General features: G+C 56.5%; 91 protein-coding genes (1 of these 91 running past the window's edge). 32 read left to right on the top strand and 59 right to left on the bottom strand.

Going from position 1 to position 115343, the window contains the following annotated elements:
* The 4 genes from pip to ACKC9G_RS15430 all read left to right on the top strand — a co-directional run.
* Positions 1–439: the 3' end of a prolyl aminopeptidase gene (gene pip / locus ACKC9G_RS15445; protein ID WP_411406983.1), read on the top strand. 524 nt of this gene lie to the left of the window's left edge; only the last 439 of its 963 coding nucleotides appear in the window; the start codon falls outside the window, past its left edge; it ends in the stop codon at positions 437–439.
* Positions 439–828: a VOC family protein gene (locus ACKC9G_RS15440; protein ID WP_411406981.1), complete on the top strand. Its 390-nt coding sequence runs from the start codon at positions 439–441 to the stop codon at positions 826–828. The genes pip and ACKC9G_RS15440 overlap by 1 nt, the downstream gene beginning before the upstream one ends.
* A gap of 78 nt (positions 829–906) precedes the next feature.
* Positions 907–1329 carry a hypothetical protein gene (locus tag ACKC9G_RS15435; RefSeq protein ID WP_411406979.1) on the top strand — a complete coding sequence of 141 codons (423 nt, stop codon included), beginning with the start codon at positions 907–909 and terminating at the stop codon, positions 1327–1329.
* A complete protein-coding gene (locus ACKC9G_RS15430; protein ID WP_411406977.1) occupies positions 1326–1733 on the top strand; it encodes a GFA family protein in 408 nt (135 codons plus the stop codon). The genes ACKC9G_RS15435 and ACKC9G_RS15430 overlap by 4 nt, the downstream gene beginning before the upstream one ends.
* A gap of 33 nt (positions 1734–1766) precedes the next feature.
* On the opposite strand, the gene ACKC9G_RS15425 is transcribed toward ACKC9G_RS15430, so the two are convergent.
* A complete protein-coding gene (locus tag ACKC9G_RS15425) occupies positions 1767–2090 on the bottom strand; it encodes an AzlD domain-containing protein (protein ID WP_411406975.1) in 324 nt (107 codons plus the stop codon).
* On the bottom strand, positions 2087–2830 hold the full coding sequence (locus ACKC9G_RS15420) for an AzlC family ABC transporter permease (RefSeq protein ID WP_411406973.1): 744 nt from the start codon (positions 2828–2830) through the stop codon (positions 2087–2089). The genes ACKC9G_RS15425 and ACKC9G_RS15420 overlap by 4 nt, the downstream gene beginning before the upstream one ends.
* A gap of 269 nt (positions 2831–3099) precedes the next feature.
* Between ACKC9G_RS15420 and ACKC9G_RS15415 the strand changes: the two genes are divergently transcribed.
* Positions 3100–3639 (top strand): DUF2058 domain-containing protein, encoded by a 540-nt coding sequence (locus ACKC9G_RS15415; RefSeq protein ID WP_411406971.1) that lies wholly within the window; start codon positions 3100–3102, stop codon positions 3637–3639.
* Positions 3640–3713: 74 nt separating this feature from the next.
* Here ACKC9G_RS15415 and ACKC9G_RS15410 read toward each other — a convergent pair whose 3' ends face one another.
* From ACKC9G_RS15410 to glnK (ACKC9G_RS15385), 6 genes are all read right to left on the bottom strand, one after another.
* Positions 3714–4439, bottom strand: a complete 726-nt coding sequence (locus tag ACKC9G_RS15410) for an amino acid ABC transporter ATP-binding protein (protein WP_411407133.1) — start codon at positions 4437–4439, stop codon at positions 3714–3716.
* Positions 4440–4487: 48 nt separating this feature from the next.
* Positions 4488–5435, bottom strand: coding sequence for an amino acid ABC transporter permease (locus ACKC9G_RS15405; protein ID WP_411406969.1), 948 nt, complete (start codon positions 5433–5435; stop codon positions 4488–4490).
* A gap of 71 nt (positions 5436–5506) precedes the next feature.
* Complete coding sequence (locus ACKC9G_RS15400) at positions 5507–6304, bottom strand: transporter substrate-binding domain-containing protein (protein ID WP_411406967.1); 798 nt, start codon at positions 6302–6304, stop codon at positions 5507–5509.
* A gap of 342 nt (positions 6305–6646) precedes the next feature.
* A complete protein-coding gene (gene glnK, locus ACKC9G_RS15395; protein WP_411406965.1) occupies positions 6647–6985 on the bottom strand; it encodes a P-II family nitrogen regulator in 339 nt (112 codons plus the stop codon).
* A 175-nt stretch (positions 6986–7160) separates the two neighbouring features.
* The gene (locus ACKC9G_RS15390) at positions 7161–8432 is read right to left on the bottom strand and encodes an ammonium transporter (protein ID WP_411406963.1); all 1272 of its coding nucleotides are present in this window, start codon (positions 8430–8432) and stop codon (positions 7161–7163) included.
* Positions 8433–8478: 46 nt separating this feature from the next.
* Positions 8479–8817 carry a P-II family nitrogen regulator gene (gene glnK / locus ACKC9G_RS15385; protein ID WP_411406961.1) on the bottom strand — a complete coding sequence of 113 codons (339 nt, stop codon included), beginning with the start codon at positions 8815–8817 and terminating at the stop codon, positions 8479–8481.
* A 408-nt stretch (positions 8818–9225) separates the two neighbouring features.
* On the opposite strand from glnK (ACKC9G_RS15385), the gene ACKC9G_RS15380 reads away from it, so the two are divergent.
* Positions 9226–9513: an accessory factor UbiK family protein gene (locus tag ACKC9G_RS15380; protein WP_411406959.1), complete on the top strand. Its 288-nt coding sequence runs from the start codon at positions 9226–9228 to the stop codon at positions 9511–9513.
* A gap of 69 nt (positions 9514–9582) precedes the next feature.
* Positions 9583–11088 carry a YifB family Mg chelatase-like AAA ATPase gene (locus tag ACKC9G_RS15375; protein ID WP_411406957.1) on the top strand — a complete coding sequence of 502 codons (1506 nt, stop codon included), beginning with the start codon at positions 9583–9585 and terminating at the stop codon, positions 11086–11088.
* Between the two features lie 7 nt (positions 11089–11095).
* Here ACKC9G_RS15375 and ACKC9G_RS15370 read toward each other — a convergent pair whose 3' ends face one another.
* A complete protein-coding gene (locus ACKC9G_RS15370; RefSeq protein WP_411407131.1) occupies positions 11096–11623 on the bottom strand; it encodes an HPP family protein in 528 nt (175 codons plus the stop codon).
* Positions 11624–11748: 125 nt separating this feature from the next.
* Here ACKC9G_RS15370 and ACKC9G_RS15365 point away from each other — a divergent pair, with 125 nt between their 5' ends.
* Positions 11749–12303 (top strand): TetR/AcrR family transcriptional regulator, encoded by a 555-nt coding sequence (locus ACKC9G_RS15365; protein WP_411406955.1) that lies wholly within the window; start codon positions 11749–11751, stop codon positions 12301–12303.
* A 22-nt stretch (positions 12304–12325) separates the two neighbouring features.
* On the opposite strand, the gene ACKC9G_RS15360 is transcribed toward ACKC9G_RS15365, so the two are convergent.
* Positions 12326–12787, bottom strand: coding sequence for a methylglyoxal synthase (locus ACKC9G_RS15360; RefSeq protein WP_411406953.1), 462 nt, complete (start codon positions 12785–12787; stop codon positions 12326–12328).
* Between the two features lie 24 nt (positions 12788–12811).
* Positions 12812–14584, bottom strand: a complete 1773-nt coding sequence (locus tag ACKC9G_RS15355) for an EAL domain-containing protein (RefSeq protein ID WP_411406951.1) — start codon at positions 14582–14584, stop codon at positions 12812–12814.
* Positions 14585–14821: 237 nt separating this feature from the next.
* Here ACKC9G_RS15355 and rep point away from each other — a divergent pair, with 237 nt between their 5' ends.
* Complete coding sequence (gene rep, locus ACKC9G_RS15350; protein WP_411406949.1) at positions 14822–16837, top strand: DNA helicase Rep; 2016 nt, start codon at positions 14822–14824, stop codon at positions 16835–16837.
* Positions 16838–16937: 100 nt separating this feature from the next.
* Here rep and ACKC9G_RS15345 read toward each other — a convergent pair whose 3' ends face one another.
* The 6 genes from ACKC9G_RS15345 to argB all read right to left on the bottom strand — a co-directional run bounded on the left by ACKC9G_RS15345 (position 16938) and on the right by argB (position 21565).
* Positions 16938–17492 (bottom strand): FlgO family outer membrane protein, encoded by a 555-nt coding sequence (locus ACKC9G_RS15345; protein ID WP_411406947.1) that lies wholly within the window; start codon positions 17490–17492, stop codon positions 16938–16940.
* Positions 17489–18181, bottom strand: coding sequence for a hypothetical protein (locus ACKC9G_RS15340; protein WP_411406945.1), 693 nt, complete (start codon positions 18179–18181; stop codon positions 17489–17491). Before ACKC9G_RS15340 ends, ACKC9G_RS15345 begins: the two co-directional genes overlap by 4 nt.
* A gap of 139 nt (positions 18182–18320) precedes the next feature.
* Positions 18321–18974 (bottom strand): transglutaminase-like cysteine peptidase, encoded by a 654-nt coding sequence (locus tag ACKC9G_RS15335; RefSeq protein WP_411406943.1) that lies wholly within the window; start codon positions 18972–18974, stop codon positions 18321–18323.
* Between the two features lie 177 nt (positions 18975–19151).
* Positions 19152–19925: an imidazole glycerol phosphate synthase subunit HisF gene (gene hisF / locus ACKC9G_RS15330; protein ID WP_411406941.1), complete on the bottom strand. Its 774-nt coding sequence runs from the start codon at positions 19923–19925 to the stop codon at positions 19152–19154.
* An 18-nt stretch (positions 19926–19943) separates the two neighbouring features.
* A complete protein-coding gene (gene slmA, locus ACKC9G_RS15325) occupies positions 19944–20642 on the bottom strand; it encodes a nucleoid occlusion factor SlmA (RefSeq protein ID WP_411406939.1) in 699 nt (232 codons plus the stop codon).
* Between the two features lie 14 nt (positions 20643–20656).
* Positions 20657–21565 carry an acetylglutamate kinase gene (gene argB, locus ACKC9G_RS15320; protein WP_411406937.1) on the bottom strand — a complete coding sequence of 303 codons (909 nt, stop codon included), beginning with the start codon at positions 21563–21565 and terminating at the stop codon, positions 20657–20659.
* A 274-nt stretch (positions 21566–21839) separates the two neighbouring features.
* On the opposite strand from argB, the gene phoB reads away from it, so the two are divergent.
* Both phoB and phoR read left to right on the top strand, forming a co-directional pair.
* Complete coding sequence (gene phoB / locus ACKC9G_RS15315; protein WP_411406935.1) at positions 21840–22532, top strand: phosphate regulon transcriptional regulator PhoB; 693 nt, start codon at positions 21840–21842, stop codon at positions 22530–22532.
* Position 22533: 1 nt separating this feature from the next.
* On the top strand, positions 22534–23853 hold the full coding sequence (gene phoR, locus ACKC9G_RS15310; RefSeq protein WP_411406933.1) for a phosphate regulon sensor histidine kinase PhoR: 1320 nt from the start codon (positions 22534–22536) through the stop codon (positions 23851–23853).
* Here the strand turns inward: phoR and ACKC9G_RS15305 are convergent.
* Genes ACKC9G_RS15305 through ACKC9G_RS15295 form a run of 3 tightly spaced genes read right to left on the bottom strand, consistent with a single transcriptional unit; the run spans position 23828 to position 27374 of the window.
* The gene (locus ACKC9G_RS15305) at positions 23828–24334 is read right to left on the bottom strand and encodes a DUF501 domain-containing protein (protein ID WP_411406931.1); all 507 of its coding nucleotides are present in this window, start codon (positions 24332–24334) and stop codon (positions 23828–23830) included. The genes phoR and ACKC9G_RS15305 overlap by 26 nt on opposite strands.
* 41 nt (positions 24335–24375) lie before the next feature.
* The gene (gene recG / locus ACKC9G_RS15300; RefSeq protein ID WP_411407129.1) at positions 24376–26466 is read right to left on the bottom strand and encodes an ATP-dependent DNA helicase RecG; all 2091 of its coding nucleotides are present in this window, start codon (positions 26464–26466) and stop codon (positions 24376–24378) included.
* Entirely contained in the window at positions 26466–27374 is a 909-nt protein-coding gene (locus ACKC9G_RS15295; RefSeq protein ID WP_411406929.1) for a hydrogen peroxide-inducible genes activator, read from the bottom strand. Before ACKC9G_RS15295 ends, recG begins: the two co-directional genes overlap by 1 nt.
* Positions 27375–27566: 192 nt before the next feature.
* On the opposite strand from ACKC9G_RS15295, the gene ACKC9G_RS15290 reads away from it, so the two are divergent.
* Positions 27567–28430: an SDR family oxidoreductase gene (locus ACKC9G_RS15290; RefSeq protein WP_411406927.1), complete on the top strand. Its 864-nt coding sequence runs from the start codon at positions 27567–27569 to the stop codon at positions 28428–28430.
* A gap of 316 nt (positions 28431–28746) precedes the next feature.
* Here the strand turns inward: ACKC9G_RS15290 and ACKC9G_RS15285 are convergent, their stop codons facing one another.
* The 3 genes from ACKC9G_RS15285 to gmk form a co-directional block, all read right to left on the bottom strand.
* Positions 28747–30876, bottom strand: a complete 2130-nt coding sequence (locus ACKC9G_RS15285) for a RelA/SpoT family protein (protein WP_411406925.1) — start codon at positions 30874–30876, stop codon at positions 28747–28749.
* 14 nt (positions 30877–30890) lie between these two features.
* On the bottom strand, positions 30891–31106 hold the full coding sequence (gene rpoZ, locus ACKC9G_RS15280) for a DNA-directed RNA polymerase subunit omega (RefSeq protein WP_411406923.1): 216 nt from the start codon (positions 31104–31106) through the stop codon (positions 30891–30893).
* 146 nt (positions 31107–31252) lie between these two features.
* Positions 31253–31873, bottom strand: a complete 621-nt coding sequence (gene gmk, locus ACKC9G_RS15275; RefSeq protein ID WP_411406921.1) for a guanylate kinase — start codon at positions 31871–31873, stop codon at positions 31253–31255.
* Between the two features lie 261 nt (positions 31874–32134).
* Between gmk and ACKC9G_RS15270 the strand changes: the two genes are divergently transcribed.
* The 4 genes from ACKC9G_RS15270 (at position 32135) to ACKC9G_RS15255 (ending at position 36804) form a co-directional block, all read left to right on the top strand.
* Positions 32135–33067 carry a LysR substrate-binding domain-containing protein gene (locus tag ACKC9G_RS15270; RefSeq protein WP_411406919.1) on the top strand — a complete coding sequence of 311 codons (933 nt, stop codon included), beginning with the start codon at positions 32135–32137 and terminating at the stop codon, positions 33065–33067.
* Positions 33068–33167: 100 nt separating this feature from the next.
* Positions 33168–34115: an acetamidase/formamidase family protein gene (locus ACKC9G_RS15265; protein ID WP_411406917.1), complete on the top strand. Its 948-nt coding sequence runs from the start codon at positions 33168–33170 to the stop codon at positions 34113–34115.
* A 220-nt stretch (positions 34116–34335) separates the two neighbouring features.
* Entirely contained in the window at positions 34336–35982 is a 1647-nt protein-coding gene (locus tag ACKC9G_RS15260) for a diguanylate cyclase domain-containing protein (RefSeq protein ID WP_411406915.1), read from the top strand.
* A gap of 204 nt (positions 35983–36186) precedes the next feature.
* Positions 36187–36804: a hypothetical protein gene (locus ACKC9G_RS15255; RefSeq protein WP_411406913.1), complete on the top strand. Its 618-nt coding sequence runs from the start codon at positions 36187–36189 to the stop codon at positions 36802–36804.
* Between the two features lie 121 nt (positions 36805–36925).
* Here ACKC9G_RS15255 and ACKC9G_RS15250 read toward each other — a convergent pair whose 3' ends face one another.
* Genes ACKC9G_RS15250 through ACKC9G_RS15240 form a run of 3 tightly spaced genes read right to left on the bottom strand, consistent with a single transcriptional unit; the run spans position 36926 to position 38246 of the window.
* Positions 36926–37396, bottom strand: coding sequence for a methylated-DNA--[protein]-cysteine S-methyltransferase (locus tag ACKC9G_RS15250; RefSeq protein ID WP_411406911.1), 471 nt, complete (start codon positions 37394–37396; stop codon positions 36926–36928).
* Positions 37397–37437: 41 nt separating this feature from the next.
* Entirely contained in the window at positions 37438–37920 is a 483-nt protein-coding gene (locus ACKC9G_RS15245; RefSeq protein WP_411406909.1) for a hypothetical protein, read from the bottom strand.
* Positions 37917–38246: a DUF805 domain-containing protein gene (locus tag ACKC9G_RS15240; protein WP_411406907.1), complete on the bottom strand. Its 330-nt coding sequence runs from the start codon at positions 38244–38246 to the stop codon at positions 37917–37919. The genes ACKC9G_RS15245 and ACKC9G_RS15240 overlap by 4 nt, the downstream gene beginning before the upstream one ends.
* A 172-nt stretch (positions 38247–38418) precedes the next feature.
* Here ACKC9G_RS15240 and ACKC9G_RS15235 point away from each other — a divergent pair, with 172 nt between their 5' ends.
* The gene (locus ACKC9G_RS15235; RefSeq protein WP_411406905.1) at positions 38419–39465 is read left to right on the top strand and encodes a helix-turn-helix domain-containing protein; all 1047 of its coding nucleotides are present in this window, start codon (positions 38419–38421) and stop codon (positions 39463–39465) included.
* Between the two features lie 37 nt (positions 39466–39502).
* Here the strand turns inward: ACKC9G_RS15235 and ACKC9G_RS15230 are convergent, their stop codons facing one another.
* Entirely contained in the window at positions 39503–40366 is an 864-nt protein-coding gene (locus ACKC9G_RS15230; RefSeq protein WP_411406903.1) for a YicC/YloC family endoribonuclease, read from the bottom strand.
* A 115-nt stretch (positions 40367–40481) separates the two neighbouring features.
* On the opposite strand from ACKC9G_RS15230, the gene rph reads away from it, so the two are divergent.
* Complete coding sequence (rph, locus tag ACKC9G_RS15225) at positions 40482–41252, top strand: ribonuclease PH (protein WP_411406901.1); 771 nt, start codon at positions 40482–40484, stop codon at positions 41250–41252.
* A gap of 101 nt (positions 41253–41353) precedes the next feature.
* Here rph and ACKC9G_RS15220 read toward each other — a convergent pair whose 3' ends face one another.
* The 11 genes from ACKC9G_RS15220 to ACKC9G_RS15170 form a co-directional block, all read right to left on the bottom strand.
* Positions 41354–41893, bottom strand: a complete 540-nt coding sequence (locus tag ACKC9G_RS15220; protein ID WP_411406899.1) for a GspH/FimT family pseudopilin — start codon at positions 41891–41893, stop codon at positions 41354–41356.
* 5 nt (positions 41894–41898) lie between these two features.
* A complete protein-coding gene (locus tag ACKC9G_RS15215) occupies positions 41899–42336 on the bottom strand; it encodes a type IV pilin protein (protein WP_411406897.1) in 438 nt (145 codons plus the stop codon).
* Positions 42337–42339: 3 nt separating this feature from the next.
* A complete protein-coding gene (locus ACKC9G_RS15210) occupies positions 42340–46629 on the bottom strand; it encodes a pilus assembly protein (RefSeq protein WP_411406895.1) in 4290 nt (1429 codons plus the stop codon).
* 352 nt (positions 46630–46981) lie between these two features.
* On the bottom strand, positions 46982–51286 hold the full coding sequence (locus ACKC9G_RS15205) for a pilus assembly protein (RefSeq protein ID WP_411406893.1): 4305 nt from the start codon (positions 51284–51286) through the stop codon (positions 46982–46984).
* Between the two features lie 4 nt (positions 51287–51290).
* Positions 51291–51827 (bottom strand): PilX N-terminal domain-containing pilus assembly protein, encoded by a 537-nt coding sequence (locus ACKC9G_RS15200; protein WP_411406891.1) that lies wholly within the window; start codon positions 51825–51827, stop codon positions 51291–51293.
* Complete coding sequence (locus tag ACKC9G_RS15195; RefSeq protein WP_411406889.1) at positions 51827–52672, bottom strand: PilW family protein; 846 nt, start codon at positions 52670–52672, stop codon at positions 51827–51829. Before ACKC9G_RS15195 ends, ACKC9G_RS15200 begins: the two co-directional genes overlap by 1 nt.
* Complete coding sequence (locus ACKC9G_RS15190; RefSeq protein WP_411406887.1) at positions 52669–53130, bottom strand: hypothetical protein; 462 nt, start codon at positions 53128–53130, stop codon at positions 52669–52671. Before ACKC9G_RS15190 ends, ACKC9G_RS15195 begins: the two co-directional genes overlap by 4 nt.
* Positions 53131–53344: 214 nt before the next feature.
* Positions 53345–57754, bottom strand: coding sequence for a pilus assembly protein (locus ACKC9G_RS15185; RefSeq protein ID WP_411406886.1), 4410 nt, complete (start codon positions 57752–57754; stop codon positions 53345–53347).
* Between the two features lie 323 nt (positions 57755–58077).
* Positions 58078–62397, bottom strand: coding sequence for a pilus assembly protein (locus tag ACKC9G_RS15180; protein ID WP_411406884.1), 4320 nt, complete (start codon positions 62395–62397; stop codon positions 58078–58080).
* A gap of 182 nt (positions 62398–62579) precedes the next feature.
* Complete coding sequence (locus ACKC9G_RS15175) at positions 62580–63932, bottom strand: sigma-54-dependent transcriptional regulator (RefSeq protein ID WP_411406882.1); 1353 nt, start codon at positions 63930–63932, stop codon at positions 62580–62582.
* On the bottom strand, positions 63929–65857 hold the full coding sequence (locus ACKC9G_RS15170) for an ATP-binding protein (protein WP_411406880.1): 1929 nt from the start codon (positions 65855–65857) through the stop codon (positions 63929–63931). The genes ACKC9G_RS15175 and ACKC9G_RS15170 overlap by 4 nt, the downstream gene beginning before the upstream one ends.
* A gap of 428 nt (positions 65858–66285) precedes the next feature.
* Here ACKC9G_RS15170 and ACKC9G_RS15165 point away from each other — a divergent pair, with 428 nt between their 5' ends.
* Together ACKC9G_RS15165 and cydB are read left to right on the top strand one after the other, a co-directional pair.
* Entirely contained in the window at positions 66286–67731 is a 1446-nt protein-coding gene (locus tag ACKC9G_RS15165; RefSeq protein WP_411406878.1) for a cytochrome ubiquinol oxidase subunit I, read from the top strand.
* 1 nt (position 67732) lies between these two features.
* Positions 67733–68728 carry a cytochrome d ubiquinol oxidase subunit II gene (gene cydB / locus ACKC9G_RS15160; protein ID WP_411406876.1) on the top strand — a complete coding sequence of 332 codons (996 nt, stop codon included), beginning with the start codon at positions 67733–67735 and terminating at the stop codon, positions 68726–68728.
* Positions 68729–68935: 207 nt separating this feature from the next.
* On the opposite strand, the gene ACKC9G_RS15155 is transcribed toward cydB, so the two are convergent.
* From ACKC9G_RS15155 to ACKC9G_RS15125, 7 genes are all read right to left on the bottom strand, one after another.
* Positions 68936–72460 (bottom strand): hypothetical protein, encoded by a 3525-nt coding sequence (locus ACKC9G_RS15155; protein WP_411406874.1) that lies wholly within the window; start codon positions 72458–72460, stop codon positions 68936–68938.
* A complete protein-coding gene (locus tag ACKC9G_RS15150; RefSeq protein WP_411406872.1) occupies positions 72457–74589 on the bottom strand; it encodes a hypothetical protein in 2133 nt (710 codons plus the stop codon). The genes ACKC9G_RS15155 and ACKC9G_RS15150 overlap by 4 nt, the downstream gene beginning before the upstream one ends.
* Positions 74590–74731: 142 nt before the next feature.
* Positions 74732–76972: a hypothetical protein gene (locus ACKC9G_RS15145; RefSeq protein WP_411406870.1), complete on the bottom strand. Its 2241-nt coding sequence runs from the start codon at positions 76970–76972 to the stop codon at positions 74732–74734.
* A gap of 295 nt (positions 76973–77267) precedes the next feature.
* Positions 77268–79430, bottom strand: a complete 2163-nt coding sequence (locus ACKC9G_RS15140) for a hypothetical protein (RefSeq protein WP_411406868.1) — start codon at positions 79428–79430, stop codon at positions 77268–77270.
* Positions 79431–79473: 43 nt separating this feature from the next.
* Positions 79474–81714: a hypothetical protein gene (locus ACKC9G_RS15135; RefSeq protein ID WP_411406866.1), complete on the bottom strand. Its 2241-nt coding sequence runs from the start codon at positions 81712–81714 to the stop codon at positions 79474–79476.
* A 188-nt stretch (positions 81715–81902) separates the two neighbouring features.
* Positions 81903–84059 (bottom strand): hypothetical protein, encoded by a 2157-nt coding sequence (locus ACKC9G_RS15130; RefSeq protein WP_411406864.1) that lies wholly within the window; start codon positions 84057–84059, stop codon positions 81903–81905.
* A gap of 288 nt (positions 84060–84347) precedes the next feature.
* Positions 84348–84830, bottom strand: coding sequence for a MarR family winged helix-turn-helix transcriptional regulator (locus ACKC9G_RS15125; RefSeq protein WP_411406862.1), 483 nt, complete (start codon positions 84828–84830; stop codon positions 84348–84350).
* A 446-nt stretch (positions 84831–85276) separates the two neighbouring features.
* Between ACKC9G_RS15125 and ACKC9G_RS15120 the strand changes: the two genes are divergently transcribed.
* From ACKC9G_RS15120 to ACKC9G_RS15110, 3 genes are all read left to right on the top strand, one after another.
* The gene (locus tag ACKC9G_RS15120; protein ID WP_411406860.1) at positions 85277–86326 is read left to right on the top strand and encodes an ABC transporter substrate-binding protein; all 1050 of its coding nucleotides are present in this window, start codon (positions 85277–85279) and stop codon (positions 86324–86326) included.
* A gap of 69 nt (positions 86327–86395) precedes the next feature.
* Complete coding sequence (locus ACKC9G_RS15115) at positions 86396–87247, top strand: ABC transporter permease (protein WP_411406858.1); 852 nt, start codon at positions 86396–86398, stop codon at positions 87245–87247.
* Positions 87248–87409: 162 nt separating this feature from the next.
* On the top strand, positions 87410–88651 hold the full coding sequence (locus ACKC9G_RS15110; protein ID WP_411406856.1) for a quaternary amine ABC transporter ATP-binding protein: 1242 nt from the start codon (positions 87410–87412) through the stop codon (positions 88649–88651).
* A gap of 73 nt (positions 88652–88724) precedes the next feature.
* On the opposite strand, the gene ACKC9G_RS15105 is transcribed toward ACKC9G_RS15110, so the two are convergent.
* Together ACKC9G_RS15105 and ACKC9G_RS15100 are read right to left on the bottom strand one after the other, a co-directional pair.
* Entirely contained in the window at positions 88725–89345 is a 621-nt protein-coding gene (locus ACKC9G_RS15105; RefSeq protein ID WP_411406854.1) for a LysE family transporter, read from the bottom strand.
* 170 nt (positions 89346–89515) lie between these two features.
* Positions 89516–90340 carry an AraC family ligand binding domain-containing protein gene (locus ACKC9G_RS15100; protein WP_411406852.1) on the bottom strand — a complete coding sequence of 275 codons (825 nt, stop codon included), beginning with the start codon at positions 90338–90340 and terminating at the stop codon, positions 89516–89518.
* A gap of 323 nt (positions 90341–90663) precedes the next feature.
* Between ACKC9G_RS15100 and ACKC9G_RS15095 the strand changes: the two genes are divergently transcribed.
* Together ACKC9G_RS15095 and murI are read left to right on the top strand one after the other, a co-directional pair.
* Complete coding sequence (locus ACKC9G_RS15095; protein WP_411406850.1) at positions 90664–93192, top strand: EAL domain-containing protein; 2529 nt, start codon at positions 90664–90666, stop codon at positions 93190–93192.
* A gap of 84 nt (positions 93193–93276) precedes the next feature.
* Complete coding sequence (murI, locus tag ACKC9G_RS15090; RefSeq protein ID WP_411406848.1) at positions 93277–94092, top strand: glutamate racemase; 816 nt, start codon at positions 93277–93279, stop codon at positions 94090–94092.
* A 31-nt stretch (positions 94093–94123) separates the two neighbouring features.
* On the opposite strand, the gene phoU is transcribed toward murI, so the two are convergent.
* The 5 genes from phoU to ACKC9G_RS15065 all read right to left on the bottom strand — a co-directional run bounded on the left by phoU (position 94124) and on the right by ACKC9G_RS15065 (position 100189).
* Positions 94124–94954 carry a phosphate signaling complex protein PhoU gene (phoU, locus tag ACKC9G_RS15085; protein ID WP_411406846.1) on the bottom strand — a complete coding sequence of 277 codons (831 nt, stop codon included), beginning with the start codon at positions 94952–94954 and terminating at the stop codon, positions 94124–94126.
* Positions 94947–95753 (bottom strand): phosphate ABC transporter ATP-binding protein PstB, encoded by an 807-nt coding sequence (gene pstB, locus ACKC9G_RS15080; protein WP_411407127.1) that lies wholly within the window; start codon positions 95751–95753, stop codon positions 94947–94949. Before pstB ends, phoU begins: the two co-directional genes overlap by 8 nt.
* Positions 95754–95778: 25 nt before the next feature.
* Entirely contained in the window at positions 95779–97485 is a 1707-nt protein-coding gene (gene pstA, locus ACKC9G_RS15075; RefSeq protein ID WP_411406844.1) for a phosphate ABC transporter permease PstA, read from the bottom strand.
* On the bottom strand, positions 97472–99022 hold the full coding sequence (locus ACKC9G_RS15070) for an ABC transporter permease subunit (RefSeq protein ID WP_411406842.1): 1551 nt from the start codon (positions 99020–99022) through the stop codon (positions 97472–97474). Before ACKC9G_RS15070 ends, pstA begins: the two co-directional genes overlap by 14 nt.
* Positions 99023–99157: 135 nt before the next feature.
* Positions 99158–100189: a PstS family phosphate ABC transporter substrate-binding protein gene (locus tag ACKC9G_RS15065; protein ID WP_411406840.1), complete on the bottom strand. Its 1032-nt coding sequence runs from the start codon at positions 100187–100189 to the stop codon at positions 99158–99160.
* A 228-nt stretch (positions 100190–100417) separates the two neighbouring features.
* Between ACKC9G_RS15065 and ACKC9G_RS15060 the strand changes: the two genes are divergently transcribed.
* From ACKC9G_RS15060 to ACKC9G_RS15050, 3 genes are all read left to right on the top strand, one after another.
* The gene (locus ACKC9G_RS15060; protein WP_411406838.1) at positions 100418–100858 is read left to right on the top strand and encodes an acyl-CoA thioesterase; all 441 of its coding nucleotides are present in this window, start codon (positions 100418–100420) and stop codon (positions 100856–100858) included.
* 68 nt (positions 100859–100926) lie between these two features.
* Positions 100927–102165, top strand: a complete 1239-nt coding sequence (locus tag ACKC9G_RS15055; RefSeq protein ID WP_411406836.1) for a diguanylate cyclase domain-containing protein — start codon at positions 100927–100929, stop codon at positions 102163–102165.
* Positions 102162–102836 carry an ATP-binding protein gene (locus ACKC9G_RS15050; protein WP_411406834.1) on the top strand — a complete coding sequence of 225 codons (675 nt, stop codon included), beginning with the start codon at positions 102162–102164 and terminating at the stop codon, positions 102834–102836. Before ACKC9G_RS15055 ends, ACKC9G_RS15050 begins: the two co-directional genes overlap by 4 nt.
* A gap of 119 nt (positions 102837–102955) precedes the next feature.
* On the opposite strand, the gene ACKC9G_RS15045 is transcribed toward ACKC9G_RS15050, so the two are convergent.
* Positions 102956–103621 carry a fumarylacetoacetate hydrolase family protein gene (locus ACKC9G_RS15045; RefSeq protein ID WP_411406832.1) on the bottom strand — a complete coding sequence of 222 codons (666 nt, stop codon included), beginning with the start codon at positions 103619–103621 and terminating at the stop codon, positions 102956–102958.
* A gap of 342 nt (positions 103622–103963) precedes the next feature.
* On the opposite strand from ACKC9G_RS15045, the gene serA reads away from it, so the two are divergent.
* Positions 103964–105196, top strand: a complete 1233-nt coding sequence (gene serA / locus ACKC9G_RS15040) for a phosphoglycerate dehydrogenase (RefSeq protein ID WP_411406830.1) — start codon at positions 103964–103966, stop codon at positions 105194–105196.
* A gap of 160 nt (positions 105197–105356) precedes the next feature.
* Here the strand turns inward: serA and ACKC9G_RS15035 are convergent, their stop codons facing one another.
* Together ACKC9G_RS15035 and ACKC9G_RS15030 are read right to left on the bottom strand one after the other, a co-directional pair.
* Positions 105357–106577, bottom strand: coding sequence for a TCR/Tet family MFS transporter (locus tag ACKC9G_RS15035; protein ID WP_411406828.1), 1221 nt, complete (start codon positions 106575–106577; stop codon positions 105357–105359).
* Positions 106574–107326, bottom strand: a complete 753-nt coding sequence (locus ACKC9G_RS15030; RefSeq protein ID WP_411406826.1) for an SDR family NAD(P)-dependent oxidoreductase — start codon at positions 107324–107326, stop codon at positions 106574–106576. The genes ACKC9G_RS15035 and ACKC9G_RS15030 overlap by 4 nt, the downstream gene beginning before the upstream one ends.
* An 11-nt stretch (positions 107327–107337) precedes the next feature.
* On the opposite strand from ACKC9G_RS15030, the gene ACKC9G_RS15025 reads away from it, so the two are divergent.
* Positions 107338–107787, top strand: a complete 450-nt coding sequence (locus tag ACKC9G_RS15025) for a hypothetical protein (protein ID WP_411406824.1) — start codon at positions 107338–107340, stop codon at positions 107785–107787.
* A gap of 12 nt (positions 107788–107799) precedes the next feature.
* Here ACKC9G_RS15025 and ACKC9G_RS15020 read toward each other — a convergent pair whose 3' ends face one another.
* Positions 107800–108390 carry a sugar O-acetyltransferase gene (locus tag ACKC9G_RS15020; protein WP_411406822.1) on the bottom strand — a complete coding sequence of 197 codons (591 nt, stop codon included), beginning with the start codon at positions 108388–108390 and terminating at the stop codon, positions 107800–107802.
* Between the two features lie 29 nt (positions 108391–108419).
* Positions 108420–109445: a DUF5924 family protein gene (locus ACKC9G_RS15015; RefSeq protein ID WP_411406820.1), complete on the bottom strand. Its 1026-nt coding sequence runs from the start codon at positions 109443–109445 to the stop codon at positions 108420–108422.
* A gap of 689 nt (positions 109446–110134) precedes the next feature.
* Here ACKC9G_RS15015 and cfa point away from each other — a divergent pair.
* Positions 110135–111355, top strand: coding sequence for a cyclopropane fatty acyl phospholipid synthase (gene cfa / locus ACKC9G_RS15010; protein ID WP_411406818.1), 1221 nt, complete (start codon positions 110135–110137; stop codon positions 111353–111355).
* A gap of 253 nt (positions 111356–111608) precedes the next feature.
* Here cfa and ACKC9G_RS15005 read toward each other — a convergent pair whose 3' ends face one another.
* Together ACKC9G_RS15005 and corA are read right to left on the bottom strand one after the other, a co-directional pair.
* Positions 111609–112100 carry a hypothetical protein gene (locus ACKC9G_RS15005; RefSeq protein WP_411406816.1) on the bottom strand — a complete coding sequence of 164 codons (492 nt, stop codon included), beginning with the start codon at positions 112098–112100 and terminating at the stop codon, positions 111609–111611.
* Positions 112101–112235: 135 nt separating this feature from the next.
* Positions 112236–113183 (bottom strand): magnesium/cobalt transporter CorA, encoded by a 948-nt coding sequence (gene corA, locus ACKC9G_RS15000; protein ID WP_411406814.1) that lies wholly within the window; start codon positions 113181–113183, stop codon positions 112236–112238.
* Between the two features lie 435 nt (positions 113184–113618).
* Between corA and ACKC9G_RS14995 the strand changes: the two genes are divergently transcribed.
* Complete coding sequence (locus ACKC9G_RS14995; RefSeq protein ID WP_411406812.1) at positions 113619–115217, top strand: diguanylate cyclase; 1599 nt, start codon at positions 113619–113621, stop codon at positions 115215–115217.
* The last annotated feature ends 126 nt before the right edge of the window (positions 115218–115343 follow it).

Here is a 115343-nt window from a genome sequence, read left to right as displayed (position 1 = left end):
CGACGATCTGCTGCACGCCTATCACCGTCGTCTGACGGGTGAGGATGCTCAGGTTCGGCAGGTGGCTGCCAAAGCCTGGGCAACCTGGGAAGGCAGTACCATTCGTCTGCTGCCCGATCACAGCACCGCGGCGCATTTCTCGGAAGACCACTTCGCTCTGGCCTTTGCCCGCATTGAAAACCACTACTTCGTGCATGAAGGCTTCATGGAAGAAGGCCAGCTGATTCGCGATGCCGGCAAACTTCGCGGTATTCCCGGCACCATCATTCAGGGCCGCTATGATGTCTGCACGCCGGTTCAGACGGCATGGGATCTTCATCGCGCCTGGCCAGAAGCCGACTTCCAGATTATCGATGATGCCGGACATGCCTATAACGAACCCGGGATTCTTGATGCGCTGATTCGTGCGACCGATCACTATGCGGGATTGGCGGACTGATGCTGCAACTGGCAGGAATCCACCATGTGGCGCTGATCTGCAGTGACTATCAGCGCTCCAAGGCCTTTTATACCGGGATTCTCGGCTTTGAGGTGATCGCCGAGGTGTTCCGCGAGGAGCGTAATTCCTGGAAGCTGGATCTGGCCCTGAATGGACAGTATCTGCTGGAACTCTTTACCTTTCCGGGAGCACCGCACCGCCCTTCCTGGCCGGAAGCCCAGGGGCTGCGTCATCTGGCCTTTGCAGTGGAGGACATCGAGGCCGCCGCTCAGGCACTGGCCACGGCGGGCATCGAAGCCGAGCCTGTCCGCATTGACCCTCACACGGGAAAACGCTTTTTATTCTTTAGTGATCCGGATAATCTGCCGCTGGAACTTTACCAGCGCTAACACCGCCGCTGATCAGCCGGTCAGCTCGCGCACCCGATTACTCAGCCGACGGTTATGGTTACCGTCGTGGAGCTTTACATGAGCAGCTATCACCTGCGTCTGTTGTTCGGTACCGCCGAGGGACGCCTGGAAGACGAATACATTTTACCGGCCACGCTTGAGCATCTTGAGACGCTGGATAAGACCGCCGAATCCCTTGGGCTGGTGCCACTGTCGGCCTTTACCGATGAAACCGATCTGGTCTGGGAGCTGGAAGAGGCCGAATACGCAGAGCCTGGCGAGACGTGGGATAACGACTCCGCCCAGTGGTTTTATCCCAAGGAAGCGTTGTTGACGCTGGCGGCACTGATTGCACAGCCGCAAAAGCTCGAGGAGCTGGACGAGGCTCTGAATGCCGAACTTCAGTACATGCAGCAGCGCTTGCTGGAAATGAATCTGGAAGAAACCGTTTTTCATCTGATGGTCGAAGAAGATCAGGATGATGACGAGGACAGCCATTGAGCACGGCGCTGAAAGGCGGTTGCCTGTGCGGCGCCATTCGCTATCAGCTGGATACTGCGCCGCACTCTGCAGGTTATTGCCACTGCCGCATGTGTCAGCGCGCCAGTGGCGCTCCGCTGGTTGCCTGGATGACGATAGCCAATAACCAGTTTCGCTACACCAAAGGTGAGCCTGGGGTCTATCACTCATCCAGCCGCAGTCAGCGTGAGTTTTGCCCCTATTGCGGCACCCAGCTGGTGTTTCGTACTGACGGGGCCGAGCGGGTTGATGTGACCTTAAGCAGTCTCGATAACAGCGATAAGGTGAAGCCCGCCTATCATATCTGGCATGACAGCAAACCCCAGTGGCTACACCTCGGTGATTTGCTGCCCCGCTATGACAATGACGGCCCGGATGATCTCTGAGCCGTCAGTAGTCTTTAACATCCCCGGCAAGGCTTACAACAGTGCACGAAACGCGACGTAAGCCAGCATGCCCACAATCACCACCACCAGCAGGTTCACCCGACGCCAGGCCAGCAGCCCCGCCACGACGCCAGCCCAGAGCATGGGATTGGCCGGATGGGTGTTGATGCTGTGCTGCTGTATCAGACAGGTTTGCACCACGATAGCGGTCAGGACGGCAATCGGCACATAGGCCAGCGCTCGTTGTAGCAGTGGCGGCAGCTGGAAGCGATCCGCCAGTAGCATCGGCAGATAACGGGGCAAGAAGGTCAGCAGGCTCAGGGTAATCAGCAATCCGAATAGCGTTAGTGAACTCATGAGGACACCTCCGCTTCCACTTCAGGTTTCTGGCAATATTCCATCCCCAGTCCCACCGCTACCGCCACCAGCGTGGTCACCAGTAAGCCTGTGTTATTCGGCCAGTTGAAGGTCAGCAAAATCATCACACCCGCTGTCAGCGCACAACAGACATGGCTTGGACGCTTCAAGGACGGCACCACCATTCCCACAAAGGCCACCACCATGGCAACTTCCAGCCCCCAATGGGTCAGATCCGGCATGTCCTGACTCAGGCGTGCTCCCAGTAGCGAACAAAGATTCCACGAGCCGTACATGAACCCGCCGGAGGCAAGCCAGTACCAGAGCAGACCCGGGTCGAGCCGGTAGCGGCCAAGACGGGTACTCACCGTGGCAAAGGTTTCATCCGTCAGCCAGAACCCCAGGAGAATCCGCCAGCGTTGAGGAAAGCGCGCGGCTTGCGGCATCAGGCTCACGGCGTACAACAGATGTCGCAGGTTCAGGACGAAAATGGTGATGGCAATCACCGAGGGCGGCGTATTCACCGCCAGCAGACCAATGGTGACAAACTGGGCAGCACCGGCAAACACACAGAGCGACATCATCATAATGGCCCAGAATGGCAGGCCCTGTGACTGGGCCAGCGCGCCATACAAAATACCGAAAGGTACCGCTGCCAGCACCAGAGGCAGGGTATCAATCACGCCGGCACGGACATAAGGCAGGCGCCCGCTGGCCGTGGCCTGATTCTGCTCAGACATCATTATTCGCCTATTTATTGACTCGCCGATTTATTGAATTGTGACGCTCCACAGGACCCGTCCTGACAGAGGCGAGGGCGCAAGTATAGCTCTGCGCTTTTATAGACGCCTTGGACAATCCTGCGCCCGAAAGAGTTTATTGCCGGTCAGCCCATGAGCCGAGACTGGCGAGGAGGAGGAAAGTTCAGTAGAGTGCCGCCATAGTCAGCGTACCGGAGAAGCGCCGGTATCTTTCGCCAACGGCCCGGGAAGTGACAGGAGGAACGCCGATGGCATCCTTGAAAGACCAACTACTCAAATCCGGCCTTGCCTCCAAACAGCAGGCCCAGAAGGCAGCGACTGAAAAGCGCAAAGCCTCCAAACAAAGCAAGCAGGTTTCCAAGCAGGAGCAGGTCAAGGCCCAGCTTGAAGCTGAACAGCAGCGCGAACAGGAGCGCCAGGCCAAGCTTGAGCGTGACCGCCAGCTGAATCAGGATAATCAGGCCGACAAGGCTCACCGTGCGCTGATGGCCGAAGTGCGTCAGCTGGCGGAAGTACACGGTGTGAAGCCTCCGGCAGATGCTGAGACGCCCTATCAGTTCGTGCACGGCACCAAGATCAAGAAAATCTATGTGCTGCCCAAACAGTATGAACAGCTCGCCCGTGAACAACTGGTGATCTGCGACGGCCCCGAAGGCTATGTACTGGTGCCTGCCAAAGAAGCTGAGCGTATTGAGGCCCGCGCACCGGACAAAATCCTGCGTCCTCATAAAGCGGCAGCGACCGAGGAAGAAGATTACCCGGCCATTCCGGACGATCTGATGTGGTAAGTACGCAGTGTTAACAACAAAAACGCCCGCAAATGCGGGCGTTTTTTATGCAGCGGATGGCTCAGCGATCGCGCTTAAAGGACCTGTGACAGGAACTTCTGCAGACGCGGATGGGTAGGATTACCAAAGAAATTCTCTGGGGTATCTTCCACCAGCAACTCACCGTCTTCCATGAACAGCACACGGTCAGCCACTTCACGGGCAAAGCCCATTTCGTGGGTTACCACGACCATGGTCATCCCTTCTTTGGCCAGGCTCTTCATGACGTCCAGAACCTCACCGACCATTTCAGGGTCCAGGGCAGAGGTTGGCTCATCAAACAGCATGATTTTAGGTTTCATGCACAGAGCACGGGCAATGGCGACACGCTGCTGCTGACCACCAGAAAGCTGGCTGGGGTAGTTGTTCATACGCTCGCTCAGGCCGACTTTCTTCATCAGCGCCTTGGCGTGCTCAGTCACTTCCGCCTTGGGGCGTTTGGAGACCTTGAGCGGAGCCATCATCACGTTCTCCAATGCACTTTTGTGCGGGAACAGGTTGAAGCTCTGGAACACCATACCTACGTGTTCACGCAGTTTGTTGATGTTGGTGCCTCTGGCATACATGTCGATGTTATCGATCACGATGGTACCGCTGGAGATGGTTTCCAGCTGGTTCAGGGTACGCAGGAAAGTCGACTTACCGGAACCGGAAGGTCCGATCACAACCACAACTTCACCGCGCTTGATGTTGGTGCCTACCTTCTTGAGCGCGTGACAGCCGTTGGAATAGATCTTGTCGATATCCTTGGCAACAATGATGTTGTCGGCGTTATCTACTTGCATTTTTCTCTTCTCCTAAGCCGATCATCAATCGCTGGCAGACAGGCGTTTTTCCAGACGCTGGATCGCCCATGACAGGATACCGGTCATCACCAGATACAGCAGTGCAACGGTAAACCAGACTTCAAAGGGAGCGAAGGTGGCAGATACCACTTCACGGCCCGCTTTGGTCAGATCCGTGATTGAGATGACGGAGACCAGTGAGGAGTCTTTGATCAGGTTGATGAACTGACCCGCCATCGGTGGCAGGGTACGCTTGAATGCCTGAGGCAGGATAACGTTGGTCATCGCCTGCACATAGGTCATACCCAGTGAGCGTGCGGCTTCCATCTGGCCAGGCGGGATGGACTGAATACCGGAACGAACGATTTCAGCGATGTAAGCTGCGGTGAAGACTGCCAGCGCTGCAACACCCGCTGTAAATCGGTCGAGGGAAAGTACCGTACCGATAAAGAAGTAGAAGATAAAAATCTGCACCAGCAGCGGCGTACCACGAATAATCTCGATATAAGTGATACAGAGCTGACGTATGGCCAGATTGCGGGAAATACGACCCAGGCCGATAAAGAGACCCAGAATTACCGCGAAGACCAGCGACACGACGGAGATTTCCAGCGTGGTGATCATACCTTCAGTGATAGGCCCGATCCGCCAGTCTTTGCGTGTCGCGACCACATCACCTTCGAACAGCAGATCGCCGTTATCGACGCTCAGCTCATTAAATTTCTTGATAACTACAGAGTCGGCCCCGGAGTCAGGGACCAGAGTCAGGGTCTTTCCGTCAGCACTGACTTCCGCCGTGCCGTCAAAAGGCGCTCTGATCGACTGTGGCTCAGTATTGATCAGGTAAGGGGTTACTCGCGACCAGCGCCACGTATATTCAATATGTTTGCTGGACATATAGACCACGGTGCAAAACGCAACGATGATCGCGATATAGACGCCTTGCCACAGCAATCGGTTTTCAGATCGCATTGGTTACTCCACAAATGCAAACACCGGCTTGCTAGCAAACCGGTGTATAAAAGAACAGGTGATACGAAATCTTACTGAACGGAGCTCAGCCATTCATCGGTTTCAAACCACTTGTGGTAAAGGCGGTCGTAGGTGCCATCACCCTTAGCCTGACGCAGGAAGTTGTCCAGGAAGTTCAGGAAATCAGGGTCATTCTTACGCAGTGCCCAACCCAGGGGCTCGTAAGTGAATGGGGTTCCCAGGTGAACAACCTTGTCTTTGTTCTGCGAGGAGTAGATAGCGTTGAATGGCAGGTCATAGACGAATGCGTCTGCCTTGCCGTTAGCCACTTCCAGAGCACCATCCGCTTCGGTGTCGAACAGACGGATGTTGGCTTTACCAAGGTATTTTTTGGTCGCTGCATCACCGGTAGTACCCAGTTTGGTCACTACGGTGTACTTAGGATCGTTCAGGTCCTTGTAGGATTTGATCGTGCCTTTCAGGGAAGGTTTGATCAGGATGGACTGACCTACGATGATGTAGGGATCAGCAAAGTTAACTTTCAGGTTACGAGCTGCAGTGATGGTCATGCCGCCCATGATGATGTCACACTTGTCAGTCAGCAGAGCAGGGATGATACCGTCCCATGCAGTGTTAACAGGAGTGAACTTGACGCCCATTTCTTTGGCCATCAGTTTACCCATGTCGATGTCAAAACCGACGAAGTCACCTTTCTTGTTCTTCATTTCGAAAGGCATGTAGCCAGCTTCGAAACAAACACGCAGTTCACCTGCAGAAACTACTTTATCGACAGTGCTCTCGGCCATCGCGGCTTGAGTAGCGGACGCCAGTCCAACGGCAAGTCCAAGGGACATCAGAAGTTTTTTCATTGTAAACCTCAGGTTTGACAAGTGTATCAGCGTCCGGTTGCTAGTGCTGGTTGTGCGCGTCACCAGCCGAACACCTCGATTTATTAATCGCATTAATTAAAGCAAATTACGGGCCAGCTTTTTTCGTCCAATAAATGGGCAAAAAAAAGCCAGTGCAAGCCCCAAAAAGGGCTTTACCAAGAAAATCTTTTCTTGCGGTAACCGATTTGTTCAGAATTGCGACCTGTGCTTCGGCAACAGATGTTACCAATGGAAGCAGCCCGGCGAAATGCTTATGCCTGATATCTGGGTATAAACAACAATGCCCCACAAGGGGGCATTGGAGTGCTCATTTAATGAGCCTTACAGCGCATCGTTTCCGGTTTCACCGGTACGAATACGAATGACCTGCTCCACCGGGGAGATAAAGATTTTGCCATCACCAATCTTACCGGTATGCGCTGCTTTGGAAATCGCTTCAATCGCGCCTTCAACCACACCGTCTTCCACTGCCACTTCCACTTTGACCTTGGGCAGAAAATCCACCACGTATTCGGCGCCGCGATACAGCTCCGTGTGACCTTTCTGACGACCGAAACCTTTTACTTCGGTGACGGTAATTCCCTGGATGCCAATATCTGACAAGGCTTCACGGACATCATCGAGCTTGAATGGCTTGATTACGGCAGTCACGAGTTTCATGACAGGTCTCCCTTTTTTGAAGGCATGTTTTGTTTTATTGGGCGCTAGTATATACCCCATTGTTTTCGACAGACCATCCCATCCGTCTGTGAAGCTTCCGTGAAGGTTCAGGCATAAAAAAACGGCTTCCGAGGAAGCCGTTTTTCGTGTCAGGCAAGTTCAGTGCATCACTGACTTACTTGGAAGTTTTGAACTCTGGGTAAGCTTCCATACCACATTCGTGGATATCGACGCCTTCGTACTCTTCTTCCTCGGTAACACGGATACCCATGACCGCTTTCAGAATAGCCCAGACAATCAGACTGGTGATGAAGACCCAGGCGAAGATGGAAACCGCACCCAGCAGCTGAGCACCGATGGTGGCATCAGGGTTGGTCAGAGGTACTGCCAACAGACCCCACAGACCACACACACCGTGAACAGAGATAGCACCGACAGGATCATCAATCTTCAGTTTGTCGAGGAAGACAATGGAGAAGACCACGATCACACCACCCACAGCACCGATCAGAGTCGCTGCCAGAGCAGAAGGCGCCAGAGGCTCTGCAGTAATGGCAACCAGACCAGCCAGCGCACCGTTCAGAGCCATGGTCAGGTCAGCTTTCTTGAACCACAGGCGGGCAAGAATCAGCGCACCGATCACACCACCGGCCGCAGCGGCGTTAGTGTTAACAAACACAGAGGCAACAGAGTTTGCTTCGCCAACGTCAGAGACTTTCAGCTCGGAGCCACCGTTGAAGCCGAACCAGCCCAGCCACAGGATCAGTGTGCCCAGAGTTGCCAAAGGCAGGTTGGAACCAGGAATTGCATTCACCTGACCGTTGGAACCGTATTTGCCTTTACGAGCGCCCAGCAGCAGAACACCGGCCAGTGCTGCAGAAGCACCTGCCATGTGAACAACGCCAGAGCCTGCAAAATCCTGGAAGCCTGCTTCGTTCAGGAAGCCACCGCCCCATTTCCAGTAACCTTCAACGGGATAGATGAAGCCGGTCATGACGACAGCAAATGCCAGGAAAGCCCATAGCTTCATACGCTCGGCAACGGCACCGGAAACGATAGACATCGCGGTTGCAACGAACACAACCTGGAAGAAGAAGTCAGACTGCAAAGAGTAATAAGGGGCATCATCGCCACCGGCCATGACTTCAGCCGCAGTGTGATCCGCACCGATCAGGCCACCAAAGCTTGGCATCCAGCCGCCAGACTCGCTGGAATACATGATGTAGTAGCCACACAGCAAGTACATGGTACAGGCAATGGCGTACAGAACGACGTTTTTGGTCAGGATTTCAGTGGTGTTCTTGGCACGGACCAGACCGGCCTCCAGCATGGCAAAGCCTGCTGCCATCCACATTACCAGCGCACCACATACCAGGAAGTAAAAGGTGTCCAGTGCATACTTCAGCTGGGCGAGATCCCCCGCCGTTGTTTTTAAGAGTTCTTCCACAGGATGATCCTCCTCAGGCAACCATCAGACAGTGAATTCAATGAAATCAGAGCGCTTCTTCACCGGTTTCGCCGGTGCGAATACGGATGACCTGTTCCAGTTCGGAAACAAAGATCTTGCCGTCACCAATCTTGCCGGTGTGAGCTGCCTTGGTGACAACGTCGATGACCTGATCCACAAGCGTGTCGGCCACGGCCACTTCAATTTTGACTTTGGGCAGGAAGTCCACGACGTACTCAGCACCGCGATACAACTCGGTATGGCCTTTCTGACGTCCAAAACCTTTGACTTCTGTCACCGTGATACCCTGGACTCCGATATCGGAGAGAGCTTCCCTTACGTCGTCCAGCTTGAATGGCTTGATCACCGCCGTAACTAGTTTCATAGATGTTCCCTCGTTAAATTCGTGCACCAATGGCGCAGGCTGTAGCCTTGGCTTCTTGACTAAGCAGACCTTGTGCCAGTTTTGTTAATTCAAATAAATTCAGTTAGTTACACCGCAAAAGCGTAAAAATGGCGTGAATATTCAAGTCTTTGCATAGTTTTCACCGAAATGCGCACCAAGAATGCACAAGACTGATGCTTACCCCTGCCCAAAAACGCACCAAAACGGACTCACTGGTTCATTTTCAGGTCGGCTGACCTGTGGCGGCGCACAACCAGCTCTGTTGCCGCTCAGACTGAAACACCTGACTGGCGGAATACGCCACAAAGAGCGATTACGCCTTGGCTTCAAATCCCGTGGACGATAGAGGTATAGTGTCAGCCACGCTTAACGACAGGACATGTCCCCATGATCAACGCCAAACTTTTTGAAAACCTGCAGCAGCAGATCAGCCAGGGCCTTTCCAACCTGCCTCTGCCTCACGAAGAAATTCAGAAGATTGTGCGTCAGGCGCTGCAGAGCACCTTCGCCAAGCTTGATCTGGTCACTCGTGAAGAATTCGATATTCAGGTAGAAGTACTGCAGCGCACCCGTGCACGTCTGGAAGCCCTGGAAGTTCGTCTGAATGCCCTTGAGCAGGGCGAAAGCGCGGATAGCGAGTCGGCTTCCGTGAAGGTTAATCCCGAGGCTGAGTAACCGCGCCGAAGATCTCTGACTGCACCAGGAAGGTGCAGTCGTTATTTTTATCGATGACAAGGATTCGTCATGTCGATTGCCACCGTACATTGCCGGGCGTTGCTCGGTGTTGAAGCGCCTGCTGTCAGTGTCGAAGTGCATATTGCTCCCGGCCTGCCCTCCCTGACGATTGTCGGACTCCCCGAAGCTGCCGTTCGCGAAAGCAAAGAACGCGTACGAAGTGCTATCCAGACCAGCCAGCTGGAATTTCCCCTGGGCCGCATTACCATCAACCTTGCTCCGGCAGATCTCCCCAAAAGCGGGGGACGCTATGACCTGGCAATTGCGCTGGGCATCCTCGCCGCTTCAGGACAATTGCCTGTCGAGTCTCTTCACCCGGTGGAATGTATTGGTGAGCTGGCGCTCAATGGTGCCATTCGCCCTGTTCCCGGTGCCCTGATTGCGGCACGCGCCAGTCGGGATGATGGCCGGGCCCTGATTCTGCCGGTGGATAATGCGCCCCGCGCCTCGCTGGTTCAGCATGCAAGGCTGTTCCCTGCCCCGGATCTTCTCAGTGTCTGCGCCCATCTTCAGGGAATGAGCTTGCTGGAGAGTTTCAGCAGCCGACCGGCGGATGTTGAACTGCCGCAGTATCCCGATTTACTCGATGTGAAAGGTCAGCCCCAGGCCAAACGCGCCTTACAGGTTATGGCAAGCGGCGGCCACAACGCTCTGCTGTTTGGCCCACCCGGAACAGGAAAAACGCTGCTGGCCAGTCGTGTTCCCGGCTTGCTGCCGCCTTTGGCCGAGAAGGAAGCACTGGAAGTCGCGGCAGTGGAGTCTTTGCAAAGCAGCTTTCTGGAAGAGAACGGCTGGCCCGCGCGCCCTTTTCGTTCCCCCCATCACAGTGCTTCTGCCGCCGCGTTAGTCGGAGGAGGCAGCGACCCTAAACCCGGGGATATTTCCCTCGCGCATCAGGGCGTGCTGTTTCTTGATGAACTACCGGAATTTGACCGAAAAGTGCTGGAAGTGATGCGAGAACCACTGGAAAGTGGCCATATCACCCTGTCGCGGGCGCGGGCTAAGGTCACCTTTCCGGCCCGTTTTCAGCTGATCGCGGCGATGAACCCCTGCCCCTGCGGTTATCAGGGCGACAAAAGCGGGCGTTGTCAGTGTACGCCGGATCAGGTGCGACGCTACCGTCACAAACTCTCCGGGCCACTGCTCGATCGTATTGATTTGCATATTCAGGTTCACACACCCGACTGGGAGGCCCTGCGCAACAGCCAGCGAGAAGGCCCAAGCTCTGCGGAGGTACAGGCGGCGGTATCACAATGTCGTCGTCGCCAGCTCGAACGTCAGGGCTGTCTGAATGCTCACTTGAGCGGTGAAGCGCTGGACCGCTTCTGTGATGTCGATGAGAAAACCTCATCGACCTTGCGTCAGGCAGTCGAAAAGCTGGGGCTGTCAGCCCGCGCCTATCACCGGATTTTACGAGTAAGCCGTACACTGGCCGACATGCAGGAGCAGGAAAGCATTCAGCTGCCTCATGTACTGGAGGCATTGTCCTATCGCCAGCTGGACCGGCCTGTCTGACCTGACCTCAATCCGCTCTCTTACCCAACCAATACATCGGCCAGCGGCTCTGCTGGCCGATGTTGTTCACGATGGCCGCAATCAGAATCAGTCCAACACTTCCTGTCAGGACCGGCGTCAGCAGGAAACTGGCATCGATATGCGCTGTTCCCAGCAAAATGACCACAAGAGGGTTGGCCCCTGCAGGCGGATGCACGACGTGCAATAGCTGCATCAGTGCAATACCGGCACCGACCCCCACAGCCAGTACCCAGGGCGCCTGACCAAAGCTGTACAAGAGCACGAGCCCCACGACACAGGTCAGCAGATGCCCGCCAATAACATTACGTGGCTGCGCCAATGGCGAGCCCGGCACCGCGAACAACAAAACGCAGGTCGCACCAAAAGGTGCCATCAGCCAAGGTAAACCGGACCACTGACCAAGATAGGCCAACAGCACAATCCCCGCCGTACCACCCACAAAACCCCGCAACACCTGCACTCTGTTGGCCCGCGGCGGCAGCGCGCCGCCACCTTTTAACTTTTCCAGTCTCATCACCGTTTTACTCAACGTTATAGGTTCTCATGCGAGCGTACAGATCTGTACACTTCCAATTACGGTACAGATCTGTACACTTCCTGGCAAGTAATCCTGATGAACCGGAAACGCGGTAACTGCTCATGAATGCCCGAGAGTTAATCCTTCGCCATGCCGAAGAGCTGTTTAATCTGCATGGCTACAACGCCGTCGGTGTGGACTGGATTCGTGACAGCGCCGGTGTCTCGAAAACCTCGATGTACCGGCACTTTGGCTCCAAGGCCAAACTGATTGAATCGGTACTGACGGTGCGCCATGCGCGTATGGCAGAGAGTATCGAACAGCGGGTGGCGCAGGCTTCGACCAGCAGGGAAAAGCTTGTCGCGTTGCTTGATTGGCACTTTGACTGGTTCCGGCAAGCGCACTTTCAGGGCTGCATGTTCATGCATGCACAGGCTGAATTTAAGGAAGCCGGCCAGGAAATTGCCGACCAGGCACGACATCACAAACGCTGGCTGAAAGCCTGTATTGGCCAGATTATGGAGAACGATGAGCTACGTACTGAGGCCGTAATGACCTTCGTTGAAGGGATGATCGTGCGTGCCGAGTTTCGGGAAATTCAGGGGCAGGAAATGCGTATCAAAGCGCTGGCATTAGCCCTGGCCGGATTCGAGAGTGAAGTTACGGGAAGCCGGTGAACACTTCCCGTCTGCGGATGGATCAAACGCCGCGCGCGGCCAGATAAGCCTCGTAATCCGGCACGCGGTATTCGTACGATTCACGCATGAAAGGCGAAGTAATGAGGAAGTCCGCACTGGCACGACTACAGGCCACCGGAATATTCCAGACCGCCGCGACGCGCAGCAACGCTTTCACATCCGGGTCGTGAGGCATCGGCTCAAACGGGTCCCAAAAGAAGATCATCACATCGATGAGGCCTTCAGTAATGCGCGCTCCAATCTGCTGATCACCACCCAGCGGGCCGCTAATCAGCTTGTTCACTTCGACATTGAGCGCTTTTTCCAGCACTTTGCCGGTAGTACCCGTCGCATACAGTTGATGGCCTTGCAGGTGCTGCAGGTGCGTCTGACACCAGTTCAGCAACTCTTCCTTGCGATTGTCGTGGGCAATCAGTGCAATCCGCTTATGCAGCGGCATCTGCTTGGTTTTTTGCTGAATCATGCGCAGGTTCCTCCCTTTTGGGGCCTAAGAATTACTGCTTTGCCGCGGGTTGGCAAGTTCCTGGCTTGTGGACTGGCGTTGATACTGCTGGCCTTCCAGCAAATCACAAAGAACAGAGAAGGGCTGCGGGCGGCCAAACAGAAATCCCTGCGCCTGATTACAGCGATACTGGCGCAGGAATAACAACTGCTCCGGTGTCTCGACCCCTTCGGCCACCACCTGCATCCGCAGGTTATGGGCCAGACTGATCATGGCCCGCACAATCACTTCGTTATCCGGACAGTCCGCCGCTTCCTGCACAAAGGATTTGTCGATTTTCAGACGCGAGAGGGGCAAGCGCTGCAGATGGGCAAAGGAGGAATAGCCGGTTCCGAAATCATCCAGTGCAAAGCAGGCACCAAGCTCCGTGAGTTCACGAATGCACTGGGTGGTTTGCTGCTCGCTTTTCATCATCGCGGATTCCGTCAGCTCAAATTCGATACTGGCGGGGTCGGCGCGTGTCGTTTCAAAAATACGGGTAATGGTGCGGGTCAGCATCGGGTCGCTGAACTGGCGGAACGAGAGGTTGATGGACAGCTGAATCGCCGGAAGGCCCTGACTACGAAGGAAATTGGCATCCTGACAGGCCTGATGAATCACCCAGTAGCCCATAGGGACGATCAGGCCGGTACGCTCGGCCATCGGAATGAATTCTGCCGGGTTCAGTAGCCCTCGGGTCGGGTGCTGCCAGCGAATCAGGCCTTCTGCAGCAAGAATATCCTCACTGCGAACATCGACACGCGGCTGATAGAAAAGCCGTAACTCATTACGCCGCAGCGCCCGTCGGAAGTCTGCCTCAAGGCTGAAAGCCGCCGAGGTTTTCGAGTCCATACCGGGTTCAAATAAATGATGGCTGACACCAGCATGGCGCTTGGCTTCGTGCATCGCGATGCCCGCCTGCCGCACCAACTCATCCAGCGTGACGGCTGTATCCGGATAAAAACTCGCGCCGATACTGCAGCCCAGATTGATCTGTCCGGTGTCCAGCGTGTAGGGCTGGCTGAAGAGTTGCTGCAGCTGGAAAACCGTGGTCATCACCTGCTCACGGTGCTCCATGCCTTTGACCAGAATTCCGAACTGGTTATCGCTGATCCGTGCCAGATGCTCAATGGAAGGTAGGGTCAATAACAGACGCTGGACGGTCTCACGCAGAATATCATCGCCCAGGTCATTGCCCAGAGAGTCATTAATTTTCTGGAAACCATCCAGATTGAGCTGCAGCATGGCCAGTGACTTCTGGGTGGCAGAGGCTTCCGTCATCGCCAGTTGCAGACGCTGAAAAAACAGCTGGCGGTTCGCCGTGCCGGTCACAATATCCTGATGGCTGATACGGTGCAGAATGCCGCGCTGCTCATGACGCTCCAGCGCGTGATGCATCGCCTTTTCAAAACTGTCGAGTGAAAGCTGAAGTACCGAGAGGTAGTCTGCGGCGCCCTGATCATGGATCAGTCGCTGCCCCTGGCTCAGACTCAGTGAGCGGGCAAGCACCACTACGGGAATCGAGCTGGTGTCAGCGTTATTCAGACCGAGCTGATCGATAGGCCTGTCAGCACGCTGGGTATTGTTCAGCAGGATAAGATCAATCCAGTGCAGGGATAGCCATTCCTGAGCTGAGGCCACGTCCGGACACCAATCCAGCTGATAGCGACCCTCAGCACGACCCACCAGCAGCTTGAACAAGCTCAGTGCCTGCGGGCTGGGATGAACCAGCAGCAGCTTAAGTGGCCGCTCGGCAGCCTGTGGGTTGTCCTTGTTCATGCCATTCAACTCCAGAGCCTGAAACTGCATCCGCTGAAGCAAAAAAGGGAGGAAAAGTCGTATGTGTTTTCACGAAGGCACTGATTCCAGAGTGTTTTCAAACCAACTGTCGTAATTCGTGAAGTAAAATCCACTTTAGCGCTTTATATCAATTTATTACAACGTCCGTTGTGCAACGTTTTGTGAAGCGATCTGCTAAAATGGCCGCCGCTTTGTGAACTTTTACAGGTGTCTGTCGTGAGCCAGTTAAACCCCCGCCAACAGGAAGCCGTCCGCTACATTTCAGGCCCCTTACTGGTCCTAGCTGGCGCCGGCAGTGGCAAAACCTCGGTGATCACCCGCAAGATCGCCTATCTGGTCGAACAGTGCGGCTACAAGGCCCAGAACATCTTCGCTGTGACCTTTACCAATAAGGCCGCACGGGAAATGAAAGAGCGTGTCAGCAAGCTCATCAAGGGCAATGCTGCCCGCGGTCTGACCGTCTCCACCTTCCACAATCTGGGTCTCAACATTATTCGCCGCGAGCATAAAATCCTCGGTTTCAAACCCGGTTTTTCGATCTTTGACCAGCAGGATGCGCTGGCACTGATCAAGGACATTCTGACCCAGTTTCAGCAGCAGGAAGGCGATGTCGCCGAGTTCGTCCAGCACCAGATCTCCAACTGGAAGAATGACCTGGCCGCACCGGCCCATGTCATCAGCCATGCCGAGGATAATGATCAGCTGCTGGCAGGTCAGGTCTATCAGGAATACAACCGCCTGTTACTAGCCTACAACGCTGTCGATTTTGACGATCTGATTCGTATACCCGCCGAGCTTTTCCGTGATCATCCCGATGTGCTTGAGCGCTGGCAGAACCGCGTCCATTACATGCTGGTGGATGAGTATCAGGACACCAACCTGAGCCAGTACCTGCTCGTGAAACTGCTGGTCGGCAAACGCGCCCAGTTCACGGTGGTAGGGGATGATGACCAGTCCATCTACGCCTGGCGTGGCGCGCGTCCGGAAAATATCGGCCAGCTGGCGCGAGACTTTCCCAGCCTCAAAGTGGTGAAGCTTGAGCAGAACTACCGCTCCACCAGCCGTATCCTAAAGGCAGCCAACGTTCTCATCGCCAACAACCCTCACGAGTTCACCAAGGAGCTCTGGAGTGACAAAGGCATGGGCGATCCGCTACGCATTGTGCTGTGTCGCCATGAGGATCACGAAGCCGAGCGCGTGGCGACGGAAATCCTTGAACACAAGATGCGCAAGCGCACCGAGTTTCGCGACTACGCCATTCTGTATCGCGGCAATCATCAGGCGCGCCTGATCGAAACCAAGCTGCAGGCCTTTCAGATTCCCTACAAGCTAAGTGGTGGACAGTCCTTCTTTGCCCGCGCAGAGATCAAGGATGTGATGGCCTATCTTAAGGTGATGATCAACCCGGATGACGACAACGCCTTCCTGCGTATCGTCAACGTACCGCGCCGTGAGATTGGCCCTGCCACGCTGGAGAAGCTGTCAGCCTACGCCACCGAGCGCGGCACCTCGATGCTGGCCGCTTGCTCCGAGATGGGACTGGCTCAGCATCTGCCTGAGAAAGCGCTGGATAAATTGCGCCGTTTTGGCCACTGGGTTGAGCAAACCCAGCAGCGTTGCTATCAGGAAGACCCGGTCGCCGTTGTCCGGCAGATGGTGCTGGATATCGACTTTCCCGGCTGGCTGCAACAGCACTCGCCAACGCCTAATGCTGCAGAAAGGCGCATGGAGAACGTCTGGTTCCTGATTGACTCCCTGCGCTCGACCCATGAGCGCTTACTGGAAGATGACCCTGAAGCAGATATCAAGGATGTCATTAACCGTCTGATTTTGATGGATATTCTGGAGCGTCAGGAAGAAGAGGATGAATCCGACCGGGTGCAGCTGATGACCCTGCATGCGGCCAAGGGTCTGGAGTTTCCCCATGTGTTTCTGATTGGCATGGAAGAAGAGCTGCTGCCACACCGTAACTCCATAGAGATGGATACCATCGAAGAGGAGCGGCGACTGGCGTATGTCGGCATCACCCGTGCCCGCGAAACTCTGACCATGACACTGGCCAGGCAACGTAAACAGTTTGGTGAGAAGCTCGATTGTGTGCCCAGCCGCTTTCTGGATGAGCTGCCACAGGAAGATGTGGAGTGGGAAGGACGCGAAGGCGTCAGTCAGGAAGTAAAGCAGGCCAAGGCACGCGAGACCCTGGCCTCCTTACGCAATCTGCTGCTGGACTGAACTCGCCCATCAACACTGCCGCTGTCTTTTGTCAGAAGCAGCGGCCCATCCCACTGCTCCCAACGATGTTGGCACGTCTCAGCGACGTCGCCGCGACAGATCAGTAGTAACGCTTTACGCCAGCCATGGAACGGACATCACCATCCATGGGCAGACGATAATCGTCAGACGCCATGATGCGATTATCCGCCACACGCACCAGACGGGTGGACACGTAAACGTTCTGGCGTGCTACCGCGTAGGTACCAACCACCACCATTTGCGCCTGATGCGAGCGGCTGATGTCTTTCAGCTCACGCGACAGCAGAAACTCGCCATTGCCTTCCTGAATGAACAGGGCATTACGCAGCTTCAGCTCAACCACAGGGATACCCTGCTGGGTAAGGCTGCTCGCCATCTGCTCGGCCAGAGTACGGCCCAGCGTGGAAGACTCGCTAAGCTCATCAATGTTGACGTAACTCGCCACCATCACCGGCTGAGTCGGACGATCCGCAGGTGCCAGTTGGGACAGCAGCTTAGTGGCTGCATCCTGACTGGTGGTCACCAGATTGGCTGATTCAGGTGCGGCGGGCTTCACCGAGTCTGTTTCGCAACCTGCGAGGGTCAGGGTGGCAGCCAGACTCAGCAGGCCTGCCCAGGTACGCATTGCTTTCATTCACCCACCACTTGCATCGTTTTGGCTGGCATGGCGTTTGGCACGCTGGTGTAGTGGCCTGCGCCTTCCTTGTTGATGTAATAGAGGTCAGATTCTGACATCAGCAGCGTGCTGCCATACACCATCTGGGTGGTAATCAGCACTTCTGCTCCTTCGATGGAGGTAGTACGGCCGGTCAGGTAATCCGCGCCGAGGCCCAGTAGTGGCAGGGCCAGATAGGAACCTTCCCAGCTGTGCTTGACGGCGTTACGCATAACGGCCAGACCTGTTCCCAGCACGGTGTAAGTCCCCGGAACCGCCTTGGCACCGTCGATACCCTGATGCTGCAGCAACTGCGCACTATACTTGACATGAGCAGCGCCACCGACCGGATCAACAGCCACAATCACCTGATGCTTCATCAGCTGGCTCTGCAGCATCTGATGAAACGCCTTGGCAAAATCGGTTTGCTCAGCTGGCTCATCTACGTAAACCGTCATGTTGCGGTCAGGCAGAGACATGGCGATCTGATTGGCCATATCCGATGCCAGTACGTCCCAATGATGGGCAGTTTGCATCTTCTGCTGTGTGGTATAGGGGTAGGTCTCCGCCTGAGGAACAGGAGACTTCAGGTTTTGTTCATTCCACTGCTGACAACCGCCCAGAGCGAATGCCAGAAGAGATAGGGGGGCAAGCCAAACTCGCGTCATATGGCCATCCTTACTTGTTGCCAGTGATGGGCAGAAAGGTTACAGACTGATTCCGAAGCATAAAGCAAAAGGCCCTCACTGTGCAGTCCCTGCTCAGGGGAAATACCACGCAGCGCGCCAATGTCTGGCGTTATGTGGACTAAAGCAGCCCTTCGTTCCTCATTCGGGCCAGAAGGCCACGCCAGGGGCCGATACGATCAGCGCTGTTTCCCACCTTCTGACCTGCCGGGGATTTGTTAATCCACAAGCCTGAGCCGTTGAAACTGTACACAGGCACAAGGTCAGTGCGGCGATTGGCAGGCTCAATGGTTTTCTTGATGTTATCCAGCACCATTGGCATCGCGCCGGGGCTGGCGTAATACAGCAATACCATGTGCGCCTGATTATAAGTCAGGGATTTAACGTACATGATGCGCAGCTTATCCTCAGCCACCCCAAGCTCCAGCAGGGTGAAATACTTGCCGATGGAGAAGTCTTCACAGTCGCCGGCATTACGCTCCAGCATCTCCAGTGGAGTTGCCCAGTAGTCAGTTTTACCCCAGACGGTCGTATCTTCCAGCCACTGTACGTTATTGAAGAAGTCATTCACCACGCGAAGCCGCGTGGTTTCAGCGGTTTGCTTGAGAGTGGAGTCCGCCATCAGATCGCGCCAGGCCTCGACTCGCTTGCGTGCCGGCATGCCGTAGGCCTGCTGCACCTTACTCAGCGTTGTCTCGCTGATGCCCGTATAGGCAGCCATCAGCCAGCCGCCGGGCAGCAAGATGAGTAGTAGCAGGAAACAGCGGATGAGCATGCGTTCAGCCCCTCTCGATGAACGAGTTGCAGGGGTGATAACTCACCCGCGCAATTCTAGTCTGGTGAGAATTCGCTGAGGGCGCAAGCTTGTGCGCAGGAAATGCACAGTCGGAGGGGTAAAACGTCGCGGTGCTGAGACTCAGGTACAGCACCGCGACGCCAGAAAGCATCGTGATTAACGACGCATCTCGATGCCATGCTCGGCCATATAGGCCTTGGCTTCGGGGATAGAGTATTCATTGAAGTGGAAGATTGACGCCGCCAGCACCGCATCAGCTTTGCCTTTGGTGACACCCTCCACCAGATGATCCAGATTACCGACACCGCCTGAGGCAATCACCGGCACCGCCACGGCTTCACTGACCGCGCGGGTCACGCCGAGGTCAAAACCATTTTTAGTACCATCGGCATCCATGCTGGTCAGCAGAATTTCACCGGCGCCGAGAGCCACCAGCTTTTTCGCCCATTCGACCACTTCCAGACCGGTGGCGCGACGACCGCCGTGGGTAAACACCTCCCAACGGTCAGGTTCCCCTTCTGCGCTAACCTTCTTGGAATCAATGGCCACCACGATGCACTGAGCCCCAAAACGCTCGGAAGCCTCACGCACAAAGTCCGGATTGGTGACCGCAGCGGTATTGATCGAGACCTTGTCAGCACCGGCATTCAGCATCTTGCGGATGTCTTCACAGGTACGAATGCCACCCCCTACCGTCAGCGGAATAAATACCTGTCCGGCGATGGCTTCCACCACATGCACCATGGTGTCGCGGTCTTCGTGACTGGCGGTGATATCCAGAAAGGTAATCTCATCCGCACCCTGTTCGTTGTAGCGCTTGGCGACCTCGACAGGATCTCCGGCGTCACGAATGTCGAGAAATTTTACGCCTTTCACGACACGTCCGTTGTCCACATCCAGGCAGGGAATGATGCGTTTAGCCAGGGCCATTTGATACTCCAGATAAGGTTACGGGGCTGGATGCCCGTTGGACTCTGCGTCCGGTTCAAGCGGGTGTTCGACCAGTTCAGGACTGGTCACAGCGTCGGCAGCACTGGGCACCGGACGTAAAAGCGGAGCTTTGAGCAGCACCCATTGTTCAGGCCAGTGTTCCGTGGGCGAGCGGCTAAAGGCACTGCGAACAAACTGGCGCAGGCGTCCTTCCACCACCGCCATCAGCAGATTGGCACAGACAGTCGGAGACTTGAGGGTTCGCATCTGCTCACGCAATTCAGCTTCACGCAGAATCTGGCGAAGCTGGGTTTCGATGCGGTCATAGACCTGACGAATGCGCTGATGCAGGCGCTCGTCTTCCCCCGCCAGCACTTCGCCAGCCAGCAAGACTGCAAGCCCGGGATTCTTTTCAGCAAAGGCCAGAATCAGGGTCAGTATCTGCTGACAACGGCTGGAAGCCGAGAGTTCGCGGTCGAGAATGATACCAATTCGGCTGAACAGGCTTTCCTCGACAAAGTCGATCAGCCCTTCAAACATCCGCGTCTTGCTGGGGAAATGACGATACAACGCGGCCTCGGTAACACCGACTTCCTGAGCCAGCGCCGCCGTGGTGATCCGGCCGCCCGGCGCGTGCTCAAGCATGCGCGCCAGGGCTTCCAGAATACGCTGCTTAGCCTGCCCTTTACGGGGCCGCGACGCAGTAGTCTCAGTCATGCAGCGGTTCTACCTTAATCCTGCAGTTTTTCTTTGGTGATCAGAGTGCCGACGCCTTCATTGGTAAAGAGCTCCAGCATAGTGGCGTGAGCCACACGACCATCAATGATATGCGCACGCTTCACGCCATTACGGACTGCTTCCAGTGCGCAGTCGATTTTCGGCAACATACCGCCGGTGATGGTGCCATCGGCAATCAGCGCATCGACATCCGCCAGCGTCAGACCCGTCAGGACTTTGCCCTGCTTATCCAGCAGACCAGCGATGTTGGTCAGGAGCAGCAACTTTTCAGCATCCAGCGCTTCGGCGACTTTCCCGGCCACCAGATCCGCATTAATGTTGTAAGACTGGCCTTCGGAATCCACACCGATGGGCGCGATAACCGGAATGATGTCGCTCTCGACCAGCAGATCCAGCAGTTTGCGGTCAATACGCTCAACACTGCCAACGTGGCCGATATCAATAATTTCTGGTGCGGACATTTCAGGCGTCTTATGGGTCACGGTCATTTTCTTGGCCATGATCAGACGCGCATCCTTACCGGTCACACCGATGGCGCGACCACCGTTGTTGTTAATCAGGTTAACGATATCTTTATTGACCTGACCACCCAGCACCATTTCCACCACATCCATAGTGGCGCTGTCGGTCACACGCATACCGTTAACGAAGTGGGATTCGATTTTCAGTTTGTCCAGCAGATCACCAATCTGCGGACCGCCACCGTGCACGACCACCGGGTTGATACCCACCAGCTTCAGCATGACGATGTCGCGGGCAAAGGCGTTTTTCAGCTCTTCATCAACCATCGCATTGCCGCCGTATTTCACTACGATGGTCTTGCCGACGTAGTTCTGAATATAGGGCATCGCTTCACTGAGGACTTTGGCAACGTTCAGCGCGGCATCACGGGACAATGGCATAGTGACAAATCCTTACTTTAAAAATGAACACCGCCGTCAGCAGGAAGGCTGCCACGGTGTGTGGGCATTAGTTTACTGGAAGGCCGAACAACCTTACCACTTAGCTTAGGTTTTTTTAGTGCCGCAGGGCCAGGGAACCAAGTAAAAGCCCTGACAACAGTGAGAAGCGGCATCCATCAAGTTGCAGCAGACGCGATCACTGTCATAATTCTGCAATAGACTCCCGATGTAATACGCCGGTCACATGAACGCAACAGATGATGGGTACAGGCTCATGGCGGATAAAAAAGTCCTGATCGTAGACGATGAAGCTCCAATCCGGGAAATGATCGCCGTCGCACTGGAAATGGCGGGTTATGAGTGCCTCGAGGCGGAAAACGCCACGCGTGCTCACTCGCTGATTGTCGATGATCAGCCCGACCTGATGCTGCTCGACTGGATGCTGCCCGGCACCAGTGGCATTGAGCTGTGCCGCCGCCTGAAACGTGATCCCATGACGGCAGAAATACCGATCATCATGCTCACCGCGAAAGGTGATGAAGATAATAAAATTCAGGGTCTGGAAGCTGGCGCGGATGACTACATCACCAAGCCTTTCTCGCCCCGCGAACTGGTTGCCCGCCTGAAAGCCGTACTCCGACGCACCACTCCACAGGGCGTGGAAGATGCGGTGGAAGTGGATGGCCTGATGCTGGACCCGGTCTCTCACCGAGTCACCTCCAATGGCAAGCCGCTGGAGATGGGCCCGACCGAATACCGCCTGCTGCATTTCTTTATGACCCACCCTGAGCGCGCCTACTCCCGCGGGCAACTGCTGGATCAGGTCTGGGGCGGCAACGTTTATGTCGAAGAGCGCACTGTGGATGTCCATATCCGCCGTCTGCGCAAAGCCCTTGGCAACCTGCACGAACATCTGATTCAGACCGTTCGCGGCACCGGCTACCGCTTCTCCAACAAGGTGCACTGACGTGCGCCACTTCGTTGGGCGTCAATGTCTGATTATCGCCGCCTGCGCCTTGCTGGGCTTGTTCAGCGGGCACTGGCTGGTCGGTCTCACCATCGGCCTTGGCGTCATGCTTTGCTGGCAACTCTGGCACATGCACAAGCTGGTTCGCTGGCTCGCCCGCAACAACGTTGAATATGATGATGTCCCGGAAGGCAAAGGCCTGTGGGGCGACGTCTTTGATGAACTCTATCGCCTGAACCGCCGCAGTCATGATGAGCAACAGCGCTTGCGCGCCATCATCGCCCGTATTCAGGACTCCACCGCTGCCCTGCGTGATGGCGTTATTCTGCTCGATGAAGACGGTACGCTGGAATGGTGGAACCAGGCGGCAAGCCGTCTGCTGGGCCTGCGTTATCCACAAGATCGCGGCCAGCCCATTACTCACCTCATACGCCGCCCTGACTTCGTCCGTTACTTTGAGCAGTGCCGCTATCAGGATCCGCTGGAAATTCCGGCGCCCGCGAATGTTCGTCAGTTTCTTCAGATCAGCATCACCCTGTTCGGCAAAGGCGACCGCCTGATGCTGGTACAGGATGTCACACGCCTGCATAACCTGGAGATCATGCGTCAGGACTTTGTCGCCAATGCCTCCCATGAGCTGCGCACGCCGTTAACGGTTATCAGTGGCTATCTGGAAACACTGGGCGATCATCTTGATCAGCTGCCACGTCCGTGGGTACGTCCTATTCAGCAGATGGCTCGTCAGGCCAAACGTATGGAAAACCTGATTGTTGACCTCCTGACGCTGTCGCGCCTGGAGACTTCGCAGGTGGAATACCCTCATGAGCCGGTAAATGTCAGCGCTCTGCTGCGCCAGATCGTCAATGATGCCGAGTCATTAAGTGTCGACAAGGGCCAGACGGTGACGCTCGATATTCGCTCGCCCTTGCAGCTGCATGGCCGTGAGCAGGAACTGCACAGTGCCTTTTCCAATCTTGTGATGAACGCCGTTAAGTACACTCCCGATGAAGGCCGGATTCAGGTGCGTTGGTATCAGGACGGCGATGGCGCCTGCTTTGAAGTCGAGGATGATGGGGTGGGTATTGAGGCCGATCACATTCCGCGCCTGACCGAACGGTTCTACCGCGCAGACCCCAGCCGCTCATTGGAAAGCGGTGGTACGGGTTTGGGGCTGGCCATCGTCAAGCATGTGCTGCTACGCCATGAAAGCAGCCTGCACATTGAAAGTGAGCCGGGACAAGGCAGTATTTTCCGCGCCCGTTTCCCGGCCAATATGCTGGTTGAGATACCCGCTCTCAGAGACGAATCGACAGCTGACTGAGGTTAAACTCCTGCTCCAGCCGTTGCCCGATCACATTGTAACCGCAGAGGTGATGGGCATAGTGCATGTGCAGGCAACGCACCCGCGTCCAGTCTGAAATACCGCCAACGCCTAAACGATTCAGGTAGTCCAGCTTATCCTGCGCAATCAGGGCGTCACGATCTTCGTCGCGCATTGCTGCAGTGCGCTGGTTCACGTAATCCTGATGACTGTCGTGCAGTGCCTGACGAAGATCAGCGTCCTCGGCAATTTCCGCTTCCAATCGTTTGATATAGCCTTGGGTTTCGATGACCGATATCGCTTTATAAAGATCCTTACTGGACAGCCAGTACAACGTGGGGAAAGGCCGCCCCTCCACCACGGTACGCATGCGCACCACCAGCGGAATACCCTCGTCAGTGCTGACAGCAATGGCTTCCATGCCGCGGGGTTCGCGATCCAGCTGCTGGCGCAGCCAATCCAGTTGGGTTTCAGTAATCATATTCTGTGACGACCTGCCTTCAATTCGTTAACACCGGCGTTCTAGGCCTGAGAGTAATGATCTGCTTGCCCAAGCCAGCGGTATATCAGTGGTTCAGCGATCTCCGGGGCTTTGCGCATCACCCAGTCACCCGCCTCATGGACGGCATCCAGCCAGTGATCATCCACTTCCAGATTGGCGATACGAAACTGCACCAGACCCGTTTGCCGCGTTCCCAGCACTTCGCCCGGCCCGCGCAGTTCCAGATCTTTCTCGGCAATCACAAAGCCATCCGTGCTGTCACGCATGACCGCCAGGCGGGACTTGCCCTGCTGTGAAAGCGGCGCATGGTACATCAGCACACAGTGACTCTCCACTGAACCACGCCCGACACGACCGCGCAGCTGATGCAACTGTGCCAGACCCAGACGCTCCGGGTTCTCGATAATCATTACCGAGGCATTGGGCACATCGACACCCACCTCAATCACCGTGGTGGCCACCAACAAGTCCAACTCGGCTGCTTTGAACGCCGCCATAACTGCGGCTTTCTCCGTCGCCTTCATGCGCCCATGAACCAGACCTACACGCAGCTCTGGCAACAGCTCTCGCAACTGATCCGTGGTAGCCTCTGCCGCCTGACACTCCAGCACTTCGGATTCTTCAATCAGGGTACAGACCCAATAGGCCTGCCGACCCTCAAGACAGGCGCTTCGCACACGCTCCACCACCTGATCACGGCGCGAGTCCGCTATCACCACCGTATTGACGGGTGTTCGCCCCGGCGGCAGCTCATCAATGATGGACACATCCAGATCGGCGTAAGCCACCATCGCCAGCGTTCGTGGAATCGGCGTTGCCGTCATGATCAGCTGGTGCGGCGCTTTACCATGGCTGACCCCTTTCTCGCGCAGGGAAAGGCGTTGATGCACTCCAAAGCGATGCTGCTCATCAATAATAGCCAGACCCAGTCTGGCGAAAGCCACATCGTCCTGAAAGAGAGCATGAGTGCCAACCACCACATGCGCCTCACCACTGGCTATTTCAGCCATCGCCTGTGCACGGGCCTTGCCTTTAAGTTTGCCCACCAGCCATGACACCTTGAGGCCCAACGGCTCAAGCCAGCGGGTAAAGTTTGCATAGTGTTGTTCAGCGAGAATCTCGGTTGGCGCCATGATGGCGGCCTGATAACCGCATTCGACCGCCTGCAATGCGGCCATGGCGGCCACCACGGTTTTACCTGAGCCGACATCCCCCTGAACCAGTCGCAGCATCGGCGCAGGATCGCTCAGGTCTTTGCCAATCTCTTCACTGACGCGCTGCTGGGCACCGGTCATAGCGAAAGGTAACTGCTGGAGAAACGCCTGCCGTAACTGGCCATTACCCTGCAACTGCGGCGCATCGATGATACGCGCCTGTTGACGCAGCTTGATCAGGCTCAGGTGGTGGGCGAGTAGCTCCTCAAATACCAACCGCTGCCGATGAGGCTCTGTCGCGCTGAGCAAGTGCTCCTGAGAAATGCCCGTCGGCGGGCGATGCAGATAGGCCAGTGCATCTTCGAGAGAACACAGCTGATACTGGGAAAGTAAACCGGCAGGCAGCCAGTCCTTAAGGGCATTCTCACGTCGCCCCAGCATGCTGAGAGCCTGATCGCTTAACTGGCGCAATCGGGCCTGTGTCAGCCCTTCAGTGGCGGGATAAATCGGCGTGAGCGCCTGAGTCAGGTCAGCGGGCGGTGCATCGGGCGGTAACACCTTATATTCCGGATGCACCATTTCCAGCCCATTCGGACCTACCCGCACTTCACCAAAGGCACGCAGGCTGTCGCCGGCACGAAGCGCCACTCGCTGGGCCTGACTGAAATGAAAGAAGCGCAGGGTCAGACTGCCCGTCCCGTCCTGCACCCGACAGAGCAGGCTACGGCGCTTGCCCTTGACGATGTCTGCGGCACGAATCACCGCCTCAACCATGACTTCATCACCGGGGCGCAACTCACCCAGCGATTTAATGCGGGTTCGGTCCTGATAACGCAGGGGTAAATGGAAGAGCAGATCCTGCACCGAGTTGAGGCCAATCTTGGCACACTTCTCCTGAACCGCAGGCCCAGCCCCTTTCAGCTTGTCGATACTGATCTGATCAAGGCTGGCTGGCATCATGCCGGAAGTGCCTGCACGTTACATTGCTTCACGGCATCCCGCAGGATATCAATGGCCTTGGGACGCGGAAAACTGGCGCGCCAGGCAAGAGCCACGGTACGCATCGGCTGCGGAGAGGCGAACTCACGGGTACAGAGCATCCCCGGCGCATACAATCCTTCACCAGCGGCAGACAGCGGCAGAATAGTGATACCAAAACCAGAAGCCACCATATGCCGCAAAGTCTCAAGCGAGCTGCCTTCGGTGATGGTGTGCTGGGTTTCCGAGTCCTTGAGGCTGGGGCAGGCCTGCAACACCTGATCACGGAAACAGTGCCCTTCACCCAACAGTAGCATGTCACTGCAGCTAAGATCGGCTGCGTCCATCGCATCCTTTTTTGCCAACGGGTGATTACTGGGCAGCATCAGAACGAAAGGCTCGTCATACAGCGGCAGCGTTAATACATCGGGCTCATTAAAAGGCAGCGCCACGATAATGGCATCCAGTTCGCCATTACGGAGTTTACGCCGCAGTACCGAGGTGTAGTTTTCCTCGATATAGAGCGGCATGTCGGGTGCTTTCTGGCGGATTTGCGGAATAAGATGCGGGAACAGATACGGCCCAATGGTGTAAATCGCTCCCAGGCGCAACGGCGCACGCAGTTGATCCTTACCGGCCGTCGCCATCTCGCGGATACGTTCACTTTCCTCGAGAACCCGCTGGGCCTGCTGCACAATGCCTTCACCCAACGAAGTGGTACGGACCGCATTCTTGGTCCTCTCGAACAGCGCAACACCCAGCTCTTCTTCCAGCTTCTTTACCGCCACACTTAGTGTCGGCTGACTGACAAAGCAGCGCTCGGCAGCGCGACCAAAATGTTGTTCCTGAGCCAGGGTGACGATGTACTTCAGTTCGGTCAGGGTCATCGAAGGGTCCTGTTAGGGGTTCTCATTACTGACGTTCAGGCAGGACGATTACACGCTATCCGCGTGCTGCGTCCTCATCCGGTTCGCTCGGGCTGCCACTCAGGTAACCCTCTGCTCCGGCGAAAGCCTTGTTGAATCACCAAGCGAAGTGCCATTATAGCCGATACACAATAACTGTGGATATATCCAGTCATGTCAGCCTCCGTACTTCTTGCCGGCCTGGGGAAACTGGGTCAGGCGCTCGCCGGTCAGCTCAGCCAGAAGGGCTATCAGGTTCACGGTCTTTGCCGAAGCCCGAAAAACCTTCCCGGGGTTACCCTGCACTATACCGACCTCACCGACCCTCAGGTGCCGATCACACTGTCCAAGGTCGACTATGTATTTATTCTGCTGGCTCCCGGCAGCCGCGAGGAAGCTCATTATCGGGCGACCTATGTTGATGGCTCACGACGCCTGATCAACGCCTTACCTCAGGTACCCAAACATCTGTTCTTTATTTCTTCGACCAGTGTTTATGGCCAGCAGAATCATGAGTGGATTGATGAAACCAGTGAAACTCAGCCTGCAAGCTTCAGTGGCCGCATTCTACTGGAAGCCGAAGCGCTCATTCACAGCCAGCCTTACCCCACCACCTGCCTGCGCCTGAGCGGTATTTACGGTGAAGGCCGTAACCACCTGCTGAACCAGGTACGCGAAGGCAAGATTCCCGCCAGAGAGCATGTGCATTACAGCAATCGTATTCATCAGGAGGATGCGATCGGCGCCATGCAGCACTTGCTGACACTCGCCATACAAGGCCAGCCCCTTGAGTCCTGCTATCTTGTGACCGATAACGAACCGGCAACGCTGCATGAGGTGTGTCAGTGGATGGCGGAGCAGTTAGGGGTGGAAACCGTGGAGGAAGGCCAACCCCGTCGCCGTGGCGGAAGTAAGCGCTGCTGTAACAAAAGGTTAACCGATACGGGCTATTGTCTGCGTTACCCCGATTTTCGTAAGGGATATACAGGTCTGACAGCTAATAACCTGGAACAAAAAGCTTCGCAGAATTACAAATAGTAAAATTCAGAAAAATTCCTATATGCTTTTTTCTGCGAACTGTCAGAATGGGCGTCACAAGGATGAAGGCGGGATGCCACGGGTTAAGGACTTGACCCAAAGGACGTTAGGGATAGCCAGGATAGTAGGCCAGGAGGCCCGTAGGGATACACGATCACGGAAGAGCATGGATGGATTGAGGAATGACAAGGACCGTCTTTTCCTCACCTGCTCAGTTTTACAGGGACAATGTGAAGTACTTTTGAAGACCTTATTTAAGGTCTTTTTTGTTTTCTGGCCTGACAATAACACTCAGGCCTGCCATCCTCGAGCGAATTTAGCCCTTGATAGAAATCATCGGCAGTACGCGCGAAATTCGCTGCACAAACTTAAGATGACGCAGGCGACGAATCACTCGCGCCAAATGCACACGGCTCTTCACTTTGAGCTGCATATCTATCTGACTGACCGAACCTTCCTGCTCATCCATCGAAACCCCGGTCACAACCGCTGCACCTCTGCTCGCTGCAGAGGCCATATCAGGCAACAGGTCACGACTCGACAGCGCCTGAATCGAAAGCCGTACGGTAAACTCGCGGTCAATTTTGTCATCCCAGGTGAGAGTCAGGCATTTATCAGCATGCTGACGCCACTCGGTGGTATTCCTGCACTGCGCATGATGAACCATCAGACTGCCGCTGGCGAAGTGACCCAGAATCGGGTCGCCCGGCAAGGGATAACAGCAGCGGGCAAACTTCACCAGCATACCTTCCGCACCATTGATGACCAGCGCTTGCGGCGCGCTTAAAGACGCCAGCGAGGCATCATCATGAGCCCGCGGTTGCAGACGATGAGCCACGACCTGAGGCGTCCGTTTACCCAGGCCGACCTCTTCCATAACATCATCAAGCTCAGCCAGCCCGGTTTCTTCCAGCAGTTCACGCAAGGCGGTTTCGCTCAAATGCTCCAGACTGTAGCCATAACTTGCGGCGGCCTGCGAGAACAAACGACGACCCAGCGCAATGGAGTCACTGCGCTCCATATTTTTCAGGAAGTGGCGAATACTGCTGCGCGCCTTGCCGGTCACCACAAAGTTAAGCCAGGCGGAATTCGGATGAGAGCCGTCTTTGGTAATGATTTCGACGGTCTGACCACTCTGAATCGGGCTGCTCAACGGTGCTAACTGACCGTCGACATAGCAGCCGACGCAGCTGTTACCAATCTGGGTATGCACGGCATAGGCAAAGTCGACGGCCGTCGCACCGCGTGGCATTTCCAGAATCTGCCCTTTCGGCGTGAAGATATAGACTTCATCGGGGAACAGGTCTTCCTTCACATGCTCGATAAACTCCAACGAGTTACCGGCACGACGCTGCATCTCCACCAGGCCCGCCACCCACTGCTCGGCACGATGCTGGGAGCCGCGGATCCGGTCACTACTCTTTGAGGCTGCCCACTGGCTGGCAATGCCTTGCGTTGCCACCATATCCATTTCTTCAGTGCGAATCAGTACTTCCAGCTGATAGCCGCGACCGGTGAAAAGATTGGTGTGAAGGGACTGATAGCCGTTAGCTTTGGAAATAGCGATGTAATCAGAGAAGGTACCGGGGACGGGCTTAAAGAGGTTATGCAGCATACCAAGAATGCGATAACAGCTGTCTACAGTGTCGGTAATGATGGACACCACCTGCGTCGACATGATGGTCGAGAGGCGCTGACGCTCACGCATCTTGTTGTAGATGCTGTTGAGGTGTCGCTTGCGCCAGGTAATCTGATGACGAACATCCATCGCACTCAGGCGCTCATCGACCAGACTCAAATGCTGCTCGACTTCCTCACGACGGCTTTCGCGAAAACGCTCAACGGCGGCTGCCAGACGGCGCGCGCGCATTGGGTAATAAGCGGCGAATGCCAGATCTTCCAGCTCGGTACGTATCTGATGCATCCCTAAGCGACCGGCAATAGGCGCATAGATGTCCAGGGTTTCACGGGCAATACGTCGCTGGGAAGGTGCAGACATGGCACCGATGGTGCGCATGTTATGAAGACGGTCAGACAGTTTGACGAGAATGACGCGAATATCCGCTGCCATCGCCAACACCATCTTCTGGAAATTCTCGGCCTGCGCTTCGGCCTTGGAGGCAAACTCCATCTTGTTGAGTTTGCTTACGCCATCCACCAGTTCGGAAACCGTTTCACCGAATTGGCTTCTGAGGGCGTTCTTGGGAATGCCTGTGTCTTCGATGACATCATGCAGCATCGCTGCCATCAGGCTTTGGGCGTCCATCCCCATGTTGGCCAGAATACCTGCCACAGCAAGGGGATGGATGATGTAGGGTTCACCCGATTTACGCGATTGACCATCGTGGGCCTGCTCAGCGTAGTAGTAGGCTCGCTTTACCTGATTAACTTCGTCAGGCGTCAGGTGCTCACTGAGACGCTCTGCCAGCGTAAGGATGGTCCCCACCGCGTTACCTCTGGTTAAAACTCTTCTTCATCTGCCTCCAGGGTAGAAGGGGTCACCGCACCAATTGCCACTTCACGCAGGGCAACAACGGTGGGTTTATCATTTTCCCAGGCTACCTTGGGCTCTTTACCGCCGGTGGCGATCTGGCGAGCGCGCTTGGACGCTACCATAACCAGTTCAAAGCGGTTTTCTACGTTGTCCAGACAATCTTCGACAGTCACACGTGCCATAGTCTTCTGTCTACCCTTCCGATAAATATCAAGAGAATCAAGAGGAAAGCGAGGTTTCCCGCTGGCAGCTGACACAAAAAACCGTCAACTGCACAAAATTTGATCAGTCATTGCCCTTAGGCAAGAGGCGCAAGTCTACGTCAGCGTTAAATCTCTGACAAGAGCGCCGCCAGTGTGGCTGCCTGATTTTGCTGCTGGCGAGCCAGCTGGCAACGACCGGCCTTGAAAATAGCCGCCAGCTCTTCCACCGCCGTCTCAAAATCATCGTTAAAGATGAGATAGTCATATTCCGGGTAGTGAGACATTTCACTGACGGCTTTCGCCATGCGACCAGCAATGATCTCGTCAGAATCCTGTCCTCGGCTATTGAGTCGCTGTAACAGGGCTTCGCGTTCCGGCGGGAGGATAAAAATTCCTACCGACTCAGGAATCATGCGGCGTACCTGCTGGGCACCCTGCCAGTCGATCTCAAGAATGACATCCTTACCCTGAGCCAGTACCTGTTCAGCAGCAGCCTGAGTCGTCCCGTAGAAGTTACCGAACACTTCGGCGTGCTCAATAAACGCACCTTCGCCCAGCAGAGTGTGAAACTGCTCCTTGCTGACAAAGTGATAGTGCACTCCCTGATCTTCACCGGGGCGCTGGGCACGAGTGGTATGGGAGACGGAAACGCCAACCTCGGGATCTCGCGCGAGCAACGCTTTCACCAGGCTGGTTTTGCCTGCACCTGAGGGTGCCGAGACAATGTAAAGTTGACCCTTGGACATAGTAAGAGGTAATTCCTGCCGGTCCTGACTGCCTTGAGATCATGGCAAGTGCACAGACACTGCCTACCAGAGGCGGCAATCATAGCATGGCCCGACCGCGCCCTCACCCCTGAGATAAGCCGACGAGCGGTGACAATAGCGCCAAACTTTTCTGTAAAGGCGACCTGAGACGCTCGGTTGCACATAGCACCCTTGCATAGTCCTGGATAACTGATCACCATTTCTTATTCCGTTGTCGACGCGTTTCCAAGGGTACTTGTCATGATCCAGTTTCGTCAGGTGGAAGCCTTCCGCTGTTTGATGGTCACCGGCACCACCGTGGGTGCTGCACGACAGATGAACATCACCCAGCCTGCCATCAGCCGCCTGATTTCTGATCTGGAAGCGGATCTTGGCATTCGTCTCTTTACCCGCACCAAGGGCCGCCTTGAACCCACCAATGCAGGCATCCGTTTTTATAAGGCAGTGGAAGAGAACTTTCTGGGTCTGGAACGTTTACGTCAGGTCGCCAACAACATCCGCAATGATGCACCCGAGCACATCAATGTCGCCTGCTCGCCGGTACTGTCGACGTCACTCCTGCCGCAAGTGCTGAAAGAGTTTGTGAGTGATGACCCCAAAGTCACCATTCATGTGACCAGCTGCAATACCTCTGAAATTCTGCTGAAGCTGCAGGACATGAAAGTCGATATGGCCCTGTGCCCGGCATTTCCTGAAATTGCCGGTATTGAGCAAACCCATTTGATGGATCTGGGTATGCTTTGCGCGATGCCGCCCGGCCACCGTCTTGCAGAAAAAGCGCTGATCTATCCGGATGATCTGGAAGGGGAAACCCTGATTGGCTGGCTGCCCATCGGCCCGCGTGCCTATGACATGGAGCAAGCCACCATCGATAAGGCGCAGATCAAGACCCGCTATTCCATCAAGACCCATTCCTCTCACACCCGCTACGCCATGGTCGCCCACGGCTTGGGAATTTCCGTCGTTGAGCCCTTTGCCGCACGGATCTGGCAACCGAATCAGGTGGTGGTGCGTCCTTTTGTCTCCGAAATACGCTACCGCTATGTGCTGGCCTATCCAACCTCCGCCAAGCGCTCCGAGCTGGTCGCAGACTTTCAGGCCGCAACCCTGCGTGCCATCCGCGCTTATGACTTCAATGTCGAAGGTTATGAAAACTGGCGCTGCCTGACCTGAGCCTTGCTTTCACCGCCCCCAGCCCTACAAGGCCTTAAGCACGAGACAGCCTATTCTCTGGCACTGTCTCGCCAAGGACCGCTGACCAGCAGGAGGGCTTATGTGCAATTCACCCCTTACCATCCCCACCATTCACGACCGCCACTGTCATTTTGGCTGGGATAACCGGATCACGCCGGTGCATCGCGCCCATTCGGGTCAACAGCTCCTGCTCCAGTGCCGGGATGCCGCCAATGGCTACTTTACGGCCGAGTCGACCGCCCACGATGTACTTCACCTCCCGGCAGAGACCGCCAACCCGGTGACAGGCCCGATCTGGATTGAAGATGCCTCACCGGGCGATATTCTGGCGATTCATCTGGAGGAGTTTCACCCAAGCGGCTTTGGCTGGTCGGCCAATATTCCTGGGTTTGGTTTGCTCAGTGAGGACTTTGCCGAACCGGCGCTACAGCTCTGGCACTATGATTCCTCCCTGAATCCGGTTGCCATGGGCGATTGGGCACGAGTCCCTCTTAAGCCCTTTGCAGGAACACTGGGTGTCGCGCCCGCTGCCCCCGGCAAGCACAGTATTATTCCACCACGCCACGTGGGCGGTAATCTGGATATTCGCGACCTCGGCGCCGGAACGACGCTGTATCTGCCGGTGGAGGTGGAAGGCGCACTGTTTTCCATCGGCGATACCCATGCGGCACAGGGCGATGGCGAAATCTGCGGCACCGCCATCGAGAGCGCAATGGATGTCGTGCTGACACTGGAGCTGATCAAGCAGACGCCTCTGCGCACACCGCGCTTCTCCACCTCTGGCCCGGTGACCCGGCATCTGGATGTTCAGGGTTATGAAGCGTTCACCGGTATTGAAAATAACCTGATGACGGCCTGCCAGAGCGCAGTGCGCCATTGCATCGACTGGCTCTGCCAAACCCAGCACATGCCTGCCGAGACGGCTTACATGCTCTGCTCCGTCTGTGGGGACTTACGTATCAGTGAAGTGGTGGATGCACCTAACTGGGTGGTGTCGTTCTATTTTCCCAAAGTGGTCTTAAGCTAACCGCTCCACTACGTGCAGATTGCGGAGAATGACACGCTGAAGGCGCGCAAGGCTTCCCAGCACTTATTGCTTTGCGTTATACCTAGGGTTCATCACAGTGTCGTGTTGCCGGACCGCTTGAAGCGGACAGCACTTCAGACATAGCAGCCCCTTCAGGACGAACAAGGAAGTCGCCACTCGTGATCATCCTTTTGGCCATTGATCTGAACAGGTGTGTTCAATGACCCCGGTAGCGCGAGCGCCTGCCAAGAACCGCCGCTTCACCCTCACCACCCTGCTCGGTGGCGGCTTGCTGGTCATTATGCTGCTGTTTATCACCGTTACCGGCATCACCTTCTCACGGCTGATCGACGTTCAGCAGATTCTCAACAGCATCACTCATTCTTCCATTCCGACAGTCATTAAGTCCGCGCGGATATTCAGTCTGGTCAATGAACTGACGTACCTCACCGAAAGCCTGACCCACGCCAGTAGCCAGTCCCAGCGACATAATGCTCACTCGGCCATCACCGACAAGATTGCCGAGATCCGTCAGTTCAACCAGCGCCATGGTATTGGCGAGGAACTTAATCAGCAGCTGCAAATCATTGAAGATGAACAGAGCAATCTGAATGGTCTGACTGAGCAACGCCTTGAGCAACGCCACAGTCTGCTGCAACAGGAAAACCTGTTGGTAGAGCTTTTCCAGCAGGTTCAGGAGTATCAACTGACATTAGCGCACAGCGAGGCACAGCAAACGGCCATTAATCAGTGGTTTATGTTTTTTGCCCGCCTGGCAAGCCTGTCGACTCAGGTGACTGAGCTACGCTCGACCGATGCCCAACTCAGTTTACGTCAGCAGATACGGGAAAGCCTGATCGCCCTTCGCTTACAGCAACAGCAGCTAACAGCGCAGCAGCACGTCCAACTGATGCCCTATCTGCAGCGGCTGGAAACCTTGCTGGTGGACGATGAAGGCCTGCTGTCACTGTCGATGAACCAAAGCCGATTGCAGACGCGCACCACCTCCAAAGGCAATTTCGTCCGCACTCTGGTGATGGATTATGCGACCCAGACGGAATACCAGACCTACGCCTTCAGTCAGGACATTCTCAAACAAAGCCAGAAAAGCGCTGAAAGTGTGGGTGTGCAGATTCGCCTGGTGGGCATCATATCCATCGCGATTCTGCTGCTGGTGCTCGGCATTACCTACCTGATCCAGCGGCGCATTGTTCGTCGCCTGAAGCGTTTGAACCTGCTGGTCACCGAAGAAGCCACCAGCATGCGCGGTTATGATGATCTGAACGGCAAGGATGAAATCGCCGAAATCGCCCATTCTCTCACCAGCTATGCGAGCACGGTGGTGCGCCAACGTGAAGCGCTGGAGCGTCAGTCGCTAACGGACAGTTTGACCGGCATTCCCAATCGACGTGCCTTTGACCAGCGCCTGAAACGTATGCTGCGGGAGTCACGGGAACGCGAGGAATTTTTCCAGTTGCTGATGATCGATATCGATTTTTTCAAAGCCTACAACGACACCTATGGCCATTTGGCCGGGGATGCGGCCTTACAGCAGGTAGCGCGTTGTCTGGAAAAGCATCTTCAGGTCAACGGTGCACTGGTCGCCCGTTACGGCGGGGAAGAGTTTGCCTGCCTGCTGCCTAACTGCCCTCGTTCAGTGGCTGAACAACAGGTAATAGCCCTGCTTGATGCCGTGCGTAAACTCGATATTCCCCACGAGAGCAGCAAGAGTGCTCACTGCATCACCCTGAGCCTAGGTATTGGCACCTGGAACCCTACCGCCGCGGTGGACGATGACACTCTGCTGCGTCAAGCCGATGAAGCGCTGTATGTCGCCAAGCGTGAAGGCCGAAACCAATATCGTTAGAGGCAGCCCTGATCGCCTTCTCCAGCGAACCCGCATTTACACTTTATTTACAGTAGTTTTACTTCCCCCTTACTTAAGCGGAAATTCCCTGCCGTACACTTGATGGATGCGCAGCAAACGGCGGGTACCGTCAACGTCTCGGTCTTGATTCCTGGCTATCACGTGCGGCGCTCCGATTATTCATAACTCAGGGGAGTAACAAGGATGAGTATTTCAGGCGTCTCCAGTTCCTCATATAGCTACGGCATTTCAAGCAGCTATTCGACTCAGCAAAGCGGCGGCTTCGAAGATAAGCTCAGCGCGCTGACCGATGCTATCGACTCCGGCGATCTGGATGCTATCCAGAGTGCTTACGACGACCTGCAGTCGAATCAGCAAAACGGATCTGCCAACGGTGATGACCCGATTGGCACCTTACTCACTCAGGTTGAGGCAGGTTTGGCCAGTGGCGATATCAGCGCCCTGCAGAGCGCCTCTGAAGACTTTGCCAGCGCCTCCCCGCAAGGCGGTGGCAGCATGCCACCACCGCCACCCTCCAATGGGGGTTCAATGATGGATTCAGAGTCCAGCGACAGTCTGACCAGTCTGTTGGATGCACTGGACTCCGGAGACACCGATACCGCCCAAACCTCCTTTGATAGCTTACTGGCAGCACTGAGTGCCAATGACAGCAGCGATGATGATGAAGAAAATCCGCTGAAAGAAGCCCTGAGCAAAGTCGGTGATGCACTCACTGCGGGTGATACCGCAGCTGCCCAACTGGCCTTGCAAAGCGCGATGCAGGGAATGCCGACAGGCAGCATGCTGCAAGCCTCCGCCTGAGGTGCTGGCCTTCGGAAAATAACGTAGCGGGGGCCTTCTCTGTCTCCGCTACGCGAAATGCGCACACCTCGTGCAATGACCCATTTACCTCAGAGCAAAAGCCTAAGCCTAATCGCGAGCCTCAGAACAGCCTGCCCTGAGGTTGCTCAAGCGCGAGCAACTGCTGTTTGAGTGGCAAGCCACTACCAAAACCTATCAGCTGGCCATTCTGACCAATGACCCGATGGCAGGGCACGATAATCAGCAACGGGTTTTTGTTATTGGCCATGCCCACCGCACGCGATGCACCTGGCTTCCCCAGCGCTTGGGCAATGTCGCCATAGCTACAGGTATGACCGTAGGGAATCTGCCGGAGCGCCTCCCAGACACGTAACTGGAAGGCCGTCCCTGTCATCGCCAGCGGCACCCGAAAGTACTGCAATGTGCCCGCAAAGTACGCGAAAAGCTCTTCTTCAGCCTGATCCAGCACCCTATGGCTTCCCTGCGTTGCGGATAAAACAGGCGCATCCTGGCAGGTTCCAACAAAAGTGACGCGCGTCAGACCGGACTCATTGGCCTCAAGCCTTAACAGCCCAACGCGTGTAGTTATCACCCTCGCCTGCTCCGGTGTTTCCATTTCATCATCCCAGTGTTTTAAAGACAGACAGGCGTTCGGTTATCCCCCCTCAGCCAGGAGATCCATCGACGCCGTGAGTTGAGAACAAAGCCCTCATCAGGAGCGATGCCCTGCAGAATCAGGCCGTCCACGTTATCGCCCCCCTGCGCTCGGGAGAAGTGCCAGTCATCGCTTTTTATACGCTCACCGGCAAGCAACGCCTGACTTAACTGCGCGCTAAGCACCAGAATCTGAAGCCCCGGCACAGTGCTGACACCCACATCCGCATCTGCGATACGGCCCACCGCCACCGGCACATTCAAGGTGCATTGTCTGTTATCCGGGCCCCTGTACTGGTAGCTCGCCTCTCCAACGCGACCTTTCAGCCACAGCATCTGGCCCTGGGTCATGCTGTCAATCGACAAAATACCGAGCGCACCGGCAGGCAAGTTCGTTGCTGACCAGCCGGGTACAGGCAGGTTGAAAAAAGAAAGGAGCATAAAGATCAGGCAGGCTTTCATGCGAACACCCCCTGTTTATTCGCTTCATCGGTAGAAAGCGTCAGCAAGTAGATAAGGATGAGCGGCCCGATAGCCGGTATCAGAAAGACCAGACTCCAATAGCCTGACTTCCCCGCATCGTGCAGGCGCCGGAATATGGCCGACAGCATGGGAATAAAACTGGCCAGACTATAGAGCGGATCAAACCAGGTACTCCAGGCGATATCCGCCGTAATCGTGCCCAGTGTGATCAGTACATGAACCAGCATGTAGTACCAGAACGCTTTACGGGACAAGCGCCCGTCAAAGTCCAGGCCTCGCTGCCAGGAAAGAAGGTAATAACGCATAAGTGCCAGCCTCGCTGAGATGTGTTCAGCGATACTTTGCGCATCAACGCCATCGTCAGCGCCCTTAAACCGGTTTTAGGTCGCCTCAAAATGGGTATTAGTCTATTTTTTCGTTTCTCTGAGCTCAGAGCTCGCACTTTCAGGCGACCTCTTTCAACCGACAGGAGCACCCATGCTGGCGATTCCCGTGCCTTTTGTTGTTTCACTGCTGCTGGGCTTACTGGCCATCACGCTGTATGCCCGTCTGCAACAACAAGCCACCGGGGCCAGTCTCTTTTTAGGACTTTGCGCAGTAACAACGGCAGTCGTTGGCCTGCGATGGACGCTGGAACTTAAACTGTTCAGCCTCCTGCAGCCGATTCTGGCGGCCTTTATCCCTCTGGCGGCCTGGTATTTTTTTGCCTCAGCCAGCCGGGAGCAGAGCCACCTTTCCGTAAAACACTGGATCATGCCGGGCTATGTGACGTTCAGCACTCTCTCTCAGCCCTGGCTGGCGCTGCCAATTGATGAAGCCCTCACCCTGATGTATGTGGTTTACGGCGTTGCCCTGTTGCGTATTTACCGCCAGGACAACGTGCTGATGAATGTTTCACTGGAACATTGGGAAGGTGTCAGAAAGGCCGCACTTTTTGCAGGCGCGATGCTGGTTTTTTCTGCCGCCGTCGACTCGCTGATCTCTTTGGACTTTATGTTTAATCAGGGAAAATTATCGGTTTATATCCTGACAACAGCCCATGTGATTCTGCTCCCGGTCTTGTCCGTCGCGGTCGTCATTGTCGGCATTAACACGCCGATTCATGACCAACACGACGAGCCGAAACCAGCAGCGATAGAAGAGGAGCCCGCGACAACTATCGCCATGACGGAGCGACGAGCGCAGGAAATTACGGCGTTACTGGATGCCCGAATTCGTCAGGACAACCTCTACCTGGATCCGGAACTGACCCTCTCCAGACTCAGCAGGAAGCTAGGCATTCCCGCCAAGCAGATCTCAATCGCAGTCAATCAGGTACATCAGCTCAATATTTCCAGGCTGATTAACGGCTACCGCATTGAACATGCCAAGCGAGCGCTGGTCACAACTCAGGACACCGTTACCCAGATCTCCATGAACTGCGGTTTTCAAACCAAGTCCAACTTTAACCGCGAGTTTTCACGCCTCACTGGAATGACCCCGAGCGAGTATCGCCAGCAAGAGCAGGCAGAAGCATCGAGCTAGCGCCTTAACTCCTGCGACTTCGGTTCAGCGGGAAAACTTACTCGATGTTCTGGATCTGCTCGCGCATCTGTTCGATAAGCACTTTCAGTTCTACCGCCTGTTGTGTGGTTTCAGCGACGATGGACTTTGACGAGAGAGTGTTGGCTTCGCGGTTCAGCTCCTGCATCAGAAAATCCAGGCGGCGGCCAATGGAGCCATTCTGACGAAGGACACGCTTCACTTCCTGCACATGAGTATCGAGGCGATCCAGCTCTTCGGCGACATCGGCTTTCTGGGCCAGAATCACCATTTCCTGCTCCAGACGCGCAGGATCAAGCTCCACCGCCAGATCGGCAAAACGCTCCAGCAGTTGTTCGCGCTGACGCTCAAGAATGGTCGGCATGAGTTCACGGACATGGGCCACGATGCTGGTCATCTGGGTCAGACGGCTGCTGATCAGTCCTTCCAGTTCCTGCCCTTCACGCTGGCGATTTTCTACCAGCTCCGTCAGGGCTTCGCTGAATTGCAGCAGTGCTTCGGTGACAATATCCGCCTGATCAACTTCTGCCCCACGCAGTACGCCAGGCCATTGCAGTAATTCCAGTGGGTTCAGCTTGGTCGGCTTGGGGAGCAGGGTTTGTACCTGGTCACAGGCATCGAGCAGCGCCTGAAGCGCCGCTTCGTTAACATTAAGGGAATCCTGTCCGGCCGCCGGCTGAAAGCGCAGGGTGCATTCCACCTTGCCGCGAGCAAGGGTTTTACGCAGTTTTTCCCGCAAAGGCATTTCCAGCTCACGCAGGTTATCCGGCAGACGCAGAATCGGCTCCAGATAGCGATGGTTCACACTGCGGATTTCCCAAACCAGCGTCCCCCAGTCCTGCTGGGTCTCGGTACGGGCGAAGGCTGTCATGCTTTGAGTCATCGGTTGTCCTTGAACACTGCGATTTGAGGGGATGTTCTGCTATTCTAGCACCCTGCCAGGCGGGCTCGTACACCGTGCCCGTGAGTCGTGCTGCTAAAAACAAGGTATTTCACGCATGTCCTCCTCTTTTTCTGATCAGCTCAAAAACCTGGGTATTGAGTTTGAACGTCCCAGTGGCCGCCGCGTCGATCAGATGCGTCAGGTGAAAATTACCCGTCATTATACCAAGCATGCCGAAGGCTCTGTTTTGGTCGAGTTTGGCGATACCAAAGTGATCTGTACCGCCAGCGTGTCTCGCGGCGTACCACGTTTTCTGAAAGGCCAGGGTCAGGGCTGGGTTACTGCCGAATACGGCATGCTGCCCCGTGCAACCGGCACACGCAGCGACCGTGAAGCGGCTCGTGGCAAGCAGTCTGGCCGTACTCAGGAAATCCAGCGCTTGATTGGCCGCTCCCTGCGCGCAGCCATTGATATGAGCAAGCTGGGTGAGAACACCATCAACATCGACTGCGATGTCATTCAGGCCGATGGCGGCACCCGTACTGCATCAATCACCGGTGCCTGTGTGGCTCTGGCCGATGCCATCAAGGTGATGATGGCGGATAAGTCCTACGGCGTTAAACAGAACCCGCTCAAGCAGATGATCGCGGCGGTGTCCGTCGGCATTTTCAAAGAGAAGGCTGTTCTGGATCTGGATTACGATGAAGACTCCAGTGCCGAAACCGATATGAACGTTGTTATGACGGCAACAGGCGGTTTTGTTGAGGTGCAGGGCACAGCGGAAGGTGAGGCCTACAGCCGCGCTGAGCTGAATGCAATGCTGGAGCTGGCTGAGAAGGGCATCAGTGAGCTTTGCGAGCTACAAACGCAGGCACTGGCCGAGTAAGCCAGACTCTGCCATGGGTATCGCGATAAAAAAGGCCGGTGATCACCGGCCTTTTTTTGTTATCTGACTTTTATGTTGTCTGAATGGCGCTCTTCGGGACGCTAGTTCACATTCATCGCATCGAAGTTACAGGTCGAGGTCGTGGTCGCCGTGCTCTGGCTGACGCTGCCCACCCGCGCCACTCTTACCACGCGGTATATCGCTTCAGAACCATTTTCATCACAGATGATGTAGGTCTTCACGCCATCAGTCGTACCTGAGCGGGTGAAGCTTACCGGATCGTTGGAGCTGACCGAACTTTTCAAGCGGGTACGCAGAATGATATCAGCGTTGGCATTCACCTGATTATCACCGTTCAGGTCGATAAAGTTGATGATTTCACTGGAGCTGCCGCAGGTCGTGCCATTCGAGGAGGGGCATACTCGCACTGAGGTACGGCGGTCAACGGCCGCGGTGCGGGCAGAAACCAATGCGCGAAACAGCGATTCGCTGTCCGAGGTGACCTGATAGCTCAGCATCATGCGGCCAAAGGACGGAATTCCCCAGGCGGCCACAATGGCCATAATGGCCACAGTGACGACCAGCTCAATCAGGGTAAAACCCTGTTGGCGCTTACGACGGGGGAAAGCAGCAGGCTTCATGGCAATTACCAGCAATCATCAACCGTCGACTTAGACACGGTTTTTTCACCGTTTTCATCGATGGTCAGCGTGCCGCAGGCATCTTTGGTCTGAATGCCTTGTGGGGTTGCGGTAATCAGAAATTCATGGGGAGTGGCTGCACTCAGAGTATAGGTAATCAGGTACTTGGCATTGCCCTGCAGCGGCGACTGATCGAAATTGCTGACATCGGCACCCACATAGGTGAAGGCATTACCGTAATGACGCTGCAAGGCCATTGAGGCCTGCATCATCACACCCTGGGCATCCACCCGGTTACTACGCTCGACGTAACGGGTGTAGCTCGGATAGGCAAAGGCCGCCAAAATACCGATGATCGCCACGGTGATCATCATCTCGATGAGCGTAAAGCCGCGAACTCGTTGCATTGATGAAGGGCTGCGTACTGCTTTTACGCCGACCATGCTTTACTCCTGTGGCGGGAAGACTTGCTGCCAGTTAACTCGCTGCTGTCGATATAACGTGTCATGGGCAAGGGTAGTGTTCACCGGGTTACCATCGGCGTCAACCGACACCGCGGTCTGGGACCCTGCCTTGGCGCTATTATCCACAAGCAAGGCGCCTGCGGAGGTGTCCAGATGAATTCCGGACGCATTCTGACCGTTAATCTGATCCGTCGAATCAATGACTCCATCACTATTGGTATCAAAAACGTTGCTGTTGTTCCCACCCGATTCCGCATCCAGTGACATTAACCAGCCAAATTCATCCACCGCACACTGACTGACATTGGGCTCAATGGTCGTAAAGGTGATCGCACCGCGACGAAGTATCCCCGCATCAATCACCTTTTCGCCGGCAGGCAGGTTCAGGCGCCAGCCATCCGTGCCCGATGAGGTCAGCGCCACGGCACGATAGTCATTGGTCAGACTGGTGGTGGTGTAGACCGACAGGTTGTAAGGATTGGAGAGAATATCCCGGTTAGCGGATGGCACATCGCGGATGGCATAGAAGCTCTGCACCGACGCAAGGCTGGTGGAGCTGATGTCATCGGTATCGTGGTATTTGCCGGTGCCGAAATAGACGATGTATGAAGTATTCGTCTGGGTCGCGGTGATGGTCCCCAGGCCCACTTCAGGCCGCGCCACTATAGGCTGCACTGTGCCGTTGTAGGTCGCCTGGAACACTTTATAAGCTTTCCAGCTGCTTTGCGTGGTGCCGGAGAGATCAAAGCGCCACATGTTGCCCTGCAGATCACCGGCGTAGATCAGATCAATGCTGCCATCGTCGTTGGTATCGATCGGCGCGATATTGGAAAGACCGTTATCGACACTGGGGCCCGTTTTCGAGGTATCGGTGTAGCTGTTGTTGGCGTAAATACGGTACACATCGGAAGTGGTCCAGGCCCCGTCACGCGCCGCATCCAGATAGACGATATACAGCACCGCCATTTGCGCTTCGCTGTAGTAGCCATTGCCAAAGACGGCAGCCCAGCGGCCATTATTCAGGCGTACGATCGCTGGTTTGGAGAAGGTATAACCAAGGCGTGCAGGCACCAGCGAGCCACTGGTATTGCCAATGTTAAGCAGCGTGGAATCCACACTGTCATCAAACTCCCACATCACCGTACTCGCGGCATTGGTCTCGGTGAAATTGTTGGGGTTACTCACATCCAGTGCGTAAACAGCTTTACCACCGGCACGCATACCGCCGGCCAGAACCGTCCGCCATTTGCTGTTCACATAAGCATCCACCACCGTCGGCGTGTCATCCACAAAATAGTGGTGCAGGTTGGAGTCGTCGTACTCCGGGTTCATCAGCTGGTTCAGATAGGGGAAAGTCGCATTCGGCACATAGGCCAGCAGTTCCGTGCCCGAGCTGGCGCTGAAAGCATGCAGTGCACCATCGTTAGCGCCCACATAGACCACCGGCGTGCGGTCAGCATACTGACTCTTGAACGTAGAGTACGGGTTGGCTGAGCCTTCAATACTGTCCTTGTAGTAATAATTGGGCGCACCGACATACACCGCGCTGGAATGCACAATATCCCCTAAGCGCGTGGGCTGATTGTCACTGTTCAAACGGCTACGGTAGATGTTATCGACACCGTTAATTTCCTCGAGATTATGGTTTCCGCGCAGATACTGCACGGCATCCGCCAGTGGAATCGCCGTCGTTGAGCCGTTCCAGCTCTTGGTCAGCTGGCCTTGCTGCCAGGCGTTTAAATTGGCCTGACGGAAAGGAACGCCAGTCATCTTGGTATTATCCCAGGTCATAAACACCCGGTTATTCGGCGTCTGGTTATTCAGCTGACTGGCCGCATCCCAGTCACGCACCAGATTGCCGCTGCTGTCGTAGTGATATGCCATCAAATGGCCATTCCATGAGTTGGCGTTATCGAAAGAGGAATAGAAAATCTGTGATCCTTCAGAGTCGTTTGAGCTACTGCCGGTCACTGACGCCTTGTAGTTCACGTTCTGGGAAATTTCACTGAAGACCTCATTAAGATTGGTCGACAGTTCACTGAAGTTGTTCACCTTGTAGTAATTGGTCGGTGTACCGTCAGCACGCAGGCTGTTCTCACCACCGCCGTATTTGGCCGCCAGCTGAATAGGCAGTGGTAAGGGAGCAATCTGATTTTGCGATGAGCCGGTAAAGCGGGTGGTGACGTAGCCGGAACTGCGGTTCACCGTCAGCAGGTTAATATCTGTCCATTTGTTGACGGAATAGTCCGTGACCTGACTCAGCCATGTGGTGCCGTCATTGCTGGAGCCCAGCACCGTGTAACCCTGGCGCATGCTGGCCGCCGAGTTTTTGAAGGGCATCCCCGCGGTAATTTCAATCTGGCCTGCGGCAGTGCCATCGTTACAGGTCGCGCCGACACAGATGATCATCTCGGCGACCATGTCCATGTCATAGTCAGAACCCCAGGGCGAATCCTCCCAGCCGATAAGCAGGCGAACACGACTTAGGTTACCGCTACTGTCCGTGGTGTGCTCAGCCACCTTGATATCGTTCATCGAGCAATAGGAGGTGTCATTACGCGACTTACAGTTTGGCACCACCGTGATGTTGCCGCTGCTGGTTTTGAAGGTGAACGTCGGCAGGTTTTCCGAGAGTGCAACGCCATAGGTTTTGATACCGATACCATCGCCGTGAAAGTCAGTGTGCTGCGCATGATAGGCCAAGCCCGCCAGCGCGTAGCCTGCCTGATTACCCGCCCCATCCGGACAAATCCCCCTCACATCGTAAAGGTTCGTCACTGTCTGGGTGGTACATTGCGCTGCGATGCCGTTGTTATCGCTGACCAGAAACTTCTTGCCCTTGATGTTCTCCGCCGGAGAAATCACGTTGTTCACGTAATCCTTGAGCTTGGTCAGGGTCAGTTGCGGAATATCCGCAAGGTTCAGGTTATCCATGTCATAGGAGTTTTCCCCCGATGACAGCACCAGAATGCTACAGCTGGAACAGAGAGCATCATTCCCCCAGGGTGAATTACCCCAGCTGATATCCCCAAACCACTTGGTAACATCCAGATAACCGTTATCATTGCTTCCCACCATAAAGCTGCTGGTCGGCGTGCGTTTGGTGCTGGAGGTAATCGTCAGATAACGCAGGGCCTCAGCGTACATTTCCGACAGAGGGTTACCCCAGCTCACACAACTGGAAATACCATTTCCATAGCCGCAACCCGGGTAGCTCCAAGGCGAATAGCCGATGATCTGCAGAGAATCGATGACCTTGATGATGCTGTTATCCGGGTAGAGGAAATCCCCCGTTGCCGGGTTAACCTCCTTGTTGGTGCCCATGAAGCTACTCACCTGCTTCCTGAGCACCCCGCCCTTGTCATTCCTGTAATAGCTTCCCGTTATCAGCCCGAACTCTATCTGGTCCGTCTCGCCGTAGTTCTGCAGCAGGCCAATGGGTTTCTTTTTCGCGCTGGTGTTGGTGTAGGTCTTACACTGGTTTTCGGTGCGCACATCGACACTGTCACAGACCTGAACGTTAACGTTCAGCTCGGCCAGTTTCTGACTGGTGTCAGGCTGCTCATAGAGGGAGAAATACCAACGCCATGCGCACTGCCAGATTTCACTGGTTGCCCACAACGGCCACACGCCTTTGGCCACTTTCAGTGTCGGCTGGTTATCCCGCGACAGCACATAACTTTTGCTGGTCTGGTTCGCGGTGGCGTCACTACACAGGCTGATGCCGCTCTGATTGTAGGGTGTCAGCTGGGAGACAGAGGCTTCAGAGGTCGAGGAATAGGTCTTAACAAAAGAATGGGTATCGAAGGGCAGCCAGGCGCGGGTCAGGATGGTGTAGCCCTCAGAACTTTGCGTTGAGAGCCGCTTGCCGCCGTAAAGCACCTTACGCACCAGATCCATACGGGTCATGGTCGCCCAGTTCAGGAAGTTACCGCTCCACTGGCCGGAACACAGGTGGTTACTCGCCTGACTGACGGCCACAAAGCGGCTGGAAGAATAGGTATAGCAAAGGCTGGAGTTGAAGTAGCCGTCGTAGTCGATGCTGTTCTTGTAGGTGGTATCGAGGTCACCGTCACCATCAAGGTCGGTGTAGTCCGGATAGGCTTTTTTGAAAAGCTCATGGTCCTTGGACAACAGCAGCATCATTTTCGGTTTGGCGGAAATACTGCTGACAAAGGGGGTCTGGCTGATATCCGCCCAGGCACGCGAAAGCCCAAGCACCGCCAGACAACTAAAGAGAAGAAACCACCAACCAAGACGACGTGCGAACATGGTTATGCTCCGTAAAATACGGTGACCAGTCGATTACCGGTGGCTTCAGGGCATCAACCTTGCGGGAACCCGACAGCATTGCACATCCGGAAACAATAAGCTGACGAACAGGTAACGTGCATGTTCATCGTTATGTCTTCCTGACAAAGCATGAAGCCCAAGGTCATGACCCTCGGGCTAAAAAAGCATCCTTGATGACAGAACTGGCTCAGTGAAGGCGCGACAGTGGAGATAAAAAGCGCGCAAAAGAAACTCACAATTCTGCCATAACGTTACCAGTGATCAGAATATCAACAACCCCGCTGCAAACAAAGCACTAAGGCTTCCCCTGAGACGAAGGATATGACTGATCTCAGGGATCCGGATAAACGTGCTGCCAATTCACCCGCTTCTGACGGTAGATATCGCCATTGGCCAGCGTGGTCTGGGTCAGGTTGCCGTTCTGATCCACCGAGACAGCGGTTTGCGACCCTTCTCCATCTCTTTTATCGACCAGAAGTGCGCTGGCTGAACTGTCGAGCTTCATGCCCGACGCACTTTTGCCGTTGAGCAGGTCGGTAGAATCCACGACACCATCGCCGTTCGTATCGAAAACATTCGCCGTCGCTCCGCCCGTCTGCGCGGCCAGGGTCATCAGCCAGCCGGTTTCCGTGACCGCACACTGGCTCACCGCGGGCAGCAGCGTGGTAAAGGTGATCTGGCCGCGGCGAAGCACCGCCTTTTCCGGCACCTTCTCTCCAACCGGCAGGTTCACGCGCCAGCCATCCGTGCCTGTTGCCGTATCCTGATTCACCGTCCGGTAATCACTCGACAGGGTGGTGATCGAATAGGTGGTCAGATTATAGGGATTGGTCATCAGGTTACGCGTCACTGACGGCGTGTCTTTAATGCCGTAGAAACTCTGCACCTGGCTCAGGCTGTCATCGCTGATGTCTTCCGTAGAGAAGTAGGAGCCGGTGCCGAAATAAATCAGGTAGGACGTGTTGGGGTTAGCATCGGTTTTGGCCGCAAGGCTGACTTCCGGTAGCGCCATAATGGGCTGTATGGTGTTGTTATAGGTCGCCTGAAAGACCTTCACTGCTTTCCAGTTGGATGCATTGGTGTCTGACAGATCAAAACGCCACATATTGCCCTGCAGATCACCACCATAAATCAGATCGACATTGCCATCGTCATCCGTATCAATCGGCGCGATGTTGGAGATGCCGTAGTCATCATCCGATACCGCCGTTGAGGCATCCGAATAATTGTTATTGGTGTAGATGCGTTTTACCTCACCAATCTGCCAGGTGTTGTTTGCCATGGCATCCAGGTAAACGATGAACAACACCCCCATGCGCGCATCACTCTGGTAGCCATTACCAAAGACTGCCGCCCAGCGACCATTATTCAGTCGCACTACGGCGGGCTTGGAGAAGGTATAACCCAGTCGTGAGTAGATAAAGTCGCCGTTGTTATTACGGTTAAGCAGGTCGGTATCCTTACTGTCGTCATACTCCCACAGCACCAGGCTATCGGCATTGGCTTCCGAGAACTGGGCCGGGTTAGTTACATCCAGCGCGAACACCGACTTGGCTCCCGCGCGCAAGCCGCTGACCAGAATCGTACGCCAGGCATTGTTCACATAGGCGTCCACCACAGTCGGGCTGCCATCGGCAAAATAGCGGTGCTTGTTCGCTGTGTCGTAGGTCGGGTCCATCAACTGGTTGAGGTAGGGGAAAACGGCTTTGGGGACAAAGGCCAGTTTTTCCTTGCCGGTATTGGCATCAAATCCATGCAAGGCACCATCATTGGCGCCGACATAAACCATCGGCGTGCGGCCTTCATAGGTGGTTTTGAAGTCCGAATACGGCGCACTTTCCATGGTATCGGAGTAATAGAAATTCGGATCGCCAGTATAGGCCGCTGAAGAATGGACAATGTCACCCAGTCGGGTTGGCTCACCCAGCTGGTTCAGTCGACTGCGGAACGGATTGCCCGCACCATTGACCTGCTCACGCAGATGCACGCCACGAAGATAGTTCAGCGCATAAGTCAGATTGATCGCCGTGTTAGAGCCGTTCCAGCGCTTCTCCAGCTGGGCTTGCTGCCAATCCGTCAGGTTATCAAGACGGAAAGGCACACCGCTGTTACTGTTGTCGTTCCAGGTCAGCATGACCCGATTGTCGGGGTCGATATTGTTGAGCTGCGTCGCGGCATCCCAGTTTTTCACCAGATTGCCGTAGGCATCGTATTTGTAGGCGTAGAAGTGCCCGTTCCAGGAATTCACGCTATCAAAGGAGGAATAGAACACCTGACCCCCTTCAGACTGCGTTGTACTGCTACCGGTGATCGCCGCTTTAAAGTGGGTATTCTGGGCAACCTGGCTGAACACCTTGTCGAGGTTCAGGCCAAGGGCGCTGAAGTTCTGTACCTTATAGAAGTTGTCAGGGTCGCCATCCGGGTCCAGAGAGTTTTCACCACCACCGTACTTGGCCGCCAGCTCCAGCGGCAGCGGCAGAGGTTCAATTTTCTTCGAGGAAGAACCTGAGAACTTACGGGTGTCGTAATGCTCGGAACGGTCGACTTCCATCTGGTTCATGTTGGTAAACAGGTTCTGGTTATAGGCTGTTACCGGGTCCATCCAGATCACACCGTCGGCACTGGAGCCAGTGATGGTGTAACCCTGCTGCATGTGTGCTGCAGAAGTTTTCAGGGGCACGCCTGCGGTAATCTCGATCTGATCCTCACCGGTGCCATCGCCACATTCGGAGCCGACACAGATGCTCATCTCCGAGATCATGTCCATGTCGTAGTCAGAACCCCAGGGCGAGTCTTCCCAACCGATCATGATGCGCAGTTTGCGAAGGTTACCGCTGCCATCCACCACCTGTTCCGCCACGCGCACGTCGATCATCGAACAGTAGGCCGCGCCATCGCGTGAGGTACAGTTCGGAATAACGGTGATGTTGCCGCTGGTGGTTTTGAAGGTATACACCGGCAGCGCCTCGGACAGGGCGACGCCGTAGGTCTTGATGCCCATATCATTGTTATGGAAATCCGTGTGATAGGCATGATAGGCCAGGCCGGCCAGCGCATAACCGCCCTCGTTAGCCGCACCGTCAGGACAGATCCCGCGCACGTCATAGAGATAATTGACCTGCTCGGTCTGACATTTGGCATTGGTGCCATCGTTGGTACTGACCAGGAAAGTGTTACCCTTGATCCCTTCCGCAGTACTGATGGTGTTGTTCACATAACCCTTAAGCTTGGACAGGGTCAGGCTTGGGATATCCGCCAGATTGAGGTTATCCATGTCAAAGGAGTTCTCCCCCGATGACAGGATCAGGATGGTACAGCTGGAGCACTTGGCATCTTCACCCCAGGGGTTTTCGCCCCAGTCGACATCGCCAAACCAGCCGTCCATATCCAGCACGTCTTCATCATGGGTACCGGAAAGGAAATTCGAGGTGGGCGTACGTTTGGTTTCAGCGTTGATGGTGAGATAACGCAACGCCTCGGCGTACATTTCCGAGAGCGGATTCCCCCAGCTTTCACAGCTGGAGACCGGGTCATCCACACCACAACCGATATAGCGGAAATAGGTATCCTGCGTATCGCCGGGACCGGAATAGCGCACAATCTGCAGGCTATCGATGACCTTGATAATACTGTGCTCGGGGTATAGGAAGTCACCGTTGGACGGGTTCACTTCACGCTCGGCGCCCATAAAACTGCTGATCTGCTTTCGCAGCGCCCCACCCTGGTCATTACGATAGTAGGTCCCGGTGATCAGGCCAAAGTCGATCTGATCGGTTTCACCGTAGTTTTGCAGCAGGCCCACAGGCTTACGCTTGGAGTTCGGGTTGGTGTAGGTCTTACACTCGGTTTCAGGGCGCGAGTCGATCTCATCACACACCTGCACCAGCAGGTTCATCCCGCCCAGATACTCATCACCGCTGGGGCTGATGCCATCGCCATTCACGCCGCACTGATAGATTTCATCGGTCGCCCAAAAGGGCCAGCTACCCCGTGCCAACAGCATGCCGCGGGGGTTATCGCGCGCCAGTACATAGTTCTTGGTGGTCAGGTTGGAGTAGGAGTTATTACACATACTCAGTTTGGGATAATCAAAGGGCGTCACGCTGCTGACCGGCACAGAGGCCGTACCCTCATAGACTTTGACGAAAGAGTGAATATCCGAAGGCAGCCAGGCACTTTTGAGGATGGTGTAGCCGCCGAGAGTGCCCCAGCGCTTACCGCCATAAAGCACCTTGCGCACCAGATCCATACGGGTCATGGTCGCCCAGTTGAGGAAGTTGCCGCTCCATTGGCCGGAACACAGGTGATTACTGGCCTGCCCGGTGGCAGAGAAGACGTTGTTGCTGCCGTACTGATAGCAGAGGGTGTTGTTGAAGTAGCCGTCGTATTCGATGGTGTTGTCGTAGGTGGTGTCGAGCTTGCCATCACCGTTCAGGTCGCTGTAGTCAGAGTAGGCTTTTTTGAACAGCTCATGGTCCTTGGACATCAGCAGCATCATCTTCGGCTTGGCCGAAGTACTACTGACAAAAGGCACCTGACTGACGTCGGCACGGACGGCAGAAGCCAACAGCAGCAAACAGCAGACAAAAAGACTGTAAAGCACCCCGAATCGGGCGCCTCTGGCTAACTTCAACATAGCCTTACTCCGTTACGATACGGCTATAAGTCGACTGCAGATATTGTTTGAGTGTGCCGGAAGGTCCGGTGCCTTCAGAGGTAATCCGGAAAACTTCCATACGTTCACGCGGTGCGTGACCCTCAACAATACTGTTGGCCTCCTTAAAGGAATCGGGTTCTGGCAGCACTTCAATGATGTAGCGCGGTTGAACCTTCAGTCGCGGATCAATGTCATCCAGCTGGGTCTCAAAGGTTCGAGTCAGCTGATCCGTGTTGTTGCCTGTCCAGGTGGCAGCCTTGTTCCACTGGGCCTGCTCTGTATCCGTCGAGCTGGTCAGGGTGTACACCCCGGTTCCTGTTGCCTGGTCTGCAACGATTTCCTCTTCACCGGCACGTAACGCGGACTCCGCCAGCGTCAGGGCCAGGTTGTTTTCTTCCCTGTTGGTTTCGATTTTGCCTTGCAGCGTGGTCATGTTGTAACCGGCGATACCGATTACCATGAGCAGGATCATCAGCACCAGAGTGACCATCAGGGCCGCTCCTCGTTGTCGCTTGTGCATCATTCCTCCTTCATGAGCGCGATATTGGCCAGCCAATACGTGCTCTCAAATTTCTGCATCAGGTTCTGCGTCTGGTTGTATGTGACCTGATTCGCAACGTCAGTGTAATCCACCAGCTGGAACGTCAGGTTCTGGGCAGTACGGTCATTCACACTACTGGCTACCACAATGCCAACCCGAACCCCTGTCACCGCTGTACGGTAATTACTCGCTGCGGCCAGGTCACTCGGTCTCACCCAATTGTCCACCGCATCATCGGCGTTGGCATCAATGGCAAAACGAAAACGCATATATCGCACGTTATCCACCAGCATGTCGCTGGAATAGGTATTGGATCCGTCGTCGTAGCTCACATCGCAGTAAAGCGCATTGTTCTTGATGTAGAAGCGCTGTGTAGCCACCACATCCGTACCGGGAATGACCTGTCCCAGACAATCCGTCAGCTCATCGGTGGAAGAACCACCGTGTCCTTTCATTCGCAATAACAGCTCCTGGGAAGCATTGTTATTGCCGACGCCTGCCGCCACTTCACCGGCCAGCCAGGTGTAACTGGAGTCGCTGAAGGTAGTGGTCGACGCCGGAAACTCCTTGGCCAGCGCCTGAATCGGGTCAGAGGTGAAACCCGCATGGCTCACCTGCGTTTCCATGGTGCGTAAACTAAAGCGCGCCGCATCCTGAATATCGGAGGTGGCGGTAATGGTGGAATAGGTACTTCGACCACTCATCATTACGTTAGTGGCCGCAAGAACGAGAACCGTTCCCAATGCCAATGCAATCATTAATTCAATCAGCGACAGGCCGCGCTGGCGATAGCGTCCTGGACCACGTGCGACGGGCGTTCTCATAGCTGCACCACCAACTGGAAACAGGTGAGCTGGGTGGGATCATTCTGCGTCGGATCGCAGCTGGTCCCGGTAACCTGGGAGCCGCCGGTCTCATTCCAGAAGATACGAATACTGAAAACCTCAGGATCGGTACTGCGACGGGTGACAATAATGCGTCCGTTGGGCAGCTGGTCGACCCGCTCTTTCCAGGTGTTAAGGGGGTAAGCCGTAGGGTTGGTGCTGGTGTCAAAAACATAGTTATCCGACACGCCACGGTTGAGCATCAGCCGTCCGCGGATATCCTCCGCCAAAGTGATGGCCTGCAGACGCTGGTTGATATGCTGATTTTCCCGCAGGGAAGACAAATGCAGGGAAGCGGCACCAATTACACCGGTGACCAGCACCAGCAGCGTGATCAGAATCTCGATCATGCCCAAGCCGTGTTGCCTTGATTGGCTGGGGCCAGTTGCCTGTCTCATGGAACAGCCTCGTTGTCGGAATACACCTGTTGCCAGTGTACGCGGTTTTCCCGGGAAAGCGCGATTTTTGACCGATGAGTTGGCACCAGAGCGTCGTGATATGACACCCGATTTACCACCGATACGTTCGTCAAAACTGCGCAGATTGTTAAAACCCACTATAGAGTTATTGGCAAAATAGCCGCGCTGGTTCCCTCAGGCAGAATGAGACGGATCAGTCATCCGGGTACACATGCTGCCAGTTCACCCGTTGCTGACGATACAGCGCCCCTTTGGCGACGGCAGTTTGCACCGGTTTCCCTTCGCTTGAGATGCTGATCGCTTCCTGATTATTGCCATTATCCTGCAGCAATACTGAGGCCGCCGAGGTCAGGCTCATCCCCGCCGGCGCCTTGTTATTGATATTGTCCGACATATCGATGCTGCCATCGGTATTGGTATCAAACACACTGCCCGAACTGCCGCCTCCCGGCGCATCCAGCACCATCAGCCAGCCATCTTCCGAGGCACTGCATTGGTTGATATGCGGGATCAGGGTGGTAAAGACGATCTGTTTACGCCGCAGCAGCGCGCGGCTGAGCACACGCTCCCCTTCGGCCGCTTTGCCCTGAGAGCGTAAATCCAGATACCAGCCTTCGCCGTTAGGATTGTTGTTGCTGACCGTGCGGTAATTGGTGCCTGTGCCGGTGCTGAAGTCCGACATGGTCTGGCTGATGAGATCCGTGCGGGTCATCGGCATGGCATTGACTTCAAGATTGTCCTTGATGCCATAGAAGCTTTGAATCGACAGGTCTTTGTCGTCACCAACATCCATGTATTTGCCGGTGCCAACGTAAACCATGTAGCCGCGACGCGGATCTGTGGCCGTCAGCCTGGCCAGTCCCACTTCCGGCTGGGCGGTAATCGGCTGTGGATTATTATTGCCATCGCGGGCTTCAAACACCTTGCTGATACCGTAGCGCCAGGAAATCGCCATGGGTGAGGAGATGTCAAAGCGCCAGACATTACCCTCAAGATCACCGGCGTAGATGTAATCAATGGTGCCGTTGTCGTCATCATCGACCGGCGCGATATTGGACAAGCCGTTGGTAGAACCCGGATTAGCTAAACCGGTATAGAGCCGGATGACATCATTCGGGTTCCAGGTGCGGTCCTGCATGGCATCGAGATACACCATGTACAGCACCGGCACACCGGCTTCGCTGTAGTAGCCATTACCAAACACGGCGGCCCAGCGGCCATTATTGAGCTTGATGATGGCGGGCTTGCTGAAGGTATAGCCCAGCGGTGTCGGCGTAGTGTTGTTGGGGTTACCGCTATTCAGCAGCGCCCGGTCATCGGCGGCATCAAACTCCCACAACACCAGATTCTGCGCATTGGCTTCGCTGAAATGGCTGGGGTCTGTCACATCCAGGACAAACACGGCCTTGCCACCGGCATTCAGGCCCGAAGCCAGCAGGGTTCGCCAGTTACCGTTAATCACCGCTTCACGCAGGGTCGGTGAACCATCGACGCTGTAGCGATGGTTCAGGCCGTTGTCATAATCCGGCCGCGCCATCAGGCCCAGCTGGTAATAGACGGCATTCGGCACATAGGCGATGCGCTCCTGCCCTGTGCCGACATCAAAGCCATGCAGTGCTCCGTCATTAGCACCCACATACACCATTTCTGCCCGTTCTTCCTGACTCTTGATGTAATTCTCATAGTCCGTGCCGGGGTGGTTGAGGAAGGTGTTCAGGGAGAACGTCGGCGGGCCGACATACGCCGCAGCCGAGTGCAGAATGTCACCGAGACGCGCAGGCTCACCATCGCTGTCGAGTCGCTCACGGAAGAACTTGGAGATATCGCCGTTGGTCTGTTCCAGCTGGTGGTTACCCCGGTTAAAGGACACCAGATTGGTCATGGTCGGCGTGCCGGGCGTCGGGCCATTATTCCAGCCACGCAGAATTTCAGCCTGTTGATCATCCCCCAGCTCACTGGCGCGGAAAGGAATACCGCTGCTGGCATTGGCCTGCTTGCGCCAGCTCAGCATGACGCGCAAATCCGACGAGCGGTTCTTCAGCACGTTGGCGGCATCCCAGTCACGCCGGAGGTTGCCGTTATTGTCATAGGAGTAGGAAATAAAGCGCCCGTTCCAGCTGTAGAGATTGTCGTAACTGGAGAAATAAATATGCGCGCCGGTATCGGTGGAGAAGCTGCTGCCTGCCACGGAGGCGCTGTAAAACTTCTTGCGGGAAATGTAATCGAAAACGTTGCCGAGGTTTTCCACCAGCTTGTTGAAGTTGGTGACTTCGTAAAAATTATCAGGACGGCCCTTCTGATCCAGCGAGTTCGTGGAACGGCCGTATTTGGCTGCCAGCATCAGGGGTGATGGCAGTGTCGCATCGTTCTTCAGGCTGTTATTGATAAAGAAGGTTTTATAGAAAGTCTCATTCTGCGGAATGTTGGTGCCAAAGTTGTAGGGGCCGGGCTCGGTCACGCCGCTGATGGTAAAGCCAAGATAATCATCCGAGCCGGAGACCTTATAGGTTTTCGTCAGCGCCACCCGCACCTGGTTGGAATCCACCGGCTGGCCTTCCACTGGCGGACAGGCATCACCGATACAGATATCCATCTGCACCCGCCAGTCCATGTCATAGTCAGCGCCCCAGGCAGAGTCCTCCCAGGAAATGGTCGCCACAATACGGTTCACATTGCCGTTGGCATCCTTCTCCACCTTTTCCATAAAAACGTCGTTGTAGGAGCAAGGATGAATCACGAAGGAGCGGCAGGTCATCACCACTGATACCTTCTTGCCCTGATAGGTCAGGTTGAAGAATGGCAGCTGGGTCGACAGGGAAAACACGTAGTTATCAATGGTGCGGCCGGAGTCGCGGTCAAAGCTGTTGGTGGCCGCCAGATGCATGGCACCGGCGAGCTGAAAGCTGCCTTCATTGGACGGCGCTTCGGGGCAGATCCCGCGCAAATCCGCAAAGCCTGAGGCGCTGACCTCCTTGGCGCTGCAGAGCTCAGTCTGGCCATCGTCCGTGGCGCTGTTACCCGTCGTACCAATCACATACTTGCCGTTAAGACCTTCCTGACTGGCGACGGTATTGGTCGCCGCTGAAATCGTCCCGGCGCTGATGCCATTAAAGTTACCGATAGCACTCAGATCATCAGCATCAAAGGTCGGCGAACCCGAGGCCAGCATGATGATGCTGCAGGTGGCGCAGTCATCTTTTTTCCAGGGCACACCACCCCAATCCTGCGGCGCAAACAGATCCGAGTTATTAAAAAAAGTACGGTCATCACCGGCAAAAGCGGCCGTCGGCGTGCGGTCATCCGACACCAGATACTTGAGGGCTTCTGTGTACATTTCCGCCAGCGGGTTACCCCAGTCCGGGCACTTGCCACTGCTCAGGAACTCCGCCTTGTACAGATCGCGGTTCTGGTTACAGGTACGGTAGTAGTAGCGATACGGCGGGTTGCCGCCGTAATTCACGATACCGATCTGGTCGATCACGTTAACGATGCTGACCACCGGTTCGCCGTTGTAGTTACGGTTAAAACGGCCGGTGTTGGGGTTCACCTCGCCGTTATCGTTGTTGTCGCCAATAAAAGGACCGATGGGTTTTCGCAGCACCCCGCCGCTGGCGTATTTGGTATAGCCGCCGGTCATCAGACCAAAGCGGATGGAGTCATCCTCCCCGTATTTTTGCAGCAGCCCCACGGGCTTGATGTTGCCGTTAGGATAATGGCGACAAAGATCCTGACGGGTATCCACCACCCCATCGCAAACCACCACACGCAGGGTGAAGGTCTCATCATTCTTGGTGTAGAGCTGGTTGTAATAGGGCATGCACTGTTTGGTTTCTGTAGTTGCCCAGTACTGATCAGCGAAATAGCGCAGCGCCAAAATCGGCTGGTTTTTCTCGCCCGAACGGTTGAACGAGGTGCTGCAGTACGTCACACCCCGGAACGACTCCGGCAAAGTGGATTCCTGATGAGTGCCCAGCACCGGATCGGCGGGCTGATACCAGTTGGCCGAGTAGTTGTCGGTGTTATAGAGCGTCTTGGCGAAGGAGTGGGTATCCTGCGGCAGGAACGAACGTTCCAGCACCACCGGGCCATCGCCGGGGTTTTCCGGGTCCTGCACACGTTTGCCGCCGTACAATACCTTGCGCACCAGATCCATTCGGGTCATGGTCGCCCAGTTCATGAAATTCCCCAGCCAGCGCGCATTGGTGCCACTCAGCACACAGGCCCCAAAGGCATTGGGCAGCTTTGGCACAAAGGCTCCCGTCAACGAGGTGTCCGGACCGAAGACATCGTTGCGTGCCGGGGAGATCACATAGCTGGGGTCGTATTCGTAGCAGAGATCGCTGTTGAAGTAGCCGTCATAGGTGACGTACTTGTTGTAGGCCGTATCAATCACACCGTCATCATCAACGTCGATGTAATCAAGATAGGCCTTTTTCGACATCTCGTGGTCTTTGGACATGACCAGCAGAAGTTTGGGCTTGTCCGAGGTCGCGTAGGTGAAGGGAACGTTGGACAATACCGCATAAGCCTGAGTCGCCACGCCTGCCAGAAGCAGCCCCACGCATAGCAAAACACGTCGACTCCAGTGTTTTGTCTCTCTCATCACGCTATACCCGGTACGTCATCATCCACTGGGTCAGAGGTCACGGCTCGCCCAGCATTCTTATTCAGAGATAACGCTAACAAACTGTGCGGGAATAACTACCTGTCCCTGAAGAGGGAAAGCGCCAATTCCAACAGCCTTGAAACCTAGCTATCACAAGGGCGCCAGCCAGTTATGACATGACGACACAGCCTGTCTTTGCTCCATGAAATGAATTTCAGAAACCCGCGATCAGGCACTGTTTCCTTCATCATTCCGGAGGCTTTATTTACAAGGAAAATAGAGAAAAGAAAAAACGCAAAGGTAAGGGCTCGAGGAGGAGGTTACTCCCCTTCCTCGATCCGGACATGCTGCCAATTCACCCGTTTCTGGCGATACATGGCGGACTTGGCCACGGCAATCTGATCCGGTGTCCCTTCATCCGAGACACTGACAGCAATCTGGGAATCACCGTTATCCTGCAGCAGGACTGACGCTGCCGAAGCGATGCTCATCCCCGCCGCGCGCTCACCATTCACCAGATCCTCGGTATCAATACTGCCATCGCCGTTGGTGTCGAAAACGCTGCGGGAACTATGTCCATCCGGTGCATCAAGGGCCATTAACCAGCCATTTTCCACCGCCGTACACTGGCTGATATGAGGAATCAGGGTGGAGAAGATGATCTGCGCCCGACGCAGCAAGGCTTTCTCCACCACACGCTCACCCTGAGCCTGATGACCGACCTCTTTGAGATCCACAAACCAGCCTTTGTGATTGGTTTCATAGTTGGTAATGCTGCGATAGTTCACACCGGAGACACCGCCCAGCAAGGAGATGTATTGCTGGGTCAGACTGCCACGGCTGTAGGCAATCGGCGTGGGGTTCAGGTCATCCTTGATGCTGTAAAAGCTCTGCACGGACAAATCAGCATCATCGCCCACGTCCATGTACTTGCCGGTACCGAAATAGAGGCGATAACCACGGTCGTAATCTTCAGATTCTCGCGAGGCTAACCCCACCTCAGGCTGGGCGACGATCGGCTGCACCTGGCCATTGCTGTCACGAGCCTCGAAGAGTTTGGCGATACCCTGCTGCCAGTCAGACGTGCTGCTGCTTCGCAGATCAAAACGCCACATATTGCCTTCGAGATCACCGGCATAAATGAGGTCGATATCGCCATCGTCGTCGGTATCAATTGGCGCAATGTTGGAAAGCCCGTTCTCGCTGCCTGCGGTCTCATCCGTCGGCGTCGCAGTGTAAAGGCGCACGACATCGTTGGAGTTCCAGGTGCCGTTATCACGGATCGCATCCAGATAGACAATGATCAGCACCGGCACACCGGCATCACTGTAATAGCCATTGCCGAACACCGCCGCCCAACGGCCATCATTGAGTTTGACGATGGCAGGCTTGCTGTAGGTATAACCCAGCGTCGAGGGAATCGGCCCGTTGAGCTGCCCATTCAGCAACACGCGGTCGATAATGTCGTTGAACTCGAACAGCACGATGCTGCGCGCATTGGACTCGGCAAAATTGTCCGGGTCAGTCACATCAAGGGCAAAAACACCCTTGCCACCCGCATTCAGGCCGGAGGCCACCACCGTATGCCAGCTGCCGTTGAAATAGGCATCGCGCACGGTGGGGCTGCCATCGGCACTAAAGCGATGGCTTAAGGATTCATCATAGTCCGGTCGCGCCATACGGCCGATCTGGTTATAGGTCATGGTCGAAACATAACCGATACGCTCACGACCGTTATTGGCGTTAAAACCGTGGAAAACGCTGTCATTAGCGCCGACATAGATCATCGGCTGCCGATCCGCGTATTGCTTCGCCCATTCGTTATAACCGGTCCCCGGATTATTGGCTTCCATATAGGACGATGTCTGGGTGCCGCCAACAAAGGCCGCCGAGGAGTGCACGATGTCACCCAGGCGAGTGGGCTCACCATTACTGTTCACCCGCTCGCGGAAGGGATTGGTCGGGTGCAGGGTGGTTTTTTCCAGGGAATGATCACCACGGATGTAGTTCACAAAGTCAGCATAGGAAGGCGTTGTGGTGGTCGGGCCGGAATTCCAGCCGCCGCTGATCAGGTTCTTCTGTCGGGTGTGCAGGTTGGTCGCGCGGAAAGGCACACCACCATAACCGAAGGGTTGGGAGATTTCCTTGATCGACAGCATCACCCGCGTGTCAGGGTCAGCCTGTTCCAGCATCTCCGCCGCATCCCAGTCTTTCTGCAGCTTGCCATCCTTGTCATAGGAGTAGGACATGAAATGGCCGTTCCAGCTTTTGACGTTGTCATAGCTGGAGTAATACACATGCTCGCCCTCCTCAGTGGTGTAGCCGGAGCCGGACACCGAAGCGCTGTAGAACTTGTTACGGGAGATATAACTGAAGACGTTCTCAAGGCCGTCCAGCAGATCGTTGAAGTTACGTACTTCGTAGTAGTTATCCGGCCGACCTTCCGTGTTAGAGGAATTCATCTGACGCCCGTATTTCGCCGCCAGCTCCAGTGGAGAAGGCAGAGCGACATCATTTTTCAGGTCGTTATCGATATAGAAGGTCTGGACATACCACTGGTTAGTCTCAATGTTCTCGCCAAACTGATAACTACCGGAGGCGGAAACCCCGGCTATATTAAAGCCCTGAATATGGGGTTTTGAGGCGCCATTGAAGGTCATTTTGGTGGCGACGCGAATCTGGTTGGAATCGACCGCCGGTAAGCCATCCTCGACCGGGCAGGCATCGCCGATACAGATATCGAAGTCCAGACGGTAGTCCATATCGTTATCCGCACCCCAGGAGGCATCCTCCCAGCCCAGTTCGGTTCGGATATGGCGGGTTTCGCCGGTAAGGGCATCGTTATCGACATCCTCCATCACCACCGAGATAAAACTACAGGTGCCCCACCGCTCATCCTCGCCCCATGACTGGCAGCTCGGTGCCACGGAAATAGTGTTGCCCCGATATTTGAGACTGAGATATGGCAGCGTAGTGGAAAGGGAAAACACATAGTTATCAATGGTGCTGCCGGAAGCCCGGCCAAAGTCATTGGTGGCCGCCAGTCGCATGGCACCGACCAGCTGATAGCTGCCCTCTTTGGTTGGCCCTTCCGGGCAAAGCCCGCGCAGGTTGGCAAAATCGCCCGGCGTGACGCTTTTGACCGAGCACTGCTCATCCTGATTGGATGAGGTTTCCCCGATCAGATACTGGCCGTTCAGGCCTTCCAGCCCCGCCACTTCATTGGTTGCCGAGCTGATAGCACTGGCGTTAATGCCATTAAAGGAGCCAACATCACCGAGGTTATCGGCATCAAAGGTCGGGCCGCTGCTGGCCAGCATAACGATACTGCAGGAGGCGCAGTCATCGATTTTCCAGGGCACACCGCCCCAGTCCTGCGGCGCAAAAAGCTCCGAGTTATTGAAAAAGCTGCGATCATCAGCAGCATAAGCCGCCGTCGGTTCGCGATCCTCATCGACCAGATACTTGAGCGCCTCGGTATACATTTCCGCCAGCGGATTACCCCAGTCGGGACACTGGCCGGTGGAAAGGAAGTCCGCCTTGGTCAGGGAGTAGTTGGTATTACAGTGCCAGTACATGAAATACCGGTCTTCCCAGCCGTAATCGACAATACGCATGCTGTCGATGACGTTAATGATGCTGACGACCGGTGCATCCTCGTAGGTGCGGTTGATCACACCGGTTTCGGGGTTGACCTCACCATCATCATTGTTGTCGCCGAGGAAACTGCCGATGGGTTTTCGTAGCACCCCGCCCTTGGTGTAATTCTGATAACTGCTGGTCATCAGACCAAACTGGATGGCATCGTCTTCGCCGTATTTTTGCAGCAGCCCCATAGGCTTGAAGTTGCCGTTGCCATACTGACGGCAAAAATTGGTACGCGTATCCAGCGTACCGTCGCAGACCTGCACCCGCACGGTGAAGGCCACGTCATCACCATAATAGTTACACTGCTGTCGCTCGCCGATTGCCATGTGAGGATCAGCCCTGGAGCGCATAGCCATTTTCGGCACGTTAGGCGACGCAGAATTATTCAGTGACGTGGTACAGAGCGTGATGTTGTTCTTGCCGGTAAAGGGCGTCAGATCGGAGATCTTGTAATCGGTGGTGTTGGAAATCACCTTGGCAAAAGAGTGCACATCCTGTGGCAAATAGGAGCGTTCAAGAATGACCGAGCCTTCTGCCGGAGTGGCCGGATCCAGAATCCGCTTGCCGCCATAGAGCACCTTACGGACGATATCCATACGGGTCATGTTGGCGTAGTTCATGAGGTTACCGCTCCAGGGGCCTTTCTTGCCGGAGCATTTGTGGTTGTCTGCGGTATCTGCCGGGGTATAGAGGCCGGTGGTGCCGTTGTAGCTGAACTCGCTGTCACTGTAGCTGTAGCAGAGGTCAGGGTTGAAGTAGCCGTCGTACTGAACGTTGTTGTTGTAGGTGGTGTCGAGCTTGCCGTCACCATCCATGTCGATGTAATCAAGGTAAGCCTTTTTCGACATTTCCTGATCACGTGACATCAGGAGCAACATCTTGGGCTTGTCCGAGGTGGAATAAGTGAAAGGCACATCACTCAGTTTTGCCGAGGCGAGCGCAGGCAGCAGCACGCTGCACAACAACACACATAAGCCGCTCAACCAACGCATCGTGGTAGCACCCCTGAATCAATCTCTGACAACTGCTCACCCTGTCCGGCGCACAACCGATTCAGGTACAAGGCCAAATATGCCTGCCTGAAAAAAGAAGGGGGACTGGCGCACCGGTCTGATGGTCAGACCCGGGCTGCTGCGCCGCTAGATGAACAGAGTTCTACTCTGCCTAATGAGTATCAATTCAAGCCGTAACGTTCCATCTTGTTAAGCAAACCTTGCCGCGAAAGGTGCAAAGTTGTCGCGGCTTGTGAACGATTGCCTCCCGCCTCGCTCAGGGCCTGACGAATCAGACGCATTTCCAGCGCCCGTACCTGGCTTTCCAGACTGGTGTCCGAAGGATCAATTCCGGCATCACCTTGTGCAGACGGATGCAGCAGGGCGATGTCATCCAGCGTCACCTGCAAACCCACGCACACGGCGACGACACTCTCCAGAGTGGCTTTGAGTTCACGAACATTCCCGGGCCACTGCCGACTCATAAACCAGCTCATGGCGCTGGCACTCAGGGCCGTGGCTTCCATGCCGATCTCCAGCAGGAAGGCTTTGAGCAGTGCCGGAATGTCCTCGGGGCGCTCATTCAGGGCGCGGGTTTCCAGCGTCACCCCCTTAATGCGGTAGTACAGATCTTCCCGGAAGCTGCCCGCCGCGACTTTCTCCGGCAGACTGGCGTTGGTGGCGGAAATAACCCGCACATCAATCTGCTGCAGCTCGCGCCCACCGACCGGATAGAACGAGCCTTCCTGTAGCACCCGCAGCAGTTTTACCTGCATCGGCAGCGGCATTTCACCGATCTCATCCAGAAACAGCGTGCCGCCATCGGCCAGTTTCAGCAGACCCTGCCGATCACGATCCGCGCCGGTAAAGGCACCCTTGGCGTGACCAAACAGCTCAGATTCCAGCAAATCCGCCGGAATCGCGCCGCAGTGCACCGAGATAAATGGCCCCTGCCTGCGCAGGCTGAGGTCATGCAGCGCGCGGGAAATCACTTCCTTGCCGGTGCCGGACGGGCCGGTCACCAGCACCCGCACATCCGTCGGCGCGATGCGCTGCACCAGAGTACGCAGTGCCTGCATGCCGGGGGAAACGCCCACCAGACGACGATCAAGGCTGTCCTGACGCTGCTGATCATGGCGCAGGCGTGCAACTTCCTGTTCCAGCCGATGCTTGGACAGGGCACGGCGGACGACCACCGCCAGCATGTCAGGGTCAATCGGTTTGGAGAGCAGGTCCCAGGCGCCCTGTCGAATCGCCTCCAGCGCCAGTGAACGGTCGCCATGGCCGGTCAGGATGATGACCGGACGGGAAATAAACTCAGGCACCGCGCTCAGGGTTTCCATCGGGTCAAATGCAGGCGGCAACGCCAGATCCAGCAGCATCAGATCGGCATCAAAGCGCGCCAGCACCTGCCGGGCTTCCGTGAGATCCGAGGCCGTCGCCACCTCATGACCCGCTGCCGTCAGCCAGCGGCTGCAGAGGGCACAAAACGCCGGTTCGTCATCCACCAGCAGGATGCGGGCATGTTGGCTCATAAGGCAGGCTCTCCAGAATCGTGGGCTACGGACCAGGCGTCGGCATCCGCAGGTAAGTGAACTTCAAAGCTGACCGGCCAGCCGAGATCCTCGCGCAGCAGCACCTCACCACCGTGGGCATCGACAATACGGCGGATAATCGCCAGTCCCAGGCCACTGCCGCCGGGGCGCTTCGATACAAAGGGCCGGAACAGGGTGGTTTTCAGGCTCTCGGGCAAGGCCGGGCCGTTATTGTGAACCCGCAACACGCCTGCGTCATTGGCCTCGATCAGCATCCGGCCATCGGTCTGATTACGAATAAAGGCCAGGGCGTTTTCAATCAGGTTGACCAGAATCTGCTGCACCCGGTACGGGTCAGCATAGACACTGGCGCCCGGCGCAATACTGAGGCTCACCCTGACCTGGTGCCAGTGCGTTTGTGCCACCACCGCTTCAATCAGGTTGCCCATCTCGGTCATTTGCGGCTGCAGACGCAGCTGGCCGCTGTAACTCAGCATGTCGGAGATCAGCCGGTCTGCCCGTTGCAGCTGCTGCTGAATATAGTCGCGGCTTTCGGCATCCACGCCCGTCGCCGCCATGGCGATGATATTCAGCGGGTTGCGAAGCTCGTGGGCCATCGCCGCCGACAAACCGCCCAGCTCAACCAGATGCTGCTCGGAAAGGCGCTGGCGCTCAGCTTCCGCACGGCGCAGGGATTGCTCCATCAGCGCACAACTGCTGACCAGCAGGGAGCTGAAGACTTCACCCGCCATGCGGATGGTCGGGCTCTGGTCGTGCCAGTTCTGCTGCTCACACTCCCATTGCCCCTGCACCTGCCGACACACCAGCCGTGGGCGCACACGGCCATCACCCGGCGGATGCTGGATCTGCTGAGGAACACCTTCAATGCACACCTCGATGGTCTGCCCAAGCACCGGCGTGAGCAGCCCACTGGCGATACGGGCCAGATCGCCCCAGTCCGCCGCGGATTTGAGCGCCGTCAGCCAGTGCTCAAGGCGCTCAGAGGAGAGCTTAATACCGGGATAGACCAGCCGTTCGGCGACTGCAGATAGCGCCGGTCGCAGCGCTGCCGCCACCGCCAGTACCAGCAGGGAATACAGCCATAACTGCCACCAGGGCAGCAGCGCCAGGGCTTCCATTCCCAATTGCCCCGCCAGCGCCCCGGCCAGTGCAATCATGCCGAGCACCACCAGGTTCATGCACAGCCACAGGAGCGCCCGGTTAGCCCAGGCATTCACCTCCAGCAGCTGATAGCGCACCACCGAATAGGTCAGCAACACCACGTAGGACGGTAACAACAACAGGGGATAGGGATAGATCTCCAGCCCCAGCGACGGGAATACAAAGCTGGTCGCCAGCAACAGCCCCCAACCGCCGGTGATAAACATCGCGAAGATGGAACGGCGGCGGTTACCCTGATGCCAGCGAAAACCCAGCAGCAGAATGGCGTGGGCCAGAATGCCGATCAGCACTGTGTACGCCAGGTTGAAACTGCCCGCCGGCGTAAACACAAAGAAGCGGTGGAAACCGGCCACCGAGCGCGTGGTGCCCGCGCCCAGCCACCAACTGCTGATCACGACCAGCAGGCTGACCAGATAGATGCCGCCCATTGAAGCCGACAAACGGTCCAGCCAGGGTCGGCGACCACTGCCCTGATTCACATAGCGCAGGGCGAAGTCGAGAAAGCAGGTCGGCATCAGCGGATTGGCCAGCACCAGCGCCACCCCCAGCGTCCGCCAGTCGAGGAAGATCGCGACATGACCGGCGCACCAGAGCGCCATCATCAGACCAAAACCGGCCAGCGCCACTAACTCGCGCTGACCACGTGAGCGCCACACCAGCCAGCCCGCCACCAGCAGGCCGCAACCGCTGGTGAGCAGCATCATCAGTTCAAAAACCAGTGGCAGCATCTCGCCTGTCAGCATGGGGTTACCCTTTTCACTCTCATCCGCACTCGTTCATTCGTGCCAGTAGCGGCATTGTCGCTGCTCGCCACCCTCCACTGTCAACTTTGTTGACACCTTGAGCCATAACGCTGTCCACCTCGTGGACAATCCGCGCCTGCTATCTGCCAAGGAATTGATATGAATCAATGACTTATCGCAACTTGTTGATTTGGCACAACTTTCGCAATCCCTAATATAAGCAGAAAAGACGCCAACCCGACGCCCGGCCTGCTGCTGTCTTTGTAACAAATGATGAGGTGTTCACGATGATGTCGCTGTTTTTCTCTGACTACACTGCTTTTGTGGCTGTCCTGATTCTGGCTGCCCTGCCCGCTGCGACTGTCATGCTTCGTCGTCGTGCAGCCCCTGTGGCTGCTCGTTAATTCGTCTGTTCCCGGAGATCCGCGATGGATGTCGATGCCGCGTTATTATCCCGACTGCAATTTGCCTTCACTGTCAGCTTTCACATCATTTTCCCGGCGATCACTATTGGTCTGGCGACCTTTATCACGATCTGGGAAGGTCTGTGGCTAAAGACCCGTAACCCGGTCTACCTGCAGCTGGCCAAGTTCTGGATCAAGCCTTTCGCCATCACCTTTGGTATGGGCGTGGTCGGCGGCATCGTGCTGTCTTACGAGTTCGGCACCAACTTCTCCAAGTTCACCCACATGGTGGGCTCGGTCATTGGACCACTGATGGCCTATGAAGTGCTGACTGCCTTCTTTCTGGAAGCGGGCTTCCTCGGTGTCATGCTCTTTGGCTGGCAGCGTGTCAGTGAGAAGGTGCACTTTATCTCCACCCTGACCGTGGCCGTTGGCACCTGGATTTCGGCGTTCTGGATCATCGTCGCCAACTCCTGGATGCAAACCCCCGCCGGTTATGAAATCGTCGATGGCGTTTTCCATGTGAAGAGCTGGATGGAAGTGATCTTCAACCCCTCCATGCATTTCCGCTTTTTCCACATGCTGCTGGCCGCCTTCCTGACAGGCACCTTCGTGGTCGCCGGTGTCAGCGCCTGGTTCCTGCTGCGCAAGCGTGATCTGCCCTTTGCCCGCAAGGGTTTCTCCATGGCGCTGTGGGCCGCGCTGGTACTGGCGCCACTGCAGGCCTGGGTCGGCGATGAGCACGGGTTGGTGGTAAAAGAGCATCAGCCTGCCAAACTGGCGGCGATGGAAGGCATCTGGCCTAAGTCAGAATCCCCCGTACCGCTGCTGCTGTTCGCTGTACCGGATGAAAACGCCGAGGAAAACCATTTCGAAATCGGTATTCCGCACCTGGGCAGCCTGATTCTGACCCACAGTTTTGATGGCGCGGTGACAGGCCTTAAAGCCTTCGCCCCGGAAGATCGCCCTCCCGTGAAGTTCGTCTTCTACTCCTTCCGCATCATGGTCGGTCTGGGTGTGCTGATGATTCTGGTGGCGCTGACCGGTGCATTCTTGCGCTACAAGGGCAAACTCTATGAGTTCACCCCGCTACACCGCCTCTGTCTGTTGATGACCCCGGCCGGTGTGATTGCCACCCTGTTCGGCTGGTATGTGGTGGAAGTCGGCCGTCAGCCCTGGATCGTCTACGGTCTGGTGCGCACCATGGATATCGTCTCGCCGCTGCCTGCAGGTCGCGTACTGTTCTCACTGAGCCTGTTCGTGATCACCTACAGCCTGCTGTTCGGCGTGTACATCTACTTTATGCGCAAGCTGATCCGTAAAGGCCCACCGTCTCAGGAAAGCCTGTTGGCGCAACGTGTTGGTGTGGACAGCCCCGGCTATGCCCTGGCACTGGTGAAGCAGATCGATCACGACCACACCCTGGGCGAAGATCCGCATTCCAAACCCAACGCAGAGAAGGAGCACTAAGATGGACTGGAGTCTGCTTTACTTCCTCATTCTGGGCTTCGCCGTACAGATGTACGTGCTGCTGGACGGGTTTGATCTGGGGATCGGTATCCTTTATCCCTGGTTTGAAAGTAACGATGAGCGCGATCACATGATGCGCTCCATCTCCCACGTCTGGGACGGCAACGAAACCTGGCTGGTGTTTGGTGGTGTGGTGCTGATGGCGGCCTTTCCGGCGGCCTACAGCATGGTGCTCTCCACCCTGTACGTGCCGATCATCATCATGCTGATCTCCCTGATCTTCCGAGGTGTGGCCTTCGAGTACCGCTTCAAGTCCAACCGCTCCAAGCATCTGTGGAATATCGCTTTTGCGGCCGGTTCCACCGTGGCGGCCTTTGCTCAGGGCATGATTCTGGGTGCCATCGTGCAGGGTGTTGACCCCACTCAGCCGGTGTATGACCGCCTCGACTGGCTGAGTCCCTTCAGCATCCTGACCGGTTTTGCCGTCATGGCCGGCTATGCCCTGCTGGCCTGCTGTTACCTGCGCATGAAGAGCCGTGGCGACATTGCAGCCAAAGCAGGACATCTTGGCCGTCGTCTGGTGGTGATTGTGATGATCGCCATGGCGCTGGTGAGCCTGTGGACCGTTATCGTGTCGCCCGATATCCGTGATCGCTGGTTCAGTGGCACCCACCTGATGCTGCTGATGCCGCTACCCATTGCGACCTGCATTGCCGCCTGGCAGCTGTTCCGTGATCTGGCTAATCCCGCCCACGAACAACGCCCCTTTTACTTGGCGGCACTGCTGTTCCTGTTCGGCTTTATCGGTCTGGTGGTCAGCCTCTTCCCCTACCTGATCCCCAATGTGCTGACCATTAAGGAAGCCGCAGCGCCGGATAGCAGCCTGATCTTTATGTTGGTGGGCGTGTGTGTGTTCCTGCCGATGGTGTGCCTGTACACCCTGTGGGGCTACCGGATTTTCAGCGGCAAAGTCGAGGATTTCGAGGAGGGTTATTAATGAAAGCGACCCAAAAACCTCATCCCTGGTTATGGTTTTTCGGCCTCTATGGCGGAAGTTTATTGTGTCTGGCGCTGATCGCCTATGGGTTAAAAGGGTTAATGAGTTTTCTCTGATACTGCTTGCTCCCGTCGCCTATGACACAACGCCCGGCATTTGCCGGGCGTTTTTTTATTCATCAACGGGTCTGAATCTCAGGCCAGAGGGTTATCGCGCCGATTCGCCGTTAAACCCACCCAGCTCAAACACCGCATCCTGCAAATGGGTGCGGAAACCACTGTTGTGCTGCTGACTCTCAGGAATAAAGGCATCCCTCAATTCAGCCAGCTGCTGGCTAAATTCAGCGCGGGTGGGCGCATCCAGATCCTGACGTTGCGTCAGTGCCTGCTGGGCATCATTCAGCGCCGACAGCATCAGCGCATAATGATGATCTTCCTGCAGCATGCCCGGCTCCATCGCCTGCAACAGCCCCAGACTCTGGCTAAAGGACTGCGCAAAACTGTTCGGATGCTGCAGGCCCTGCATCAGGGCAAACGGATGCCCCAAATACTTGAGCAGACCTTCGACGGGAGTGCCATCCGGCATATCCGTCAGCATTTCATAGGATGATCCCACCGCATCCATGAGCAGCCCGTCATCCGCCACCCGAGGCTTGAACTGCGGCATGTGATAGCCCTTATAGCCATGGTCCTTGGGCGTGGCTTCGGTGGAGGCAATACACAACAACAAGGACTGGAAGGTTTCCAGATCGTGATCCTTGCCGGCATTGAATGCCTGAATCAGCCCATCGGTCAGCTCAGGGGTATGTAACCAGGTGGGGAATTCCACCGCGGTGTTAATCAGGTTATCCAGCGCCTTTTTATAGGCTGGCGAGTCCTGCTCTTTGGCTTCAGCGTTCAGCGAGGCCACCTCATGCGCCATGGCTGTCATCAGCTCACGCTGGGAAAGCAGGTTAAGCAGGGTTGGCTCATCCACCTCATGCTCCGCATCCAGCGGCCCGCATTCCTGCTGCAGTGCCTGCAGCTCCCGCTCCCCTTGCAGGAAGAACATGCTGCGCAACTCCGGATCGCGGGTATGGCTGGCAAACGAGGTAATCACCATAGCTCTGGCCAGTTCAGGCAGTTTCATCGCCTCCCCCAGACAGGCATTCAGGAATTTCTCCTGGCGCTCCGGCGGCAGCCGGTCCAACGCAGTCCGACCAATCAGGCTCAGGAAGGGCGCCACATGCTCTGAAGCAATCGTGGGCATACGTTCCAGACCTTCAGAAATCTCCTGCTCCGCCTGACTGAAGGGGCTGAGCGGACGTGGCGGTGGCGTGGTTTCTGTCGGCGCAGTTTCTGTAGGAGTCGTTGCTTTCGACGAGCTTGCTGTCGCGGCCGGAGTCTGCGCCCGGCTCTGGGATGAGATCTCCGCAGGTGCAGGGGTGGAAACCGGCGTCTGCTGACGAAGGTCAGGAAGGTCAATAGCGACCTCAGGATGCTCAGTTTCCGAGAAGGTCATAGTGCCCGGCGGCTGGGCCGTCTGCCCAACCTCTGGCGTTTCAACCGTCGATAGCGGTGCCACCGCGCTCAGATCAATCGGCTCCACCTCCTCCAGTGACTCACTCTCAGCATGAGAGATCGTCGGAGACACCGGCGCTGACACGGGCTGGCTAAAAGGCTGTGCTGACGGCGGCGCAAAGGCGCTCTGCTGCCCGGCAACCGGCGAAGGGGCAGCCATCGTGGAGACCGGTGAAGGTGAGGGTAACGGCCGCTCGGTGATGTTCTCCGCCATCGGGGTTTGCGAGGACAACGGAGCTGTATAAGCGGATGACCCCAGCCTGTTCGTATGCGTGGACGGCGTGAGGGGGCGGGACAGGGTCGCCGCTGAGGAAGTCTCACGCTGCACGTTCGCCGGACTGGCCTGAGGAGCAGGCGGTGTGGCGCCACGGCGTAACTCTGCGCCGGAAATGGGCGTTGAGGTGCGCGGTGATACCGGCGTTTCTGCACGGGCAGGCTCACGCTGCAGCGGTGATTGCTGCCGTGGGAATTCCTGTTGTGGTGACTGCAGCGGGCTCTGGTAGTGACTGTCCGGCTTTTTCGGTACCGGCGGCAGCTCGGTCTCCGTCGGCACTTCATCTTCCACCGTGGGTGACTGATAGACCTGCTCAGTCGTCTGCTGCAGCGGCGATTGGGTCCGGCTGCTGCTGACAAAGTCATCCGGATTATGATGACTGGGCTTCGGCGGCACCGGCGGTGGATTGGTGTTGGAGTATTCCTCCTCCTGCTGCTGCACCGGTGCAGTAGAGGCAGGTGGCGTCGGCGTGGTCTGACGCGGCGGCACAAAGCCATTACCGGGGCCGGACTCATGCTGAATATTCATTCTGCGCGGGGGCAGCTTGGGCTTGTTTTCCTGGCTGGTGACTTTCTGCAGGGTCGCAAGGAAATGCTGTTCAACCTCGCCCATTTCCAGACCATTGCCGGTGTAAGCCAACGGCGTCTTCGGATAGCCACTGAAACTGGTCAGCTGCTGCTCTTTGGGCAGATTGCGCACATGGGCATCGACCTCGTGCATACCGCGAAAATGCCCGGCACGCTCCATCATTCCCATCAGTTTGCGCAATACCGGTGGCTGCTGGGAGGCAGGCAATTCCGTCACCACCGCCAGAAATTCCGGCACACGGTTCAGTACATGCCCTGCTCTGGGATGATCCAGCGCATCCATCACCAGCTTGCTGCGGTAAGAGACATCATCCAGCGAGGCACGTTTGGCCATCAGACCCGGATGCTTTTGATCCAGCGGCGTATCAGGCGCCATTTGCATGGCCTTGTGCAGCACCGACATGGCATTGCTGGAGTGCGGCTGCCAGATGGCATGCAGCCCCTCACGCGCCTTGTTGTAGAAATTTTCTTCGACCCGCTCGGTGCGATTCTGCTGACGCGCATGCCCGGCGTGCTGTCGTCGAATGATCTCCATAGGCGAAAACGTTTCCCCCTGTGGTTGTCCGGAAACGGGCACATGGGAAGGTGTCGGCTGGGGAGCGGGCGCGTTGCGATAGAAGGACTCCGGGTCAGCGTTATAGTGCGCCGGGTCATCGCGCAGCGGCGGCAGCTGGGCCGAGGTATGCTGCTGATGCTGGCTAGGCACATAGGCCTGATGTTCGTGCTGCTGTACTGGGGGAGCAAAAGAAGACGAAGGCTGCGGTGCCTGCTGACGGGCATTGGCCGGAGGCAGCTGAAAATCGCCCTGCCGGAAGCCTGCCTGACGCGCCAGACTGCCCAAATCCGCACGATTCCAGCCCGAGGTCTGAATGGTTTCCTGAGGCACACCCGCCATGCGCGGATTCTGCAGCGCCATACGGGCGCTCATGTCATCCTGAATAATGCTGTTTAGCGCCGCCGGCGAGAAATTATCCGCCACATGCTTCTTGTCGATGGTAAAGAGCACATCGCCCAGTTGCGCGGCATCCTGCGGGGAGATATTGCCCGAGGTCGCCATGTCCCGGATCAGCCGCGTCAACATCTGGCGCTGATCGTTATTAAACTGCGGCTGCTGCATCACCAGCTGGCGAAAACCATCCATTTTCTCACTGGTGGAGACATTCGGGTCACGAATCATCGCCTGCAGGCCTGACTCACCGATGTGCTGCTGTCCAACCGCCTGAGCCCCGCGACCACGAGCGAGATGATCCAACTCCTGATGCAGTTCAGCGGTAAAATGGCCCATCCGGCCGCTGATGGAGTTCATGGTCATGAGGAGGCTCCTTTGGCGAAAAAGTCATACACCTGCGCGCGGAAGGTGCTGCGGTGGCGAAGATCAGCAGGAACTAACCGGCTTTCCTCGGCTTTAAGTTCCTGGGTCAGCTCACGCTTCTGGCGTTTGGATAATGCTTCATGATGGCTGATGAGTTCGGCGGCGTCACTGAAAAAGCCCGCCAGAGACTGCCTGCTTGCCGTCGATTGCAGCCCGGCTTCAGGAATCTCCCGCAAGGTGTGAAGTAAATCCTGGGTATTGCGGATGACCGATTCGGCATCCTCCAGATACCCAAGCTGGGTCAGGGTCGGGGGCAAAAAGTGCACACGGGCATAGCCCGGTAGCTGGCCGATAAAACCAAACAGCTCGCGCTGGGCTTCAAGGCGGCCATGATCGCCCGGCATCGAGGCTTCAAAGGGCGGCAGCACCTGAGCCAGATCGCGGAACTGGTTATCGTTCTGACACAGGCGCGCGGCATTGCCGACGACGCCCAGCATCCTGGCATAAGGCATCGACTGGTACTGCCCCCAGGGACGCTGATTTTCCAGCAAACTGGTGAGCAGCGCCGGCGTTTGCAGGTTTTCCGGGAGCTTTGAGGCCAGCACCAGCAACTTGTCCATCATGTTGCGGTTCTGATTGGAATCGGAGCCATTGCGGTACATGGCCTGCAAGGTATCACTGAACTGGCGGATACCCTGCTGACGCTCATGCACATCAGAGGTGATACTGAGCAGCAGGTTCATTTCCCGCAGAGTACTGACCTGATCCTCAATGCGCATCAGTGGCAGCAAACGTTGCTGCGCAGGAAACTGCAGGTGGGTATCCATGCCCTGCAGTAATTCCTGACAACCTTCCATCAGCTGGTGATGCTGGCGTGGCGGCCGATGCCCATGGCTCAGGGCCATCAGCTGAGGCAGCAGGCGCGCCTGATCAGGCTCGCTCATATCCTCCATCCGATCCAGCGTGGTGCCAATCACCTGCGCCCAGTCCGTGCAGCCGTGTTTGCCCAAGAAGGACAACAGCGCCTGGCAGTCTTCTGCCTGAAATTCAGGCCGGGTGTGGAAGTTCTGCCAGACGATGACCGCCTGACGCTCGGCCTGCGTACGCACCTGCTGATGTGACATATCTGCCGCACGATAGGGATCATGGTCGGGACGCACCTGAAAGCTCGGATAATGCGCTTTGACCGCCACCTGTAGCGGCAACTCCAGCTGCTGGGTCAGGCGGTCAACGCTGTCGAGATACAGCGGCCGGTTGTGCTTATCCATAGTGTGGGCCATCGCGGCCAGCACTTCGGGATGCTGCTCCGCTGGCAGGGCTTCCACCACCGGCATCAGGGTTCGCATCAGCCAATCGGTATTCTCAGGTGTCGCGCGGCTTTCCAGCAGGCGAACCATCCCCAGACTCTGCAGGGAGCGCTCACCAATGGGAATTTGCTGCTCATCCCTGGGACGGGCAATCTCCTGCGAGGCAGGACTCAGGCTCTGCAGATGCTGACGCAAGCCCTGCCGGTCCTGTTGGTCAATAAAGGGCAGCGACTTGTCCAGTGCTTCAAACAGCTGACGGTGCAGCGCCACTTCCTGCCCTGCAGGCGGCGAAAAGCCGGTCAGCAGGCCCTGATGACTCAGGCTCAGTGCGCGCAGACTTTTGGAGTCGAGCAAACCTGGTTCGGTGATCAGCGCAATCACATCCAGTGGCGAGGCCAGCAGCGGGCTTTTCATCAGCTGGCCGACGATCTTCTGTCGCTGCCCGGCAATCTCTGTGGCGAGCGGGTCGCTATTGGCGACAGGATGCCTGCGGTGCAGCTGCGACAGCATGTCCAGCACAGCGTGACGCTGCTCGTGACCGGCGCCCGGCTGCTGCGCCATGGCCTCCAGCAGTTCCAGACACTGGGCATGCTGGCGTGCATTCAGACGCTGACCACCCTGAATCAGCGCCTTGAGCCCATGAAGCTTCTCACCCAGATCAATATGCACCGAACTCAGTTGATCCTTCAGCTGTGCCATGGAGGCAGGCGCATTGCCACTGCTGTCGGGCTGATCCGAACGCACATCCAGACGCGCCATTTCCCGGACCAAATTGGCTCCCAGGACAGAATGCTGGGTCAGGGCGTTGGATCGAAAAGTCATGAGCGGTCTTTCTCCTGGCGCAGTCCATGCGCAGCTCGTCAAAAAGGTCAGCAGGGCTGAATTAGCCTTAAAACAAAAAAGGCCGGTACTGATTCTCGCATGCGGAGTCATCAGACCGGCCCTTGCGGGACCTGATCAGGCCTTAGTGTTCATTGTCAGCACCGCCACCTGCGGTACCCATGGCGCCGGTGTATTCATGCAGCATCTGCAGGAAGTCACCGCTCTGGCGCGAGGCGGGCGGAATCAGGTTTTCCATCGCCATGTTCAGACGGTTGATGGCATCGTCACGCACATCCTTGACCGAATCAGGCAGCTGGCGCAGCGCCAGCATGGTCTGAGCAAAGACACTGGCCAGATAGTTCACCATCATGGAATCCTGCAGGGTTTCCTTGGGAATCTGCGTGAACATATCCATCTGCTGATTCAGCGCGAATTTAAGATCATCAGCACCCAGCTTGCCCATCATCTGGAAGGCCGGCAGGAGGGATGTCGGAATCAGCATCGGGTGAGCTTTTTGCAGTGCCATCAGAGAGCCAAAAGCCGACATCACATTCTGGTCGCGCCCACCGCCCGTTTTGAATTCAGGCATCTTCTTGCCTGGCTCCATACCGGCATCTGCGGCACGCTTTTTAATATCAACCACTGCCTGATAGTGCTCGGGGTTACCCTCAGCATGAAAGTTGTGGGCATCCACCAGCGCATCCGTCAGCTCGGGGGTCAGGTCTGTATCATCCAGTGATTTCACCAGACCGATCATCGCCGTCATCGCCACAGCGTACTGCGGCTGGTCAACGCCCTTGCCTTCTTCCAGGGAAATATTCAGCGTCTTCAGGTCTTTGAGCATGGCATGAGCCACTTCCGCACGGTCCGCGCTGTTGTCCAGTTTCTCGGCGTTCCCCAGTACGTTAATAAAGATCGGCGCTTTCTGGTCAATGCCATCCATACCCTTCATCAGTGGCAGCTGCATCAGTGCCTGATCTTTGAGGGGCACATCGGTTTTTTCCAGATTCTGGATCAGGTCGCGGGCCGCCAGGGCCTGATGCAAAGGCCGACGCTTCAGCCCGACAATGGTCTCATTCATGCCATTGAAGGCTGCCTTGGCATGCTCAGCAGACATATTCGGCAGCTGTGCAGCGCCGCGCTGAGCCAGCGGCCCGGCTTCGACACCATAGTTACTTTTAGCGCCGATTTTCACCATGTTGGTCAGAGCAGCAGCCTGATTTTCCGGGGCAATACGATGCACATTTTGCATGATGGTATTGGTCTGAACGCCCACCTGAACCCGCATGTCATCGATGTTACCCAGCTGACTCGCCATCTCCTGATTACGCTCAGGACCGGGGTATTCAGCGTAAACCTCAAGTTTAGTGCCGGCGCGCAGCTCCTCATGCACATGGTGATGCAGATTAGCCAACGCTGAGAAATCACCACTCTGCTTCATCGCATTGACGGCAGCGCCAAGCACTTCGCCTTGCTGAGCATCGGGGAGTTGTGTCATCGCTGGCATCAGGTGAGGCATCGCCTGACTCAACTGGCCATTTTTCACGGCATGACTCAGCGCATTCATCAGAAACGCCCCTCTCAGGGAACGTTCATGACTGGCGGTCTCATTGGCGGGCAGCTCTTTGCCATCCTTGCCGATGGAAGGGTTTGACTCGGCAGGCAGTTTTTCCAGGTGAGCAGGCAATGCCGCCCACTGTGCCTCGACGGCATTCTCGCGACCGCCTGGCAACATATTGGCAATACGGGGGTCGTTCTGCGGGGCAGCAGGTAAGGCTTTCATCGCTGCATTGAAGTTGTCACGATTATCCGCCGCGACATGAACGCCTTCCTGCATTCCCAGACGTGAGTCGGCTTTGCGCAAGTTGCTTTGACTCTGATCATCCAGAAAACCACTGGTAATCTGCTGGAACTTGTCGCCGGGTAGCGAGGCCAGAAGATTGAACCCGGCCTGGGAGGCTCCACCCGCCGTGTCTTTAAGCTGGCGACTCAGATTGAATTGCAGCTTGGCGGTGTCCTTATCGAGATCAGAGCCACCTTCCAGCGGAGCGTTATGCATCATGGCTTTCATCAGCCCGCGCATATCGCTCTTTTCGGCATTATTCAGACCGTTGGTCGAGGCCAGTTCCGACATGGCTTTGGTCAGGGCGTGACGCTGGGCGCTGTTGAGGTTAGGCGACTGGCCTATCACCGTGGCCATGGCATCAATTTTTTCGCGGCTGGTAATTTCAGGGTTATGAATAACCTCGTTCAGCCTGTTTTCCGTGACCTGCTTTGATTCCTGGGGCTGGTCCGTCGCCTGGGAATGATTAAGCCGATCCATCTCGCGGGCGAGGGTGGAATTAATAAGATGCGAGTGACCAAGGTGAGAAATATGACCCATAGCAGCCTCTGAATACCTGAAAAAACCTTGATAAATGCGCTATTGAACCGGCCTGGAAATGCATACACCAGGCAAACTTTGACGCCAGTAAGTGATTAGTGTCAGTAAATACAGTTCGGTTCATTATTTTTGCAAAAAATCGACCCGTTGGATGCTAAATACCCAACTGCCCCGTTTTACTGACGCAATGACACCTTAACGTTACGATTCCCACCGGCGGCGTTAACCCGCCTTTACATCACGCGGATCAGTCAAAGCCCTCTGGCGCTTCCTTATCGCAGAACGTCCACGGACGCTACTTGACCCGGGCCAGGAAGTCATAGATATGGCCACGAAAATCCGACCGGTGATGGTATTTGGCTGGCAGCAGGCGCGTCTCTTCTTCACGCAGCGCCTGCGTCAGGCGGTTCTTGGCCTCACGGGGAATATCCTGCTGGCGCAGCACACCGAGGGCATCACTGAAGACACTGGCAAGGGTCTTTAGTTGCGGTGCCGTGGAGGCTTCGCGCAACCCCAGCCTGCTGACCAGATCCAGTTGCAGGTGGAAATCCACCAGAAAACGCTCCTGACTCCGCATTCCGCCCAGCAGAGAAAACCCGTGTCCGAGGTAATCCAGCCGGGTTTGGCTGTCCGACTGGCGCAGAAAATCACGCATGGCTTCATTGGCCTGACTGCGCCGATGGTCCACCGGCTCCTCCGAGTGAAACTGAGGACGCTGCTGGCCGACATGAGGTTCCTCCGGATAGCGCATCCCGCTGCGTCCGGCCAGGTCAATCAGCGCCAGTATCTCGCGAAATAACCCCGGATCACCTTCCGCATGCTGGTTATAGGCCTGTACCAGCGCATCGGTCAGTTTCGGACTCACCGTGTGGTGCGGTAATCCGCGAGCCTCACGCACCAGCTGCTCCAGCGCTTTTTGAAAGAAGGGCTGATCGATGCCTTTTTCCCGGCAGAAAGCGTTCATCGCCGGTAAAGGCTCAGCGATTTGTTTGATCATCTCCAGCTTGTCGACCGGCGAAGCGGTGGCCTGCAGGGTGGCCAGACAGCGCCTGGCAATCCTGTGCTGCTCCGTGATGTCGGTCAGCAAGGCAATAAAGGGTGCCTGCAGCTGTACCTGCTGCCGTGGCGAAAGGGCATCCGCCGTCGCAGCCAGTGCTTTTAGTAAAGGCTGCTGTGCCTCAGCGGGTAACAGGGTGGTAATCGCCTGACTCAGCTGCTGCATCATCAGCGGTTTATCGTCATCGGCAATACCCGGCAGGGCCGCGATACTGTGGCGCACCAGTGCACGAGGGTCGAGTGGCGGCTGCAGGTGGCGCACAAAAGGTGAGTTGGCCATGCCCAGCAAGGCTTCCATGATCGGCGCCGTTGCGCGTTCGGCCTGGCCGCTAGTCAGCACGCTTTCCAGCTGTCGAAAGACGGCACCGGCCTGCTGGTGAACCTGCGCCGGATGCAAACCGCCGATTTCCAGCGCCCGTGGCTCATGAGGGTAGCGATTATACAAACGCTGCTGATCCAAGGTCGGCAAGCGCTCCAGCATCTGCTGAATAAAGTGCAGCCCTTCCGGTTTTTTGCTGGCCTGCATGGCCATCAGGGCATCTTCCAGCAGTTCCGTTTGCTGGCTGCGTGGCAATGCGCGCACTTCCAGTAAGAGCGGGAAGAGAATATGAGGCTGGGTTTTTGGCTCCTGCGCCTGCTCACGAATGAGCGCACTGATCAGCTGACTGCGCGGGGAACGTTCGCTGGCCGCAAGCCGGGAGCAATCACGGTCGGGCCGGTCCAGGGCGATGACCTGCGTCGACAGGCTGTGCAGGGTATCACGCAGCATGTCGCGATAGTCCTGCGTATCGGCTGGCCTGATGCCACGTAACGTACCGAGTGCCTTGTCGACCTCCTGCTGTGCCTCGCTGCGCTTTCGCACCTCCGGTGGCATGCTCTGCTGCAGCTGCGGCTCAACAGTCGCGAGCGCACTTAAGGCCTGAGACGGCAAGGCGCCCTGCTCGGTCATTTCCTGGTAGAGATCCTTGGGCATGTCCGTCAGCGGACTGTGACCCAGCCGCAGGCGCAGGTTACGCTCGCTTTCGATCAACTCATGCCCGAGAGGATGACCTGCCGGCAGCGGATGCTCGCGCCCCAGATGATAGAGCGCGCCGAGCAGGCTTTTACGCTCATCAAAACCCAGACGCACACTGTCGACCAACTCAGCGAGCAGCCGGGCATAACTCAGGCGCTGCTCGACGCTGAAATGCTGCTGATGAAAAGCCACGTGGGCAAAACCGTCGACCTTCTCCGAGGTTTCCAGCTGCGGCGAGTGGATCAGATCCCGCAGTTGGGAATCACTGATACGGTCTTTGCCTTCGCCACCGGACACCTGTGCCGGCTGCTGGTCCGCGCGGGCAATTTCCCGGCTGAGCCGGGTTGCGAAGTCCGCATGGCGTGAACCGAAGGGAATCCTGAACATCAGCACCCTCTCCCCTGCACATCACACCCTGCCGTCATGAGCATCACGCAGCAGATCGGAAGAAGCGACGAAGCTGCGCCTTTAATGAGGAGCAGTGGCGCAACTCGGCAGGCACGCGCAGGGATTCTTCTGCCGCCAGATGCTGGAGCATCTCCCGTTTGTGCCGGTGACCCAGCGCTTCATGATGCTCGATCAGTTCGCGGGCATCAGCGCAGACCGCCGCCAGTTGTGTCCGGGCATGAGTGAGCAGATCTGCCGGCAATTCACGAAACAGGTTCAGCCAGGACTGCATTTCCTGCTCAAATAACGAGGGATCTTTAATATCGCTCACCAGCTTCAGGCCATGAGCCAGCAAGGACGGGCGCTGCAGTGGCGAGGCTGCATGAAAGAACTGGCGAAAATAGGTACTGATATCCTGCTGCTGCGCACTGACTGCCCCCTCACTGCTGCCTGCCACCGGCGTGGGATGAATCTCTTTGAGCCAGTCGGCGACATGATGAGGGTCGCGCCCCTGCTGTAACTGCTGCCCCATCAGCTGTAGCAAACGCCGGTAACGCAGTTCATTCACCTGTGGCCCCTGCCCGGCGGCGCGCGCCAGGCCTTGTGCCAGTGCTTCACTTTGCAAGTCATGAGGCAAACTGACGGCGTACTGCAGCGCCACGTCCAGTGCCTGGGTCGCGTTCGGGTGGCCGCCGGTCTCATTGTTGGGCGCGAGGTGGGCAATATTGGGTACCAGTGCCAGCAACATGGCCTGCCGTTGGCGTGGATCATCCTCACGACGCAGCAGGCACGTACAGTCATCCAGCAGTTGATACTGGCCTTGCTGAGTGGGAAAGAAACCCATGTACAGGCTGATAAGCTGCATCTGCTGGGCAGCGGGCAATTCATCGCAATGGCCGAGGGCACGCTCAAGCAGATTCGGCAACATGCCGCGCGCCTCGGTGTCATTAAGCCCTTCGGTAATGGCCTGCATGAAATGGGGCAGCAACAGTTGCTGTTCGCGCTGAGGCAAAGCGTCATGCAGCTCCAGCACCTGCCGCCACAGGGCAAAATCCTGCTGCGCCAGACTGGGCTGGCTGGCCAGCGCCTTCACCAGAATCTGACAGTGCTGACCCAGAGCAGAAGGCGCAGGCCGTGCCGCAGGATCATCGTCACGCTCCTCATGATCCACCGGCTCCGCCGCCAAACGCCGGGCCGACTGCAGCAGAAAATCAAAGCCCTGGGACAGTTGTTGCTGCACCACAGGCAGGGTCAGCCCGGTTTCGTGCAGATCCGCCGCCGTCAGCGGCCCGTAGGCCATCATCAGCACCTGCTCATGCAGCGGACGGCTTTGCAATTGCTGGTGCAACATGCCAAGCGCGGCAAAATTTCCCGTGTGTTGCATGGCCCTGGCAATGCCCTCCAGTACCTCACCCTGCTGCACTTCAGGCAACTGCCGGGTTTTCTCCAGCAGCAATGACAACAGCGGATCGGCGGTGGTGGCTTCGGCATGCTGTGCCACCCGCAATAGCAACTGGCTCTGGCTGGAGCGTTCACTGAGAGGCAACTCACGGGCATCACGCGGACGGCCAAGGGGCGCAGGCTCCGTCGGTAAATTCAGGGCATCAGGCAGTACATCCCACTGGCGGTGCTCAATCAGCCCTTTAGCCAGTTCAAGTCCGGTGCCGACATCCTTCATGCTTTGCACAAAGACACGGGCATCTTTCTGAAAGAATGGCAAAAAGCCCGGATAGGCCTGAGCCAGCGCGATCAGGCTGGTGTGATCCAGATAACGAAAATCGCCGATCATCGCCAGCACATCGGTCGGCAGTTGCGACAGTGACCCCCGTTGCAGCGCGGCTAACAGCTCAAGGCTGTGCTCGGGCAAGGGATCATCAGGGAAATGACGTTGCAGGGTGAGCAGCACCGAACCCAGCGCCTGACGCGCCTCGGCACTTAAGGTGTGGCTTTCCACGAAATCCGACATCCAGCCCAGCAGCTGTTCGCGCTGGTGCAGGGTCATTTTGGGCGACAGACGGATGAGTTCACACAGGCCATGGAGTTTTTCACCCGGAGGAATGCGGGGGTTACGCAACTCAGCCTGCAGCTCGGCCTCAGTGGGCTCCTGCGGTGGTTTGGCATCCAGTGCCTGCGCTTGTGCCTGCGCGGCATGCAGGCGCATCGCCTCTGCTGCGTTCAGTGTTACCTGTACCCGCTGATGATGAATCATCTGCCCCAACCCGGTCGTGATCATGCTACCTTGCCACGACTGTCCGTACGTCCCATGCACGGTCTGTTTGTCCATAGAGAAACGGCCCGTCACGCGTTGCCGACAGGCAGTCGTTATGATGGCGCCTTGGGTGAACCGCCAAAGCGCTGAGTTCCCATAGCTGCATCGATTCGGCAAAAAAAGCGCAGTGATGGGCAATTTCAGGTCTCCGCCAGACAATCTTCTGCGGCAGGCCTGTCTAGTTACTTCTGAGTGCTGTGGCCTTAGGACATCGCCGTCATGGCACTGGCAAGCTCGGTGCGCAGCTGATTGGCAAAGCGCGCGGCCAGAGGCAAAAGATTCGCCTCCAGCGTTTGCAGTTGCTCCTGCATGTCATCGCTATCGGTCAGGATGCGGACTGCATCCTGCGCATCTCGCAACATGGCGGCCGCCAGTTCCTGACGTTCAGGGGTATTGATCTGACCATGAGGTAACTGCGCGATCAGGGTCGTCCAACGTTCGACTTCCTCGCGTTTCAGACCCTCATTCTGCAACGAGGTCAGCAGCTGAAAGCCCTGTCCGAGATAACGCAGTTGGCCTTCCACCGACAAGGATTCACACCAGCGGCGCAGCCAGCCCAGTGCCTGCAGGCATTGCTGGTCATCAGCGGCGACACCGAGCAGCAGCAGATCTGCACGCGGCTGCAGGGAGGCCCGATGGGCACCGCGCGCCAGCAAGGGCAATAACAACTCAAGGGATTCCACATCCAGCGTGCGATGGGCATTGAAGGCATGCACCAGACTGTCGGCCAGTTGCGCAGTGATATCGGTTTCGGGCAGCTGATAAAAACTTAACAGCAGCGCATCCAGCGCCTCGCGATACAGGGGATGATCCTGCCCATCAGGCGTGGCTCCATTCAGCGCGGGCAACTGCATGGCCAGCTCACGCAATAACTCTTTCTGTACGGCAGGCGCGACCACTTCGTTGGTCTGGCGCAGCAGGCCGTTAAAGAGCTGGAAGGCCTCCTCGGGATTATCCAGGCGGCCCAGAATCATGATGCCGCACTCCAGCTGGCTCTTGCGTGGCAGGTCTTCGGCTTCCACCAGCGCCTCCAGCAGCACCATATCGCGAAGGTGAAGACGGTGCGGGTTTTCACTGTCGGGAACGTCCGTCGAGCCTTGCGTGTCCACATACTGGTGCACCGACTGAATCAGCGCTGGCAGCACACGCTGGCGGGCAGAAATATCCAGGGTGTGGCAGTGCTCCATCAGCGTCAGGCAGGCTTCACTGGCATTGACGCCCGCGACCACCGGTAGCGCACTCAGAATACTGAGCACCGTGTCGGCATCGGTACTTTGGCCGCGCACCAGACCTTCCAGCAACGTGCTGATCTGCATCTGCAGCACCCGGCGGTCCTGATTCAGATGCGCATTGGCGCCGACACTGGCCACACCGGCGGGCGGGAAGGGATAGTGACTGCGCACACGAATCTGCAGCGTCGGCGGCATATCCAGCAACGCTTCGGAAATCATAAACAGGCGGGTGGTATCACCCTGCTCACAGAGCGCCTGCACCATATCCTTCATGACCTCGGCGGCCTGGGAAGCCGGCAATTCACGCGCCGCAGGCAACAGCCGGAATACCAGCTCGCCGACAGATTCCTGACTGGCTTTGTGACGTAGCAAGGCGGTGAGAAAGAGGCTGCGGTAAGAGTGCTGCCCGACCGGAATTTCATCCAGCTGACTACCCAGGGTATTCGGCATCATCAGGGGCAGGTTCGACAACTGATGCAGTCGGTCCAGCAAGGGCGTGAGGCTGCGTGCCAGCCGGTCCGGGTCATGCCAGCCGCGGCTTTCATTAGCGAGCTTCATCAGCTCCGCAAAAACCCCATGCTGGGCCTGTTGCTCAACCGTCGCACTCTGGCCTCGCTGACAGGAGGCGACTTCGCGCTGGGAATAACGCATGGCCTGCTGGGATTTTTCATCGAGATAACGGTCCGTCAGGCTCTGGAACAGATCGCGCGGACGATAAAGTAGCGGACTTGGCAGGACGCGCTCACGCAACTGGCGCACCCGGCGCTGACATTCGAACGCCAGTGCCGCATCGTGGGCGCCGGTGACCGGCTGTTTCTCCAGCACATCCAGTGTGGAGAGCACATCGCGATTGCCGCGATAGGTCAGGGTTCGGCAGCTGGCGACCAATTCCAGCAGGTCCAGCACTTGCTGACGCTGCGGCAGGCTCAAACCATCACTTTCACGCATCCAGTGACGCAGGGCATCACATTTTTCTGCCGGGCTGATCCAGCTGGAGCGAAAGTGTTCTTCCAGCTCCACCTGGGTTACCGCCGGGGCGCTTTCACGGCCAGACTCAACAGCAGAATCACTCAACTCGGAAGCTGCAAACAACGGCGCAGCCGACAGACGCGAGAGGGATACAGTCATAGCTCGGGGTCCATAACAGTCACAAGGCGGAATATCGCAGGGCTGGAAAGTCAGCGTCCTGACCGGGATCACTTGAGGCTATGTGACAGTTAGGGCGGCAAAGTTCCCCGGAATAAACAGGGAAAACGCATTCTGGCGTGAGAAAGGGAGTTCTTCTGAACGCTGTGAGAGCAACGACGCTTTTGACCTCTGCACAGAAACACGAAAAGCCGCTAACTGCGGCTATTTCATGGTGAAAAGCAGGCTAAAACACGGGTTCTGAACAAACTACTGCAAGGCTACCACTGCTCAGAAATGCGGACGGGAGGCATCATCGCCTTCCAGGAAGGCATCATCCACATCCGGGGCGTTCATCAGGCTGGCCAGTCGCTGCAGCGAGGCCACCAGCATGCCCTTCTCCCAATCCGGCAATTCCTTGAAGCGCTTGATGAAATGCGCCTGCATTGGTTCCGGTGCCTGGGCCAGCACTTCCCGACCCTGCTCGGTCAGCAAGGCGTGCACTTTGCGTTTGTCTTCCTGACTGCGCTCGCGGCTTACCAGCCCGTGGGCTTCAAGGCGGTCAATGATGGTGGTGACCGTCGCCTGAGAAAGATTGACCTGCGTGGCGAGAGCGCGAATCGGCACCACACCGAGTTTGCTGATGGCCTGCATGATCAGCAGCTGTGGCGTGGTCAGTCCGGACTGTTTTTTCAGACTGCGGGAGTGAATATCAATCGCCTGGATAATCCGGCGAAGGGTGATCAGTACCTGATCATGAGCGTCTTGGGGCATGGGCAGTTTCCGAGTGACTTGTCAGATAAGCGCCGTGGGCGCGCTCCGAAAGGACAATGTCGCGATGGCGGCGCCAAGTTATCGGCACTCGCGAACAACGTCAAATAATTTGTGTTGAAATATTTACTGTTCTAATTAATATCTAAAAAGGATTGCGGATTTGTCAAATCGAATCTGGTTACTTTTTAAACAATGACTGTGGCTGTCTGATTCATTTTGTCCATTGAGGGACTGATGCCGCGGCGTCGCCAGCATTGAAATGTCGGTTTTTGCTTTGAACCGTCGAAGAAAGCAGCAATTTTGAAGGGTATAGGATGACCTGGAGAGCCGTTGCTGCATATCAGCCTCACCGCTGATAGCCGTTTCTCGACGTGTCCGAGCCCTCGTGACATTCACTGCATTTCTGGCGATTGCTTACAGCTATAACATCTACTGGAGAAGCGAGAATGCGCCATACTTTTTCACCACGTCAGTTGGGTAAATTTGCAGGAGCCGGTGTCCTGGCACTTGCCTCTTCCTGGGCCACCTCTTCCTACGCGGCCTGTGAAGTTGATCACCCTGTTCGTCTGACGGGCATGAGCTGGTCCAGCAACCTGTTCATGGCAGAAGTTGCAAAAGACATCATTGAAAAAGGCTACGACTGCGAAGCCGAACGCATGCCCGGTGAAACCATCGCCATGCTGACTGCGCTGATTCGCGGCGATGTCGACCTGATGCCAGAAATGTGGATGAACACCATGCAGACCCTGTGGGACAAAGGCACCAAGCAGGGCAAAGTGGAAGAGTTCGGTGACACTTACGCCAAAGGCGGTGTTGATGCAGAAGCCTGGTACGTTCCCCGCTACGTGGTAGAGGGTGATAAAGAGCGTGGCATCAAGGCCGTTGCCCCTGATCTGAAAAGCGTTGAAGACCTGGCCAAATACTCCGAAGTCTTCAAGGATCCTGAAGAGCCGGAAAAAGGCCGTTTCTATAACTGCCCTACCGGCTGGAACTGCGAAGTGGTTAACACCAACAAGCTGGTTGGCTACGGTCTGGACAAAAACTTCACCAACTTCCGTCCAGGTACCGGCGCCGCGCTGAAAGCCGCTATCGCGACCAACTACAAGCGCGGCAAGCCCGTCGTGTTCTACTACTGGGGGCCAACCTCCGTGCTGGGTAAATACGATCTGGTCCGTCTGAAAGAGCCAGCGTATGACAAGGCCGTCTTTGATCAGCTGATCAAGCCGGACGCCAACCCAAGCAAAGCGACCGCTTATCCGAAGTCCATCATCCTGAAAGCGGCCAACACCGACTTTGCCAAGTCTGCGCCAAAACTGATGGAGTTCTGGAAGAAGTTCAACCTCAGCAACGACGTGATCAACCAGCAGCTTGCCTACATGGATGACAACAACGTTGAAGCCGCGGATGCCGCAGAGAAATTCATGAAAGAACATGAAGAGCTGTGGAGCCAGTGGGTTCCTGCGGACGTTGCCACCAAGATCAAAGCGTCCCTATAAGCCAGGGTCCAAAGAGCAGCCCCGCGTGGGCTGACTCTTTGGAGTATTACCAACGCATCGGAATCCTATATGTTCCCAGAAGCCTTTACTTTCTCGATTGCCAAGCCTGTTAACGACGCTGTCGACTGGCTGGTTATTAACTACGGCGACAGTTTCGAAGCCGTCTCCAATGCACTGCTGACCGTTCTGGTCGCCCTTGAGCATGGCCTTGAGGCGCTGCCCTGGTGGCTGCTGATCATCCTGCTGTCCGGCATCGGCTACGCAGCGAGCCGCAATTGGAAGCTTCCCGTCGGAATTGCCTGCCTCATGCTGGGTCTGGGTTCTCTCGGCCTTTGGGATCAGGGGCTGCAGACACTGGCCCTGATGCTGATCGCCACCTTCCTTTCGGTATTGATAGGTATTCCTATCGGTATCCTGATGGCCCGGTCTGACAAGCTGCGAATGGTGTTACTGCCGTTCCTCGACATCATGCAGACCATGCCAAGTTTCGTTTACCTCATTCCTGCATTGATGCTGTTTGGCCTGGGTAAAGTGCCCGCGATTTTCGCCACCATCATCTATGCTGTTCCACCGCTGATTCGTCTGACTGACCTGGGTATCCGTCTGGTCGATGAAGAAGTGATGGAAGCCACCCGCGCCTTTGGTGCCAACCCACGTCAGCAGCTCTTCGGTGTGCAGCTGCCTCTGGCTCTGCCTAACATCCTCGCCGGTGTTAACCAGACCACCATGATGGCGCTGTCCATGGTTGTTATTGCTTCCATGATCGGTGCGCGCGGCCTGGGTGAGCAGGTACTGATGGGTATCCAGCGTCTGGACGTCGGTAAGGGTCTGGAAGCCGGTATCGGTATCGTTCTGCTCGCTGTCTTGTTTGACCGCGTGACTCAGGCCTACGGCCGTCGGTCACAACGTGGCGGACACTAACCGCCTGCATTGATGCACGCATTATTTGTCATGAGATTGCAGAGCACCTGCGAGGTGCTCTGAGCGTCCAACGCCAGGAAGGAAAGCTTATGCACTCAACCCGACACGGTTGCCTCCACCTGACAGACCTCAATCTGACCATCGAATGGGCAGGGGATACAGATGACTACCATTTCCGTTGAGAACATTTACAAGATTTTCGGCCGCAACCCTAAGCGCGCGCTGGAAGAAGTTAAGGCTGGCAAGGACAAAGAAAACCTGCTGGCAGATACCGGCCATACCCTTGGCCTGAAAGATATCAGCCTGGAAATCGAAGGCGGCCAGACCTTCGTGATCATGGGCCTGTCCGGCTCAGGGAAATCCACCCTGATCCGTCACTTTAACCGTCTGATTGAGCCTACCTCCGGCGACATCAAAGTCGGTGGCAAGAGCGTCATGTCCATGAGTGATACCGAGCTGCTGGACTTCCGCCGTCACAAAATCAGCATGGTATTCCAGCGCTTCGGCCTGCTGCCCCACCACACCGTGATCGACAACGTCGCTTATGGTCTGCAGGTACAGGGTGTTGGCAAGTCTGAGCGCGAAGACAAAGCCCGTTACTGGATCGACGTGGTCGGTCTGGCAGGCTATGAAAATTCCTATCCTGATCAGCTGTCCGGCGGTATGCAGCAGCGTGTGGGCCTGGCCCGTGCCCTCTGTACTGACCCGGAAATCCTGCTGATGGATGAGGCCTTCAGTGCCCTTGACCCCCTGATTCGCCGTGAAATGCAGGATCAGCTGATCGAGCTGCAGGCCAAGCTGAACAAGACCATCATCTTTATTACCCACGATCTGGACGAAGCACTGCGCCTCGGTAACCGCATCGCGATCCTGAAAGATGGTGTGATTCAGCAGGTCGGTACGCCACAGCAGATTCTGCTGGAGCCGGCCAACGAATACGTCAATGCCTTCGTTCAGGACATCAACCGCACCAAGGTACTGACCGCAAGCCTGGCGCTGGCTCCGGCCAACACCCTGAGCAGCAAGACCTCGGTGAGCGATGCGCTGTCGCAGCTGTCGACCAATCCGGATCATTACGCTTACGTTGTCGATGATGAGCAGCATCTGCTGGGTATCGTCGATGAAGAAGGTCTGCGTGGCAGCACTTCCGGCTCTATCGAAAGCCACATGCGTCCTATCGAAGGTGTGCATGAAACGGATGTACTGGATGAAGTCATGGAGCAGCTGGCTCACTCTGACTATCACCTGCCGGTACTGGACGGCGAAGAGCGCCTGACCGGTGTTCTTTCCGCGGAAAGCACCATCAAGGCGCTGACCGATGATCACGGTAACAGCGACGGTAAAGCACCGAGCGCGACGGAAATGGCAGAGCCCAGCAAGCCCAAGCCTGCCGAAACCGCCTGATCAGCCTCGTTCTGTCATACCATAAAAAAAGGCCGTCTTCTGACGGCCTTTTTTGTTGTCTGATCCAGCGATCTTAGCGATGAACCAGCGCCAACAGGGATGCCGCGCCGGCGAACATGCTGGCAAAACTGCGGTTCATGATTTTCTGCTGACGCGGTGTTTTTAACAGCTTCAGCACATGGGAAGCCAGACCGGTGTAAAACGCCATCACGATCATATCGACCGCCACCATGGTCAGCATCATGACACCGTACTGGGGCAGCAGCGCCGCCTCAGGGTTAAGAAACTGTGGCAGCACCGCCAGCATAAAAACAATGGCCTTGGGGTTGCTGATATTCACCAGAAAGCCGCGGGTGATCATCGGCCAGATGCGCTGATTGACCTGCTGCAGATCGGTACTGATCGCCTGCGCAGGTGCCCGCCACTGGCGATAGGCCAGATACAGCAAATAGGCGACGCCAAACCATTTGATGAGGTTAAAGGCCAGCTCCGAGGTACTGAGAATCGCCCCGACACCGGCGGCGACCACGCCAATCTGCACCACCAGCGCCGCCTGCAAACCCAGCACATTCCAGTAGCCGCGACGAAAACCGTGGCGCATGCCGCTGGCCATGGAAGCAATCGCTCCTGCTCCCGGTGACAGACTGATAACCCAGCACGCGGCAAAGAATGCCAGCCAGACTTCAACGCTCATGATGCTCTCCCACTAACGACGCCAAAACCCTAGTGGGCGTACTCTACACGGCTTTATCGGGCAGGAGAATGTCCCGGCAGCGCCTGTTTTACACCAGATTGTCCATCGATTAGCAGGGGCGCTGAGGCGCATTAGTCTGGCTTACAGAAGAGTGAAAAAGCGGGGGAAAATCAGCAGTATCGCACCGGAGTATGCGCCTGCTGATAGCGTCCGGGAGTCACGCCCATAATGCGCTTGAACAACCGGTTAAGGTGGCTCTGATCGGCGAAGCCACAGGCGTGGGCAACCTCAATCAGCGCCAAGCCCTGCCCGATCAGCCGACAGGCCAGCCGCACCCGTTGCTGCAGCTGGTAGGTATGTGGGGGCAAACCAAAGGTTTTCTGGAACAGCCGGGTCAGATAAAAGGGGTTGAGCCCGACCAGCGCTGCCAGTGTCTCGACACTGAGGTTTTCATGGCAGTGCGCATCAATATAGTCACGTACCCGTAACATGGCCTGAGGAGAATCCCGCAACGCAGTGGCTTTGGGTCGCTGCCCACCGTGGCGCAGAATCAGCTGGGACAGTCCCTGCATCAGTAAGGTCTGGCGCGCCAGCGTTTCGGAGGAATGGCTGATCGCGCCGAAAGCCTGTCGCAGCTGGCCAGCCAGTTGTGGATCATGCACGACGGAGTCCCGGAAATAGGGTAACCCCGGCATCCCCAGCTCCCGCGACAGCGTGTCGATCATCTGCGGCAGTGGATAAATCGCCTGATACGACCACCCGCCTTCACTGGCCGCATGGCCATCATGGACTTCATCGGCATTGACCAGAATCAGGCAATCCTCCGAGGCCACATGATTGGTGCCATTACGAAAGAAGCGCTGGGCGCCGCAGTCAATCACGCCGATGGTATAACCTTCATGGGCATGCCGACTGAAGCGCTGATGCTCGTAGCGCGCTTGCAGCATGTCGAGACCACCCAGGTCGGCGGCATGAAGGTAGTGAGCCTGCTCCATTGCGGGTATGCTTCCGGTTAAATTGGACTTGTCAGTATAGTTGGATAAAAAAGGCAGGTTTTGGATAAAACTGACTCGCCTTTTTTGCCACTCAAGTTTCGCTGAGTGTCTGATGAAATACCGCCAAAGGCCAGTCCCGGAGGATTTGTCGTCATTAGTACATTCAGAGGTGACGCGATACAGTGATTTCGCCACCCGGCGGTCAAAGCCGATGATCTTCTCAGTAGAAAAATGTACAGCGCCAACGGAGCAGGTACTGTGCCCTTTTCACTGGCCGGATCTCGATCTTGACCAAACTTGGACCAGGCTCAGGAGAAAAAGGCGTGTTTGCCACCGACACCGTCTCCGTTTCCACCTTCTTCGACTTTGCCCACGGCAACAGTCGCGATGCCGTGCTATGGGTTGACCAGCACCTCAACGTACAGTTTGCCAATGCCGCGGCTGCCGATCTCTGGCATTGCCCGGTTGAACGGCTCAAGGCTCAGCAAATTCCGGCCCTGATGTCCTGGCCGCCGCTGACCGCGATTCAGCCCAAAAGCCCGCTGAAGCAACTCTGCGGGCAGCGCTTTCGTTCCCCCATTGTGCTGCCGGATGGCCACCATCGCTGGTGCGAAGCCAGCCTCAGTGCCCTGCAGCCGCTGGAAGGTTTCGAGCCGCTCTACAGCCTGGTACTGCGTGAACAGATTCAGCAGATGGATGACCCCTCTCACCTGAAGCTGCTGGCCGAAGTTGCCGAACAGACCGATAACGCAGTGCTGATTACCAATGCCGCCTGGCAGGTGATGTACATCAACCCCGGCTTTACCAAAATGTTCGGCTTCTCCAACGATGACTTCCTGGGCGGCACCCCAACGCAGATTCTGGCGCCCTACGCCGAGCGCGGTCAGGTGGAAGAGCTGCGAACCCAGTTACTCGAAGGCAAGTCCTTCCATTCCGAAGAGCTGGTCTATACCCGTGAAGGTCATCGCCTGTGGTGCTCCATCACCACCAATCCGGTGATGAACGAGCACGGTGAGCTGGCCCATGTACTGGCCGTTCTGACCGATATTACCTACCCCAAGATTCACGAAGTGCTGCAGAACCGCATGCTGGCCTCCATCATCCGCGAGGATTCGCTGGAGAGCATGATGAACCAGTTCTGCCACGAGGTTGAGGTGCTGGCACCGGATGTCCGGGTGGCCGTTATTCGCGTCGATGACAAATACATCATGCACCCGGTGGCCGGCCCCAGCCTCGGTAAAGGCTTTTTGTCCTCCATCGAAGGCATTAAGGCAGAAGACGGCCTCGGCACCTGCGGTACGGCGATTGTCCGGGGTGAAACGACCCTGAGTGAAGACATCGAAACCGACGAGTTATGGGAAGGCATCCGCCACCTGGCATTGGATGAAGGCCTGCGCGCCTGCTGGTCAATTCCGGTCATGAGCAGTAGCGGCCGGGCACTTGGCTCCTTCGCTTTCTACTATCGCTCGCCCCGCTCGCCCTCGCCTTTGCACCGCAAAATTGCAGAGATCGGCAGCCACCTTTGCTCAGTGGCACTGGAGCGTGAAGAGGCACGTCAGCATATTCGCCAGTTGGCCTTCTATGACAGCCTGACCGGTCTGCCCAACCGCAGCTTGCTGTTTGCCCGTGCGGATCAGGCGCTGGCCACCGCACGCCGTCAACAGCAGCCACTGAGTGTGTTCTTTATCGACCTGGATCACTTCAAACGCGTGAACGATAGCCTCGGTCACCCTGCCGGGGATGAACTGCTGCGCACCATCGCCAAGCGCCTGAACGAAGGCCGCCGTGGCGAGGATATTGTCGCCCGTCTTTCCGGCGATGAATTTGTGATGATTCTGCCCCAGTGCAGCCGCGAAAATGCCATCAGTCTCACCAATGTGCTGACCCAGCGGCTGACTGAGCCCTGCTATCTGGCCAACACGCCGCTGGTGCCATCGGCCAGTATCGGTGTGTCCATTTTCCCCGAGGATGGCGAGGATTTTCAGGCACTGCTGCACAATGCCGATACCGCTATGTACCGGGCAAAACATCAGGGTCGTTGTCAGGCCAGCTTCTTCAAGGCGGAAACAGACGATGACCGCCAGACCGCCAGCATGGTCAAAGCCCTGCGTGAAGCCATCGCCTGTGATGCCCTTACCCTGCACTACCAGCCACAGCTGGATCTTCAGGGTCACGAACTTTTTGGTGTGGAAGCCTTTGCGCGCTGGTTCGACAGCCGTTTTGGTCAGGTGCCACCTGAGCGCTTTATCCCGCTGGCAGAAACCCACGGCCTGATCGACGATATTGGCCACTGGGTGCTGACCGAAGCCTGCCGCCAACTGGCAGCCTGGCGTGAGGAAGGCCTGAAAGTGCCGACCATGGCGATCAACCTGTCCGCGATCAATTTCCATGATCCGGAGCTACCTGATCTGATTCGTCGCCTGCTCAAGCGTTTCGAGCTGGGCGCCGGTGATATCACCATCGAACTGACCGAAGCGGCCCTGCTGGACAAGCATCCGGTGACTCGTCAGGTGCTGGAAGAGCTGCACCAGCTCGGCGTCCATTTGATCATGGATGACTTTGGCAATGGCTACGCCAGCCTTAATCACCTGAGTGGCCTGCCGTTGAAAGGCATCAAGCTTGATCGTCAGCTGGTCGCGCGCCTGACTCTGGATGGCGGCAATAATCAGGCACTGAGCCAGGCGGTTCAGCGCATCGGCGACAGTCTGCATCTGCAGGTGGTGGCGGAAGGCGTGGAGACCGACGAGCAGCGTCTGGTGCTACAGCGTCAGGGTTACCTGTTTGGTCAGGGCTATCTGTTCTCCCGTCCGGGAGCTGCCGATGTCGTCGCGGCCTTCCTGCGCGCACTCTGATTAACGACCCGCCACAGGCCTGCTATTCACCCGGCAGCGCCTGTGGCATCATGACGACTTCTCCTCAAGCGCCCTGTCCTGCCCATGGATCTTCCCTTACGACAACGCCCTATCGGTGTATTCGACTCCGGCTTCGGAGGCTTGTCAGTGCTGCGGGAAATTCACCGCCTGCTCCCTAATGAACAACTGATCTATGTCGGCGATGCCGGACATGCGCCCTATGGCGATAAAACCCGTGAGGCCATCAGTGCCCGCAGTTTCGCGGTGTCCGAATTTCTGGTCAGCCAGCAGGCAAAAGCCATTGTGGTCGCCTGCAATACCGCGACCAGCGCTGCCGCCACAGCCCTGCGCCAACACTTTCGCACCCTGCCCATTATTGCCATGGAACCTGCGATCAAGCCTGCCGCCACTCAAAGCCGCGCGGGGGTTGTCGGCGTGCTGGCAACGCGCAGCACCACCACCGGCGATAACTTTCGCCAGCTGGTGGAACGCTTCAGCAGTGCCGCCACAATTCTGGTACAGCCCTGTCCGGGACTGGTCGAGCTGGTGGAAAAAGGTGAGTTGAACAGCCCGCAAACCCGGGAGTTGCTCGACCGCTATGTGCAGCCGCTGTTAGCCCAGGGTGCAGATACGCTGGTGATGGGTTGTACCCACTACCCGTTTCTGATGCCGCTGCTGGCCGAACTTTGCGGTTCGGACATACAGCTGATTGATCCTGCCCCCGCAGTGGCACGGGAATTACAGCGTCGGCTGGCCGAAGCGCACCTGCTGCGCCCGGACTCGGATCGGGGGGAGTTGAGTTTCTGGAGTAGCGGCAGTCTGAGCCATGTACAGAGCATTCTGCCCGGCCTCTGGCCAGATCCCCTGCCCGCCGCTCATCTGCATTACTGGCCGGGCTGAGGGTTTCCAGGTCAGGGGTTCACAGACCCTTTTAGTCGTCCTCATCCCGCGGGCGGCCCACCAGCGTACGAAAACTTTCCAGCCCGGCGTGACGCACATCCTTGCCCTTGACCAGAAACGCCAGTGACTGGGCAATGTTATGGGCATGATCACCAATGCGCTCCAGCGCCCTCACCGCCCACAGCATGTGCAGCAGACTGGGAATGGCTTCCGGCGAGGCCTGCATGGTGGCAATGATCTGTTTGTTGGCGGCCTTGTACGCCTTATCAACCTGACGATCCTGCTCCGCGACATCAAAGGCGGCATCCAGATCCTGACGGGCAAAAGCATCGAGAATATCCCGCACCATGCCCAGCACCCGCTGACCAATGGCGCGAATTTCGGTGTAACCCACCGGCGCTTGTCCGTCTTCCGCCAGCTTCAGGGTCAGCTTGGCCAGACGCTTGGCTTCATCACCCATTCGCTCCAGATCACTGGCGCACTTATACACCGATACCACCATGCGCAGGTCAGAAGCCGTCGGTTGACGCCTTGCGATCAGACGCGTGCAGTCATCATCAATACGCAGATCGTATTCGTTGACCTCGGCCTCGCGCTTTTTCACCCGTAATGCCAGCTCAGTATCGCCCTGCACCAGCGCCTGCAGCGCATCCTGCAGCTGGGTTTCCACCAGTCCGCCCATGGCCAGCAACTGACTGCGTAGCTCCTCAAGGTCCTGATTGAACTGCTGCGAGATATGCTCTGAACGTATCTCCGGCCGTGGCGCCACCGGAGTTGGAGCGACAGCAGCCTGAGGCTCCGCAGGCGACGTCCTGTCGTCAGCGTTGCGAGAAAAGAATCGGGAAATCAGTGACTTAGCCATAGCGTCCAGTAATGTAGTCTTCCGTTTGTTTTTGCCGGGGGTTGGTGAAGAGCCTGTCAGTCGGTCCATGCTCGACAAGGCCACCCTGATACATAAAGGCAGTGTAATCAGACACACGCGCCGCCTGCTGCATGTTGTGGGTGACGATCACCAGGGTAAAGCGTTCTTTGAGGACATGAATCAGCTCCTCAATACGGTAGGTCGACGTCGGATCGAGGGCCGAGGCCGGCTCATCCAGCAGCAGCACTTCAGGCTCGATGGCAATGGCCCGGGCGATCACCAGCCTTTGCTGCTGGCCACCGGACAGATCCAGCGCCGAGCGGTGCAGGCGGTCACGGACTTCGTCCCAGAGCGCCGCCGCACGCAGGGCATCTTCCACCGCCTCATCAATCTGGCGCTTACGCTTGATACCCTGAATGCGCAAACCATAGGCGACGTTTTCATAGATCGAACGCGGGAATGGATTCGGCTTTTGAAAAACCATGCCCACCCGGCGACGAAGCTCGGTCACATCCATCTTTTTGTCGAGGATCGGCTCATTTTCCAGCCAGATCTGCCCACGTGTCTCACAACCTTCGATCAGGTCATTCAGCCGGTTGAAGCAGCGCAGCAGGGTGGATTTACCGCAGCCGGACGGGCCGATAAAGGACGTCACCCGATGGCGCGGAATACCAAGAGTAATATCATGCAAGGCATTGCTGCCCTCGTAACTCAGGGACAGATGCTCCACACGCAGGATGTCATTCGGGCGATCATTACGATGCGCTGTCGCAGCCGCCGGGCGATCGGCCAAAGCCATGATGTCGTGACTGGTCACTGAGTCCTCACCATTCCAGAATTCGATAACGTTCGCGCAAGTGATGGCGCAGGGCCACAGCCGCCAGATTCAGCACACCAATCACCAGTACCAGCAGCAGCGCCGTGGCATACACCAGCGGCCGCGCAGCTTCGACGTTGGGGCTTTGCAGCGCCATGTCGTAAATCTGGAAGCCCAGATGCATAAACTGCTGTTCCAGATGCACATAAGGAAAGTGGCTGTCGACCGGCAGCGACGGCGCCAGCTTGACCACTCCCACCAGCATCAGCGGTGCGACTTCACCCGCCGCACGGGCAACGGCCAGCATGATGCCGGTCATCATCGCCGGGGTCGCCATCGGCAAGGTGACGCGCCACAGGGTTTCCCAACGGGTCGCGCCTAGGGCCAGACTGCCTTCACGCAGGGAGCGCGGAATCCGCGCCAGTCCTTCTTCTGTAGCCACAATCACCACGGGCAGCGTCAGCAGCGCCAGGGTCAACGAGGCCCAAAGCAAACCGGGCGTGCCGAAAGTCGGCGAGGGTAGTGCTTCAGGGAAGAATAGCTGATCCAGCTTGCCGCCGAGGAAATAGACAAAGAAACCGAGGCCAAACACCCCGTACACAATAGAAGGCACTCCAGCCAGATTATGCACGGCAATACGCAGCATCCGTGTCAGCCAGCCTCGCCCGGCATATTCATGCAGGTAGACGGCGGTCATGACGCCCAACGGTGTCACAATCACCGTCATCAGCAGCACCAGAATGACCGTGCCGACAATCGCGGGGAAGACGCCGCCTTCCGAAGTGCCTTCGCGGGGCTGACCGGAGACGAAATCCCACATCCGCGCACCCATGTCCTGCCACTTTTCCGTCAGCGTCATGGCATTGGTACGGCTCACGCGCAGCATTTCTGACAGGGGCAGGCTGACCAGCCTGCCATCCGCAGTCGTGACCAGCAGGGCATCACTCTGGCTTTGCTGATACAACGACTCCAGCTGCTGCTGGCCTTGCTGATAGCGCTGCTGCAGGCGATCACGCTCGCGGCCAAGGCTGTCTTCCAGGGCGACGCTCAGGTCACCCTTGAGTTTGAGACGGCGCTGCTCAAGCCGGTTGGCTTCCAGTGCTGTATTCAGACTGCCAAGCTCCTGCTGCTGCAGAGTCTGCGCCCGGTCATAAAGAGCACGAGCACGCATCAGGCGCTCCTGAAACTGCTGCCAGAAGACCTCAGTGTGCGCATTATCAAAGCGTCGGACACTCTTGCCGTACTGGCTCAGGGAAACCGGCGTACCGTAAAACGTCCCCCAGTTACGCCGCTCAATCGTCCAGAGTTGGGCCGGATAACGGATATGGTCGAGCTGCTCGGCCAACACCCAGCGAAAATCGCCGTCCTGCAGCTCGCGATTACCGACCTTGATTAACCAGCGGTGAAGCGGCTGATCCGCCTGACCCACAGGCAACGGCACACCGGCGGCAGCCAGAATATCGCGGCTCACGGCCTCCTCATCGGTTTTCACACCGGAGAGGGTTTCCGTCTGTCCCTGCTCGTTCTGATAGGTGGCGACCATGACCGGCGCGGGCCAGAAATGCGCGGTACCACGCACCACCAGCGTGCCCAGCAGGCCAAACATCATCAGCAGACACAGAGCAACGGCCAGCGCATTGAGCCAGACCCAGGCGCTGCCGCGTTTTTGCCAGCGCCGAAAGGGTGAGCGCACCAGTAACTCAGAGCGCGCCATAGCGATGCCTCAAACGCTGGCGTATCAGTTCAGCGCCCGTGTTCATCAGAATGCAGAACAGAAAGAGCACCAGCGCGGCCAGAAAGAGAATGCGGTAATGGACACTCTCCAGCCCCGATTCCGGCAGCTCCATCGCAATGGTCGCCGCCAGAGTGCGCATGCCTTCGAAGGGGTTCGAGGACATCAGCGGCGTATTGCCCGAAGCCATCAGCACGATCATGGTTTCACCGACGGCACGGCCAATACTGAGCATGATGGCGGCAAAAATACCGGCGGAGGCGGTGGGCAGCACCACACGGGTCAGGGTTTGCCAGTGGCTGGCGCCCAGTGCCAGCGAGCCGCTGGCCAGACGCCCCGGTACGCCACGGATAGCTTCCTCGCTAATGGAAAAGAGCGTTGGAATAATGGCAAAGCCCATGGCCAGACCAACAATCAGGGCGTTGCGCTGGGCATAGGGAATATCCAGAACATCCGTCAGATACGCCCTAAAATCGCCATGGAAAGCCCAGTGTTCAATCACTGGCGCCCAGGCGCTGCAGGCCCAGATAAGCAGCAGCACGGCAGGCAGAATCAGCCAGAGGATCCGGCCATCCTGACGTTCAGGTCGCAGGCGGTGAGGCAGGGCGCTCATGGCCAGTCCTAACAGCAGAATCCCGACGGGAATCACGAGGGCGGCCATCACTACTGTAAAGAGGTGCGCTTCCAGCTGCGGCGCCAACACCAGACCGGCAAAGAAGCCAAGAATCACCGTCGGCATGGCTTCCATTAATTCAATGCAGGGTTTGATGCGCCGACGCTGGGCCGGGCTCATGAAATATCCACAGAAGATCGCCGCCCCCAAGGCCAGTGGCAGCGCCAGTAACATGGCATAGCAGGCCGCTTTAAAGGTGCCATAGGCGAGGGGCGTCAGGCTGAATTTCGGTACGCTGCTCTGACTGGCCGTTGACTGCCACACATAGGCAGGCTCGGCATAATGGGGATACTGCACTTTGCCCCAGAGATCCTGCCACTGCAGGCCCCCCGCAGGATCACGCCATTGCCAGGCATGCAGTTTGTCGTCCGCCGACAGGGTAAACAGCAGAGGGCCGGGCAGGGCGTTTAGCAGGGCAAGCACTGGCGCAGAGAGGCTGGAGGAAGCGAGTTCGTCCAGCCGTTGCGCCTGACCAGGCCAGTCCTTGGGTGCGGGTAACTCGGCCACAGGCACCTGGTCAAGCTGCCACCAATGGCCGTCCAGCATCAGCACCGCGCTATCAGGCTTGGACGTCAGCCGTTGTCTAAGAAGAGTATTTTCGGTCAGGGAGGTGGTCCAGGGCTGATCCGGCCCGGTCGCCACCTGGCTGAAATGTGCCGATTGGCCCAGCGGCCAGACCTGACTGATCAGGTAAAAGCCCATCAGCAATACCGCCGCTAGCACCAGTGCCGCACAGGCAGCAATCAAACGCCCACCAAAACGATCCAGCCACACCCGCCGGCGACGGCGGCGCTGCAGGGCCGGAGTATTAAATACCGGCTTGGGTGAGGGGGCGTGAGCTGTCATAACAGGTTAGAACCCTGAGGGCATGGACGAGAGATAACTGAGCGATAAAAAGGCCATCCCTCAGTGTAAACCTGCATTATGACACTTCCGTGACATCCTGCACCCGACCGACGAGGTTTCCAGCGGCAGCCCACCTCAGGGATTAACGTCGGCGTAGAGCTTACGTGAGGTGCTGGCGACCTCTGCCGTCAGGGGGACATAACCCTCCTGCACCACTTGCAGCTGGCCTTCGCGGGACAGCATATAGTTCAGTAATTCCTGCTGCTGAGGCGGTAGCGGCTGACCGGGCGCCTGGTTGACATAAACATAGAGGTAACGGGCCAGCGGGTAGCTGCCGTTGGAGGCATTGGTCGGCGTGGCGGCGACCAGTGGCTCATCGGCCTGACGAGCCAGCGCCAGCGCTTTCACCGACGCGGTACGATAACCAATGCCGGAATAGCCAATGGCATTGGGAGAGGAGGAAATCGCCTGCACGACCGCTGCAGAGCCGGGAAGCTCACTGATATTGGGCAGGAAATCACCGCCACAGAGGGCATGCTCCTTGAAATAGCTGTAAGTGCCGGAGACGGCATTACGACCGTAGCGTTGGATATGCTCAACGGCCAGCGGCCCCTCGACACCCAAATCCCGCCAGCGCGATACGCTCTGTCCACCACAGCGTCGGTTGACCGAAAACAGGCTGTCGAGCTGCGCCAGCGTCAAACCTTTCAAGGGATTGTCCTGATGGACATAAACGGCAAGGGCATCAATCGCCACCGGCACCGCCGTCGGTGCATAGCCATAGCGCTTTTCAAAGGCACGCCTTTCCGCCGGGTTCATCAAGCGGCTCATAGGCCCCAGAGAAGCCGTGCCTTCGGTTAGCGCAGGTGGCGCCGTGGCAGAGCCTGCTGCCTGAATCTGTAACTGGATACGCGGATAAATGCGCTGAAAAGACTGCGCCCAGCGCGACATCAACCCCGCCAGCGTATCCGAACCCACGGAGCTAACGACGCCTGCGACACCGCTGGTTTTGACATAGGCAGGCAGTTGCGGATCCACCCGCGGAGCGGCCTCAGCCAATCCCGTGAAGAGCCCGAGCGACAAGGCCAGCAGCATGCGCATAGGGCGATGCATCGCCTCTGACAGACCGATCCGGGCACCGCGCTTTTTCCTGAATTGATTGAACACCCACGACCTCCTGAACGTCTGGCTGACAGAAACGGGCATTAACTCCCGGTGAATACAGCATTCTTCAGTCATGCCGCCCGACACGCCGGACCTGAGCCGCCATGACGCAGCGCCAGCAATTGACGACGCTTTGGGCTGCATACCCCGCATAAATGTCGCTATACTGGGAGCTTTACGGCTGATTGGCGATCCCTTCAGCACCCCGAGACACACGACGGATTTGCAACCATGTCTGTAGATCACGCTGACGATACCCTCGACAGTGAAGAAAACAACCCTGTTCCTGTGGGCGAACTGAGCCTGCAGTTTCCGGCACAAATCAGCGACACCAACGCCTACGGCGATATTTACGGTGGCTGGCTGGTCAAACACATGGATACTGCCGCAGCGGTTCATGCCGGACGGCTGGCCCACGGCCGAATTGCCACGGTGTCCATTTCCGGCATGGAGTTTCTGTCTCCGGTGCTGGTCGGCACACTCCTGAGCTTCTATACCGAAGTGCAGGAAACCGGCAAATCCTCCATGAAAATTAATGTCGAAGTCTGGGCTCGTTGCCCGGATGGCAGCGAGTTTCGCAAGATCACCACGGCCTTACTGGTGATGGTCGCCATCAACGATGACGGACACATTCGTCCACTTCCCAGTGAATTCCAGCGTATCGGTCACTAAGGGCGACTGTTCACTCTGAAATTTCCGACTATGCTTAAGGCTGCACACCACCGACAGGGTCTGCAGCCATGGCTACCGCGTCATCCACAACCCACGCCTCACTGGCAGCGGCAGAGTCTCATCTGCTGCTGGATCACTGCTATTTGCCTGCACGTCGCTGGCTGCTCCTCTCCCTCGGCGCCCTGACCCTGCTGGGCACGCTGATACTGCTGATCGCCTTTACTCCGCACCGTTTTATGCTCTTGCCCGCCAGTGGATTTTTACTGCTGAGCGCCGCTGCCGGAGCGTATCTGACTTACCGTGACAATGGCGCCGTGCTGAGCCGCAGTGCACTTTGCCTCATCGCCGCGCTTTATCCGCTGTCACTTTACTGGATGCTGCGCAGCCTGCTCCCAGGGCCACCACTCTGGCTGGAAGCCAGCCTGCAGGGAATGATGATTGTGCTGTTGAGTCTGGTCGCCGGTTACTGGCGACTTAGCCTGACGCTGCTGGCCTTTGATCTGCCGTTGGCGACAGTTTGCCTCTGGCAGCGCGAGGCTGAAATGACGCTGATTGCACTCTTTGCGCTGGTCAGTGCCACCGCCATTGCTCTGATGATGACAGGTTTACAGGAAATGCTGGCCGGGCGTTACCTCAGAGCGCGCGGCATCGCCGGTATCTCCCCGACGGATTTCAAGGACAGCCTGCCCAATCAGCGCCAGTGGCAAAGCCGGCTGCAGCATGCCGAAGAACATGACCCTCTGACCGGGCTGTTTAACCGTTATTACTGCCTGGATTACCTGCGCAAACAACTGCAACGCCACCGCCAGCTCTCCGACCGCCATTTGAGTACGCTCCTGCCTGCTGAGCTGGCCGACAGCGACAAAGTCTCCGGTCCGACGGATCTGAGCCGCCATCAGCTGGGCCTTGTCATGCTGAGTCTGGATGAGTTCAAACCGCTGAATGAACGTTACGGTTTTCAAATGGGCGATGCCTTGCTGCAACAGCTCAGCGAGCGCTTAAGCTTTCTCAATCCGGCGCCGTATGTGAGCGCGCGGCTGGATGGCGATACCTTTGTCATGGTGCGCCAGAGCAAGCAACCGGAGGAATTCCGGCTCTGGCTCAATCAGGTCGAGCAGACCCTGCAACAGCCGTATCTGCTCACCCAGCAGGGCAAAAGCCTGTCGCTGCGGGTTGGCCTCAGTGTGGGCGTGGTACTGGCGCCGCAGGATGGGTATCATGCCGACCACTTGCTGAGCCTCGCAGAACATCGCATGTTCCGCGCCAAGCTCCACCTGACAAGCCCCTCCACAGGAGACACGGCGTGAGCCGAACCCCCATCTACCTTTCCTGGTCCAGTGGTAAAGACAGCGCCTGGACACTCTACCAGCTGCAACACCACCCAACCCTCGAAGTTCGCGGTCTGCTCACCACCTTCAACGAAGCCTTTGACCGGGTCGCCATGCATGCAGTACGAAGAACCCTGACGCAGGCGCAGGCTCGTGCCGCTGACCTGCCACTGTACGCGGTGGATTTACCCTGGCCTTGCTCGAATGAGGCATACGAAGCACGTATGGGCACCGCGGTGGCGACCCTCAAAGCCGAAGGTATTCGCGGTTTTGCCTTTGGCGATCTGTTTCTTGAGGATGTGCGCGCCTATCGCGAGGCCAAGCTCGAAGGCACAGGTCTGCAAAGCCATTTTCCCCTCTGGCGAAAACCCACGGAGGCACTGGCCCGGGAAATGGTTGAAGCCGGAGTGAAGGCCACCCTGACCTGCGTTGACCCCGGACAAGCGCCCGCAGACTGGGCCGGACGCTCTTTTGATCATGAACTGATCGAGGATTGCCTGAAGGCGGGCATTGACCCCTGTGGTGAACGCGGGGAATTTCACACCTTCGTAAGTGACGGGCCCATGTTCACCGAGGCGATTGCGGTGACTACCGGCGAGATCGTCGAGCGTGATGGTTTCATCTTCGCTGATATCCTGCCTAAAACCTGACAAGGAGACGCCAATAGCGTCGAAGTTACGCTTTTACCCCCTACAGAAAAAACAAACCCGACCAGAATCATCGTTCCGGTCGGGTTTGGTGAGATCACTGCAGAACGCGTTAGCGGCGTTTACTTCACCCGGGTTTCAACCTTCAGCAGGGTATCCAGCTCGACACTCAGTTCATCACCACTTTTCAGCGGCCCGACACCCGCAGGCGTGCCGGTAATCACCACATCACCGGGCTGCAGGCTGAAGTACTGGCTGATATAGGCCAGCAGCGGCAGCACCGGGTTAATCATCTCGGCGGTTGAGCCATCCTGACGAACTTCGCCATTAATAGTCAGGCGAAGGCCCAGCTGCTGCAGATCCGTCGCCGGGTCAAAGCGAACAAATGATGACAGAGGCAGGGCACCATCAAAGCTTTTAGCCTTTTCCCAGGGCTGGCCTTTGTCTTTCAGCTGGCTTTGCACATCGCGCAGGGTGAGATCCAGCGCCAGACCCAAACCGGCAATGGCCTCTTTGGCCTGGGCGGCATCGGCACGGCTAAGCGGCTTGCCAATCAGAATCGCCAGCTCGGTTTCATAATGCACATCCTGGCTCAGATGATCGGGCAGGGCGATAGGCTCGGCCATCGGCACCACCGCACTGGCAGGCTTGATAAAAAGCAGCGGTTCTGTCGGCGTAGCGTTATTCAGCTCGCGAATGTGCTCTACATAATTGCGGCCAATACAGACCACTTTACCCAGTCCGTGAATCCAGGTTTCGCCGTCAGTGAAATGGTGTTGGTAAGCCATCAATCGTCTTCCTTATCGTCAACTGGCGCCGGGGTCCGGCCTGAGGCCGCCCGCACGCATCGCCGGTATTTACCGGTTTCACTTAAGAATGCACCTGCCTGAGTACTTGGGGGCAGGGTAGATGAATAAAACTAAACGCTATCGTAAAAATATTCACTTTTGAAACAGGGAAAAGCCGTAATTGATCCCTCGTCTTTGCCTGAGCTGTGCTATCATGTCGGCCCCGAAACGCAGACCCGACCCTGATACTTCCTGCAGACTGCGTGATCATACCGATATGGTCAGCGAAGTATCTCCGGCGACTGCTCATCCGCACAGTATGGCGAGGTTTCCGCAAGCATCATGAGTAAGAACGTTTCTCTTGATAAGAGCAAAATCAAGATTCTTCTGTTGGAAGGTGTCCACCAGTCTGCCCTGGACATGTTTCACAGCCAAGGTTACACCAATATCGAGTACCACAAAGGCTCCCTGCCTGAGGAACAGCTGCTCGAATCCATTCGTGATGCACACTTTATCGGTATCCGTTCCCGTACCCAGCTGACCGAACAGGTGCTGGAACAGGCACAGAAACTGGTCGCTGTAGGCTGTTTCTGTATCGGTACCAACCAGGTCAATCTGGATGCAGCACTGGCTCGCGGTATTGCGGTATTTAACGCGCCTTACTCCAACACCCGCTCCGTTGCCGAGCTGGTGCTGGCTGAAATCATCATGCTGATGCGTGGTATCCCCGAGAAGAACATCGTTTGTCACCGAGGCGGCTGGCAGAAATCTGCCGAGAACAGCTACGAAATCCGTGGCAAAAAACTCGGTATCATCGGTTACGGCTCCATCGGTACCCAGCTGTCGGTCATGGCCGAATCCATGGGTATGCAGGTGTTCTACTACGACGTGGTCACCAAGCTGCCACTGGGTAACGCAACTCAGGTGGCGTCCATGGAAGAGCTGCTGGGTAAAGTCGATGTCGTCAGCCTGCACGTACCAGAGACTGCGGCGACCAAGCAGATGTTCGGCGCCCGCGAACTGGGCTGGATGAAGCAGGATTCCATCCTGATCAACGCCTCACGCGGCACCGTGGTGGATATCGAAGCGCTGGCTGAAGCGGTCACCAGCAAGAAGCTGCTGGGCGCTGCCATCGACGTATTCCCTGTTGAGCCACGCTCCAACAAGGATGAGTTCGTTTCCCCGCTGCGTGGTCTGGATAACGTCATCCTGACCCCACACATCGGCGGTTCCACCATGGAAGCCCAGGAAATGATCGGCGTTGAAGTCTCCGAGAAGCTGATCCGTTACAGCGATAACGGCACCTCCACCATGTCCGTGAACTTCCCGGAAGTGGCGCTGCCTTCTCACCCTGCGCATCACCGCCTGCTGCACATCCACAAAAACGTGCCCGGCATTCTGTCGCAGATCAACAGCGTCTTCTCCGAGAACAACATCAACATCGCTTCTCAGTTCCTGCAGACCAACGAGAACGTTGGTTACGTCGTTATCGATGTGAACAAGGAATACTCTGAGCTGGCGCTGGAAAAACTGCAGCAGATCGAAGGCACCATCAAAACCCGCGTGCTGTTCTGATAATGTCCTGCCACTGAGCCGCGCTACGGCAGGCTCAGACCATAAAAAAACCGGCGAATTCCGCCGGTTTTTTTGTTTCTCACTGACTCCAGCATCGAAATTTGCTGAAGTGCGAGGCAGCCCGATACAGGCGCACAAAAGTGTTGTGTGTGCATGGAGATCAGGTGCCGCGAACGCTGGGATCTGACTCCTTTGCCGCAGGATTCTTCACGACGCTGAATCGCAGGCCGAATACCAGTGGCACGGCCATCGCATTGACGATCAGGGCCACCAGCCAGATGGCTCCGGGCCAGTGCTCCCGAACGCGGAAATAGACGCTCGCAAATATCAACGGCCCGACGATGGACGCCAGGCTCATCGCAGATGCCAGCACGCCCTGGAACTGGCCTTGCCGGCTTTCGTCAACGAGGCGGCTTGCAAGCGACTGCAAGGCAGGGGTGCCCAGACCAGCAAGCGCGACAACCGGCATGATGGCGAACACCACCCAGCCTTGCGTGGTGCAGGCCATGATCACCAGTGCGACACAGGCACCGACGATGCCGGCCAGCACCGCGCCGCGCTCTCCCAACATCTGTACTGCGCGGTCCGGCAGGAACGCTTGCGCCAGCGTCTGAAACACGCCAAAGGCGCCCAGTGAAAGGCCGATCCATCGTCCGTCCCACTGGAACACGTCATGGCCCCACAAGGCCCAGCAGGTGCCGTACACCTCGCCGGTCGCGCTCAGGAGGAAGAAGACGGCAACGACCGGCATCAGCGGTTTCATCGACAATCCCCATCGCAAGGGGCGCAGCGGATTGAGCGCGGCCAGATCAATCTTCTCACGACTGGGCGTGCGGGATTCCGGCAACAGGAACAGCGCCAGCAACAGGTTGCCCGCATTGAGTACCGCAGCCGCGATGAACGGCAATCGCAGCCCGTAATCGCCGAGAGCGCCGCCAAGCACCGGGCCAAGGATAAAGCCGATACCGAACATGGCGTTGAAAATGCCAAATCGTTTCGCGCGCAATGCTTGGGGCGAGATGTCGGTGATGTAGGCCGTTGCGACCGAGAGGTTGGCGCTGGTCAGCCCGGCAATGGCACGACCGATGATCAACAGCCCCAGCGACGGCGCGAACGCCATCAATACATAGTTGACAGCCGCGCCGCCCAAAGAGATCAGCAGCACGGGCCTGCGGCCCAGCCGGTCGCTCAAGGCGCCGAGGACAGGTGCAAAGAAAAACTGCATCGCGGCATACAGCGCGGTGAGAATGCCGACGTAGGAGGCAACATTCGCGGCATGGGTCACGTCCTCGATCAGGCGCGGCAGGATCGGAAAAATCAGACCCATCCCGACCGCATCGAGCGCGATAGCGGCGAAGATAACAACGAGGGCCTTGTTCATTGCGATATCGTTTGCACGGGCTGGCGATCGTGGAAGACGCCGCCAGTGGGGCCATCGGCGCCCAGCGTGGCAGCCCAGACAATGCCCTTGGCGGCTTCGGCCGGAGGCAGATCGTTGGCATCATCGCCGCGTTCGGGATGGGTGGCGACCGCTCCCGGATCGACAGCATTGACGAGGATCGACGTATCAGCAAGGGCCGTGGCCAGGGTCGCCGTCAGTGCGTTGACAGCGTATTTGGCAAAAGAATAGGCAGGTGAAAAGAAGGTGCCGGGGCCAGGAGCTTCTACCTGACGTGTCGCCGCGCTCGTGACATTGACGATGCGTGCAGCTGGTGCCCGCCGCAGCAGCGGCAGCAGGGCCTGGGTCAGGCACCAGCAACCGAATACATTCACCTCGAACGCGGATTGCAGTTCATCGAAATTGACCTCCAGTACCGAGCACGTATTGAAGTCGGGCATAGTGCTGGCGTTGTTCACCAGCAGGTCCAGATGATTGATCGTCAGAGCGAGGTGGCCGGCAGCTTTGAAGATGCCGGACCGGTCGGTCAGATCGAGACGCAGTGCAGTCGCCGCATGGCCTTCTTCGCGCAATTGCGCGGCAAGCTGTTCTGCCTGGCTCGGGTTCCTCGCCGTAAGGATGACGTGATAGTTCAGTTCGGCTAGCTGTCTGGCAACCGCGAAGCCAAGGCCTTGCGAACGACTGACGCCCGTGATCAGCGCCGTACGGGATACATGGGAAAGTGTTTGCATGGAACGCTCCTTTGTCGGTGTTCGACCGGAGCGATTCCATCGAAGTGAGGAGCCACACGGACGAACAGAAGATGCCAAAACGGCATCGGGTGTTCGTCGTGGGGTCCCTTGCGATGGCAGGAGACAGAGCTTTCGTTTCCGAAAGGACTTGGGCTTACCAAACCAAGTCTGCCTTTTTCGACGGCGTTATTTTAGCAGCGGTGTTGTTCCTACTCAATCTGCCCGGCGGCCAATGCGATGATGGCAAGGGCAGCCGCAACGCAGCAATCAGGAACGCCACTGTGAGCACCGCAAACAAGCAGCTGCCCAAGACCCAAAGCGACGTCCCTATGTGGTTCCTAGCCCATAATTTACATGGCTCGCAGGCAGATCAAAGCCCCCTAAGCTCTTGCACCATCTGGGCTTTCAGCTTTATACCCGCCTACACGGACGACCTGACACGAGCAATTTTTTGTCTCTAATAACGCCCACACTTACGCTGACGTTGGGTTAGCTGAAATATCGGTGGTCTCAATCGGCCGCAGTACCCGGCAGGGATTGCCTGCAGCCACAACGCCTGCGGGTATTGATTTCGTGACCACACTGCCAGCACCAATCACTGTGCCTTGGCCAATACTGACTCCCGGAAGCACCTGCACACCGGCACCAAGCCAGACATCATCGGCAATATGAATAGGCCGGGCATACTCAAGCCCCTGATTGCGCTGCGCCACATCCAGCGGGTGCCCAGCCGTATGCAGACCGACATTGGGACCAAGAAAGACGTTATTACCAATCCGCACAGGCGCACCGTCGAGAATGGTCAGGTTCACATTGGCGTAGAAGCCATCACCAATATCGATATTGAAACCGTAATCACAATAGAACGGCCCTTCGATCACAAAGCCGTCGCCGACCTTGCCCAGCAGAGACCTCAATAAACTCTCGCGGCGGGCGACCTGATCCGGCGGCGTCTGGTTCAGATGGAATAACTGCATCTTGGCATGGGCGCGCAGCTGCAACGTCTCTTCATCGAAGTTGGCATCGTAGAGTTGCCCGGCTGCGGCTTTTTCCAGTTCCTTCATGCTGACCTCCTGTCCTTTGATCGCTTGGCCTAGCGCACTTCAAAGCGCAGGGTGCCGATAATCTGACCGCCTTCGGTCACAACCTGGACCTTCCATTTCCCTTTCACGTCCTCAGGGAAGTTGCTCTTATGAGTCCAGGCACGATAGCCCTGCTTGCGCCCGCCATGAATTTCCAGAGCGATGCGGTCGACCGTATGCCCCTCATGCTTCCAGACGTGAAAGACCTTTTCATCCAGACCCTGAGGCGCATTGATGGCGGTGAAGGCATACAGGCCTTGCTGTCGCAGCTCGCTTTCGGTCAGGCTTTTGATGCCTTTGCCGGGATCACGACGGTCATTATTCATCGAGGTGGTAATCGCTACCTGATTCATCCACAGGGTTGCCGGTGGCACCCAGGGACGCAGCACAACACCAGCGATGCCGACGACGGCGGTCATACTCAGCGCCATCAGCCAGCGCCGTGGCGAAGTAATGGGAATGGAGACCAGACGGCTTGGCAGCGACACCAGCAGCGTCATTACCAGTGCCAGCAAGTAGGATTCGGCAGTATTCAGGTGAACAATCAGCGGCAAAGCAGTGAGCATCACCGCAAACAGCGCCAGATTGTGATACGCCAGAAATAGCGCGCGCTTGGTACTCAGCCAGTGGTAATAGAGCGGGTCGATAATGGAAATCAGCGCTGCTGCGCCTAGAAGCCCGGTAAAGACCGCCTGACCGGAGTTCCAGCTGGTGGTAATGGCAAAGAAGGGAAGAACGAAAAACAGGCTTTCCTGATGGATCAGCTGCGTGACGTAACGCAGTAGCGGCGGCGGCAGAAAGAGGCCAAAGCGTTTGGCGAGAGTCTGCGTGAGGATGTTCTCCAGCATCAGCCACAGCCAGGTGACGATCATCACCACCGCCATGATTTTTCCAGCGCCGTGCTGACGGTCCACCAGAAAGAAGCTCGCTATCCCCGAGACAAAACCAAAAAGCGCAATCAGCCTCGGAAACCGCTGAATAATAGCGGCGCCCTTGGCAATCCAGTGCTGTAACCACTCCCGGCTCTGCGCGATCATCCTGATCAGACTCCTGTGACGAATGACATCCGACTACTCGCTAAATTGACGACCAGTATAGCGGATCTGTCTTCGGCATCCGTCGCCCTCTGTTACGGTTTCAATCAGAGTTCGCCTGCTGAGCACAGCCATAGTGCATTGCCTCCTCCGATGTTCACCACAATGAACCACCCCCTTTTGGTTCCATTAAAAAAACAGCCGTCGTCTGAAAGCCTTGAGCGTTGCGCTCATGACAATAATCTGTTGTGCACATTGGCGGTATAAAGGCCTTCTATTCCATCACTTGATAGAAAATTTGTTGTAAATCAGCCACTTAACCAATAGCGCCAAAATTCGATGCGGTTCAGTGATTTTTGCAAACAAATGTCACCTTTCCGGCATCTCTTGAAATGAAAAAATCGCTGTCCCAAAAGCCTTGGGAAGGAATCTTCGCGCCTGCAGTGGCGCAGCTTTTGCTGGATTCCCGATGCCCCTGTTGTTTCGACTCACTGAGCGCTTCTCACAGCTTCCTGCCCGAGTCGTCCAATAGCAGGTTTACGTCGAACCGCCTGTGATGGTCGCTGACCTCCTCTGCACATCGACGATGAACCGCGACATCACCAATCTTTCACGCCTGCACACGCAGGTCTCGGCCTGCCGCATGAGGCAGGTATCACGTGCCAGACTTAGGCTATGGATGGGAGAGTGAAATGGCAGCTAGCGCTGAACAGTTAGAGAAAGGTATAGACGCCGCCGCAACCGCGAGCAGTAGCAGCACGACCGCCAATCATGCCGGTACCCGCAAGACATCCACCCAACAGATGGAAAAGTGGCTGGCTAGTCAGCTGGAAATGGCCGGTATCACCCTCAATGGCCCCAACTCCTGGGATCCGCAGGTACGTAACCCTGACGTTTATTACCGCGTTTTCCGTGAAGGCACGCTCGGTATCGGTGAAGCCTATATGGATGGCTGGTGGGAATGTGAGCAGCTGGATGAGCTGATCAGTCGCGCGGTCAGTGCTCAGCTGGAGAAGAAGCTGACGGGCCGCTGGGTATTCGTTAAACACTGGCTGATGGCACGCATGTTCAATATGCAGTCGGTGCGCCGTGCCTTTCAGGTGGGCGAACAGCACTATGATGCGGGTAATGATCTCTATCAGGCGATGCTGGATGAGACCATGGCCTACTCCTGCGGTTACTGGAACAGCGCGGATAACCTGCATGAAGCACAAAAAGCCAAGCTGGATCTGATCTGTCGCAAGGCGCAGCTCAAGCCCGGCGAAAATGTGCTTGAGATCGGTTGTGGCTGGGGCAGTTTCGCCGAACTGGCCGCCCGTGATTACGGTGTCAACGTCACCGGTATCACCATCTCCAAAGAGCAAAAAGCCCTCGCCGATGAACGCTGTGCCGGTCTGCCGGTCAATATCGAACTGATGGATTATCGCAGCCTGGAAGGTCAGTTCGACAAGCTGGTTTCCATCGGCATGTTCGAGCATGTTGGCCAGAAGAACTACGACACTTATCTGTCCTCTGCTCATCGCCTGATGAAAGATGATGGCATCTTCGTTTTGCACACCATCGGCAGTGATACCTCCCAGCTCGGCACCGACCCCTGGATTCACAAATACATCTTCCGTAATGGCGCGATTCCGTCACTGGGTCAGATCTCTGATGCCTGCGAGCCATATTTTGTGATGGAGGATGTGCACAACTTTGGCCCGGACTATGACCGCACCCTGATGGCCTGGTTTGAGCGCTTCGAGGCGGCCTGGCCGCAGCTGAAAGACCAGTATGACGAGCGTTTCTACCGGATGTGGACCTACTACCTGAAAAGCTGTGCCGGTGCCTTTCGCGCCCGCTCCCTGCAGCTCTATCAGGTGGTCCTGCGCAAACGTCAGCAGCCCATGAGCCGCTATCACAGCCCACGATAAGTAAGACTGAAACAGCCTCTCCACCGGGAGCAGGCATAGATAATGACAGACACGGCAGCGAGAAAAGCCTGTAAAAGCTTTTCCCCAAGCCGTGCAAAAAAAGACCGAGATGGTTTTGATGAGAGAGCAATAACCAGAAATCACTCTGAACAGACCGGGCGGTGAGGGCGATCACTCCGCTCAGAGTTTCAGAAGCAACAAAAAAGCCCGGCAATCGCCGGGCTTTTTCTATGGAATCAGGAGAGGTCGCGACTTACCAGAGTGAGCGGGACTTCTTGCTAACCTTGTATTCATCATCGTCTTCGTCACGGGAAGAACCGCCCAGCTCGATGCTGCCGCTTTTCTTCTCTTCCATCTCGAAGAAGTTAGGAATGGTGCTCTGGTAATCCACAGAAATCGTCTGTGAAGCAGAGGAGGTTTGCGTCGACTGCGGTGGAGCAGAAATCGTGTTGTCGGCTTTGGGCATTTCCACCGGCTGAGAGGTATGCGCCTGCTGACCGGACATGGTCACAATTTCTTTGGCCACGATACGACCATCGGCAGTACGCTCCAGGGTTTTGACCGGCGCATAGAAGTAAAAGCGCGATACCCCGGCAGGCAGCCAACGTACCATGCCGCTGCCATTGGAGGAGCGAAACAGGCCACGGTTACGTTCCATTTCTGCGCCGTCCACGTTCTGGGGACGCAGATAACCACTCTGAATCATGAAGAGTTCCATCGTGGTATAAGTGCGCATATAGCTCATGTTTACTCCTCCCAGCGCAACAAGTTACGTGATAAGTGGCACCGGTTCATTTTGGGTTCCCACTCAGCCGTAAATAAAAGTGGCTATTTTATAACCACTCCCGGGTCAGGCCAAGTCTGAGGGTGAATTAATCCCTCAGAGCCAGCCTTTGCGCTTGAAGAAGAAGTAGGTACCAAAGGCACTGGCGAGCATCATGCCGATGGCCAGCGGGTAGCCAAAATCCGTGTGCAGCTCCGGCATGGAGTCAAAGTTCATGCCGTAAATACTGGCGATCAGCGTTGGTGGCAGGAAGATAACTGCGGCAACGGAGAAGATTTTGATGATCTTGTTCTGCTGCAGGCCGGTGAAGCTCATGGCCGCATCCAGCAGGAAGTTGATCTTGTCGAACAGAAACTGGGTATGCGGCAGCAGGGATTCGATATCCGCCAGCATCTCCTTGATCTCTTTCTTGGCGTCCTTGTCCAGCTGCTCGTTGGTGTAGCGCTGCAGGAAACGCAGGGAGCGCTGGGTATCCAGCAGGCTCAGGCGGATCTTGCCGTTAGCATCTTCCTGCATGGTAATGAGGCGCAGCATGTCATCCAGCTCTTCATCCTCGAACACCTGCTGTGAGGCTTTCTCCAGCACGGTGTAAACATCCTCCAGCAGATCCGAAAGGTAATCGACCTTGAGGTTGAAGAGGTGCACCAGCACTTCCATGGGATCGCGCACACTGATGCGGTGCTGACGGACATAGTTGCGGAACAGGCGAATCAGGCCGATGTCTTCTTCACGCACGGTGAAGAGCATGTGCTCACGCAGGTTGAAAGACACGTTAACGCCACGCAGCTCCTTACCCACCCGGTGCGGAAACAGCGAGTGAATATGCAGGCCGTCCTGGTCCATGTAGAAACGGGAGGATGCCTCAATCTCGTTCAGGTCTTCCTGATCCGGCATCTCTTCCTGATAGAACGTTGAGAGCCATTCACGCTCGGCATCGTTGGGCTCAAAGGCATCCACCCACAGCACGGTTTCGGGCAGGGATTCACGCACGCTCAGCTCTTTCATGTGCAGAGCAGAGCCTTGAAGATAGTAAGCGGTAATCATGTTCATTCACTCCCGACGCCGTGTCCGCCTGGCGGATCAAAACAGGAACCGCGCTCGTGGCGCGACGTCATTCTATGCATATACCGTCCCAGTGCAATCAACCTCAAGCGGGTTCTGCAAAGGCGTGCAGTCATAACAGGCTGAAATCATAAAAAGCCCGGTCGGCAGCCTTAGTAGAAGTGGCGGACTGGTCTACGCTATAGATGTAAAAATTTTTTAACGCAGCGTGCACTTCGGTAATCCGTTACCGTGAGAGACCAAAGCATCACGGTTACTGACAGGAAGACAGAGTAATTTTTCCTGATATTTTCAGACTGACGGATAAGTGCCGATTATTATCAGCATTCTGCGACCACAGTTGTGGCAAACTGAAAACAAAAGGAGTGGGTGATCCTGTGATGTCCACCCTCTACCCCATAAGACAAGGGACGCTGCATGACTGACGATGCACTGATTTCCAAACCCACCGCGACACCCATCAGTATCGCGGCGATTTCTGTGGCGCTGTTTATTCCCTTGTTTGCGGTGCTCTGGTTGCTCATCAGCAACTATGACAGCAGTGTGCGCAACGACTACGTTGAAGCGCAGAACAAGCAGCTGCAAACCCGCCTGAATTCTCTGATTAACGAGCTGGACCGAAGCCTGCATCAGCTCAGTAACCTGCCTCAGGTCGTCGCTGAAAGCCGCAACGTTCAGGATGCGCTACAAGGCCGTCCCAGCCGTTACCAGATGCAGGATCGCGTTGATCAGTATCTGGAAACCATCGCCGGCAACCTCGGTGTCGACATGATCTGGCTGATGGATACCCAGGGTAATACCATTGCGACCAGTAATTTCCGCGCCCCGGAATCCCTTATTGGGCAGAATTTCGCCTATCGCAACTATTTCCGTGAATCCATCAAAGGCAATCTGGGTCATCAGTTCGGTATTGGTGTAACGACTCTGGTGCCTGGCTTCTATTTCTCGGCCCCGGTGCAGGAGAACGGTCAGGTCATTGGTGTCGTCGGCCTTGAGATTGATGTCGCCAGCCTCGTGAAGTGGGTACCGCTGGAGAACATGCTGGTCACCGACCCCAATGGTCTGGTCATCATGTCCTCCAATTCTGACTACCTGCTCAACACCATGCCGGACTCGCGCCTGCAGACCATGCCTCGCGATGATCTGCTCAAGGAATACCAGCGCGCGGGCTTTAATCCCCTGCATTTACAGCTGAGTGGCATCTTCGGCGGCCACAACCTCTGGACGCTGGGCGATGATGAGACCTCAGCCCTGCTGGATCGTCGTCCGAGCGATGCCAATGATTTTGAAGGCATCGTCTATAACCGCCTGAACGAATTCGCCGCTTTCGATACCCAGCACAAGGTCCACCTGCTGATCGCCGCTATTGGCTCCCTGCTGCTCGCGATCGCGATTGCCAGTACGCTGGTTTACCTGCGCCGCAGCCGCGCCGGCGAGCGAGCCCTGAAGGCCAACCAGGCCAAGCTGGAAATGATTAATGCCCAGCTGGAAGCAATGGCGGGTGAAGATCCGCTGACTGGCCTGTATAACCGTCGTAAGCTCAATGCCCTGCTGGATGATGAGTGGAACCGCTCCAAGCGTTACCGCCGTCCACTGACGCTGGCGATTCTCGACCTCGACTTCTTCAAGCGTATCAACGATACCCTTGGCCATGGCGCGGGTGATGCGGTACTGGTGCACGTCGCCAAGCTGCTCGGCAAGAACAAGCGTAACAGTGACATTCTGGCCCGTCTGGGCGGTGAAGAATTCATCATGGTGCTGCCTGAAACGCGCGCCGAGGAAGCGATGATCCTGATGGAGCGTCTGCGCATCATGATTCAGGAAAACCCAACGCCCTGGCAGGCTGAGAGCATCCCGCTGACGGTCAGTATCGGTATCGCTAACCTCAACAGTGAAGACCGTGTCAGCGACATGCTGTCCCGTGCCGACAAGGCCCTGTACGAAGCCAAGGAAAGCGGCCGTAACCGTATTCAGCGGCTGGATACCGAGTGCATCAGCGAATCCCTGCGCAGCTGATGGTCAGATAACGGGCTGTGCTCAAAGACAACTAAGGCGACCCTCGGGTCACTGCTGTCCCATAGTTTTTGATCATAAAGGGATCCTCATTTGAGGATCCCTTTTTTGTGGCTCTGGTGGAGTGGG

Origin of the sequence: Pokkaliibacter sp. CJK22405, from assembly GCF_046614695.1 — a bacterium.
Classification (GTDB): Bacteria; Pseudomonadota; Gammaproteobacteria; order Pseudomonadales; family Balneatricaceae; genus Pokkaliibacter.
Note: the sequence above shows the minus strand (reverse complement) of the source record. Positions and strands in the feature narration are given on the sequence as shown.

Bases quoted from the DNA above. Each gene is read 5' to 3' on its own strand.
- ACKC9G_RS15180 (WP_411406884.1), bottom strand. From the start codon at position 62,397: ATGCGTTGGTTGAGCGGCTTATGTGTGTTGTTGTGCAGCGTGCTGCTG.
- ACKC9G_RS15440 (WP_411406981.1), top strand. From the start codon at position 439: ATGCTGCAACTGGCAGGAATCCACCATGTGGCGCTGATCTGCAGTGAC.
- ACKC9G_RS15190 (WP_411406887.1), bottom strand. From the start codon at position 53,130: ATGAGACAGGCAACTGGCCCCAGCCAATCAAGGCAACACGGCTTGGGC.
- ACKC9G_RS15435 (WP_411406979.1), top strand. From the start codon at position 907: ATGAGCAGCTATCACCTGCGTCTGTTGTTCGGTACCGCCGAGGGACGC.
- recG (WP_411407129.1), bottom strand. From the start codon at position 26,466: ATGCCAGCCAGCCTTGATCAGATCAGTATCGACAAGCTGAAAGGGGCT.
- glnK (WP_411406961.1), bottom strand. From the start codon at position 8,817: ATGAAACTAGTTACGGCGGTGATCAAGCCATTCAAGCTGGACGACGTA.
- ACKC9G_RS15375 (WP_411406957.1), top strand. From the start codon at position 9,583: ATGTCGATTGCCACCGTACATTGCCGGGCGTTGCTCGGTGTTGAAGCG.
- ACKC9G_RS15170 (WP_411406880.1), bottom strand. From the start codon at position 65,857: ATGCTGACAGGCGAGATGCTGCCACTGGTTTTTGAACTGATGATGCTG.
- ACKC9G_RS15340 (WP_411406945.1), bottom strand. From the start codon at position 18,181: ATGACGCGAGTTTGGCTTGCCCCCCTATCTCTTCTGGCATTCGCTCTG.
- ACKC9G_RS15260 (WP_411406915.1), top strand. From the start codon at position 34,336: ATGACCCCGGTAGCGCGAGCGCCTGCCAAGAACCGCCGCTTCACCCTC.
- ACKC9G_RS15115 (WP_411406858.1), top strand. From the start codon at position 86,396: ATGTTCCCAGAAGCCTTTACTTTCTCGATTGCCAAGCCTGTTAACGAC.
- ACKC9G_RS14995 (WP_411406812.1), top strand. From the start codon at position 113,619: ATGACTGACGATGCACTGATTTCCAAACCCACCGCGACACCCATCAGT.
- ACKC9G_RS15045 (WP_411406832.1), bottom strand. From the start codon at position 103,621: ATGGCTTACCAACACCATTTCACTGACGGCGAAACCTGGATTCACGGA.
- serA (WP_411406830.1), top strand. From the start codon at position 103,964: ATGAGTAAGAACGTTTCTCTTGATAAGAGCAAAATCAAGATTCTTCTG.
- ACKC9G_RS15305 (WP_411406931.1), bottom strand. From the start codon at position 24,334: ATGATTACTGAAACCCAACTGGATTGGCTGCGCCAGCAGCTGGATCGC.
- ACKC9G_RS15295 (WP_411406929.1), bottom strand. From the start codon at position 27,374: ATGACCCTGACCGAACTGAAGTACATCGTCACCCTGGCTCAGGAACAA.
- ACKC9G_RS15405 (WP_411406969.1), bottom strand. From the start codon at position 5,435: ATGCGATCTGAAAACCGATTGCTGTGGCAAGGCGTCTATATCGCGATC.
- ACKC9G_RS15235 (WP_411406905.1), top strand. From the start codon at position 38,419: ATGCTGGCGATTCCCGTGCCTTTTGTTGTTTCACTGCTGCTGGGCTTA.
- cydB (WP_411406876.1), top strand. From the start codon at position 67,733: ATGGACTGGAGTCTGCTTTACTTCCTCATTCTGGGCTTCGCCGTACAG.
- ACKC9G_RS15140 (WP_411406868.1), bottom strand. From the start codon at position 79,430: ATGTTCAGGATTCCCTTCGGTTCACGCCATGCGGACTTCGCAACCCGG.
- ACKC9G_RS15360 (WP_411406953.1), bottom strand. From the start codon at position 12,787: ATGATTCAGCAAAAAACCAAGCAGATGCCGCTGCATAAGCGGATTGCA.
- ACKC9G_RS15185 (WP_411406886.1), bottom strand. From the start codon at position 57,754: ATGAGAGAGACAAAACACTGGAGTCGACGTGTTTTGCTATGCGTGGGG.
- ACKC9G_RS15255 (WP_411406913.1), top strand. From the start codon at position 36,187: ATGAGTATTTCAGGCGTCTCCAGTTCCTCATATAGCTACGGCATTTCA.
- ACKC9G_RS15230 (WP_411406903.1), bottom strand. From the start codon at position 40,366: ATGACTCAAAGCATGACAGCCTTCGCCCGTACCGAGACCCAGCAGGAC.
- ACKC9G_RS15110 (WP_411406856.1), top strand. From the start codon at position 87,410: ATGACTACCATTTCCGTTGAGAACATTTACAAGATTTTCGGCCGCAAC.
- ACKC9G_RS15055 (WP_411406836.1), top strand. From the start codon at position 100,927: ATGGCTACCGCGTCATCCACAACCCACGCCTCACTGGCAGCGGCAGAG.
- ACKC9G_RS15035 (WP_411406828.1), bottom strand. From the start codon at position 106,577: ATGAACAAGGCCCTCGTTGTTATCTTCGCCGCTATCGCGCTCGATGCG.
- ACKC9G_RS15205 (WP_411406893.1), bottom strand. From the start codon at position 51,286: ATGTTGAAGTTAGCCAGAGGCGCCCGATTCGGGGTGCTTTACAGTCTT.
- ACKC9G_RS15420 (WP_411406973.1), bottom strand. From the start codon at position 2,830: ATGTCTGAGCAGAATCAGGCCACGGCCAGCGGGCGCCTGCCTTATGTC.
- ACKC9G_RS15215 (WP_411406897.1), bottom strand. From the start codon at position 42,336: ATGGTCGGCGTAAAAGCAGTACGCAGCCCTTCATCAATGCAACGAGTT.
- ACKC9G_RS15015 (WP_411406820.1), bottom strand. From the start codon at position 109,445: ATGATCGCGCAGAGCCGGGAGTGGTTACAGCACTGGATTGCCAAGGGC.
- gmk (WP_411406921.1), bottom strand. From the start codon at position 31,873: ATGTCCAAGGGTCAACTTTACATTGTCTCGGCACCCTCAGGTGCAGGC.
- ACKC9G_RS15165 (WP_411406878.1), top strand. From the start codon at position 66,286: ATGGATGTCGATGCCGCGTTATTATCCCGACTGCAATTTGCCTTCACT.
- ACKC9G_RS15175 (WP_411406882.1), bottom strand. From the start codon at position 63,932: ATGAGCCAACATGCCCGCATCCTGCTGGTGGATGACGAACCGGCGTTT.
- ACKC9G_RS15290 (WP_411406927.1), top strand. From the start codon at position 27,567: ATGTCAGCCTCCGTACTTCTTGCCGGCCTGGGGAAACTGGGTCAGGCG.
- ACKC9G_RS15150 (WP_411406872.1), bottom strand. From the start codon at position 74,589: ATGACTTTTCGATCCAACGCCCTGACCCAGCATTCTGTCCTGGGAGCC.
- ACKC9G_RS15155 (WP_411406874.1), bottom strand. From the start codon at position 72,460: ATGACCATGAACTCCATCAGCGGCCGGATGGGCCATTTTACCGCTGAA.
- ACKC9G_RS15120 (WP_411406860.1), top strand. From the start codon at position 85,277: ATGCGCCATACTTTTTCACCACGTCAGTTGGGTAAATTTGCAGGAGCC.
- phoB (WP_411406935.1), top strand. From the start codon at position 21,840: ATGGCGGATAAAAAAGTCCTGATCGTAGACGATGAAGCTCCAATCCGG.
- ACKC9G_RS15060 (WP_411406838.1), top strand. From the start codon at position 100,418: ATGTCTGTAGATCACGCTGACGATACCCTCGACAGTGAAGAAAACAAC.
- glnK (WP_411406965.1), bottom strand. From the start codon at position 6,985: ATGAAACTCGTGACTGCCGTAATCAAGCCATTCAAGCTCGATGATGTC.
- cfa (WP_411406818.1), top strand. From the start codon at position 110,135: ATGGCAGCTAGCGCTGAACAGTTAGAGAAAGGTATAGACGCCGCCGCA.
- ACKC9G_RS15245 (WP_411406909.1), bottom strand. From the start codon at position 37,920: ATGAAAGCCTGCCTGATCTTTATGCTCCTTTCTTTTTTCAACCTGCCT.
- murI (WP_411406848.1), top strand. From the start codon at position 93,277: ATGGATCTTCCCTTACGACAACGCCCTATCGGTGTATTCGACTCCGGC.
- ACKC9G_RS15365 (WP_411406955.1), top strand. From the start codon at position 11,749: ATGAATGCCCGAGAGTTAATCCTTCGCCATGCCGAAGAGCTGTTTAAT.
- ACKC9G_RS15210 (WP_411406895.1), bottom strand. From the start codon at position 46,629: ATGTTCGCACGTCGTCTTGGTTGGTGGTTTCTTCTCTTTAGTTGTCTG.
- argB (WP_411406937.1), bottom strand. From the start codon at position 21,565: ATGCCATTGTCCCGTGATGCCGCGCTGAACGTTGCCAAAGTCCTCAGT.
- ACKC9G_RS15335 (WP_411406943.1), bottom strand. From the start codon at position 18,974: ATGCTCATCCGCTGTTTCCTGCTACTACTCATCTTGCTGCCCGGCGGC.
- ACKC9G_RS15105 (WP_411406854.1), bottom strand. From the start codon at position 89,345: ATGAGCGTTGAAGTCTGGCTGGCATTCTTTGCCGCGTGCTGGGTTATC.
- slmA (WP_411406939.1), bottom strand. From the start codon at position 20,642: ATGACTGAGACTACTGCGTCGCGGCCCCGTAAAGGGCAGGCTAAGCAG.
- ACKC9G_RS15240 (WP_411406907.1), bottom strand. From the start codon at position 38,246: ATGCGTTATTACCTTCTTTCCTGGCAGCGAGGCCTGGACTTTGACGGG.
- ACKC9G_RS15425 (WP_411406975.1), bottom strand. From the start codon at position 2,090: ATGAGTTCACTAACGCTATTCGGATTGCTGATTACCCTGAGCCTGCTG.
- corA (WP_411406814.1), bottom strand. From the start codon at position 113,183: ATGATTACCGCTTACTATCTTCAAGGCTCTGCTCTGCACATGAAAGAG.
- ACKC9G_RS15200 (WP_411406891.1), bottom strand. From the start codon at position 51,827: ATGCACAAGCGACAACGAGGAGCGGCCCTGATGGTCACTCTGGTGCTG.
- phoU (WP_411406846.1), bottom strand. From the start codon at position 94,954: ATGGCTAAGTCACTGATTTCCCGATTCTTTTCTCGCAACGCTGACGAC.
- pstB (WP_411407127.1), bottom strand. From the start codon at position 95,753: ATGGCTTTGGCCGATCGCCCGGCGGCTGCGACAGCGCATCGTAATGAT.
- ACKC9G_RS15265 (WP_411406917.1), top strand. From the start codon at position 33,168: ATGTGCAATTCACCCCTTACCATCCCCACCATTCACGACCGCCACTGT.
- ACKC9G_RS15070 (WP_411406842.1), bottom strand. From the start codon at position 99,022: ATGACAGCTCACGCCCCCTCACCCAAGCCGGTATTTAATACTCCGGCC.
- ACKC9G_RS15100 (WP_411406852.1), bottom strand. From the start codon at position 90,340: ATGGAGCAGGCTCACTACCTTCATGCCGCCGACCTGGGTGGTCTCGAC.
- hisF (WP_411406941.1), bottom strand. From the start codon at position 19,925: ATGGCCCTGGCTAAACGCATCATTCCCTGCCTGGATGTGGACAACGGA.
- ACKC9G_RS15005 (WP_411406816.1), bottom strand. From the start codon at position 112,100: ATGAGCTATATGCGCACTTATACCACGATGGAACTCTTCATGATTCAG.
- ACKC9G_RS15415 (WP_411406971.1), top strand. From the start codon at position 3,100: ATGGCATCCTTGAAAGACCAACTACTCAAATCCGGCCTTGCCTCCAAA.
- ACKC9G_RS15380 (WP_411406959.1), top strand. From the start codon at position 9,226: ATGATCAACGCCAAACTTTTTGAAAACCTGCAGCAGCAGATCAGCCAG.
- ACKC9G_RS15030 (WP_411406826.1), bottom strand. From the start codon at position 107,326: ATGCAAACACTTTCCCATGTATCCCGTACGGCGCTGATCACGGGCGTC.
- ACKC9G_RS15220 (WP_411406899.1), bottom strand. From the start codon at position 41,893: ATGAAGCCTGCTGCTTTCCCCCGTCGTAAGCGCCAACAGGGTTTTACC.
- ACKC9G_RS15400 (WP_411406967.1), bottom strand. From the start codon at position 6,304: ATGAAAAAACTTCTGATGTCCCTTGGACTTGCCGTTGGACTGGCGTCC.
- ACKC9G_RS15195 (WP_411406889.1), bottom strand. From the start codon at position 52,672: ATGAGAACGCCCGTCGCACGTGGTCCAGGACGCTATCGCCAGCGCGGC.
- rpoZ (WP_411406923.1), bottom strand. From the start codon at position 31,106: ATGGCACGTGTGACTGTCGAAGATTGTCTGGACAACGTAGAAAACCGC.
- ACKC9G_RS15355 (WP_411406951.1), bottom strand. From the start codon at position 14,584: ATGAACAAGGACAACCCACAGGCTGCCGAGCGGCCACTTAAGCTGCTG.
- ACKC9G_RS15135 (WP_411406866.1), bottom strand. From the start codon at position 81,714: ATGGACAAACAGACCGTGCATGGGACGTACGGACAGTCGTGGCAAGGT.
- ACKC9G_RS15145 (WP_411406870.1), bottom strand. From the start codon at position 76,972: ATGGGTCATATTTCTCACCTTGGTCACTCGCATCTTATTAATTCCACC.
- pstA (WP_411406844.1), bottom strand. From the start codon at position 97,485: ATGGCGCGCTCTGAGTTACTGGTGCGCTCACCCTTTCGGCGCTGGCAA.
- ACKC9G_RS15020 (WP_411406822.1), bottom strand. From the start codon at position 108,390: ATGAAGGAACTGGAAAAAGCCGCAGCCGGGCAACTCTACGATGCCAAC.
- ACKC9G_RS15130 (WP_411406864.1), bottom strand. From the start codon at position 84,059: ATGACTGTATCCCTCTCGCGTCTGTCGGCTGCGCCGTTGTTTGCAGCT.
- ACKC9G_RS15270 (WP_411406919.1), top strand. From the start codon at position 32,135: ATGATCCAGTTTCGTCAGGTGGAAGCCTTCCGCTGTTTGATGGTCACC.
- ACKC9G_RS15370 (WP_411407131.1), bottom strand. From the start codon at position 11,623: ATGAGACTGGAAAAGTTAAAAGGTGGCGGCGCGCTGCCGCCGCGGGCC.
- ACKC9G_RS15345 (WP_411406947.1), bottom strand. From the start codon at position 17,492: ATGAAAGCAATGCGTACCTGGGCAGGCCTGCTGAGTCTGGCTGCCACC.
- rph (WP_411406901.1), top strand. From the start codon at position 40,482: ATGTCCTCCTCTTTTTCTGATCAGCTCAAAAACCTGGGTATTGAGTTT.
- ACKC9G_RS15125 (WP_411406862.1), bottom strand. From the start codon at position 84,830: ATGCCCCAAGACGCTCATGATCAGGTACTGATCACCCTTCGCCGGATT.